This is a genomic window from Planctopirus sp. SH287 (assembly GCF_056500625.1).
In genome coordinates this window covers 917,672-1,033,014 of the sequence record NZ_CM151403.1, presented here as the reverse complement: position 1 = coordinate 1,033,014, position 115,343 = coordinate 917,672, and the positions used below count along the sequence as shown (strand labels likewise).

The following is a 115,343-nucleotide window of genomic DNA, read 5'->3' as shown; positions in this document are numbered from 1 at the left end:
ACCACCAATATCAGCGCGAGACTCCAACCGTTGGCATCGCTCGAATAGGTCGTGGCACTGGCCCAGAGTTGCCATGCCGAAGGAATACTGGCATACGTTCCAAACGGCTGTGACAGATTGTCAATCGCATGCGTCTCGTCATCATCGGTAGGAAGCTTGGGAACCGTGGCATTGGCCACATAGCCAATGGTGAACGCAATCATCATCACCACCAGTGTAACTGCCAATGCGCGGCGTAAACCCAGTGATTTTCCAGCAAAAATCAGGCTCGGAAGGCTCAGTCCCACTCCGAATAACTGCAGGATGAGGGCGGCAGCCAAAGACCAGTGAACCTTTTCCATCGCCGCCACTTGCATCACCCCGGTCGCGGGAGCAACAAATTGCGTGGTGACAGCGACCAGCATGATCCAGGGTGCCCAAAGATTACCAGCCCCCATCACATGCCCGATACTATCAGCGGGAATCAGGGCGGCTGTCATTCCAGAAGCAACAATCCCAAGTACGATCCACCCCAACGCATTCCCCGCCAGAATGCGACATGCCGCAAACAGCAGATTGATCATGCGAAGCACGCCAACATCCGGCTCAGACTCATTCACCTCACCAGTCTCAGTTCCCGTTAATAAAGCCACCCCGCTCTGCCCTTCAGTGAGAGTCAGTTGCTCAGCGGAAGTCAATCGTTCTACCAACCAGCCTGTGGCGAGAGAGAGAGCCAGAGCACTCACAACGATCGTCATGAACATAGGCCAGGTCAGGATGGTTAATCCGTAACAGATCGTGATCGGATTGAGCAGCGGGCCGGAAATCGCAAATGCCAGTATCCGGGAAAGGCTGACGCGTGCCGCTCGCATTTCCAACAAGACGGGAATCACGCCCAATGAACAGACAGGAAGCAGCGCCCCGCTGGCTGTCGTCGACAGAAGCCCACGCCAGCCCCGCTGGGAGAAAAATCCGTGCAGATGACGCGGCCCAACCACCACATGCAGAAAAGCGGCCACAACGCATCCCACCAGTACGGTAGGTGCCGCCTCAACAGCAGCCTGCAAAGTTCGAATGAGAAACGTCACCAGAACAATCATGACAGCACTCAAAGTGGCTAGAAGAGGTAAAAAAACAGGAAAATCCCAGACAGTTTCAGAGAGCCGGCACCGGGACAGGAACCGATTCGATCAATTCTTCAATGAGTATTTGCGACGAATCTCCATCCACAGCCAACCGCACAGCAAGCACAGGTCGTGCCACATCCTGAAGGTCACTGGGCGTTACAAAATCACGCCCTTTCAGCCAGGCCCACGCCTGCGCTAACCGCTGCCAGATCAGCAGGGCGCGCGGACTCAGGCCCAGGGTAATTCGCGGATGGAGACGTGAAACGCGGGCAAAGTTGACCAGATACTCCTGGACACATGCCGGCACAGCGACTGTAGCCACCAGATGCTGAAGCTCTGCCAATTCCTCCGGCGACAAACATTTCTCCTGAGGCTGACGCCCCGCAGGTGCCAGATGGCCTGACGAAATGACGGCAGCAGCCAGCATCCGCGCTTCGTCGTCAGCCTCGGGATAGCCAATCGAAAGTTTCACGGCAAATCGATCAAGCTGCGCTTCGGGAAGCGGATAAGTCCCATGCTGCTCATGAGGATTCTGAGTGGCGATCACAAAGAATGTCGATGGCAAGGAATACGTTGACCCATCAACCGTAACCTGTCGCTCAGCCATCGACTCCAGCAAAGCGCTTTGAGTTCGGGGAGTTGCTCGATTGATTTCGTCAGTCAGCAAAATTTCGGTAAACACTGGCCCTTCGCGAAACTCAAATTCCTGTGTCTTCTGGTTGTAGATATTGAAGCCCGTCAGATCACTGGGAAGAAGATCTGGCGTGCATTGCACGCGACTGAACCGGCCACCAATCGATTGCGCCAGCCCTTTGGCTAATGTCGTTTTTCCTAATCCCGGCTTGTCCTCCAGCAGGACATGCCCTTTTGCCAGAAGTGAAGCCAGTACAAACTCCACCACGTCAGGCTTACCCAGCAATGTGCCATTAAGGCATTGCCGCAGCTTCTCGACTTGAAGTCGAAAATCGACTTGTGAACGGCATTCACTCCGAGAGTCCACCACATTTTCTGTGGACATCGTCTTCGGCTTGGGAATTGTTTCGAGCGAAGAGTCAGTTGCAATGCTCATAGATAACTGCCTGGTCGTTTGTTGTCATTAAGAAGGGAGATGAAATCAGTTGTCACATGGCCTGAGATGGGGTGATCATTAAGGACAACAAGCCACCGGATTCAGACAACGGTAAGACATGCCTGGAGGAAACCCTGGGTTATTTCAGAAGTCTCGCCCAACGCCAAGATGACCATTCAGTGATCAAAGACTGCGTCACCCATTTCAGAGATTGCCGATCTGTCATGGCATTGGCGGCACCAGAGGATCGAGGCTCTTGACGCCCTTCATAGAAGTCCTGCCCCACTGTTCCATAAGCCGCAAGATCACATCCATCCGCGAACTGCTGAAGCTGATTGAGAAGTGGCGTGAAGTCTCGTTTAGATGGCTCCGCCCGCCCACTCGCCGAAATCACATGGCTAGAACTCAATACGGGAGATCGCTGGGAGGATCGAGTTGCCAGAGATGCTGCCATCTCTCGTAACCAGCGATTCATTGTCTGATGCGCGGGGCGACGATAACCTGCTGCGCGAAGCCGGGCTTCTAAAACCCGAGAAGCAGCAAGGATTGCCTGTCGCGCGGTTGGAAATGACCGACATCTCCATAAAATCGCCATGACTTCGGCTGCGAGCGCATCACGTTGAAACCATCCCACGATAATAAGCGTGACAGCAGCCATCACGAGTACGAGATTTCTCCAAAGCAGCAGCAAAGCATGCCACGCCACTAACCCCAGGCGTTCAGCAAGAGTTGGTGGAGGCCCAAGAACGGTGTAACCCGGAGTCGGCTCGACCGTCAGCCACCAGTGCAGTCCGCCATGAACCTCGACCCAGGTATGAACGTCCTCTTTCAAAATCGGCGTCTGCTTCAGACGATTGTCGTAGCGGTCATCCCTCGCATAGAGTCCTGCCACCAGACGCGAAGGATAACCTGCAGCCCGCAACAACATGGCTGCGGCATTCGCAAAGTGATAGTCACTACCACGTCGCGACTCAAACAAAAACCAGGCAGGAACGTTGGTGCAATCGGCAGGTGGCCGGGCTTCCTTATCGACGGTGAAATTGTTGCGAAGATAGTCACGAATCGCTGCGATTTGATTCCAGCCACGAGGATGGCCGCGTGTAATCTGATCGACCAGTTCCTCAACCCGGACGAGGAATTCATCATCAGGAAGACCAAGATACTGGCTGGCTCCTGCTGGAAAAATCGCGTGGCTGTTCAGCAACAGCCGCTCATCAATCGGTGCTGACTGCAAATGAATCACCGTTAAATCCGGGATTCGTTCACGATCGAGCCTCAAACGTCCAGGAGAAGCCCAGCGATAAAACGACGGATCAACCAACTGGTCAATCATCACCGCCTCAAGTCCGGGAGGCGAAGGAATCGCGTTGGTCTCCAGTTGAACCAGTTTCACCGCATGGAGTTCACTTGCCGCATAATGCTGAGGTCGAGTATCGACGGGCAGCAAATACCATGGTTTTCCCTTCACTTCACGTATGGTGGCATTGCTGGCACCATACGTGGGTTCAACTTCAGCATGCCAGAGAACACCGTCAAAATCGGCGAAGGTCTCCAGTGAAAGATGAAGGGGCACTCTTCCCACAACAAAAGCCAGCGCCTCACTGACAAGATCCTGGGGACGTTTCTGCTGAGGAGCCACCGATTCACGAAGAGTCGAGAACGGTCGACCACCTGATTGCGCCTTCGACATTTTCTGTTCCGCCGACGAACGAAACTGCCGCGGCAACGCGATGGCCCGATCCTGCTTCATGGGCATGATCGGTTCGTCATAGGTATCGTCAAACAGATCATAAAGGCTGGGATCATGTGACGTCATGAACGGAGCATCATCGATCGGCGCGAAACTCTTGACGTTCTCACTTCCTGCAATAATGGCATCACCATCATTGACGCCACCCCGCGCCCAGGGGCTTGAGTCGCCCGTCCCGCCCGAACTGGGAACCAGACCCGGCAAACCACGAGCAGCCTCTGAGAATGTCAACGGGATGACCGACAGAGCAATAGCCAGCGACACAGGAACGATCAGAAGCCAACGCCGGGGAAATTTTTTCTCCACCGACGAAACCAGATGGACACTCAACCGCTCCCAATGACGGCCCATCAGCCAGCCAATTCCAATCGCCAGATATCCCAGAACAAAGAGCTGCAACCACCAGGGCTTACCAACGGCCGCTGAAAAGATCAGCAAAAAGGTGGCCAGAATCACCGCCTGGCTTCGTGCATCCCGCCAGAAGTTCACAATCGTGAGTGCCAGCACGACGGACTGCAAAGCCAGAAGCAATAGCAGTTCCAACGGTAGCCACAGACCCAGACGACCACGAATCATAAGCTCCAGGCCAAAAACAGTCCCAGCCAGAACCCCGGTGGCAAGAAGGGATGGTTCCGCATCCATTTCCTTGAGTTCACGTCGACCGCGCAGGAATTGGCCAATCACCGCCCCGGCAACGACCGCAATCAAAAGTTTGGAAATCGCGATGCCCCACGACAGGCCAACACCGCGTTCTGGCTCACCCAGTACAAGCTCAAAAGCCACGAAGGAAACCACCACCAGCAAATAGGTCAGTCCGCTACTAAGACGCCCATTAACCCACATGGCAGACCCTCTTCCATTCCCGCTGAAACTGCTCCCCCAGGTTCGGTTTCAAATCAAGCCAGATCGCCTGACGACACGCATCAGCATGAGAGTGATGATCGTTGCAGTGATGCCCCTCGCATGTCCGAATAACAATCATCCGCCCTGATTCTTCATGAGGCAGATGTGCCCCATGAATCGACTGGTCTGTCACGACCGACAGATGAAAACCGCCCCGGTGACATTGATGAGCCACATGAGTCGAATCCTTCGTCATGGCCACCCGTGCCAGCGCATCCAGCAATTGGCGACGCCCTGCGGATCCGGGTTCAACGGCAAAAAGCTGCCCACCCACATGGCAACGAACCGCACTGCTGGCCTCTAAATAGGCCACACTCAAACTCGCCGAGATCCGAACCGCCCAGTTGAACGAGGAATCAACGTCATGCTCATCACCAGAATGAATCGACTCGTCGGTCGGCAAATCGATTTCCACTTGTGATTGAATCGACGCCTGCCGCTCAATCACGATCAGACGACGATGCCGAGCCGTTTGAGCCCAATGCACCCGGCGGAGAGAATCTCCCTGGCGATAAGGACGAGTTCCCAGCAGATCCCCCTGATCACCCACCCGATGCGAAGAAAACACTTCGGCAGTGGGGTTGGCGACAGACACATCAAGCAACGACCCAAGTGGCACAATCCGAGGCCACACCAGAAGACGACTCCCCACCTTCAAAGAACGGGACGCTGATCGAAAACCGAAGGGAAAGGCAGACTCCAGACGCGGAACGCTTTTCGGATAGTCTCCACGAACCGCCGGCTTCCATTCCCACGCAAATCGTGACTGAGTCCCTCCCGCAACTGAAGCGAGTGAAACCCAATACCGACCATCAGACGCTGGCTTTCCAATACCATCACTATCTGTTCCCACTTCTCGATTCTCCATCTGAGAACAGGAAACATGCGGCATCTGCACGGTCAGGCCCCAAACCGGCCATGGCCAGCGATTCGTAACATTCAGCGTCACACGAACCGATTCTCCCTCGCTGATCCGAGCACGATCAAACTGCAACTCCCCCTCGACACCCCACATGCTTAATGTGGGCCAGAGATAACCCAGCAGGAGAATCAGCATCGCTCCCGCCACCCCGATCAACGACAAGGGATTGAGCCAGATCGTGCAGGCAATGGCAGCAAGAATCGCTAACCCCAGAAACGCCAAAGGCTGCTTGACCCAATAGACCCAGCGATTCGCCCAGGGACAAAAGTCATAGGTCAAAAGCGTCTGGAAAGCTTCACAGGCCTTGAAGAAGTGTCTTTGAAGCACAATGAGTTCCCGCCGATAAATCGATATTGACGACGTGTGGAAGACACTCCACCTCACAACAACGCACAACAACTGCAATAATCCTTGTTTCTCTTTAACAATCAATAGGACGCATAATCAGAATCCGTAATTTCACAGTAAATTGTTATCTCTCAACAACATACATTCATGAATCATCAACTGATGAACTCATGGAAAGATCTCCGGGAACGCTTTGAGCGATGGTCATGACAAATGATTTGCGTAAAGTTTGAACTGAGACCAAAGCAATCAAAAATCAGAAAATCGGCCTGCCACCGGTTTGGAAAATCTGATATTTCACCTCTCTTGGAAAACCCCTTGCAGGAAACGCATGACCAGTACTCATCCAGCCAGGGACGGCTTGGATCAGGCCGTACCAACTCGTCCAGCGACTCGGGTCATGGGGCTTGATGCTCTTCGGGCTGGAGGTGCGCTACTGGTTGTCCTGCTCCATGCGGCGATTCCTTACCTGGAGGAACCGATGGCCGGCCTGGTTTGGCCAGCCCGATCATCAGAAAGCTCGGCTCTGGCCAACGCGCTGTTCTGGTGGATCGAATCGTTCATCATGCCACTATTTTTCTGTCTGAGTGGCTATGGCTGCTGGATGAGCCTGAAGAATCGCGGCACAAAAGAATTTCTCTACGCCCGCTGGAATCGGTTGGGTGCTCCTCTGCTGGCAGCAGCCTGTGTCATCCTGCCGATTGAACTCTATCTGTGGATTGGTGGCTGGGTTTTGAATGGAGAACTTCCTGTTCAAAAACTTTTCAGCCTGAAACTCACCGGGTCTTATGCTCAAGCCTGGGGACTGAGCCACCTGTGGTATCTCCAATACCTACTGGTGATCAGCATCATTTTTGGCCTGGTTGATATGGCCGTTCGCTCTTTGAAAAGCCCCGCAGTCAGCATTCCAGTTCACTCTAAGAGTCGAACCGGGACGGCTCCCTCTCCCCTCGTGGGAGAGGGTTGGGGTGAGGGGGCCGATGAACCAGCCGTTTTTCCAGAGCCAAGACCAATCCCCTCATCTGATCTGCGGCCACCTTCTTCCTCAAAGCGAGTAGGGTTTGAGCGTTTTCGGATAGCCTCTAAGCCATCCACGGGCTTTCAATTGCTGATGTTGGGCATGTTAGGCCTGCTTTTCCTGTCAATCACCGCGACTTTGACCTGGCAGCCTGAAGTGGTCACTGGCTTTCAACACGGATTTCTGCCGGATTTTGCCAAGCTGGCCTACTCAGCCGAGTTCTTCCTGCTCGGTGCATTACTGGCCTATGCAGACGCAGCGTGGCCATTGAAAGGGGAGAAAATCACAATGCTCCTCTTCATCACCTCCATCGTGTGCAGCGTTGTCTCTCATGCGGAGTTTCAACAAGCGGCCGCATTCTCCACCCTCGTTTCCACAGAACCGCTCTATCAGCGTCTGATGGGGGGATTGCTGCTGTCAATCACTGCGATGTGCTGGACATTAACCTGTTGGAGCGGCGCACAACTCATTCCCAGAATTCCTACCACAATAGCCATGTTGGCTGCGGCTTCATTCTGGATTTACCTTGTCCACCACCCCATTGTCGCCGCCCTGGAAATTCTTGCGGTTCAAACTGCGATCCCGGCCATCATCCAGTTCCCTCTTGTGGCCTCGGGAACCCTGGCACTTTCGTGGTGGAGCTACCACGCATTCATCGAATCCACAAAAATTGACAAGTTTCTCAATGGACAACCCTTCCGCACTCAGAAATTGCCTGCCAAAGAGAAGCCCCTCAACATTCCAACACTTCCCACGCGGAAAGCGGCTTAATCACCAGCCTGTGCCTCATCGACAATGACTTGCAAATGAGCAGCTGCCGAATGGCCCAGGTTCAGTTTCCGACCCGCTAAATCGATGGCCACAATTCCGGCTTCGGGATTGTTCTGCTCGACAACTCCATCGACACCAATTTCAACGCCCGAATCTGTAAGAAACCGCAGAAACGCCGAATCCTGATTCACCACACGGCTGAGACGAAATCGAGAACCGGCTGTGACCTCTGCTAAAGATGCCATCGGTTGTTCCGGGCCACGCATGACTCCGTCGGAAGCCGGGATCGGATCTCCATGCGGATCGGAAGCCGGGCGACCAAGAAATTCGTCGATCCGTTCTACCAGAAAATCGCTGACAGCATGCTCCATATGCTCAGCCTCTTCATGAACCTGATCCCAGGTTAAATGAAGTGTTTCGACAAGAAACAGTTCAATCAGCCGATGCCGCCTCAGCACTCGCAACGCCAAAGTTCGCCCGGTTTCTGTCAGCGCGACTCCCCCGTAAGGCCGGTATTCAGCCAGATTCGCCTCGCTCAACGTTTTCAGCATGCTGGTCACTGACCCTGGCGAAACATTCAGTTCCGCAGCCAGTTGACCAGTGGTCACCCAGTGCTGCTGGTGCTTCAAACTAATCTGGAGCATTGCTTTGAGATAATTTTCAACAGTCAGGCTGGTCATGAATCAGGCTCAATCTCTGAGTGCCTGTCCGAGAATACTCCCTCTCCCGCTTGCGGGAGAGGGCCGGGGTGAGGGTCGATGAATCACAAGTGTTAACACTGGCAACGCTCGCCCCCTCATCCGGCCTGCGGCCACCTTCTCCCTCAGGGAGAAGGATTTAAGAGTTTCCGGACAGACACTAACATGGCTCGTAATGAATTTTCTGCCCCCCGAGTCTTTCGCTTTGAGGAAGATTGTGCAACCGCTCTTGTCCCAACGGCGGATTTTGCCGTAGAACATCCTTGCTGCCCAAGGGAGTATGGAATTGCCCTGACGGCCACCGCACTCGACAAGGATGTCACGTATGCTTCGCCGCATCAGTAAACAATCACTTTATCTCGGCTTCTTGACCATCATTTCCGCAGGATGCGGCGGTAATCCAGCAGCCACACCTTCCGCACAAACACCTTCTGCGGAGAGCGGAGCCGTCACGACGGTCTCTGATTCGGCTCCCCTGATCACGCCAGGCCCTTCGGGGAGTGGTTTACCTGTTGCATCAATCGCGGCCCCCGGAGCGGCTTTGTTATCCAGCGATGAAGAAGAATTCTCTGGAGACCTTCCTCAAACTCCTGAACCGGAAAAAGGAAGTCCCGAATGGGCCATTCGAGAAATCCTCAGTATCCGCTTAAAGCCCTACCCCGTCATTGAACCAGCAACCACAAACGATGCTGCCGCTCAGGCCAAACTCAAAGAACAGATGGAGCAGCAGAAAAATCTCCGAACTGAACGTAATCGCGAGATCATTTCCCTGGCGACCAGTGCTTTAGCAGCCACCGCCAAAGACCCTGCTCAGGAGAGAATTTTCACCGTTGCTGCTCACCATCTCCTCGAAAGTCAATTGCAATTGGCACTTCAGGGAGACGCGGAGAGCACTGCGGGTCTGTATGATATTGCTGCTGTTTTCTATGAAAAACGCCCTGAATCTGATGCCGCCGCTGAAGCCCAACTCACCGTGGTCAGCCTGGCTCATTCCAATGCACTTCGCTCCAACGAAGCCGAGCCGAAATGGCTGGTCGAACTCTCTCGGCAGGCCCAGCTTTATGCGACTCGTTTCCCGAAAGAAACAGCAAAAAGCTTGCCTCTGCTTTTGGCCGCTGCAACCAGTTGTGAAATGAACCACCAGCCGGAAGAAGCCCTGGCCTGTTATCGACTTCTGGAAAAGAGTTTTCCCAACACCGCAGAAACACAACAAATCACCAATGTCCTTCGCCGGTTAGACCTTCCCGGAAAGTCATTGGAACTCGCTGGCCCCGCATTGGACGGCAATTTTATCACCATGGAGGAATACCGTGGTAAAGCCGTCCTCGTGGTCTTCTGGTCGACAGCTTCCAAACCATTCCGTGATCAACTCCCTCAGCTCACAGAGCTTGCCAAGAAGTATGAAAAATACGCCACCGTTGTTGGCGTCAACCTGGATTTGGAAGAGTCAGCCATTGACCGGTTTCTGGAAGAGACCGGACTGGCATGGCCTCAGATTTTTCACTCCGAACGCAACAAGCGAGGCTGGAGCCATCCACTCGCCACACATTACGGAATCAACACCGTACCAACGCTCTGGCTGATCGATCCACAGGGCGTGGTGGTTGCAACTGATGTGCAGGCGGCAACACTGGAACCTGTACTTCGTGAAACGCTGCTCAAGCACATGCGAGCTGCCAAATCAAAAGAGGCCAATAGCAATTGACCCGTCATTCAACGACAATGTTCCTAAAAAAGGGGGGCTTGCCATCACCGGCAGGCTCCCCTTTTTTATTTTCTGAAATGACTGGGGATTTTAGAAATATTTAGAAAGCCATGTAATTTTCAATGGTAGAAGCTCAGTAAGCCTCTTTTTCCGCGAGTCTCGCCGTGATTTTTCTGCCTTGAGGGCACGTTTCTTACGGACTTGCGATGGGTAAAAGCCTCATCAGATTTCTCTCTGAGATTGTCAGCCTTTACCGCAGCGAATGGTGTTCAGAACAGAAGCAGATAGAGTTCATCGCCATGGTTCTTGTGAACACGTGGCACGACCATACATTGCTGAATTTTCTGTTATCTGAATAGAGTGCCATTCGTGTTTTCCCTTCAGATCGTTTGTCATCTGTGAACAAAAGTCGCAATAATCGCTTGTTCTCTTGACGTCAGTATATTAGAGTTTACTCTAGTTCTTCCGGGTGAAGTTCATGTTGAACGCTAACAGGCAGCGGTCAGCTTTCACCCTCCCCAATGAATCACTCATAGGAAACGGAGCATGAAAGTAAACCTGACCACTCGCCAAAAGGAGATTTACGACTTTCTCCGCGATAAGATTATGAACCGTGGTTATGGGCCAACGGTTCGTGAAATTGGGACACACTTCGGTATCCGCTCACCGAACGGCGTGATGTGTCACCTCAAAGCCCTTGAACGTAAGGGGCTGATTTCTCGTGAATCGCATATGTCGCGAGCCATTCAACTGGCAGACAGTCCCGCATCACGGATGACGCTGCCGTTAGCTGGTCAGATTGCGGCTGGCACCCCTGTCCTCGCTGAACAGCAGGAAGAACGGGTCGATTTTAGCCATCTCTTTGATGCCGAAGACCATTACTGCTTAAAGGTCAAAGGCGATTCGATGATCGAAGACCAGATTGCAGAAGGCGATTTTGTCATCATCAAGCGACAAGCTGACGCTCGCGACGGGGAAATCGTTGTGGCTTTGGTCGATGGAGTCGATGCCACTCTCAAGAGGTTCTACCGTGAGCCAACCCGTATCCGGCTGGAACCTGCCAACAGCACCATGAAACCGATCTTCTCCAACCGCGTTGAAGTGCTCGGCATTCTGATCGGTGTGATTCGTCAATACGCCTGAAGCCACGCTCCAACAGCATCAGCCACTGACTTAACTGACAATAAAAAGTATCGTGAGATCGTCTTCAGACTTCTCACGATACTTTTTTTATAGACTGCTTCATCGCTGGTTTTTGGATTGAGGAGAAAACCAATTGTTCGATGGAGCAACTGCATGCGCGACTACGCAGGAAACCCCAAGCTAAAGCCGTGACACGGCGCTAGCTGGCTGAGCGGAGAAGAGAACGGCCTACCAACCACAGTTTCCGCCAGGTCGGGACACGTATTCGTTCTTGAAAGACATTGAACTGAGCACGCTCTACTCGCCATAACAATTCAAAATAGGTATCAGTCATTGCCTTAAAAATCGGACGGCCTGCTGGTTCTAATAAACTATACAGCGACATGGCCTCGTCATAATTCGCGCGTGTCACACGTGCCATCTGCTGCATGGCAGCCACAAATTCTGGAGTGTAGGCACGACTTCTTAACTCCTGAGGTGAGTAGCCGTTAGCCAACATCACTTCTGTGGGGAAATAGATACGCCCCAGATCAAGGTCAGTCGCAACATCCCGGAGAATATTCGTGTACTGCAACGCACGACCGCAAGCCAATGCCGGCTCCACAGCTTCCGGCCCACGAAAACCCCAAATGTGAATACAGCACAAACCCACCGCTCCTGCCACATGGTAGGAGTAATTTTCCAAATCATTCAACGTGGCGATATTGACGGGATGCAGATCCATCTCGACTCCGCTGATGACGTCGGACAAATACCGCGGAGGAATCTTGAATCGACGCACAGTATCAGCCAGTGCCGGCATTAATGGATGCGTGCCAGTTTCACCATCAAGAGCGTCTGACAATGCCGTTCGCCAGAAAGCCAGTTTCTTGGCGCGTTCTTCCGGCGAATAGGAACCATCATCCCCCAGATCATCTGTAATACGCATGAAACTATAGAGAGCCATCATCGCCCGCCGTCGCTCTGCGTTGAGCGTATAGAATGACAAGCGAAAATTGGAACGAGAACGCTTCGTCAACTCCGTGCACCAGAGATAAGACTCGGCCATCGTCAAAGGCCGTTCTTCAATCACAGTGGATGCTCTCGTCTCCATGTTCATGCAATACCACCCACTTACGCCCTTGTTAGAGAAAGAGACTTGTCATTTTTCATCGAAGATTGACCGGACACAGGGAATCAAAAATTTCATGTGACCTTTTCGTGTGAATCAACATGGTCACAGTCGCTTTGTCGGGACTTTCCAGCAGTCAACTTCCGCCAGAGTGCCCCGGCAAGCAATCCCATCGCATCCCATTTCGTCACCTTAGGACGTTGCTCCAGCACACGAAAGCCCGTCTGTTCGATTCGGTCAAGAATTTTCTGCCCACCCGCTACGAAGAGATCAATATCCAGCCTTAACGTGGGAGTGATATGCTCGATCAGGGGCATGCCGTCGAAAAAAAATTTCCGCGTCCGCTCCACTTGAAAAGCCATCAGCCGCCGAAATTCGGGTGTCGAAGAATGTCCTGCCAGGGTCTCGCGACTGACCTGAAAATCTGCCAGATCTTCGGCGGGGAGGTAAACGCGATTGATCGCAAAATCCCGTGCCACATCCTGCCAGAAATTGGCCAGTTGCAAACCCGTGCAGATCGAATCCGACCACAAAAAATTCTGTGGTGAGTTGTCGCGTCCCAGATAAAGGACAATCCGGCCCACAGGATTAGCACTCAGTCGACAGTAATCCAGCAGATCATCGAACGTTTGATAAGTCGTTTGAGTCTGATCCTGTTGAAAAGCTGAGATCAAATCGAGAAACGGATCGGCCGGGATCTGAAACGTCGTGATTGTTTCTTTAAGTGCAATCATCACTGGATGCCGCCTGATCAACATGTTGTCGACCGACATATCACTGAAGGGCAACTTCAAAGAACTGAACGATCTTTCTGGATAGCAGGTCTGTAATTCCTGTTGCCACCAGTTCAGAAGTTCCAGGGATCGAAGGGGATCCCCCGTTTCGTCACTCAGGTCGTCAGCCCAGCGGCAAAAGGCATAAACGTTATAAAAATGAGTATGCAGGTTTTTCGGTAAGAACCAGGAGACCAGCGGAAAATTCTCGTAATGGCGACGAGCCAGCTGGCGACAATAAGCTTGAGCGTCACTCAACGATAATGGCTCGGCGCGATTGTCCGGCCCAAATTCTCGCAGTTCCTCAGCAAACGGTCGCCAACGTTCACCTTGATCTGCCATCACGCACATATCCGCCACGAATTGATAAAACCGCCAGAAATAAGCTGACTCAAGAGATTGGAAGTCGGATTCTCAGGAGTTATCAGGCGAAACACAACCAAATTGTCCTCTTTGGATATGTCTTGATCAGCCCCTCTCTCTCCCCGGAAGGTAATCCATGGGGCAGCAATGCGGAAATGACCTGGAGTTGGTATCCTCTGTGCAGTGAGAGTGGGTTTGAGCATCTTCTCCCCCCCGGCTGGTTGAGCGTAATGGCTCAACAAACTGGTTGAGCCTTCCAACACACCTCAAGACATTTGCGCAGTAATAACTGCCGATCACAGCATTCCGCTGTGCTTCCATTGATTTCGTGTTGAAGTGAACTTGTTTTATGTCGATTCCCAAAGTTGCCATCGTGGGTCGCCCCAACGTCGGTAAAAGCTCCCTCCTCAACTGGCTGGCCCAAAAACGAATTTCCGTTGTCGATCCCACAGCGGGCGTGACCCGAGATCGTGTCATGTACCTCATGCACGAAGGCGATCGATATTTTGAACTCGTTGATACCGGCGGGATCGGGATCGTTGATGTTGACGATCTCAGTGAAGAAATCGACCAACAGATTGAAGTTGGCATTCAGGAAGCCGATCTGATCCTCTTCGTCGTGGACGGATCCGTCGGCTTGACATCCCTCGATCTGGAAGTCTCTCGCCGGCTCAGGCCCATCAATGTCGCCAAAGTGATTGTCGTTAATAAGTGCGATTCTCCCAAACTGGACATGGAGTTAGGGCCGTTCTACGCATTGGCCGATGCCCCGCTGGTGATCACCAGTGTGAAAGGAAATCGGAACCGCTCCGACCTTCTTCAAGCCATTCTCGAGCACCTTCCAGAGGCCAACGAAGAAGAACAGACCGACGGGGAACATGACGCCGCCGATCCTGAACTGAAACTGGCAATTGTGGGCCGGCGTAACGTCGGGAAAAGCACTTTTGTCAACGCGCTCGCCGAAGCAGAACGTATGATCGTCAGCGAAATTCCCGGCACGACCCGCGATAGTGTTGATGTTCGCTTTGAACTGGATGGCAAGTCTTTTATTGCCATCGATACTCCTGGCGTTCGCAAGCGCAAGTCGCTGGCTAATGACATCGAATGGTATGGCCTGGCCCGCGCCAAACGGAGCATTCGCCGGTCGCATGTCGTCCTGATGTTCTTTGACTGCACGCAGCCAATCTCACGTGTCGACAAGCAGTTGGTTCATGAGATTTATGAATACCACAAGCCCTGTATTTTCGTAGTGAATAAGTGGGATCTTCACGGCGACCAGGAGATGGAAGCGTGGAATGATTATTTGTTGCAGAACTTTGCCAGCATGCGACATGTCCCGCTGGCGTTCATCACCGGGATGACGGGGAAGAACGTTAAGAAACTGATCAACCTTGCTCAGTCAATCTTCAAGCAGGCCCGTGTGCGAGTCGGCACCGGGGAACTCAATCGCCTCGTGAAAAAGGCCATTAAAAACTGGCCGCCACCCATGCGCCAGAATCGCAATGTCAAAATTTACTATGCGACCCAGGTAGCGATCGAACCGCCGACACTGGTTCTCAAATGCAATGACGCGCAACTGATCGATGACAGTTGGAAACGGTATCTGCTCGGCGTTTTCCGGGAAGAACTCCCTTTCAACGAAGTCCCTATCAAGCTCTATTTCCGCAGCCGCGAGACCGATTCTGAAGGCCGGATTAAGCCGCGTAATGCCGAAGAACGTGATGAGTTGCTCGAATTCGCTGAAGAATTCAGCGACGAAGACGAAATCATCTACGATGGCGAAGAAGATTTTGAAGCGGGAACTGCTGCTTCTGATGAAACCGATTTCGATGACGATCGTTGAACGGGATGCCGAACCGTTCTTTTACCAATAGCAAAGGAACGGTTTAGCCAGCAATAAGCCAATCGCTGCCTCTGACAAAAGATGAGCACAAAAGCTCGCTGACTCAATGACCTGGTGTCAATGAAAAGACATCAGGTCATTTTGTCAGCTTTGTAAGCCTGGCAGTGAGAAACGAGCCGTCAGCCTTCTGCTTCCAAGCTATCGCGATTCCAGGAGTTTTCTCCCGATGACACCTCACTGCGACAAATCCACGGTGGACGAGATTCGCACGCGATTTGATCACGACGTTGAACGCTTTTCGAACCTGGAAACTGGTCAGACGTCAACAATCGATGCCGCCTATTGCCTGGATCTTGTCGCACGAGCCGCCAAAGCCACCACCCCCACTGCCACATCACTTCTCGATATTGGCTGCGGGGCAGGCAACTTTTCGCTCAAAATACTGGAATCACTTCCCGGCATGAACGTCACGCTGATTGATCTCAGCCAGCCGATGCTGACCCGGGCTAAAGAGCGTCTGAGCCAATCGACAGCGGCGAACATCACTACTCTTCAAGGAGATCTCCGCGAGCTTGAGCTAGGCGCAGAGGCTTTTGATGTGGTCATTGCTGCCGCAGTGCTGCATCACCTGCGCACAGAGGAAGAATGGGCTGCCGTCTTTCAGAAGATCTTCTCCTCTTTGAAACCTGGGGGTTCTTTCTGGATCTTTGACCTGGTTGAAAGCACCTCTCCAGAAATCGAAACGGTCATGAAGTCTCTTTATGGCGACTACCTGACGCGATTGAAGGACACTGCTTATCGCGACCATGTGTTCGCCTACATCGCCCGCGAAGACACACCGCAATCGTTGATGTTTCAACTCGATCAATTACGACATGCCGGCTTCAGGCAGATCGAAATCCTGCATAAGCACGTCTCATTTGCGGCATTCGGGGGACGCAAACCTCTGTCATCCTGATTGTCTCCCATCAGTTCTTCGACTTTGAAGCCACTTTAGCCAGTCGTTCCTGCACGCGCGAAAAGTTATGGAGCCAGCGGTCGTAGTCTTCTGTCTTGAAGCGGAAGAACTCCAGAACTTCCTGATGCGGCAAAACCAGGAAGCGATTATCAGCAATGGCTTGAATGGTCGAGTCGGCCACCTGTTCAGCAGTCAAAGCACTCATGTGCAGAAACTGATGAATCGGGTCGTCCATATCCAGAAACTCGGTGGCGACTCCTGCCGGGCAGAGACAATGAAACTGAATTCCCTGTCGGCGGTAATGCACCGAAAGCCATTCGGCGACAGAAACACTGCCATGCTTCGTGACAGAGTAACTGAGCGAACCGATCTCGGTCAGTACGCCAGCTGCAGAAGCGGTTACGACAAACACGCCTTTGCCCTGACTCACCATGGTGGGAATCGTCAGGCGGGCTAATTCAACATGCGAAAGGACATTCACTTTCCAAAGCTTGTCCCATTCGTCAGGAGGAGTTTCCAGCCCCCCTTTGGCTGTCACACCAGCATTGGAGAAGACGGTATCAATCGAACCATACTTCTCGAAAATCGATTGCGTTAAACGCTCCAACTCCCCCGGAACCGCCACGTCGCAGGCTACGGCCATGGCGGAAGAAGAACACGCGCTGGCCACTTCTTCTGCGGCAGCCAGATCACGGTCACTAACCACAACCACCCGCGGAGATTCAGCAGATGCTCTTAATGCAAGCGCTTTCCCAATCCCGCGGCCGCCGCCTGTCACAAGGACAACGTGGTCAGAAATCTGCATTCGTCACTCCGAATATGAAGACCCACATGTCACCTGAAGGAAATGTCAGTTCCTTCTCAAGAAACCGGGATCAAACTCAAATCGGAGCCATCTGTAAAGGGCGGGAGGGAAAAAGTTATTGACTGTTGGAATGCCAGCACCAACCCGGGAAAAACCACTCAGGAACGGGGCAGAACGACTCGCACCCGGGAACCTAAAGGAAGTGTTGGCCACTCTCGACCGCTGGCTTCAATACGAACTTCGACAGGAACATCATGAGCCGATGTCGACACCACGCTGTCAGCTCGCAAAGGAATTCCCATCACGATTCCCGATCGTTTTTCATCTCCTGGAAAGACGAGATCAACCTTCATCCCTCGAATGACATGCGACATCTCACGCGAAGGCACAGAAGCCAGCAGGAATCGATGATCTTCATCGATCAATTCAAAGAGCTTCTGCCCCACATCCACGAGATCCCCTTCTTTTAGAGCATAGGCTTCGACAGTCCCGTAATTTTCGCTGTTAACGACCAACCCGCCCTGCTTCGCTTCCCAACCCGACAATTCTAATTCGAGTCGTGAAACCTTTGCCTGGGCCACTTCAACCCCATGAGCTTTACGGATCAACTGCACAAGATCCTGATCCAGATCTTTCAGTTCAATCAGCCGTCTCTCACAAATTTGCAACTGCACAGCCACCGCCTCAGCAGACGTTGCGGCCGCATCCTGAGCGAGCAACGCTTTGAGTCGCTCTTCGTCGGGCAATGACTTATCAAACAAAAGAGAACCAGCTTCCGCTTTCAGGCTCGCCAGTGATGTCACAGGATTCAGTCGCTTCAGATAGTCCTGCCACGCAATATGCTCAACCTGTTTTTGAAATCGTAGCTGAAGAAGATCAGCCGCTCGTAGTTGGGCTTCAAATTCAGCGGCCTTCAGTTCCCTCCGACGCCATTCGAGATCTACCGACGCTTCCGCATTCGACCGATCGACTTCCGCACGGGCTTCATCCAGTTGGCGTTTCAGACGGATGATGTTTTCATCAATCGAAGGATCCAGCAAAGTCACCAGCGGCTGACCAATACCAATCACATGACCGGGAGCCACATGAATGCGAGAAATAATGGCACGACGCGCCGCAGTGACCGTCGAAACCTGAGCTTCCAATGAGCATTGAAAATGCTTTGATTCCAGCTGATCCAGACCAACCGTCAGCATCCCTCCAGCGCCAAGCACCAGAACGGCCAATAGAACCAGACGAATTCCGGGAATCGGAACCGGTGGTGAACTGGTAAGATCAAGTGGTGAGTTGAGAACGGTAGATGTGGCTGACATGGACTCCCTCCCTTACAGATGACTTGAGCATCGGCATGGGAAGCAGAGAAGCATTGCCTAAGTCACAATCGTCACGGTGATAATTCGAGGAGTGACCGTCAAAGTTTACCCAAACGGAACCAAACACACTTTTCCCATCCAGTTCTCCGATCAGAAAACCGGCAATTCCCGCAAGTCATTGATCAGCAGGAGGGGAAGATGAGGGTCGAGACGTTGCATGAACCTTCCAGGTAACAAATTCTGACAATTCACCGCGTCTGACTTCTCACTCTGATGACTTCAGACCCCTTCGTTGGTCTGTCAAAATTTGATCTGTCAAAATGAAATAGCAGCGTTAAACAGGTTGTTTAGTCCGACATCCGAGAACGTGATACCCTATCAACCGCAAGATAAGGCCGTGATACGGCACGACTTTCATCATAAGAGCAATATTCATGATCTCCGCAATCGGTTCCACTTCTGGTTCTGCCCCCCTTTCAACAGCAACCGCGCCGTCGCCGGGAAGTGCCGATGTCCCTGCGTTTCCAATCATCGACACGCATCAACACCTGTGGGATCTGCACAAATTTGAACTCCCGTGGCAGCAAAGCGATCCAGACTTTCCTGCCGGCGAACATCCCTTGGCAAAAAGCCATTTGATGGAGCACTACCTGCAAGCAGCCATTGGGCTAGGCATTGTGAAAACCATCGCGATGGAGGTGGATGTTTCTGTTGATCAGCAGGAAGCCGAAATGGAGTACCTGACGGCCCTCTGCCAAGACCCCACCAATCCCATGGTCGGCGCAGTCGTCTCTTCACGGCCCGGCGAACCGGGGTTTCATCAATGGGTCAAAAAACTGGCGGGCAATCCATGGATTAAAGGGGTTCGCCGCGTTCTGCACGCGGCTGACACTCCTCCCGGACTATGCACATCAGCAACGTTCATCCGAAGCATGCAGGAGCTGGGAGAACACGGCCTGCGATTTGATTTCTGTATCCGTCCCACTGAACTGGCGGATGTGGCATTAGTTGCCGCTGCTTGCCCCCAAACCCAGTTCATTCTGGATCATTGCGGCAACCTGCCAGTGCACCATGCCAGCCAGGAACTCAAAGAGATTTGGAAACGTGGCCTTCTGAAAGTCGCCCAGCAGCCAAACGTCGTCTGCAAAATTTCTGGGATTGTCGCCAGTGCCCGCGATGATCATTGGCATATGGAAGACCTTCAGCCCGTCATTGAAGAAACACTGGCGACATTTGGCCCTGACCGCGTGATGTTTGCCAGTGATTGGCCAGTCTGCACACTGAAATCAAGCCTGTCACGATGGGTCACCACACTCCGCACAATGGTGTCAGATCGTCCTTTCGAGGAACAACGGCGACTCTTTCATGATAATGCCGTCCGTGTTTATGGCTTGGCCGATTGAGGTGCCCCAGCACTCACCTGCCCCGGAGTCAACACCAGCAGCAGCCGCACTTTCTGAGAGTCAACCGACTGAGAGTCAACCGACTGAGAGTTAACCGGTTGAGGATCAACCTGCTTTTCAGGAACAGCCTGAGTCAGACTTTCGGCTTCTTGGCCCCCATCTCCCGTTAAGGGGCGTGTCACCATCGCTCTGGCAGCAACAGCATCCCTCCGGGGCACCGCCTGAACATCTCTTGAACGCGCTATCTCCGATGGAGCAGCCGCTTGAGAACTAGCTGCCATCGGGAGAGACTGCGAGCCTGTGATGACACGGGTTTGAAATTCGATCCCCTGTCGAAAAGCCAGACCCATGGGCACTCCGCGCTGTAAGAAATTCCCAGACCCTTCAGAGTTTAAAAGAGGATTTTCGATCGTTTTCTGATCCTCAGCTTTCAAAATACCATTTTGTGGATCAGTGAGTTGGGTTTTCATCGGCTGACTTTTGTATGCCGGTGCTGGCGCACTCCCCGGCATCACCCTGGCAACTCTCGTTTCTCTTTGATCACGCCCTTCCCCTTCGATCAACTTTTGAGCAAGGGAGACATCGACAGAACCTTTCGCCAGTCCGGCTGCGGATTCCTGCGTGAACTGAGAAAAGTTTCTGGCAGGAAGCGGAACAGGGATGGCTTTCACTTCGACCATCTGAGGCGGAACGACTTGGCTGTCATGGGAATGGGGTGGTACTGCTGCTGCAAAACCATCCTGGTGAACGCGATGTTGGCGAACATCCCACTTCTCCATCGCTTCCAGGTCTCTCTCTCCCAGGCCAGATTTTCCCGGATCAGTAGCCGAGACAGCAGGAGAAGACATGGGAAGAGTGGACGCGGCTGGCGTGGACATCACACCCAGATTCTGCTGACGTTCCCGCCAGAGACGCGACAGTTCCACCACATTCGACTGCACCACATCGGCCGACTCCTCTCCGGAATTGGCTTGGGAACGAGAGCTGTCTATCAAAGAAGCCACATTCTCTTCGGCCACTGGCTGTGAAGTCCTTCCACGCGGAACAATCGTTCGACCAAAGGATCGCTGCTCGTCACTTCGTTGCACATCGTTCCATTCTCCCACCGACTGAACCAGGGAAGGAATCGCTGGTGTTTCCATGGGGGATTGCAGCCGAAGCTGCTTCATTAATCCCGCTGCTTCCATCTCTGATAATGCCTGGGAAAGTGACGGGCGACTGGCTTCAATATAAAAGACCACGGCATTTGACGTACCGGCGTGAGTGTTGCCAGCAGTTCCAGACTCTCCTCCCATCGCGCCGCTTGCTGCCATTTGATTGGCCACTTCTGCTGCACCGCTCAATGTGTTATTTCCGACCAGACCATCGATGGTGTCAGGGTGATTAACAGCAGAACCCAGTCCATTCCTCTCAGTAGAAGGGGAAATCGCTGACACGGGAGAGCGGGCAAGGTCTCTCGTGAATCCATCAGTGGCCAAGGCCTTCTCTTGGGATGAGGCCAATGACGCAACCTGAGGTACAGCCATCTGGAAATTGAGCTTCTGATGAGCGAGTTCAGGCGTGTTGTCCCCGACAACAATCGCATTGGACATCAGGCGTTCCAACACGAATTGTGAGGAAACTTCAGGATTTTCAACAGTCATTTCCAATACAGCGACGGCATCCTGTCCAGCGGGAAAATAGGAGACAAGATCCCCCGTCCGAAGTTGGTTCAATGGCTCAGACGGAACCTGACTCTTTTCACTCGCCATCTGAGGAAATAACGCCGCCGCCTGCACATCGGGAGCCTGCGGATCAGACATGTTGGAGACTACAGGCTGAGAGCCAAAAACCTGGGGATTCCCATTGTCGCCGGGCGTTGTGAGCGTACTAACAAGAGGACTCCCCGGCATCGTGGCATTGGCGAAGGACTTTGATTGCTTCGCGGCTGGCTCCATCAAGCTGCTATTGGAAGAAGCGACATTGGCAGCGACAGCATCATGCCGCTTGTCCTGCACCTCCAGTTCCAGACTTTGAACCCGACGGGCTGAACTTTCAGACTGAGATTTTTCTGCCAGAGACATTTCTGCCGGCAGATTTTTGTCAGTTCTCGAAGCCACTCGCTCATGACGCAAAACGTGCTGGCCTTCCAATCGATCAAAACTCAGGTTCAATTCCGCTGGACTGGCTGGCCCGAGTTTGGCTGAAACGGGAAAGCTCTGTGCAATCATCTGATCATTCGGCAGGTTGGCACGAACTCCAATGACAACAACCGCCGCCGTTGTCAGCGATGCGCAGACTGCGACCCAGGCTTCGCGTGTCCATTTCCAGCGTGCAGGAGATGACACGAGGGCATACTGGGGGCGCCAGCGAAACGATTTCCCTGCAAGAAACGAATCATCCTGAAGCAACGCCTGGTTCTGCCGGAATCCCTCGACCAGCTCACGAGCTTCCGCCGATGTGGCCAACAATTTCTCGACACGGATCTGCTCCTCTGGTGATGCTTCACCATCGATCCATGCAGAAATGGCCTCGTGTTCATCGGGTCGCAGCATGCTTTTCATTCCACCACGATCTTCCTGCATCAACAGGCACGCTGTTCGTGCTTTAATTTTCGTTCAAGACGAGTCCGAAGGTCTTGTCTGGCCCGATGAATCCGGCTGCGAACCGTTCCCAGCGGGCAATCCACAATTTGAGCAATTTCTTCGTACCCCAACCCCTCCATTTCGGTCAGCACCAGAACTGTCCGGAAAGATTCCTCCATGGCAGCCAGCGCTTGTTGCACCATCTGCTGCTGATCGGCCACATCCAGGGCATTGGCCGGGTTGGCATCCGGATGGCGATCTTCCAGATCATCTCCCAGCAAATCGCGATTGGCTTCAATCGATTGAGTCACCCCTTTCCGCTGTCGACGCGAGGAGTGAAGCAGATTCAAGGCAATCCGGAAGACCCACGAGTAAAACTGAGATTCTCCCCGGAAAGCTGGCAGACCACGCCATGCGCGCGTAAACGCTTCCTGGCAAATGTCTTCCGCATCTTCAGGTGACCCCACGATCCGTGTCATCGAACGAAACAACCTCTGCTCATATCGGCGCACAAGAAGAGTATAGCCCTCCGTATGGCCGGCTTGAGCAGACTGAATCAGTTCATGGTCAGTCAGTGTCTGCAAGGATGTCATTCTATGCAGGGTTTGAAGGCTGATCGCTTCTTTGAAATTGACCGGGGGAACCCGGGTTCTCTCGAAATCCCGTTCCACGCAAAAATTGTCATGAGGTCAGTTTTTCATCAGCCCGACTCTCCCCGTGATTCAAAAAAACTCATTCTCACAGGAAATCAGACTGAACTCACCGGCCCACAGATCATTGGAGCAGGTTCATTCCAGGAAAGTTCCCTCAAAGCAGCATACCGGGGGAATTCTTCCCGATTCTTTTTGAAACGGCAAAAACCTTCCGAGAGCAGCCAGTTTTAAGCCACTCCCTCCCCTTGCGCAGCCTGACGGCGGACGAGAGGCGGACGAGTAAACACAAAAATCAGCAGCAGCACGATACTTGTGCCCAATCCCAGGCTGATCCACTGTGAAATCGTTAATGAAGTGGAAAACTGTCCTTGTTCGTCGCTTCTCAACAATTCCACAAAGTAACGGGTGATGGTGTACGTCAAAACGGCAAAGCCAAAGACCGCCCCATGACGAGTCCGGTAAGGGAAATAGAGATATGCTGCCGCTGCGATCAAAAAGCCATCAATCGCACTATAGATCTGAGTCGGTTGCAACACCGGAGTCATTGTACTTAGGGGGGAAATAATCCCGCGGGAGACGAACTCCCAGTAAGTCACACTCTCGCCCGGAAATTGAATCCCGATGGGAAGTGCGCAGACATCCCCGTAACAGCAACCATTGAGCAGGCAGCCAATCCGACCAAAGCCGACACCCACAAAAATCGAGGGGGTAATGATATCGGCCAGTTGTAAAGGATTAATCTTTTTCCAGAAGCAAAAGACAAAGTAAGCCAAAGCCCCCATCAGGAGACCACCAAACAGAACAATTCCCCCTTGAGAAAGATTAACGAAGGCCAACAGGCTTCCCAGCCCGGAAGTCCCCGCAAAAACCTTTTCGGGATACTGCACCGCAAAAAACAGGCGTGCTCCAAAGAGACCGGGAATAAAAATGCTGATCGCCAGATCCCAGATCAACTCAGGGGAAATTCCCTGTTCACTTGCTCGACGGGTCGCCAGAAAGACTGCCGTGGTAAATCCAAGGAACAGCATCAGCCCGTAGCCGAAAAAGGGAATCCCATCTGTCGCAAACTTCGGGCCAATCGCGGGTGCCTGCCAGATCGCCAGACCAATTGCCGCCCAGATCCCGATCGCCATCGGGTCTTGTGTCAGATTTTTCCACTGACCACTCAGAGCTGCTCTTGCGAGGAGCGCTGCCCCCACAAGTCCCCAGATCAATAAAAAAATGCCGACGCCAAAGGTCGGGATGTCGACTCCCCCGACTCGAAAATGATCCCAGGGAATGCGGAAAAGAACCTGCAACATTCTCAAACCCTTTGTTCCGCAATCAGACCGGCAATGGCTTTACAACTGGAGTCAGAAGCTGTTTTGCCTCTCCCAGTAACAGATTGTCAATGAGTCGCGTCGTCCCCAGACGGCAAGCCACCAATGCCACCGCACTTTCAGGCAACTGGTCTTCAAGAGCACTCAGAGGCTCTAAAGTCTCCGGATGCACCACAGCGATATAGTTCACCACAAGCAATGGTTGACTGGCAATGCGAGACGCGATTTCAGCCTCCAGCGCTGCGGGGGATTTCTCTCCCAACGACCAGAGTTTTTCTGCGGCAAACAGGCCCTGCGAGATTTGAACAGCCGCCACTCTCTGTTCGGCAGTGAGATAGATATTCCGACTGCTCATCGCCAACCCGTCAGCTTCGCGAATTGTCGCCAATGTGCGAATTTCGACAGGTTGATCCAGATCCAGCACCATCCGGCGGAGAATCGCCTGCTGCTGGTAATCCTTCTGCCCAAAAAAAGCCACATCCGGCAAGACGATATTAAACAGTTTGGTAACAACGGTCGTCACGCCTGAGAAATGAGTCGTACGAACACTCCCTTCCCAACGTTGAGACAATTCCGAAACAACCACCGTCGTATCCCGGCCCGGTCGGTACATTTCTTCTGGTTGAGGATAGAAGACCACGTCAACGCCGGCGGCTTTGCAATGTGCCAGATCCTGCTCTCGCGGCCGCGGGTATCGTGACAGGTCTTCCGTTGGAGCAAACTGCGTCGGATTCACAAAAATGCTGGCCACAGAGACTTCCATCGTCTGCCGGCATCCCTCCAGCAGACTGAGATGCCCTTGATGCAAGGCGCCCATCGTCGGAACAAAGCCGACACTCTTGCCAGACTGCCGAAGGTTGGCCACCGCCTTCCGGCATTCGGCAATTGTCTCAACAACCAGCACTGCTGCAACCTCTTCGTTGAACTTCACCAAAGGCGCCAGAGTTGAGTTGGCGCGGTATCAGACAAAACGCTGGAACAAGCATCACTTAAATTTGTATTGCGGGTTATCCACCGAAAAGTCGATGTTCTTCAGCCCCAGATTTGGCCGCAGAGAAACATAAGAATACTCTTCGATGAGGGGTGGAGCCGCATCTTTGGTTTGGGGGAAACCATACTGTTCCACCCGTACTGGCAGGCGGGTCGCTTTGTCGATGAAAAGCCTTGTCATATGGAACCGGAACTGGTTTCGTGGGCGAGGATGCGTCGATTCAATCACCTCAACTGCGACATCTTTCCCCAGCTTGGCATTCCGATAAAAGTTGACCTCGACTTCACCGTACTTGGTCTCCGCTTCCCACTGACGAATCACCTGTTCGAGCAATCGGTGAATCCCCAACATGGTGATGGGATAACGGTTGTCGGCCATGGCGTCCGAACTATCGACTGCTAGGGAGACCGTCCCGGCAATCGACAGAAATCCCGTCTCATGTCCCAGGATCATGTTCTTATTCTGACCATCGACATAGATCACTTCGCGACCGTCGTTGGGCTTGATGAACTTCATATAGACGCTGAACGGTTCTTTGCGAATCCGAACATAACTGACCTGTGGCTTGAGCTTGCCGTCGATCAACTCCCGTTTACTGAAGGTGGCATCGTAATCTCGGACATCCTTCAGGATGTTTTGTGATTCGTAAGCCATCTTCAAGGCAGGTGCCAGAGGATGGGATTCGTTGATTTCAACCGGCGTCGTGCTCGCTGGCAATGGCTGACCACGATCGGGAGCTTGGGCCAGAGCCGATGAATGCCCGATGCCAGCTACAGCGATCATTCCCCAGCCAAGCGCCAGCCCGACATGCCAGCGACACATCCCGCAGAGAAGGTGACTCAATACGTTGTTGAGTGAATTCATGCTCTTGATCCTCCATGGTGAAACTTCCCGAATTGAAAGTTTCACAAATAGCTCTCCTTTCGGCACGTTATACGCTGTGCGTCATTTGAGCAATTGAAGATTTCTGCACTGATCGGACTCATGAGTCCGAAAAGGCACAAAAAAATATCTCCCGGCAGGATAAGTCACATCGCACCGCCCTCGCCCACTTCATCAAAATCACTTGAAATGACGTGCATAAAGCGATGACCAGTTCCCTAATCTTGCGGGAAAAGCCTCTGCGAAAGGACGGGGAACATCCCCATTCATCGATGCCTGAAAATAGTCGTCCAGAATCTGACGAGCGGCAGGCGGGCCATGAATCATAAAATGAACAAGAGACCAGGCATCCCGGTAGTCATCGCTCCCCATATCCAGGAGATCCCGTTTTTTTTCCAATCCTGCGATATTTGGCCGCCCGCCAAACCGTCGCGACCACTTGATACTGGAGAGATGCGGGTTCTTAAACTTCTTCTCGGCCGCAGGAACTTCAAAATACTCGGCGATCCCTTCATCCAGCCACAAGGGCACAAAAGGGAGGCAGTTGTGAAGAATGGCATGTGTCGCCTCGTGACGCACATCGATTTCCATCTCTCGATGCCGGTAGGCATAGATCCGCCCCGCATCTTTCCCCTGGACGTACAGTGCACGTCGCTTAACGCCTTCAGGAACACGCTGCGAAACATACGTAGTGTAAGAATTTCGAGATGAAAACAAATAGACCTCAATCGGCCGATCACTGGCCTTCAGATTGAGAGTCGTCTCGATATCTCCTTGTAATGACGCAATTTCGTCAACCAGAGACTGTACTTCTTTCAAAGGGAATTCAGCCCGAATGGTGAGTGAACCAGCCGTATGCTGGGACTGCCATATCGCTCCGTGCGCAAACTCCCCCCGACTCCACAAGACGCAGAGAAAAAGCAGTTGCGTCCATCGAAGAAAGGATGCCATCCCTGGCTCCAGGCGAACTCTGACTGCGGCTAAAACGCCGGCAATTTTAATGACGTCAAAACTAACGACGAACAGACCTCGACCAAACAAACGGCCGTGAGCCAAATTGGCGAACCAACGAAATCCGGGCAAGGTGATGTTGGGGGACTCCTCCCGATTCGTCAACATCAGCTTGAAACCGAGGGCCAATCACATCGCCAGAATCACCTCGTGACAGCCAGCAGAATGTGACAGGATAAGGCACAACATGCCCGAATTAACCCACTGACGAAGCCTGAAAGGCATTCATCGTCACCGGTTCAGGAAAACCTGACTGTGGATTTGATGAGGGAGGAAGATGGTTCGCTGTCCACCACGCGCAACCCACCATCATGACAATCAACACAGCAAAAAAACCGCCCAGCAATTGACCCACAATGCGACCCGCCAATTGATCTGACTGAGTCATCTCCCGAAGATCATCCTCAGTCAGATGGCAAGAAACCGCAGTGTGAGGAGCATGTTCGGACATATTTCATGCTTTCCAGCAAGACAATGAAGCTGATTTGTGGAAGGAATATTCAGATCATAGGTCTTCGCAGCTCACAGTACGATGTTGGCACCCGACGAAAAATTCGGGGCATGTCCAACATCGCCACTGCACGCGAGCAGAAGAAGGGTTATAACACGAGAGTGACAACATATTGAAGTTTACCACAGACCGCCGATAAGTCAGCAGAGGCCAAGTTCGGCATGGCAGCCACACCAAGCCCAATGACATTGAGTGCCGCGTGACATCTTCCGATCAACCGACAATATCCACCCGACGATTCCAACAATCCAGCGAATGGATTGATCAGGTGATCGCAGCCCTTCGATTTTTGCCCAATGCGGCGGGGATCGCTTTTTCACCCATCCCCCTCTTGTTGGCTCTCGCAACCAGCTTGCTGCTGATGCCTGCCACCTGGTTAATGCCAACCGCAGCGTCTCCTGAAGTTCGTGTCAACGAAGTTCATCTAAACACGGCGAGAAACACACTCGGTCATCCGCAGCCAGTGCACATTGCCATCATGACAACGAGCGAAAACCCGCCCATCCTGACGTCCTGGTCCTGGTGGTCACAGGAGGATGAACCTGGCTCCTTCCCCTGGCTTGTCACGGGAGGAATTCCCTCCCTGCCCTTCTCGCTGTCAAAGTTCTGGCCTGTCAAAAATTGGGATCCTGCGACCTGGCCTGTGATTCTTCTCACCTGGATGATTGCCAGTTACAGCGGCCTTTGCCTGGCGCGATTTGCGGTACGCTCACTCGCCCAGAGGGAAATCAGTCTTTTTCAGTTGCTTCAAGAAGCGGGACGTGGCTGGTTCACCCTTCTGGCGGCGATGACACTTTTGATTGCCGCCTATGTTGCCTGTCAGTTGATACTGGCGATTTTCATGCTGCTGGTGAACATCCCCGTGCTTGGTAGCACGATTGCCATCCTTGAATCGCCCGTGACGATCGCATTGAGCCTTTTAGGAGGAATCGCCACGCTGCTGATCATCTGGGGCTGGCCCGTTCTGGGTGTTGCCTGGGCAATTGATGATTGCGATGGATTTGGCACCATCAGTCGTACCATTGGCTACGGAACCGCCGGATTCTTTACCGCAATGATCACCGGGATCATTGTTTCGGCCCTGGCGTTTTTGCTGGGAATGGCCATTCAGGTGCTGATTGCGACAGCATTTGCCGTCGGGACAGACTGGGCCTCCGACTTAGTCCGTATCGACTCTCAGCCCAACTGGACAGGCACGCTGCTGGCCGGACTCAACGTCATTCAACAGGCTTTACACATTTCGATCAGTTGGACTCTCCTGACAGCCTGGGCATTGCAGGTTCGGCAAATGGTGGATGCTCTTCCGCCCGATGCACCGGAAGTCTTTGACCGGGGAATGACGCCTCGCGAAACCTACCCTGTCGTTGGCCTCCGCGCAGTCACTCCACAAGCTCCCTCAATGGAATCACCACCCGGCGACCACCCCACGTCGTGAAATGGCAACGCCCTGGACTAACATTCAGAGCAGTCCCTATTTCTGAGGCTGTGTCAGTCCCTGCTTTCTCGAACAGGGTTGAAAGCAGTGGGTCATCAGGCCGCGCGAACGAATTGCCCGGTGATTTCCGGAAGATCGACCAGATCACCGATGTTGCCGCGAACGGGATTGGCAGAAAACCGTCCGTCCTGCGCCTCAATAATCATGGGAACAGGTGTGGTCGGCCCCAACATGGTGGAAATCACACGGCCGTTAACTTCGGCATAAGGCACGAGATTGAATTTGAACCGCGATAAAATCATCGGCAAAGCGGTTTTTAGAATGAGCATCCCCAGCGCCGCACCAATACACATGCGTGGCCCGGCTCCAAATGGCAGATAAGCATAAGGACTGGGACTGATCGACCCCCAGCGTTCCGGGCGGAAGCTATAAGGGTCTGGATACAGGTCAGCCCGATGATGGGTCATAAACTGACTGAAAATCACTGTTTCACCGGCACACAGATTAAGCGAACCCAGCATTTGCGGAGTTGTCGTCACTCGCTGAGAATAAGCGGAAGCCGGCAGGCAGCGCATGCTCTCTTTGATCACCTGCTCAGTGGAAACCAGTCGATCCAAAGCCGGCCCCACGGGTGCTTGCCCGTCCAGCAGAGCCAATTCATGATGGACGTTTAACATCGTTTCTGGATGCTGAGAGAGCAGGAATAACGTCCATGCAAACGTATGTGCGGTTGTCAGATGAGAAGCAGCAAACAGCAGGGCCGTGTGCCCAACAAGCTGTTCGTCAGTAATGGCCCCCTCTGAATCATGGGCTGCCAGCAGCATTGACAACGCATCATGACTGAGAGTTTGCCTGGTTCGCCTCAGTTCGATCATGGCTGAGATCTCAGAATCAAGATCAGCCGCAAAACTGAGAAGTTCTTCGTATCGGCCTGCGATTTCGGGATTGGAAACCATGGCCCCAATCCCGACCTCATGATTCATCCGCACCCAATGATCGGTCATTCGACCAATCCGATAGGCCATTTCCGGGTTATCCACCCCAAACAGAATCGACGACGTCACACGAAGCATGAACTCCGTCATTTCGTGGTTGATATCAACCACTTGACCCGGTTCCCATCGGCTGAGCAGATCTTCTGTCAGACTGACAATTGTCCCCGCGTAAAGAGGGACGGCCCGCTTACTGAAAGCATCCATGACTAATCGGCGATTACGGCGATGTTCCTCGCCGTTCATACTCAAGAGACCACTGGAGAGCCGGCGCTGGGGCGACTTTCGACCGCCACGCAGGGCAAAAAAGCGTGAATGATAGTTCACTGAATCACTGAGGACTTTGTGATTCCCCTCGGGACTGAAAACGAAATTCAGCCGCTGCCCATCTGCTGACAGTGATGCGTAATCCCCCTGCTCTTGCCGAAGTCGACGCATGCACGCAATCGGATCGGCAGGAAACTCCATGAGTGACCCATCCGCAGAGCTTGACTCTCCGGCCACAAGATCTCCGACAACACACCATTGAGAGCGAACGTCAACCATGACGTAAATCTTCCCTGACTTTCGCAGACATACAGACAACCCACTGAACTTCTATCCAGAAGCACAAAAGATGTCGACAGCGTCTTCAACGTGATGACAAGAACCGACGCATCCTGACACAGAGAAGTCAGCTCGACCAGCCCAGATTTCCCTGAGAACAATTTTTTTGAAACTTTGTGACCGATGGCGAGTTTACATGTCCCCATGCGCTATTTAGTGTGCATATTCAAAAATTGCTGCTCCGAGTTCAGCCCTCGCCGCTGAGAATCAACTCGTTTCACCGGTGCTCAGGTGGGATGAAACCCTAATGACCGAGGTGACCTGACACCCCAGGCATCCTCCAACCATGGAAAGTGAAGCATTGGCAACCAGCTCATCGCCAGACGCTCCCTCCCAGAAAACAACCGAGCACGATGAAGGATCTCACTGGAAAATCCTGATAGGCCTTGTTGCAGGGATCCTGCTGGGGCTTCTTTTCTACTATGCCACGTCGCTTGTTGTCCCTGCGGCTGACAAAGCGAATCCTTCCGATTTCCAAATCAAATTTCTCTACTGGAGCCAGGGCGTCGTCTATTGGATCGAAGGCTTTGGCAAGCTGTTTCTCCGTTTAATGTTCATGATTGTACTGCCGCTGGTCTTTTCAGCGTTAACGCTCGCCGTTGTGGAAATTGGCGATTTGAAGAAACTGGGAAGCATGGGTCTGCGAACCCTGGGATTCACAGCCATTCTCTCTATCTCCGCAGTGATTATCGGGCTGACGTTGGTCAACACTTTTCAGCCGGGAAAAGCCATTAGTGAAGCTCAGCGAACTCAGCTTTCCGAGCGGTATGCCACAGATGCAGAGAAAAAAGTTCAACAGTCTGAACAAACCAAACCTCTGCGCGATGTCTTGATCGATCTCTTCCCGGAAAATCCGCTTCAGGAGATGGTCGGGGCGGTAGATGGCTCCTCCAAGGGCGATGGCATGCTGGCCGTGATGGTCTTTGCCCTGGTCTGCGGCATGGCAATCACGACCAACCCCACCAAAGCGGTGGGATTCGTGTCGTGGCTGGAGGGGCTACAGCTCATCAGTTCCGTCGTGATCAACTTTGCCATGAGGCTGGCCCCGATAGGCGCCGGTTGCCTGGTTTTTGCCATTACGTCTCAACTGGGATTCGACATTCTGCGCGTGCTCGCCAGTTTTGTGCTGACCGCTTTGGCAGGCCTGGCGATCCATTTGTTTGTCACCTATTCCATCGTGCTGATGGTCTTCGCCAGAATGTCGCCCATCACCTTCTTTCGTGGGTCGGCTGAAGCGTTGCTGACAGCATTTGGAACCTCCTCCTCCAGCGCCACGCTCCCGACAGCGATGCGTGTGGCGACAGAAGATCTGAAATTCCCGCCGCGCGTCTCTAACTTTGTGCTGACTGTCGGGGCCACAGGAAATCAAAACGGAACAGCCCTCTTTGAAGGAGTTGTCGTTCTGTTCCTCGCGCAGGTGATGGGAGTTGACTTGACCTTTACCCAGCAAATTCAGGTCGTGATGATGTCCGTCCTGGCGGGAATTGGGACGGCAGGGGTTCCGGGAGGTTCTTTGCCGTTGATTGTGGTAGTGATGCAATCTGTGGGAATCCCTGGTTCCTCCATCGGCATCATTATGGGTGTCGACCGAATTCTTGATATGTCTCGGACAACGGTCAACGTGGCTGGCGATCTGGTGATTGCCGCCTGTGTGACAGAATCCGAACGGAAGATTGAGGCCGCTCAGCAGTCGATTTCAAACGTCCCTTCCACCACGATTGTGATGCCCGGTTCGCAAAACCCACCAGCGCCACCGGAACCGCCAGTCGCCTGAACTGGGCAGAACCTCTCACGACGGCTAAACTTGCGGTCGCTTGAGATTGGCGATTCGGTCGCACCAGCTTCAAATGAGACGTTCAGCCTCCCGGAGATGACGAGGGGGTGAAAATCATTTCTTGCCGTGGGCCGTATCATTCAGTCGATTCAGGCGGCCGAGTGCCGTTTCATGGATAGTTTTCAGCGATAGGCGGTTCGCATGCTGGTGAATCTGGATTGGCTCAAAGATTATGTCGCTATCAACCTCCCTGTCGAGGAACTGGGTGACCAGCTGACGCACGCCGGCCTTAATCTCGAATTTATCGAGCAACGGGGCACGCAAACCGTGATCGATCTGGAAGTCACCAGCAACCGCCCCGATTGTCTGGGCCATCTGGGAGTTGCCCGTGAAATCGCCGCTGTGAATGGCGAGCAACTCCGCTATCCCGATGCGGCTCCGAAATTCATCTCGGAACCAACATCAAGTTTGGTCAAGGTCTCGATTGACGAAAAGCACTTCTGCCCCTGCTACATCGCCCGAGTCATTCGAAATGTGAAAGTAGGCCCCAGCCCGGACTGGCTGGTGGATCGACTGTCATCACTCGGGATTGCTTCGATTAATAACGTGGTCGACGCCACAAACTATGTCATGTTTGAATGCTCCCAACCCCTCCATGCCTTCGACTATGCCAAGATTTCAGGCGGTGAATTGACCGTTCGCATGGCCAAAGCCGGCGAAAAAATCATGGCCATCAACCAGCGCGAGTATCCGCTGCAACCGACCATGGGCGTCATTGCCGATGCGCGCGGCCCAGTGGCGGTGGCTGGCGTGATGGGTGGCCTGAATAGCGAAATTGAGTCAAAAACTACAACAGTGCTTCTGGAAACCGCGTCGTTTTCTTCATTAAGCGTCCGCAACACATCCCGCGCCCTTGAACTGTTCAGCCCGTCATCATACCGCTATGAACGGCCTCTGGATCAGCACGGATTGGAATGGGCCAGCAGCCGATGTGCATTACTGATTCAGCAATTGGCGGGTGGAGAAATCCTGTCAGAACCTGTCATGTCGGGTGAGTTGGCTCCCGAGTTCGGCTCCCCGATCACCTTCCGACTGGCGCGCATTCCGAAGGTACTGGGAATTGATGTGCCGGTTCAAACGGTTCAGCAGATTCTCAAACAATTGGGATGCCGGGTGACTGTCGAGCAGAATCAGACTGCAACTGATAGCACAATATGCTTCCAGGTACTGGCTCCCTCTTTCCGCCGTGATCTGACACGAGAAATCGACCTGATTGAAGAAGTGGCGAGAATCCATGGCTACGATCAGATTCCGGAAGACGCTCTCGTCCCCCTCTGTTCCAGCCGAAAAACGACCATTGACCGCGTTTCTGAAAAGGTGCGCAGCACACTGGTTGCTTCCGGTTTCTTTGAGGCAATGACGGTCGCGTTCACCAGCGAATCGCAGCAGCAATGGTTCTCTCCGCACGGGGCCATCGCTCCGCTCACCGTCGATCACTCGCGGCGTCGATCCGAGAATCAATTACGACAAAGCCTGGTTCCGTCCTTGCTCAATGTCCGCCGCGAGAACATCCGCCGTGGCAATCATGATGCGCAACTGTTTGAAATCGCCCGTGTTTATCTGGGAAGTGAAATCACCAGCGATTGTGCCCAGCAACCCACAACTTTGGGATGTGTCAGCGGATTGCCCTTTCTGGAATTAAAAGGGATCATGACGGCGATCGCCCGTGCCTGTCGATCTGATCTTCGCTTGGAAGCACGTCCTTCCAGCCTCTCCACTTTTGCTCCATTCCGTGGAGCAGAACTGTGGCTTAATGATGTCCGCTGGGGATGGTGCGGCGAACTCCATGCGAATGCTGTGCAAGCGGCCGGCTTGCGCGATACCGTCAGCATCGCCGAAGTCGATGTCGCAGTTTTAGAAGCGGTCTTCCAGGCGGCTCCCCAATTCCAGCAGATCGCCCAGTTTCAGCCAGCGGTGCGAGATCTGAACTTTGTCCTGGCCGAAGAAGTCAACTGGAGCGACCTCGAACGCGTGGTGCGATCCGCCGCCGGTTCACTCCTGGAAACCGTCCGGTTCAGCGGCCAGTATCGCGGCAAACAGATCCCAGATGGCCAAAAGTCTTATCTGGTCACACTGTCTTACCGTTCTCACGAACGAACACTGACCAGCGAAGAAGTCGAAGTGGCCCAACAGGCTGTCATCAGCGAATGCCTGTCTCAACTGGGAGCACAGGTTCGGGCATAACGCCTGCCGATCTGCGACACAATCCGTTTCGCGCAAATTCAACTACTGTGTTCTGGCGGCGTAAAAATCCAGATTTTTCAAGTCAAATGACGAACATAAGCCGCCGCACTGACCCGGAAACGGGTTTAGAAAGCTGACTGAGCCGCACTGCTCCCTTTTTGTTGCGATCCCGCGCGAGGTTTTTCGCCCGTCAGCTTCATTGTTTCCAACATCATGGGAATGCCCGCTCCCAAAAAGGTGTTGGCATCAGAATCGGCGGGGGCCGCCACGATGACGGCGACCTGAATGTCCTTCTGCTGAATGATGTAGACATCAAAGAGATACGGGATCCCATCAATCGGCTGGGCAGGTCGAAGGTTCATCGCAGTAAAAGACTTCTTCGGCAGATAGGATGTCCCTTTAGGAAATATTTCAGTTGTGGTCTTGCGCTGATCTTCCGGGATCGCCAAGACTTGCCAGAAACGATCCAGAAAGTTCTGAGAGAATTGAGGGGCTTTTTCGATCTGACTGGTTTGAGCAAACATGGAGTAATTGCTGATCACATAAATGAATGCGTTCCGGGGAACGGAAGCACCATCCAGCGTGGCATTCACCTGCGTTTTCCAGGCGCCCAATAATCCCGGAAATTCAAAGTTGAAATAGTCTGGTTGACGGTGATCATCGACCACAGGGGCAGGCTTCCCCTCTTCGGCCTTGGGAACAACGGGTTTGGGGATTAATTGGAACTGGCGAGGAACTCGCAGTTCAACGCCCGACTCCCGCCACACTGACCCCAGCACCTGATCCTGTTTTTCCAGGTAGGCAAAATACTTTTTCGTTTCTTCCAAACGCGTTTCATAAGCCGCAGCACCACAACCGCTGAGAGAACTCAGGGTCAGGGAACAGACAATCAATGCCGCAATTCTCGCCAGGTTTGACTTCTGGAGTCCTGCGATAGCGAAGCGGCGTCGATTGGCAGGACGCGGGCAAAAGTTCGTCATGACACATTCATCCCATTGTCTGCGTTGAATTGCCTGCGTTGACCTGGATCGTGCTTCAGACCAGGCGAATGGAAACCATCCCGACAGCAATAAAGGCTGCTTTGGCTGCTTGAAAAAGTCCAGCCTGAAGAACCTGTGCATAAAGCTGATTTCGGCAAAGTTACCGAAGTCGTCTTCAGCAAACCAGCCCACTCACTTTGCGAATCGCAAACGCCAGCTGGCGTTCAAGGTGGCAAGACCTCTTTCAGCAGAGAAAGCAGGGGCGTATCAACGCAGTTTTGCACACCATCACGTGATGACCAACCATGCCAATCAGGCATAGTTATTCCCAATCATCGATCAGTTCACGCAGGCGACTATCATATTGCTCAGAAGGCGGTGAGTCACTGGAAGTGTCCCCTGTCACCAAATCCGCAATCTGTGACAGTGCCTCTGAAGCCGACGCCGATGATTGCGAAACTGACGAGGTTGATTCCCTGGAGGCGACTCCTCCTGCAACGCCAGCGGTCTTCCCTACTGGCACCCGCTCAGGATTACTTCCCCCGCTGGATCCAAAATCTCCGGTCGAAAAGAAACGGTCTCGCTGATTCGGGGCAGGAACAGAAGACGTTCCAGCAGAGACGTGTTTTCCCTGTGGAATCAAATTCTCGGGGGAGGATGAAGCTTCCTCCGCATGAGCAGATGTGGTCTGCTGCAAAGAGGCCTGCGGCAAAGGAGAATTGACTGCCGGTTTGCTCTCAGATGCCGCAAAACCTGTGGCAGGGCTGGCGTAACTGGGACGGGTCACATTCAATGCTGCTGCCGCCTGTGCCTCAACCCGCTGCATGATGGTTCTTCGGCGGGGATCAAATCGTGCCAGCTTATTGAACAAATCTTCCTTGGAGAAACTGGTCTTCACAATGTAGTCATGGGCGCCAGCCTGAATAGCGGCCATGACTGTTTCACGGCTGCTATCCGAGGTCAACATGACCAGCGAAACTTTGGAGAGCGCGGGATGTGCCCGGAAATGCCGAAGTGTTTTAATACCGTCCCAACCCGACATCTGCACATCAATCAGCACAATATCTGGTGCGTGCTCTGCCGCCTTATAGTACCCTTCGGCACCATCCGAAGCCACAGAGACCAGGTAATCCTTCCTGAGCAATGACATGATCAAGCTGCGGAACAGCGGATCGTCATCGATCACCAGGACTCGCGGGCGATCATTCGATGCAAACTCATTCATCGAAGTGGTCACACCCCAGGTTAAAGAATTGCGATTCGCATCTGAACGGAAAAGCGATATGGAGGCGAAATCAGGTGGCGTTTTCACGACCTCGTTTCGATCCCTCAACAAGTCTACAACACGAACGGCAATAACCCGGCTCCAAGTTGAGCTTTTCTTTTGATCTCTTCCCTCAGCCTTATGCGGTCACTCATTCCTGCCGCGTTGTATCGATTGTAGAGGATCTCCAGACAGCCCCTCCCACAAACATTGTCGGCAAAGAACAGGGAGGAAAAATCAATTAAAGAGTCAGCCGTACAGGCAAAATAACCGCACCAGCTGAGTTGGCATCACTCCTCTCAATACGCCCCCCCCATCCAGTATGAGCCATGCGAACAGGCACCTTGCGTACTGGCAAACTGGCAAGTGTCGCATTCCGTTTTCTCAGTTAATCATCGTGTCGTATTACTGTTTTCATTCTGTTTCAGGAGGACGATACGACGCGACCTCGACCGGGAGACATACAGATGATGCACATCAACTATTTATTCAGATTGTCTTCCAAATCGAATGTCAGGAAGCACTCTGTCTCATCCCCGGAGACGTTTGCCACGAGTCCGCTGGAAGCGGGGCTTCCGTACCTCTTGGGAATCAGCCATCTGGCCGGTGGTTTGGCAGACATGGTGTCCATCTCATCTGTCGAATCGCTGAGAGCGACCCGTTCGCTTTCCGAGAGAGGCACTTCTTCCATCGCCACGACGGAAACCCGATAGTTGCCCGGAATGGCCCCTGTCTGCGAGTTCGTGCAAAGCTGAAACTTTCCGTACTGATCAGTAATGGCTGTGGCAAGCGATCCGTACTCGGGCGTAAAGATGATCGTGGCATTTGACAATGGATCGTGATTGTACGTCAGCCGGCCATACACATCGACCAGCTTCGGGGCCTGTTGCCCACAACCGATTGTGGCTAGCAGCATGGCGATCAACAGGGAAGACTTCACGACCTCAGACATGCGGCGCATCCTTTTCTTTCAATCCAAATCAAGAACTGGCGGAACTCATTAAATTGATCGTGAGAGAAAGTCGACTGGCGGTTCGTCTCACTCAAAAGCGAGGTTGAACAGACTGTAAAGTCCAACATCGGAGGACGTTGCGGCGACACCAACCCTAAGACAAAGCCGTGACAGGCCACTCACGCTGGTTCATGATGTGACCGCGCTATCAGGCACAGGCTTTCGCTCTCAAACACGACGTTTCACGAAGCGGGGAGCGTGCTGCTCTTATCCGGTGTGGGCCAAGAAGCCGTTAAAATTCTCCGATGACCTTTCCATCCGCACGCCCCCCCAGGCTTTGGTAAACGTTGGCGTGATCGATGTTTTCGCCAAGGAATCGCACGCTCCCGTCGGCAAACAGGAATTGAGCTCCACCGGCATGTTGAGATCGGAAGCCATAGGAGAAGTTCCAATTGGAGGCTGCTGTGCAACTTGGATAAGCTGTATTGGCATTTTTTCCGGGGCAGGTTGTGAACTCATTGAGAGGGGTAATGGTCGTGGCTCCATCGTTGGTGGTCGAATAGGCAAAGGACCAACTGGCGCGGCTCCCTCCATCCAGACATGTGGGGATGAACTCCCCCACATGGATCGTGTTCGAGGTTCCATCTGTCACGTCCTGCATGCGAATCGAGATTCCGTCTCGTCCCGTCATCCCAGAAATGGCGGATTTATCTTTGCCACCTCCAAAACTTGAGGTCTTTTCGGCATAGCCATCGAAGAGAATGCACGCCGCAGCGCCGGATGTAATGGCTTGTGAGCCGACTGAACCGGCATATGTCGTGACATGGAACATTCCAAAAGCGGAGTCATTCTGTATGGAGCTGGAAGGTTCGCTGGGACACATCATTCCGGGTATCACGAATTCCTTGAAGGGCTTGTTCGGTTCGAGCAACTGCCAGGAGACATATCGGTAGCCGTCGTAGCTGGAGGCTGGAAGTAGGCAACTCATGTCGAGCTGGTTGTATAAAGGTGCCTGATCGAGGAATGGCAGCAACCGCACCATCCAGGTCGTTCTCGGATTGCCTGCCCGGGTGGATGTTCCGCAGATGGGAAACATTCCATAGGTGCCATGGTAGTTGTGGAGAGCCAGGCCGAATTGCTTCAGTTGATTCTTGCATTGTGTACGCCGTGCGGCCTCGCGAGCCTGCTGGACGGCGGGCAGCAGCAAAGCCACCAGGACGCCAATGATCGCGATCACCACGAGTAACTCGATGAGCGTGAAGCCTCTGCGAATGCTTTCGGAGGTCTGCGTTTGGGAGCGCATGAGAATTTCCTGATTTCTTGAGCGTGAAGAGGTATCAACGGCGAGCCATCTTACCAACGATGCAGCGGATGCTGATTGTCTGATGACGATGGTCACCGCCCATATGTAATGTCGCTTAGGACATTCAATCGTTACACGGAAACCCGATCTTAACCGAAGCTTCACTAGCCACTCACGGAAGATTCATGACCGAAAGGGGTTTTTCTTGCTGCGCGGGCGTGATAGACTCACCGATAAAAACTTCAACATGGAAACGGCTTCGGCGGAACGACGGGTTGGAATTTATGAGATGAATGCGCATTCGGATCTGGCTCTCAACTCAACTGTCACTTCAGTCCGTGAACTCACCCGCGTACAGTCGCATGAGTTGTTGACGGTGAACTGGCTCAGGGTTCAACCGGCCTTGACCGCGTTTTTACGAACATCAACCCCGCAGTTCTCTGATGCGGAGGATTTATTGCAGGAAGTCGCAGTAGAAGTCGCACGTCGATTCGATGACTATGATCCATCTCGCCCATTTCTCCCTTGGGTGACATGGATTGCGAAATTGAAAATTGCCGACTTTTATCGAGCACGGAATCGCGTGCCAGTGAAGTTTGTGGAAGAGTCACTGGATCTGCTCATTGAAACTTGTGATCAGGTTCAGGGGGCTTTAGTCGAGGAACATTCCGTTCTTAAAAAGTGTCTCTCACGACTCACGGGCCGTTCTCGAGAATTGATACAACTGCGTTACCAGCATGATTTCACGCCACAACAGATCGCCGCAAAAGTCAACATGACCTCGGGATCTGTCCGTACAGCGCTCTCTCGAATTCGCTCCGCATTGTTGGATTGCATTCAGGCCAACGCTCTCACTTGATGTTTGAAATGAATGAACGAGACGACTGCCCTTGAACTCCTTGATTGTTATCTGGACTGTCGGTATCTCAGCGACGAAGAGTCTGAAGCGCTGATGGGCTGGATCAGGGAGCATCCCTCTCACGCCAAAATCGTGCTGCGGCGTATTGTCCTCCACTCATCACTTCGATCAAACTTTCAGTTCGACGACGGGCCAGGACTGCCACACGAGAGTATCGCTCGCTCGTTGATTTTGCCGCCAGAAAATCAGTCGCAGTTAGTCTTGCCTGCCACGGAACCGGTTTTCTTGCCTCTCCACGATCGGGACAATCGCCCCGGTTCCCTTCGAATGTGGGATAGGAAACTCCGTTTGGTTCTGGGATGCGTGATCGCCTTTGCAGGGATTCTGGGGGCATTTCTCTGGATGAGTTCTTCACCACCCCCTTCGCCCGTAGCCTATGAAGGGTTTGACTATTCTCCAACGGCGATGATCAAGCAAGGGGTGAACGCCTCTGCGAATCCCCTCGCAAAATCAATGATCCTCGGCGGCGGGTTTGGTTGGGCTGAACCCTGGATTGAACAAGGCACGCAAACTTCGCAAATCGTTAGCCACTCCCATCAACCGCCGCTCGATCCCAAAGATCCCCGCAGTACGGATCCGTTACGATACGTCGATCAGTACGGTCGTGTGTTGAGCACCCTCGGTAACGAAATGCGAACGGCCTCGTCCATGTTTTCCACATCGAGTCGCAGACTCGATGTCACACAGTTTCCGGTCTCACTTCAGGCAGAAGGAGGACTCGGTCGGGATGGCTCTGCACTCTGGTTCAGCTTTCTAGCTCAATCCGCCAGGCCCCTCAATGGTTCCCACTTCGCCTTCCTTGAACTGGGAACCGATCGGGCCGGAGTCCGAGTCGGTCGTCTGCCAGATCGACAGTCTGCAAATTGGTCTGCGGGAGGGGTTTTGCTGGGAGACCTTCAATACGTTCGAGAGAGCCAGATTTCATTCCGTCAGCCGGTCTTATTTGTTGGGCATCTTCAGTTTCAAAAAGGCTCTGAGGATGTGCATGTGTGGTTGAATCCTGATTTAGGACAAACACCAGAAAGGGAGACCGCACAACTGCATTTCACGGTTCCCGATTTCCGCCTCACGCAGGTCTCAATCACTGCGAATGTTGCCACCGATTTCGATGAACTGAGATTAGGATCAACATTCTCATCCGTCTGTCCGACTCGCATTTCTGATTAATCAGAGTGGCGGGATGGGAGCATCAAAATCGAGCGTCCCAATGATACGAATCGCAACTGAAATAGCGCGTTGACGATTGCATCGCATCAACATGCTTGCCCCCAAAGCTGCAAGCAGGGTAGCCCCGGTTGAAATTCCAATTTCTGCCAGGGTGGCGAAACTTCCACCCCGCGTCCCATGCCAACGAGCCGGAAGCGGCAGCGACGGGCACTCGCATTAATGATCTCGCAATCAAGAGCGAGAGGAATTCAAGATATATGTTTTTGGTTCGGAGGGGTGTTGAAGAAGAACCTGCACCGGCAAGTGATCCATTTTACTTGCCCGGAAAGCGAATGGTGCCATCCCAATCTTTGGGGGCTTGCCGGTTATTCATGGCGATCTGCTGAATCAATAAGTCCTGAGCACGATCACTGCTGGGCATCGCATGTAGCCGATGATAGGCCTCTTCCCAATTCCCTTGAATAAACTGCTCAACACCCTCTTCATAGGCAACAAGATGAGCGTCCGACAGTAACGGAAAATCCTTTTCAGCAGGCAGCAACTCATGGACGACAACCGGTCGATCCATGCCGTAAGGCAAAACCCTCGCCAGCTTCCTTAACCGCCCTTCCTCGCTCGATAAACGTGGCCGAACCAGCGATGCGGTTGCGTCATCCAGAAGAATGGGCACCCGCAATTGTTTTGTCAGTCCTTCCAAACGACTGGCCAGATTGACCACCGGCCCAAACACGGTGACTTTCACCTGATCATGCGTGCCAATCTTCCCTGCCACCGCCCGACCGTGAGCCAACCCAATTCCCATTGCAAAGTCGGCCAGAGGATGATCCTTGTGACCACGCTTGCTTTCAAATTCACTGCGAATTGCCAGAGCAGCCCGGCAGGCATTCACCGCAGCATCTGTGGAAGGAAATGGCCATCCCCAGAATCCCAACGTTGCGTCTCCCTGAAAATCTCCCGTGACGCCGCTGTTCGCCAAAATTTGACGGGTCATGACACCTAAAGCCCGGCTGACACGATCCAAAAGACCGATCAGATCATCGCTGGCATTTTCTGCGGTCTGAGAAAACCCGCGAAGGTCGCAGAACATCACGGTGACATCGCACTCACAAGGTTCTAGAAGCGTCGTATCGAGATCATCTCCCAAAGCGGCCAGAATTGGTGGTGCAAAAAATTGCCGCAAACTCGAACGCTGTCGCTCCCAGCGGCGTGACTTCAATACCGCACCAATGATCTGCGAGACCAACTCTGTAAACTTAACATCCGCATCCAGATGAGAATGATCTATTTCCGGCCCGGTCACTGCCGTGGAAATGTTCCGTTTACCGGCCAGGTAAAGCCCAGTGCGCTGCAACGTCAGCCCTTCGACCGGCGTACAGCAGGCCCAATCAAGATCCGACGCCAACGTATGTTCAATGACATCGGGTTGGAGAGAATCCCAGACCTGAAGCACACTGCGCGGCTCTGCCGGCGCCAACGATTCCTGAACTAATCGTCGGCTGGGCCGGAATTCTCCGGCAGTTTCCCGACGCCGATCCCAATGCAGGATTCGTACGGTATTCCCCCCTGACAGTTCCACAATCGCAGCTGCTTCCGCATCAACGACGCCACGCAGCAGGAGCTGACAGAGCCTGACATAGAGTTCGGCTTCTCCCGTGGCACCAGAAATCACCTCGGGAAGGTGAGTTAAAACTTCGATCCGGTTCTCGGCATCGGGATAACGCACCGTCCTCAATGACTGCGAACTGAAGTTGATCTGAGCCACAGCGGGCTGATCCGTGGATGGTGTCAGGTCAGCCGATGGCTCGTTGGAAGGAGTGGCAATAATCTGCAACACCGTCCCCCCGACCACAAAATGTTGCCCCACTTCAATCCGGCAGTTATCAACTTCTTTCCCTTCAAAGAACAACGGGTTCACAGCCGCCGGATCTCGCCTGGCCACCACATGATCACTTTGGGGCATCAACTGCACATGGTGACGCGAGACCAGAGGATCCTTCGCCAATGGAAAATCACAGCCAGGAGAACGACCAATCGTGACAAGACGTCCCTGATGAAGTGGGTGCCGTCCGATCAGCGTGCCATCAGAGTGGCGGATTACAAGTTCGTACATCCCTGCCCTTCAAATCCTTGACCACCACCCAGCAGATCACATGGAAGCTCTGGCTCAAGCACAACACTCTGCCATTATGATGCGAGCGATGAAGACTCGGAATTGTAAGAACCCACTCGCGGCAAACGTCGTTTGCGACGTGTCCAGTCAGACATGGCTGCCATCAAAATTAACCAGGTGATCGCCACGGCGACAATGACTAATCCCACACCATAAATCGCAAATAAACCCAACCGACTGCGCATGTCGTCGACCGGCCCATCAATATCCGACTGGCGTTCCTGAACAATCGCCACCCAGGTTGTCTGCCCCACAGGACTGAACGCTGCCAGCCAATTACCGCCATACTCCTGAGGAGCCGTTTTCGAGACAGGGTCGGTATAAGAATGGGTTCGGTCAAAATGAATAGCCTCATGGGAACCTGGCTTCAACTTTTGCAGCTGCTCCAGTTTTTTCACAAATCGAGGATCCAGGCTGAGCGACAAAAACTGCTCCAGTGTCAACTGAGAGAGATGCTCATCGTCCATCCAGGGATGGGCCAGCAGCTTCCATTCACGGCTATCGACTAATGCAATCACCCGGCTGACACCATCAGCGTAATTATCGCGTAGTAATTCCTCATACTCGACAAGCAGCTCTCCCAAATAGATGGATCGGGCCAAAACACCGATCACCTTCTGAGGATCGTCATAGTCAAACACAGGCACCGACATCGCCACTTTGTAACGCCCGGTTGTCGTACTGGTGTAAACCATCGAGAGATGGGGTCGGTGAATGGGCTTTAGCCCCTCTGGTAACTGATGAGGAGAAAATTCTTCGTCCTGGCCATGGAAATAGTCTCGATGAGCATAATTTTCATCGAGGCTGCGCTCGCTGGATGGTTCGCGCCAGATCTGCACACCACTGACATTTTGCAAAAACCAACTGTCATCCAGCTTGCGCTGTTCTGCACGATGCCGGTCGTCGACTTCCTGTTTTAACTCTGTCAGCAATTCACTGAGTTCGTGGCGTTCTTCCGGAGTTTTTTCTGCAAACTCAGCCACAGCACGCTGGACACGCGGATATTGCGAGATTCGCAGCAGTTCATCGAACCGGTCAAGAATCTCGCGTTCAATACTTCGTGCCAGCAGATTGGCAGAAACCACATCGCTTTCTAATGCTCGATCCGTCAATCGTTCACGGGCCGTTGTCACCGCCACGCGCATGGCTTCACCAGCTAACGGAGCCATACACAACAACAGAATGACCGGGAGCAGCAATCCCAGCACAAAGAGTGGCCGTCGGGAGCGATGACGTTCACGAATGGAAAGTTGATCAAGAATGGCTTGGGCATTGGGAAAACGGCGAGCAGGGTCAGCCTGTAGACATCGATCAATAATTTCCGCCAGTTGACCATCCACACCCGCAATCGATCGATGAGCCGTGGGAACTGGACTGCGCTCAACGATTTCGCGGTAGAGGCGCAGTCGCTCTTCCAGTGACGAGGCGTGTTTCAGTGTTTCTTCGTGAATGGCTGTCCGATGTGGCGGCTCACCAACCAGCAGATGAAAGAGAATCGCTCCCAGGGCATAGACGTCCCAGCGGGCATCGGGAACCGCCTTAAGATCGGCTTGTTCAGGTGCCATATAAAACAGAGTCCCCAGGGCATGGCTCTGCTCGTCAACCAGTCGGGACTGCCCAAAATCACATAACCGCGGTTCCAGATCCTGATCGAGCAGGATATTGGCGGGTTTCAGATCGCAGTGCAAAACACCGCTCCCATGGGCATGCGCCAGACCACGGGCAATCTGTACCGCCATGTGCACAGCTTCTGCCGGCCTTAACCCCCCCTGCTCCAGCAATGTCGCCAGCGAGCCATTGGGAAGATATTCCATCACGTAATAAGGGGGTTCATGATCCCACCCCACGGCCAATAAGCCCACGATATGCCGCGAGGTATAAAGCACGGCGAGCTTCTCGACTTCGCGAGAGAGTAGTGCCCAGTCGACACTGCGACGATTAGTATAAAACTTGATGGCCACCTGCTTGCCGGTATTGGTCTCCCGGGCCAGCCAGACCGAGCCAAACTTGCCTTCACCAATAGGTTCCAGAATCCGATATCCCGGCACATTGGCAGGAGCAGCCACCGAAAACGTGCTGGCGGCCCGAGCACTGAGATGGCGGCTCCATTCCTTCTCATCAGTTGACTGGTCAAGTGTGTGATCCAGTTCGGCTGCTGCTGGCGAAGAGTGATTGGGAACAGAATCCATGCCTGGAGTTTGCACTTCAGGGAGTTGGCCCTCAGGAATTTTTCCGTCAGGAGTTTGGCCGTGAAGAACATCAGAATTCATCGAGTCCGCCATGGCATGTTCGGAATAAAGAATGTCCGGGAAATCACGACCTGAACCGAATCACAGGAAAACCGTCGCGGTTTCTTGTTCTTCCACCTTGGCAATTTGAGAGCAGAAAAGAAACGGAGAAGGGACTGAAATACAGCCGGAAATTCTTGACAGAAAAATCCTGAAAAACCGGAAGATCCCGGGGTTGGAAGATCCCTGTGCTTCGCAGGGGCTGTTCGTTGTGACGAAACTCCAGTTATGGTAAACTCTTGCGTCAGTACACGGGGTCTTGCGACCCTGACGAAGATTGGGCGTAACATTCACTCCCACTTCAGGTTACGTGATGAGCAATAACGCCCGTCAGTGATCACACTCAAGCCCTCCCAACAGGAGTGACTGCGTTGTCGAACGGAGACATGCCGCCAGCGAATCTGACGCCGCTTCCGGAACGGATTCTTCCGGTTCCCATTGAAGGGGAGATGCGGACGAGCTATGTCACCTATGCGATGAGCGTGATCATCAGCCGCGCGTTGCCCGATGCCCGCGACGGCCTCAAGCCTTCGCAGCGCCGCATTCTGGTCGCGATGAACGACCTGAACCTCGGCCCCAGTTCGGGGCGTGTCAAATGTGCCAAAATCTGTGGTGACACCAGCGGCAATTACCACCCTCACGGCGACGGCTCCATTTACCCCACACTGGTTCGGCTTGCGCAGAACTGGAACATGCGGGAAACCCTGATCGACAAGCAGGGGAACTTCGGTTCGCTGGCAGGTCTTCCTCCCGCAGCCATGCGTTATACCGAAGCGCGGCTCTCGGCCGTGGCTTCTGAGATGCTGGACGACTTAAAGCGGGATACTGTCGATTATGTGCTGACCTACGATCAGCGCAATCGCGAACCTGTCGTTCTGCCGTCACGTTTTCCGAATCTGCTGGTCAACGGTTCCAGCGGGATTGCCGTCGGGATGGCGACGAGCATTCCGCCACACAATCTGGCAGAAGTCTCGCAAGCTGTCGTGCGGATGCTGGATGATCCTGAAGTCTCGATTGACGAACTGATGGAAGTGTTGCCGGGGCCAGATTTCCCCACGGGTGGCATTATCTGTGGTCGATATGGCATCCGCCAGGGCTATCTGACAGGTCGCAGCACACTGACCGTGCGGGCGCGCACGAAGTTCATCACCGAGAAGAATACTGAGATTATCGAAGTCACCGAGATCCCTTATCTCGAAACTCGTGACCGGATCCGTGAAAAGCTTGAACAACTGGTTCGCGATGACAAGATCAAGGGGATCTCGCGAATTATCGATCTCACCGACCGCACGATGCCTTCGTGGCAAGTGTGCCTGCATATTGTGCTTAAGCGCGATGCTGATAAAGAGGTGATTCTCAACCAGCTTTTCCAATATTCACCACTGCAATCGACATTCAGCGTGATTCTGCTGGCGCTTTCGGGCAACCGTCCGAAAACGATGAATATCAAAGAACTCATTGGCGAGTTCATTCGCCACCGCATCACGGTTCTCAAAAGAAAAACGGAATTCCAGTTAGCTGAAGCCAGACGTCGCAAGCATACGATTGAAGGCCTGCTGATTGCTCAGCTCAATATCGATGAAGTGATTCAGACGATTCGCTCATCGGGTTCTCGAGCCGAAGCCAAAGAACGACTCCAGGCGATTGCCGTACCAAGCGCGATGGTTGCCCGTGCCCTGGGGAATGAAGGTTTTGCAGAATTCCAGGCGGAACAAGGGGTTCGTGAAGCCTACTCGCTTTCGGCAAATCAGTCAGAAGCGATTGTCTCGATGCAATTGGGTTCGCTGGCCAATCTGGAGCAGGAAAAACTCCGCGGCGAACACCAGAAACTGATCTCCGATATTCTGGGCTATCTCCACCTGCTGAGTGATGAAGCGAACATCCGCGCCGTCATTAAAGAAGACATGCAACGTCTGGGCGAAAAATACAGCAGCGCCCGCCGCACTGAAGTTTCGGAAGAAGAACTCAGCGATGTCGATAAGGAAGATCTGATTCCTGAAGAGATGATGGTGGTCACGCTCACGCAGCGTGGTTACATCAAGCGTCTTCCCGTCCATACTTATCAGGCGCAGAATCGTGGCGGTCGCGGTGTGACCGGTGCGAAGGCTGATGACGAGGACGTGATTCAAGACCTGTTTATTTCCAGCACTCATGACTGGCTGCTGTTCTTTACCGATAAAGGCCGTGTTCTCTGGCAGAAGGTCTATGACCTGCCTCTGCAAAGCCGTACCAGCAAGGGCCGTGCTCTGGTGAACCTGCTGACACTTCAGGAAGGTGAGCAAGTCGCGACCTGTGTGAACACCCGCACGTTTGACGTGGATCGATACCTGGTCATGGCGACTCGCGCTGGAGTGGTGAAGAAAACCTCTCTCGATGCTTACAAGCGTCCGACCAAGGGGGGGATCATTGCGATCAGCCTGAAAGAAGGTGATGCCCTGATCGAAGCCCGAATCGTGGGCAAACAGGACGACATCCTGCTCTCGACCGCTAACGGCATGGCCATCCGCTTTGCTCAGTCCGACGCGCGTGCCATGGGCCGTAACACCAGCGGTGTCCGCGGTATCAAGCTCAAAAAGGGTGATGAAGTCATTGGCATGGTCGTGGCTGACCCGGATATGACGCTGCTCACGATCTGTGAAAACGGGTACGGCAAACGGACGCCGTTCGGTTATATCGAACCCGCCCCTGCTGCTGATGAAGTTGCTGTTGAAGGGATTGGGAACGACGAAGAAATTGCTGAAGCGTTGCCGGAAGACCCGGAAGCCGAAGAAGCCTCAGTGGAAACCTCTCCTGAAGCTACTTCTGACGCCACTTCTGACGCCACTCCTGAAGACAGCGAAGAAGCCACACAGTCATCCCGTTCTTACCGTCGACAGAATCGCGGCGGGATGGGTGTTCGCGACATTCGCACGACGGTACGAAACGGTAAGGTCGTCAAGACGCTGGCCATTACCAATGGAGACCACGTGCTGCTGGTCACTGCTGGTGGGAAAATTCAACGCGTGAGGGCTGCTGAAATCAGTGAGATTGGCCGCAACACACAAGGTGTGCGGGTGATTAAACTGGTCGAAGGGGATCGCGTGGCATCGATGGCTCGCATTCCTGCAGATCTGTGTGTCGAGGTTCCAGAAACAGTCTCTCCTGTGACTCCTCTGGAACAAGTGCCTGAAGGATCTTTGCCAGAAACTCCTTCGACAGAAGCTCCGGCTCCTCCGACTACAGACGAGCCAAGCCCCACTGAAGAATAATGAGAACTGAAGAACGATGACAGCTGGTGGAACGGATCGATTCGTAATGGTTAATTGATCCGCTCCACAATGGCTTGGTCTCTGATCAATCAGGCCCGAGAAGACATAAGCGCACCCGTTGTGTCCCGAGAGAACATCTGATGAATCCTGAATGGTCACGCCCGCATGTCCTGGGCTTGGAAGATCTTTCTGCCCAGGAAATCACCACCATTCTTGATCATGCCCGCCAGTTCAAAGAGCTGGCCGCTCAAGGCGAGACACGGCATTCCCTGCTGAAGGGAATCACCATCTGCAATTTGTTCTTTGAGCCTTCCACCCGCACGAAAACCAGCTTTAATCTGGCGGCTCGCCGCCTGGGTGCTGACACCGTTGATTTCTCCGCGGTCGGCAGCAGTCTTTCCAAAGGCGAGACCTACATCGACACGGCTCGCAATATTGAGGCGATGGGCGTTGACCATATGGTCGTCCGGCATAGTTCCTCGGGGACGCCACTGGTGCTTACCCAGCATTTGAAGACCGGGATTGTCAACGCGGGGGATGGCACCCACGAACATCCCACGCAAGGGTTGCTCGACCTTTATACGATCCGGGAACATCGCGGCAACTTGCAGGGTCTGACGGTCGCGCTGGTGGGCGACATTCTTCACAGCCGGGTGGCTCGTTCGAATATCTGGGGCCTCAAGAAGCTGGGGGCCAGGGTGATTGTTTGCGGCCCGGCGACCCTCATCCCGGCGGAGATCCACAAGCTCGGAGTCGAAGTCAGTTATCAGCTTGACGAAATTCTGGCTGAAACCGACGTGATCAACCTGTTGCGAATCCAGTTTGAGCGGCAACGCGGCGCGTTTTTCCCGTCGATTTATGAATATGCCCAGTTCTATGGGATGACGGGCGACCGTATTCGCCGTGCCAAGAAGGATGTCCTGATTCTCGCCCCCGGCCCGATCAATCGTGGTGTCGAACTCACTCCCGATGTCGCCGATGGCCCTCACAGTGTCATTCTGGATCAGGTCACCAATGGCCTGTTTGTGCGAATGGCAACATTGCACCTCATGCAACTTGCGGCTGAAAAACAACGGGCAGAGAAACCACAGGCAGCCACGTTAAAGTCATCATCGTCTTCAATCTGACGTGCTGGAAGGTGACAGATCAATTTCCAATGAACACAACGACTAACGACTTAAAGACTCACACAGAGCAACAGGAGTAGGCGGATGGCATCGCTGCTGATCCAAGGGGGCCGCGTGATCGACCCCGCCAATAAAATCGATCAGTTGCTGAATGTTGTCGTGCAGGATGGCCTCATTGTCGAGTTGACATCGGCCTGCCCAACAACTGACTCAACGATTGATGCCAGCGGCCAGATTGTCTCGCCTGGGCTGGTTGACCTCCATGTGGCCTTGCGTGACCCTGGTTATGATGAAGATGAAGGCACCACTTCAGGAACGAAGGCGGCATTAGCTGGTGGTTTTACAACGATTGCCACGTTGCCCGACACACTTCCTGTCGTCGATAACCGGGCCAGTGCCGAGTTTGTCATCCTTCAGGCCGAACGAGCGGGCCATTGCCGGGTGGTTCCCCTGGGAGCGATTACCCGCAATCATTCAGGGGAAGAACTGGCGGATCTGGGCCAATTGGCGGCCGGCGGGGCCGTTGGTTTTACCGATGCCAACCAAGCCGTTCAAAGTGCGGAAATCATGCGGCGTGCCCTGGAGTACGCGCGCATGCTGAAAAAGCCACTGCTCAGCGTTCCCCAAGATCCGACCTTGTCGGCAGGCGGGCTGATGCACGAGGGCTATTATTCCATGGTGCTGGGACTGCGCGGGATACCGGCAGCCGCAGAAGAAATCATGGTGGGACGAGATATTGCTCTTGCTGAACTGACTGGCGGGCATGTCCATCTGATGTCGCTTTCGACCCGTAACAGCGTGGGAGAAGTCCGCCGCGCGAAAAGCCTCGGTATCCGTGTTACAGCCGACGTTTCACCCCATCATCTGGCACTGACCGACGCAGACATGGTGACCTACGATGCCAACCTCAAGGTGTCTCCACCACTGCGCAGCCGGGAGCATGTGGACGCACTGATTGAAGGCCTGGTCGATGGCACCATTGAATCGATCAGCTCTGATCATCGACCATTTGCTTCGGAAAAAAAGAGCCGGGAGCTGGATCATGTCCCCTTTGGAATCAGCTCACTGGAGACAGCACTTGCTGTGTGTGTGAAATCGCTGATTGAACCGGGACATCTTGACTGGCCAGATTTGTTGCGACTTTTGACGTGTGGGCCGGCAAAAATTCTGGGACTGAAAGCAGGGACGCTCGAACCGGGCGCTGCGGCTGATATCACGTTAATCGCCCCTTCCGTCACCTGGGTCGTGGAGCCACATCGTTTTTATTCCCGAGGGCATAACACGCCTTTTGCGGGGAAAACGCTTCGCGGTCGCGTTATGCAAACACTCGTGGGTGGAGAAGTCCGCTTTTCCTGTCAATAATGGAGTCCGATGAGTCCCGCTTGAGCCTCCTTGATTTTGCCGTGATATCATTCAGGCTCAGTTTGTCGGAAAGATTCAGTCACGAGGGCATCGGACGATGGCCCGTTATTATCATCTCATTGATGGCTACAACCTGATGCACGCAGCGGGGCTGGCTCGGGTCAGGTACGCGCGGGGTGATTTGGAAAGGTGCCGGCACCGCCTGCTGCTCCGTGTGAGTGAGCTTCTTACAGAAACGGAACGGGTACGGACAACCGTGGTGTTTGATGCCCGTGAATCACCTCCCGGCAGCATTCGTCGGCATGTGTTTCGAGGCATGGGAGTCGAATTTGCGGAGCCTGGGACTGAAGCCGATGATCACATCGAGCTGATCATTGAAACACATTCCGCCAGTCGCCAGATCCTGTTGGTCTCCAGTGACCATCGATTACAACGAGCGATCAAACGCCGGCATGGTCACTCCATCGACAGTGAGCAATTCCTGTCTCAGTATCATCAACGAGAATGGCTCAGATCTCAGGAATCTGAAACGGTCGCTGAAGGCTCCTCACGTCCTGCGACAGTGGCGGAAAAAGAGGAACTGGAATTCTGGCTCAGTGAGTTTGAAAGCGTCGATCCCCGTCAGATCAAACGTGAGCTTCCTCGCGAGATTAAGGAAGCCAACTTTCTGGCACCTTCCGAGAATACAAAAAGCTCTGATGAAAAGGCCGTCTCGGTTTCATTACCCGATCACGAGGAGATCGATCGAACTCGATGGGAACAAGAAATCGACGAGTTACAGGACATTCTTGATGACCCTTCATTAACCAGAAAATGGCTGGAAAGCCGACCTCCCGGAGAGAAACCTCCCTCGAAAGGATCCTGATCTCAGGCTCTCTGTCATCATTGACGATCCATTCAAAAAGCTGACTGAGACCGCCCACAGCTTTGTTTGAAAAGTGCTTCCCTGACGATTCGCTTGAGTCACAGAACCGCCGCTATTTTTTCCGATTCCCTTTTCTTTTCGACCGACTATTAGCATTTCGACCAGAAGCGCCCCGAGCACTGGCTGTTTGTTGAACTTCAGGGGATGTCTTCTCGACTCGCAGTAACAGCAATCCCACAACCAACCCCACAGCAGCCAACACACTCAGAAAAAGCAGTGTCCAGAGATCACTGAACGTGGGACGAACTGATGGCCAGATGGCGGGCCATTGCCAGGCGACCAGATAACAGCCCAACCCCAGACTGGGGCCAAAGGGGATCAGCTTCAATTGCCCAAAACAATAACCAATCAGGGCGTGAAAAATTCCCAGCACGGGAGCAATGGCCAAAGCGACCAAAGTCGCCTGCCAGCCTAAGAATCCTCCTAAAACAGCCATCAACGTGACATCGCCAAAGCCCAGGGCCTCCATCTGAAGAAACACAAAGGCAGCCCGCCGGATCACCCAGACGACCCCTGCCCCGCAGATCGCGCCTGCCAGCCAGCGGAGAGCTGCATGCCATATCGGAGACGAGGAGATCCATTCGCCTTGCACATGTTCTGACATCTTCCCGACCGCTGGATTCCAGTCGACCCAGACAGGAACCAATTCGATCGATGGAGCAATCAGTGCAAGCACTAATCCGGCAATTCCTCCGGGAAGGGTGATCACATCCGGTATGGTGCACGTGGCCAGATCAACACGTGCCGCGACCACAATGACGGCCGCAAACAGTGCAATCAAAAGGTCATGGAAACCCAGTGCGTTCTCTCCAGCCATGGCTTTCGGAGACCACCCACTGCCAGCACTGAGAACCATCACCATCAGCCAGTAGCAAACGGCAACGATGAGTTCATAACGCCAGGAAAGAAGAAAATTGGGCGAGATTTCCCAAAGTCGTGACTCTCGACGTGAAATCGCACTTCCCGCAGCGGCAACCAAAACTGCCACCAGCAGAAATAATAGACCGCGAATTCCCAAGATCTCCCAAACCATACTGAGAGCCTTTCGCCCTCACATTATTTTCTGACTCACGGCATGACGGTAACACATCAAACCCCAATTGTCCCGCTGAAGCTCCTCTGCCTTGGGAAGATCGTTTCTCAGGTGCGTGGTCGATAAAAGGAATCCCTGAGTTTGAGCAACACGGGATGATCGAAATAGTGGCGTCAATTGCCTAACTTCAGTGCAATCGGTTAGTTTCTCTCATCGAAGCCTAGACGTTATTGGGAAATTCCTTGAAAAATCCCACAACCAGGAGCTGATGTGAAAAATTTTGCTCAAAAAAAGTGCCAAAGATCATGGCATTTGTCGATTTGTACGGCTCTCGCGGTGTTCCTCTTCCCCGGAGCCAATTGCTTCGCCGATGAAACTTCGGCAGCGATAACGTCGCAACCCTTTTCTGGGGCAGACATTGCATTTGTCCTGCTTAGTACGGTGCTTGTCTTGACGATGCTGGTTCCTGGCCTCGCCCTGTTTTATGGCGGGCTTGTCCGTAAAAAAAACATCCTCGGAATCATGATGCAATGTGTCAGCATTGCGGGATTAATGACGATCGTCTGGAGTCTCTACGGATACAGTCTGGTATTTGCACCCGATCTTCCCAATTCCTTAGGGTTTGTGGGAGGATTTGACTTTGTGGCATTCAATGGTGTGATGCCCGCATTTACTGAAAAGGGACATGTGATTCCCCGTGTGGACTCACTGCCGAGAATGGCTCATTTTGTCTTTCAAATGATGTTCTTCATCATCACGCCCGCTTTGATCTGTGGAGCCTTCGCTGAGCGGATGCGATTTGCTGCCGTCTGCCTGTTCTCCATCCTCTGGGGGACGTTCGTATACTGCCCTGTTGCCCACTGGATCTGGTCAAGTTCGGGCTGGTTCAGTGAATTTAACCTGGAATCACCACTTTGCGTGGCTTTTGATTTTGCTGGTGGCACTGTTGTTCATATCACTTCAGGCGTCTCGGCGCTTGTCTGTGCCTGCCTGGTTGGAAATCGTTTGGGATTTCGCCAAGAACCGATGCCACCGCATAACCTGACCTATACGGCAGTGGGTGCGATGATGCTTTGGCTGGGCTGGTTCGGGTTTAACTCAGGAAGTGCCCTCGCTGCCAATCACCTTGCGGTATCAGCATTTGTGGCGACACACCTCGCCGCTGCTGCTGGTTTAATTGGCTGGGCGGGCATGGAATGGTACCGCCATGGGAAAGCCAGTTTGCTGGGAGCCTGTTCTGGAGTCGTCTCGGGGTTGGTTGCTGTGACTCCAGCCTGTGGAACCTGCTCGCCCATCGGAGCGTTGTGGATGGGTCTCGCCGCAGGAATTGCGTGCTATTTTGCGTGCACTCTCCTGAAAAACACGTTTCGTTACGACGACTCGCTCGACGCCTTTGGCATTCATGGAGTGGGAGGAATTTTGGGAGCGATTCTCACCGGAGTTTTTGCCACCCGGGTTATGAAAGGTGGCGAGGTTCCGTTGGGCCTCGTTGATGGAAACACCTTCCAGATCGTGAATCAGACGGTCGCGGCAGCAGCGGCAGCGGCGTATGCCGCCATTGTGACGGTGATCCTGCTTAAAATCATCGACTCGACCATCGGCCTGCGTGTTTCTCAGCAGTCAGAACTTCAAGGACTGGATATCTCCGAACATGGCGAGGAAGGCTACATCTTCCAGTAAAGACGGCCCAAAGAAAGAGATTTGAAGCCACTCACAACGGTGCGTATCCAGAGATGGAGAATACGGGGAAGTAGGTCACTGGAGTCGTCGCTCGCGATTCCGGTGAACATCGGCACGCCATTTTCACTTCATTCCAAGTGCCTAGATATTGAAGCACTCAGCGCGATGACCTGCTTGCTGTCAGAAAACAAACGAGTGCCGTGTCACGGCTTTGTCTTCGGGTTAATTTCGCCGCAACGTCCTCCGTTGTCGGACTTAACGACAGAAGAAACCCGAATTTTATACTTTGACAATGCACGAGTGTTAAACCTCACACGCTTTCCAGAAATCAACTGGGCGTTGGGGAATGCGTAAGGCATGCTTGCCCCCCAAAGCTGTAAGCATGGCACACAAAGCAGAACATCGCCTTGAATTATAACGAGGAGCTTACTTGTGAAAAAAATCGAAGCGATTGTTCGGCATTTTAAGGTGGAAGAGATCAAAGACGCACTGACTGCAGCTGGCATTCAAGGAATGACTGCGAGCGAAGTTCGTGGATTTGGCCGACAGAAGGGACACCGAGAGACATTTCGAGGAGCTGAATACTCCGTCGACTTCCTGCCCAAAGTGAAACTGGAAATCGTCATTTCTGATGAACAATATCCTGTTGTTCTGAAGGTCATTCTCAACGCGGCGCGAACCGGCCAAGTGGGAGATGGGAAGGTTTTTGTCACCAATATCGATGAAATGCTCAGAATCCGCACGGGAGAAGTTGGTGACGATGCCATTTGACGCCCAGGCGATCCCGCATGAAACCGATTTGTCCTTTCAGGTCGACTGGAATGGCGGTTATGGGATCTCTTTCTCTCTCTTTCTTGAAACTCCCTCAGCCCTCATAAAAATCAGGCACAAAAGCTGCATGGGATTGTGTATAGTCGGCAGGTGAGGCGATTCTCACCTGAACCAATCAGTTTTGCGGACGAAGGCTGCTCACTGCAAAATTGATACTCAAGGTTGAGCAGTCGTTAGTTGTCGGGCCTTGCGCTCGATACGCCGGGGCGTTCCGCCAGTGCGGGTGGATTCGCCGGCTTCCGTTCTCTCAGAGGAAGGCATTGGTCGCATGAAGAAGATTGAAGCAGTTTTGCGTCATTACAAGCTCGAAGACGTCAAGAACGCCCTCACTCAGATCGGTATCCAGGGGATGACCGTGACTGAAGTTCGAGGCTTCGGTCGTCAACGTGGCCACAAGGAAACCTATCGCGGCGCGGAATACACCGTCGACTTCCTTCCCAAAGTCAAACTGGAAGTTGTGGTTTCTGATACAGAAGTCGCCAAGGCGATTGAAACCATTACGAATGTGGCACGTACCGGGCAGATCGGTGACGGAAAAATCTTTGTCACCTCTCTCGCTGAAGTCGTTCGCATTCGTACCGGAGAAACCGGCCCGGAAGCGATCTAACGTTGATCCTCATCTTCTTGTGTGAGGCTCCGAGGCCATGTCCATGGTTGATGGAGTCCATCGCAGGTTGAAATCCCGTTTGCAGTATCTGCCTGGAAGCTTTCAAACCCTTTTCCCTGAGGGGGAAGGTGGCCGCAGGCCGGATGAGGGAGCGCGTTACTTTCGATGAAGAGGAATGGGAGCATCCCGCTCTCGACGAGTGGTGCATTGCCGTTTAACACCCTGGCAATCAATCAACCTGCCCCAACCCTCTCCCGCCAGCGGGAGAGGGAGTTTTCTCGATCAGGCTCCGAGAAAAGAGGCGGTTTTTACGTCGTGCCTTCTCTGGATATGCTAAGCTCGGCACGGCGGATATCTCATGGTGACATGAGTTCATCGCTATGAACATTGATCGGACACCACAGACATCGCACAATTTGACGCTCCATGACCACTGCCTCTCCTTCAAGCAAACTCTTGCCGGCCGATCGAGCCTTTCGACTCCCCGCCGCCCGTGAGAGACTGGATGACCTGAGAAAACAAATCTCTGTCCGCATGATGCAGCATGCGACGGGACTGCAAATTTCCAGCTGGTTTTCCGAACAAGTCGATGTTCTGTTAATTCAGCTCTGGAATGGTGTTCTTTCAGAATACCCCGCCGAATTCCAGACAGGCTTGGCCAGCGCGGTGGGATTAATTGCTGTCGGTGGGACGGGCCGTGGTGATTTGGCTCCTTATTCTGATATCGACCTGCTGATCGTTCACAAAACGGCTGGTGGCGAACGCTGGTATGAATTTGCAGCCCAGTTTGTCCGTGACTGTTGGGATACGGGACTGAAACTGGGACACAGCACCCGGTCAATTCCTGATGCCATTCGCATGGCGCGCGACGATACCCAGTTTGCAACCTCACTGCTGGAAGCCCGTTATCTCGCAGGACATCGCCCGCTCTTTGATGACCTGATGAGAAAGTTTCAATGGAATGTTGTTCGTGGACGCCTCCATACCATCCTGGCATCCTCCGTTTCAGAGCGCGATAAAGAACAAGCCGCTCACGGTGCGACAAATCAGGAACTCGAGCCTGATGTGAAACGATCTCCCGGGGCGCTGCGCGATATCCATTTAATACGCTGGCTCAGCCAACTGCGAACTGGCTCCAGTGATCCCGAAGCCTTACGCCTTGCGGGTCTGATGACCCGCGATGAATTGCTGCGGCTGGTGACCGCTTACGATTACCTGCTCTCGATCCGCATGAATCTGCATCTGGAAGCAGGTCGCGCAAATGATTTGCTGACACGTGCCGAGCAAGTGCGAATTACACAAGAACGTGGCCTCGAAGCAGTCGGTGGCCAATTGGCCGTTGAACGTTTTATGCAGGAATACTTCCGGCACACTGGCACGGTTTCCGAACTGGCGACCAGACTGGTTCGGAAACACATGCCCACACGCTGGCAGGATGTCCTCTGGCGTCCGGTCGTGACGCATCGCGTCGACACCATCTATCGAATCAGCCCCGACCAGATCGATATCCCCAGACGTTTCCGCCAGCAGCTTGTATCTCTCGAAGATTTGTTGCGTCTGTATTGGTCGGCTGCCATGTATATGGTGCCGTTTGCTGATGATCTGGAAGAATTCGTTACGACACGAGCCAGCGAACTCACCGACACGCTGACCGTGGAGTCCAGCCGGATTTTTCTGGACATTCTGGGGCGTTCCCGCTGCGTGGGCAAGATTCTTCGCAGTATGTATCGCACAGGCGTTCTGGAACTGGTCATCCCCTGTTTCCGACACGTTCGCTGCCTGCTGCAATTCAATCAATATCATCATTACACGGTGGATGAACACACACTTCGTACCATCGAAGCGGCTGAGTCATTCGCCGAACAGCAGACCACACTGGGGGATGCCTTCCGCGAGATCAAGCATCGCGATGTTCTGTTCCTCTCGCTCCTGTTGCATGACGCAGGCAAGGGCTTTGAGGAAGACCATTCCGAAGTCGGGCGACGCCTGGCTATCGAAGTGGCTCAACGGTTCCGGATGGCTTCCTACCCTCGCGAAACGGTGGTCTTTCTTGTCCATAAGCACTTGATGATGGCGCATCTGGCATTTCGCAGGGACACCACTGACCCTGACGTATTGCTCCGCTTTACTCATGAAGTGGGAACAGCCGACCGTCTTCGGATGCTCTATGTGCTGACAGCCGCCGACATCACCGGTGTCGGGCCGGGAGTCTGGAATGAGTGGAAAGCCGAGTTACTGGGGAACCTGCATCTGGGAGCGATGCAAGCACTTTCCGGGAACAGCGACCTGCCACAAATTGTTGATCTTCAGTCGCGGGTGCTCAATGGAGTCGTTGAAGAGCTTTCTCACCCGACAACGGGCGAAGAACGCGATCGCATTGCCCGTATGGTCAAGGCACTTTTCACGACACTTCCCAGGCATTACCTGCAAGGAAATTCGGTCGAGCGCATGTCGTCCGATCTGCGAGTGATCATGAGTCGGCAGCCTCATGAGGTCAATGTTTCTGGCCGCTACGAGCCTGAAACCAATTCGGTGGAATACCGCATTATCACTCACGAGAATGTCGCGCCGGGCTGTTTCCACAAAATCGCCGGGACACTGACATCCCAACGGATGGAGATTCTCTCTGCCCAGATCTCCACGACGACGGATGGCGTCATCATCGATTGCTTCCGTGTGAACGACAATGATCATGCCGGAGAAGTTCCCCAGTTCCGTCTCGACGATATTTGCCAATTGATCCGTTCGGTACTTTTAGGAACTAAAAACGTCGCAGAGCTGGTCTCGCGACCGCGTCGCGCCATCTTCTCCAAGCCCCTCATTCCAGGCCAGTTCTCTGATCTTCCTGAACAGGTCTTGATCGATAACGAATCCTCAGAACGCTGTACAGTCGTGGACATTTTTGCTCACGACCGTCCGGGATTGCTGTATGCCATCAGTCGCCAGGTCTTTGAATTAAAGCTTTCGATCGTGTTAGCGAAAATCTCGACTCATCTCGATCAGGTGGTTGACGTTTTTTATCTGACCGATCAACGCAATCAGAAAATCACAGACCCTGAACAATTGGCCAAAATTGAAGGACTTTTGCTGGAATGTGTGACGCAAACACAAGCGGACTAAAGAGATCGCCGTTAAAAGATTGACCGGGCACCGTGGGGATTTGACAAGAGATTTTCTTGCGATTGCGACATTGAAGAGGGCCATTGACGCCCAATCTTCCCATAACCCGGAAAGAGGGATTGGTGAAGACTTCGCCGGATATTATATTCCTTCGTTAATCATCGGTTCTGGCAAGACACCTGTCACGGTCATTGAGCCGACTCCCGGTTCACGGAGATACCCCAGTGCACTATTGCGAAATGGACGTCGCGGTGGGCGAAGTGATTCGCCTCGATAATTGCTTGATGACGATTCTCGATGTGGATGGGGAGGAAATCACGGTCAGGCTCGATATGGACGATGATCCTGATCCGATTATTGGCCGCCTGTCTCTCTCTCGCCCGCGCTGAGTGGCTGCCGTTTCTGCTTTGTCGCCTCAGACCACTGCACAGAATCGAGATCCCTGCTACTATTTTAACAAGAGCGGAAGCGATCGAAAGCCGGCAAGGACATGGGCCATGTGGCCCGACAGTTCATCGGCACTCGGCTGACCGCCAAGTTGCAGGTTACTATGCACCACGGGAATACGAGCGAGACACTGAGCTCGATGGAAGATGCCATCACCGCTCTTAAGAACGGCAAGATCATCATTGTGATCGATGATGAAGAGCGCGAGAACGAGGGCGATTTCATCTGCGCGGCCGAGCATATGACACCAGAAATGGTCAACTTCATGCTCAAGCAAGGGGGCGGAGTGCTATGTGTCCCTCTGACTCATGACACGGCCAGCCGGTTGGGCGTTGTTCCCATTGTCGACCAGTTCCAGAACAATGCTCCCAACCAGACGCAGTTCCTGACTCCGGTTGATCATCGTCTGGCGGGATCCGGTGTTTCCAGTGAAAACCGGGCGTTGACCATCCGCGCGATGGGCGATCCGCTTGCGACTTCACACGACTTTGTGCGTCCTGGTCATATCAATCCTCTTCTTGCAAAAGAAGGAGGTGTCCTGCGACGGGCCGGGCACACTGAAGCCACCGTCGACCTGATGAAGATTGCCGGCCTGCAGCCTGTGGGGACACTCATCGAAATTCTCAGTGAATCAGGCCAGGGGATGGCCCATCTCACCGAATTGAAGTCGATGGCCTCACGTTACAGCATGCCCATCATTTCGATTGAACAAATCATCCGTTACCGCCGACTGCGCGAGCAGTTGGTCTCGCGAGAAGCCGAAGTCCCCTTCACCACTCGCGATTATGGCCAGTTCCAGGTGATTGCCTATCGCGTGGAGCATGATGACCAGCAGCCTTTGGCGATTGTCTGGGGTGATCTGAAGAGCACTCCGGCCCCACTCGTTCGCGTTCACTCCTCTTGTTTTACTGGTGACGTGCTGGCATCGCTCAGATGTGACTGCGGTGATCAACTCCACATGGCCATGAAAATGATCAATGCCGAAGGAGCGGGTGCCGTCATCTATCTGCCTCAAGAAGGACGCGGCATTGGTCTGACAGCCAAGCTCAAAGCCTACATGCTTCAGGATGAAGGTCTTGATACGGTCGAGGCCAATCACAAACTGGGCTTTAAGTCAGATAGCCGGGACTACATGGTGGGCCTTCAGATTCTCAAAGATCTGGGACTCACCCAGATTCGGTTGCTCACCAACAATCCCAAGAAAATGCAGGCATTCCCCGCATTTGATCTGCATGTGGTTGAGCAAGTCGCGATTATTGCGCCTGATGATGAACATCGTCGGCACTATATGGCCACAAAGCGAGACAAGATGGGTCACCTGCTTCCTTTAGAAGCCTCGATCCTGCCAGGCGATCTTCCCGCCAAGAACTGATGCCCATTTCACTCGGGACAATCCCGCCTGACGGTTGTAGTTTGGTTTGGTCAGCAACTCAGATCAAAACGGTTCTTTCCGGAGAGAAGCCTTGACACGGCTTTGTCTTCGGGTTGATGTCGCTGCAACGTCCTCCTCTATCGGACTTAACAACCTGTTAAACCCCGCTTTTAAGCTTTGACAATGCCGTAAGCCAGATGAGGGGTTGATGCGTTGCGGGTGGAAACACGTGTGGTTCATCAGGCCCCTCAAGCTCCGTGTTTCTCATCGCAATCTGCAACCCCTCATCGAGAGCGACGCCCCCTTCATCCGGCCTTCGGCCACCTTCTCCCTCAAGGGAGAAGGATTTGAGATTCCGGAACCGGCTCTATCGCGATGCCAGTGCGGGTTCTCGTAAACGGGACTCGGCCTCTTCAAAGCTGGCTTTGAAGGCCATGATGGCGGCCTCCACGGACGCTTCTCCCGATTCGGCCAATTCACCGCGAACAACCCGCACATGGGAAGGGGCTTCAATTCCGATTTTCACGGCCCCTTTCCCTGTCTGCACCACCTTGATGATGATGTCGTTACCCAGGTGAATACATTCTGATTTCTTACGTGTCAGCACCAGCATGATCGACTCCATTCTCTACGCTTCAGTGGACAATCGTCACTCTTCCTTGTGACATTCGACCAACACTCAATTGTGCTGATCAAGCCCGCTTGGCATGCAGGAAGTCTATTGCGAGCCTCGTGCCAATCCTGAAAAACACAATCCTGAACCCACACTCACACGTGACAACATCATTCACAATAAGCACTTACAACTGTTAAACAAAACATCGGCAAAGATTGCCGGAGACTTTTTTGAGTCGTTCTTACAATGAAGCTTACAGAAACGATCCCAAAAAACTTTTGGTGAGCACGTATTTCGGCAACTCTGACCGCTAAAGCCACCATCAGGAAAATGGTGACAAAATGAGAGATGTTGATCCAGACAAAGCGCTCGTCAGTCCGTGACTCTCTCCTCAATATCGACCATAGACCATGGAATAAACTTTCGCGGAGGTGCCATCAAAAACAAGAACTCTCCTCAATTAGTCACAGTTCGTTTGCAACTGGCATCTTGACAGTTATACTCGCACATTCCCATAAATTCGGCGAACGGTTCCTGAGGAACTGAACGTACGCTTGTGATCTTGGAATTCGTCGACGAGAGGTGACCCCATGGGGGCTCAGTGCCAACTTTGCGAGAAGAAAACCACTTTTGGCAACACGCTTCAGCAGCGTGGTAAGGCCAAGTACCTTGGCGGTAACGGCCGCAAGACCACCGGGATTTCCCGTCGTGTCTTCCGCCCTAACCTCCAAACCATCAACGTCCAACTGGGCGAACGTAGCCAGAAGATGGCCGTTTGCGTCAAGTGCATCCGCTCTGGTGCGGTGGTTAAGAAGATCGTTCGCAAGCCATTCACGCTTCCGACCGAGTAATGACTTAGCCCATTGATCCTGACCCTCTGGTTTCAAGATCAATGGACAGGTGATCGACGTGAGCAAAAACGGCCCGGCCCGCTCTTCATCAGGCGTTGTCCGGGTCTTTCGTTTTGCGAGCAGTTGATCTTATCGTGCGGCCTTTCTCGCGAATCCAGACATTCAAAAGACCGTATTATTTCCGGGAAGAATCTGATGACTCAGACATCTGGTCACACGGCAGCAACTCTTCCCCAGGAAGATGTTGCCAAGATTGCCCGCCTGGCCAGGCTCAGCCTTTCTTCTGAAGAATTGGCTTTGTATTCCCGTCAAATTGGCCAGATCCTTGATTTCATGAATGTCCTCCGGGAAGTTGACACGACGGGTATCGAACCCATGGTCTCTGCGGTTCCCTGCCAGAATGCCTTTCGTGATGATGTCGTGGTGGAGTCACTCCCACGAAAAGCGGTGTTTGCTAACGCCCCGCGAACCGATGGCAAATTCTTCCTCGTCCCGAACATCCTTGGCTGAAAATCTCGACTACCTGCCGGGCTGTTTTTGCTCCTCACCGCATGCGCTCATTCATCAAAGTACCAGCCAAAACTGGCTGCCGGCCATGTGTTGTTGCCCAGCCTATGGCCTTGCTGGAGATGCCTCACCATGATGTGGGGTAAGCACTCCCGAATTTGGCATTCTCTGGTTCTTCCATTCAACCTGTGCAGAACGGAATGCAGAACCGTGCCATCCACGGTATTATCTGCCGAATGCCATACGGAGCCGATGGTACTCAGCGATTCCGTCTTATGGTTGACAGCGTTAGTGCAGGGAACTCAGGCTGCACTTTCTGTTTTCGTATGATTCATCTCGCTCAAGGAAACGACTGGTGACTCTCGCAGATCCGTCAGCGGCCAGTTCCGAATTCTGTCTGGAACAATGCTCCATTCGCGAACTCAGCCAATGCTTGAATCAAGGCAAGGTTTCCAGTCGAGAGATTATCGAATCGGCTCTCTCGGCAATTCAGTCGCGTGATTCAAAAATCGGCGCGTTTCTGCATCTGGATCGTGAGCGAGCACTGGCAGCCGCCAGCGCCAGCGATGAACGCCGTACTCAAGGAAATGTCCTTGGGCCTCTGGATGGCATTCCGGTTTCCATTAAAGACGCGATCTGCGAGGCCGGACAGCCTGCGACCTGCGGCAGCAAAATGCTCAAAGGTTACATTTCGCCGTACTCTTCCACGGCATTAAATCGTCTTGTGGCCGGTGGTGCGATCCCTCTGGGCCGGGTGAATCTCGATGAATTCGCCATGGGATCATCCAGCGAAAACTCCGCTTATCAACTGACACACAACCCATGGGATTTGACCCGAACAGCCGGTGGTTCGAGCAGTGGTTCTGCGGCCAGCGTCGCTGCCCGCATGGTACCGGGTTCGCTTGGAAGTGATACCGGTGGTTCGATCCGACAACCAGCTTCGCTTTGCGGTGTCGTCGGGTTGAAGCCCACTTATGGTCGAGTCTCACGCTATGGACTGATTGCCTTTGCCAGCTCACTGGAACAGATCGGCCCGTTTTCGCTGGATGTCTATGGAGCTGCAGCGCTTCTTCAGACCATCGCTGGGCCTGATGGTTATGACTCGACCTGTGTTAACGAACCTGTGGACGACTATCTCACCCAATTAGACGAACCTCTCAAAGATCTGCGGATCGGGATTCCTGAAGAATACTTCAGGGATGGACTCGATGCTGAGGTGCGTCAGATTGTTGAACAAGCGATTGAGACCTACCTCGCCCACGGCGCGACCCTTGTCCCCATCAAGCTGCCACATACGAAATACTCTGTTGCCACCTATTACATTGTGGCTCCTTCAGAGGCATCGAGTAATCTCGCTCGATTTGACGGGATTCATTATGGCTATCGCAGCCCTGAATTCACCGATCTTGAATCGCTTTATGCCAACAGTCGTGGCGAGGGCTTCGGGCCTGAAGTGAAGCGCCGCATCATGCTCGGCACTTATGCTCTCTCAGCGGGCTATGCCGATAAATATTATGTGAAAGCGTTGCAGATTCGTCGGCTGATTCGCCAGGATTTTGACGCGGCGTTTGAACAATGCGACCTGATCGCTGGCCCCGTCACTCCGACACCTGCCTTCAAACTGGGTGAACTCGTCGACGACCCACTGGCCATGTATCTCTCGGATATTTATACCATCGCCGCCAATCTGGCTGGCATTCCCGCGATCTCTATCCCGGCTGGATGGACAAAGGCTGGCCTGCCTGTGGGACTGCAACTTCAAAGCCCGGTCTTTACAGAAAACCGGCTGCTCCGAGCGAGCCGTATGCTGGAAGTCGCCGCCCCCTGGATCAACCGCCAGCCCCCCGCAATCCCCTGAGTCATCGGCCTCTCCGGTTATAACGACAGATTCTCCTCCGCCTGCACGCCGTTCGTACGAAAGCTATGACATGAAGTTCGATGTCATTATTGGTCTGGAAGTTCATGCCCAACTGCAAACCAACACCAAGATTTTTTGCGGCTGCGCTACGGACTTTACTCCCGATGCACCGAACACTCGCACCTGCCCGGTCTGCCTGGGTCTTCCCGGTGCATTACCTGTATTGAACCGACGCGCCTTTGAACTGGCGGTGATCGCAGCATTGGGACTTCGCTGCCAGATTGCCCCCTTCACCAAGTGGGATCGCAAGCAATACTTTTATCCCGATCTTCCCAAGGGATATCAGATCAGCCAGTACGACCTGCCCTTCAGTTTCTCAGGCAGGATGGAAGTTCCTGCAGACCCGGCAGTGACTGGGAATGAAAACGAAATTCGTGCTGTTCGCATCATCCGCGCTCATCTGGAAGACGATGCGGGCAAGAACATTCATGATGAATCAGGCCGGGGTTCAGATAGCCAGGTTGACCTCAATCGGGCAGGAACTCCGCTCGTTGAGATTGTGACAGAACCTGACCTTCGCTCGGCTCGTGAAGCTCGCATGCTGCTGGAAGAAATTCGTTTATTACTGCTCTATCTCGGGGTTTCTGACTGCAACATGCAGGAAGGAAACCTGCGCTGCGACGCGAATATCAACTTGCATATTCATCATGATTCGGGTGTCACTACGAAGACGCCGATTGTTGAAATCAAGAACCTGAACAGCTTCCGCTTTCTGGAACAGGCGTGTGAGTACGAGATTTCGCGACAGCTCAAGACATACGGTTCGATGCCAGAAATTCTGGATAAAACCAAACGAACTTTCGGCTTTGATCCTGCCCGCGGCGTGACCTTCGAGCAACGCAGTAAAGAAGAAGCTGCTGACTACCGTTATTTTCCTGACCCTGATCTTGTACCGGTGACTGTCACGAGAGAACAAGTCGCCCAGTGGGAAACACTGCTTCCCGAGCGGCCTCAAGATCGACGCCAGCGGTATCAGGCACAACTGGGGCTTTCGAGCTATGACGCGGCAGTGATTATCGAACAGGGCCGGCCTTTTGCCGACTTCTTTGAAGCGATTGTTTCGCAAGGAGCCGACGCGAAGCAGGCGGCCAACTGGCTGACTCAGGATATTCAGCGAATCCTGAACGAGCGCAAGTGCGGCATCAGCGAGTTTCCAATTCCCGCTCAACTGGTGGGAACCATACTCCGTAAAGTCAACGAGAAATCGCTCACGCTGAAAGCGGCTCGTGAAGCCCTTGACCTTCTGGTTGAAAGAAGCGAAGAGGAGACAGTCGACACTTCCACGCTTGAAAAAATCATCCAAGAGCGTGGATTGGCGATCGTGCAGGATGACTCTCTTTTGAACGAAGTCATCAAAAAGGTGATTGAAAAGAACCCCAAGCCGGTCGCTGACTACCTGGGTGGCAAGCAGGCTGCTGCTGGCTCACTCCTGGGCCAGGTGATGCGGGAAGCGCGCGGCGCAGACCCTCAAACGGTAAAAAGTTTGGTCACAGCGGCCCTGGATGCATTAAAATCGGGGAATTCGTGACCACCGGGCCAGAGCGGGCAGATAGTCTCTACATATCCCCATGTGTCGTCACCAAATGTGTGATCACCAAGACTCTTTACAACAATGAAGCAACACCCCGACCTCAAGTGCAACTCACGCAGAGAGCGCCAGGCTTGATGTGAAATTTTCTGCCACCTGTCCAGTACAGATCGAATCAATCGCCATGTCACGGCCCTCAGGAAAGATCGTTTCCTGTGACAATGTCGTGGGCGTTGTCGCGAGATGGCCCCAGAGAGCGGCAACGTTTTCTCTGGGCCTTTTTGTCGCCTTTTCGACCACTTTCCCAGTGATGGCGTCGCCTCAACAACTGGCAACACCGTTGCCTGTTCCTGCACAACAGGAAGTCCAGTCACCGGCAGTTCCACCGGTTCCTGTGCAATCATCAGCGACTCCTCAAACGCTTCCCACTTCGCCGCCTGCGGCAGTTAATCCTCTACCTGCGATCCCAGCGCCACAGACAACCCCCAATCGAGCAACGCCCTTGGGAATACCTGCTCCGGAAATCACACGGAAGCCGCTGGCTGTTTCCGACATCAAAAAAAACTGGACGATTTTCTCAGTCGAAAAAGCGACGAGCGATGATGTCTGGAAAGTCCAGAAAGCGGCGACAGAAGAAGATTCCGAACTGATCTGTCTGGGAAAACCGTTTGGTTATCTCCAGTCACCCGAAGCCTATGATCATTTTGACATGGGCTTTGAGTGGAAGTACCCGGATGATCCCAGCGGGAACAGCGGGCTGCTGGTTTACACCGTTGAAGAAGACAAAATCTGGCCCAAATCGATTCAGATTCAACTGCACGCCCCTTTTGCAGGCAGCATTTTTCCTTCAAGCGGCGCGACAACTGACACGACGATCAATGTCAAAGGCTTGTCGCGTGCCTTGGGAGAGTGGAACTCGTGTACCGTTTCCAGTCGCGAGGGGCGTCTGGCGGTGACGATTAATGGAAACCGAGCATCGGCCATTGTGAATGGCAAGAAAGTGGAAGAAGTCGTCGCATTGGAACCCACAAAAGGCCGCCTGGCATTGCAAAGCGAGGGGGCTGTCGTCCATTTCCGACGCTTTTGGTTGAATCCTCTTGAGTTAAAAAATGACTCACCGACGGAAACGACCAGTATTCCCTCTCAAACATCCATAATTCCCAATAATTCGGCTCAAACGCCCATCGACAAAGCACCGTTGCCCACAAAAACAACTGACAACGAGTCTCAATAGCCGCAAACCCCTGTTCACAGGCAGGTTCATTTCGGCCTTAAACTTGCAACAGGGAAGTGTGATACTTTCCATATCGATGACGTCGATGCTAACATCCCTGTAGGGTTCCGGAGACCATTCAGACGACGGGCTGAACCCTATTTTTCGACTCCTTTTTTCGGAGCTGGTTCATTCATGGCTGCTGCCGATCCTTTCAACGCCTTGAGTTCCATTCAAACCAGTTCAGGCGAATACAAGATTGCCCGCCTTCCGGCGCTTGAAGAAGCCGGCTTGGCGAAGCTCAGCCAACTGCCGTTTTCCATTCGCGTCCTTCTTGAAGCGTGCCTGCGTAAGGTTGATGAGTTCGTTGTCACCAGCGAACACGTCCGCCAGGTGGCTGCGTGGGAAGCGGCCGCTCCTGCTCAGATTGAAATCCCGTTTTTTCCCGGTCGTGTCGTCCTTCAGGACTTCACCGGCGTGCCTGCCGTCGTTGATCTGGCGGCCCTCCGCGCTGCCATGCAGCGGATGTCCAAAGATCCCAAAAAGATCAACCCGCTTGTGCAATGTGATCTCGTGATCGACCACTCCGTGCAGGTGGATTATTTCGGCACACTCGGCTCACTCCAGCAGAATGTCGACCTGGAATTTGAACGCAATCTCGAACGATACCAGTTGCTTCGCTGGGCACAGCAGGCTTTCACAAACTTTGGTGTGGTTCCTCCGGCCACAGGGATCGTCCATCAGGTCAATCTCGAATATCTGGCGAAGGGGGTTCTCAAGAAGGATGGCTTTGCCTTCCCGGACAGTCTGGTCGGCACCGACAGCCATACGACGATGATCAACGGCCTGGGCGTTGTCGGCTGGGGTGTTGGTGGGATTGAAGCCGAAGCCGTCATGCTGGGCCAGCCTATTTATATGCTGATGCCTGAAGTGGTGGGCTTTAATCTCACCGGGAAACTCCCTGAAGGAGCCACAGCCACTGACCTGGTGCTGACCGTCACCCAAATGCTTCGTAAGCATGGTGTGGTTGGAAAGTTCGTGGAGTTTTATGGCACTGGCCTTTCCAGCATGTCTCTGGCTGACCGGGCGACAATTGCCAACATGGCCCCAGAGTATGGTGCCACGATGGGCTTCTTCCCGGTGGACGCTGAAACATTGCGTTACATGCGCCGCACGGGTCGCACGGAAGCGGAAGTGGAACTGGTGGAAACCTATTACAAGGCACAGGGACTGTTCCGCACCGACGAAACACCCGACCCGATTTTCACCAGCACACTTTCCCTCGATATGTCGACGGTCGTCCCTTCGATGGCAGGCCCGAAGCGTCCTCAAGATCGCGTCCTGCTGACCGATATGAAGACGCAATGGCATGCTGATCTCAGTAAGTCGTTTGGCAAAGCCGAGCCGGGTGCACCTGTCACAGTTGGTCAGAACGGTTCGTCATACTCCATTGGCGATGGCGCCGTGGTGATCGCCGCCATCACCAGTTGTACCAACACCAGTAATCCCTCGGTGATGATTGGTGCTGGCCTCCTGGCACGCAATGCCATCGCCAAAGGGCTGAAGTCTAAGCCCTGGGTCAAAACCAGCCTGGCCCCTGGCAGTCGTGTTGTGACTGACTATCTCTCGAAGACTGGTCTCGATTCGCCATTGAATCAACTGGGCTTCAACACCGTCGGGTATGGATGCACCACCTGCATCGGCAACAGCGGCCCACTTCCCGATGAAGTGTCGCATGCTGTTCGAGAAGGTAATCTTGTCGCAGCGGCGGTTCTCTCGGGAAACCGTAACTTTGAAGGACGAATCAATCCTGACGTCAAAGCCAACTATCTCGCCAGCCCTCCTTTGGTCGTGGCTTATGCATTGGCAGGCACCACGGACATTGATCTGACGACCGAACCTATCGGCATCGGGTCAAAGGGCGAACCCGTCTACCTCAAGGAGATCTGGCCCTCTTCGCAGGAAATTGAAGCTGCCATTGAATCGGCCATCACCCCTGAAGTCTTCCAGCGTGAATATAGTGCGGCCACCAAAGGCCCAACCGAATGGCAGGAAATCAGCGGTGCAGTCGGAGATCTCTACCAGTGGGACACTGATAGCACTTATGTGCAGGAGCCGCCGTTCTTTGTCGATATGCCGGCTGAGCCATCACCCATTACATCGATTCACAATGCCCGGTGTCTCCTCTCTGTTGGTGACTCGGTCACGACGGATCATATCAGTCCCGCCGGCTCAATTAAGGCATCATCACCGGCTGGTCTCTTCCTGCAAGCCAGTGGTGTGAAGCCCATTGATTTCAACAGCTATGGGGCACGCCGCGGTAACGATCGGGTCATGACTCGTGGCACGTTCGCCAACATCCGGCTGAAAAATCTCCTTTGCCCAGGCACCGAAGGGGGCGTGACTCTCCACTTTGGTACGAACCAGCAGATGTCGATTTACGATGCCTCGCTGAAGTACAAGGCTGAAGGAACATCGCTGGTGGCCCTGGCGGGTGCAGAATATGGCACAGGCTCATCGCGTGATTGGGCCGCCAAAGGAACCTATCTCCTGGGAATCCGCGCGGTCATCGCCGTCTCGTTCGAGCGAATCCACCGCTCGAACCTTGTGGGGATGGGAGTTCTTCCGCTGCAATTCCGGGATGGTGAATCACGAGAAGTGCTGGGTCTGGATGGGACTGAAGTCTTTGACATCCAGCTCAACGATACGCTCAAGCCGCTCCAACCCGTTGAGGTCATGGCTCATAAAGCTGATGGCACAATGATGTCATTTGTCTGCACATGCCGCATCGATACTCCCGTTGAAGTCGAGTACTACCGCAATGGTGGCATTCTGCATAAGGTGCTTCGCCAACTGGCTGCCGAATAACGCCCCTGAATCGTTATTCCGGGAAACTCAAACCTTTCAACCGTTCTTGTGACCATTCATAAGAACGGTTTTCTTGTTCTTTGACCCTTCCCATTCTGTGGCCTCCTGATTCAGCTGCCACCCAATTGAACAGGAAAGACGTGCTGACTCAGGGCTGCAAGCATCCCGCAAGATGAAAATCCCTCTCAAAAAAATATCGAAAAACTGGTAAATGTCTTGTCAGTGACACCTGCTCAGAATGAGATGACGACTGGGGAACTGATCGTGAGCAACAAGCGAAGCTTTTTTGCCTGGATGATGGTGGTGATCAGCAGTCTGATCTCTCACAACAGTATTCTGACTGCCAGCGATTCCGTTCCTGTTCGCAAGCCGAGCTTCGTGGTTCTGCTTTGCGATGATCTGGGCTATGGGGATCTGGGGTGCTACGGCCATCCTGTGATCAAAACACCTGTTCTTGATGAGCTGGCTCGTTCCGGAATGCTGCTGACAGACTGCTACTCTGCGGCTCCTGTCTGCAGTCCTGCCCGGTGTGGATTGTTGACAGGCCGCACGCCTCACCGATTAGGAATTCACGATTGGATTCCCGAACAAAGCCCTGTTCATCTTGAACGGGAGGAGCTGACCATCCCTGCCCTTTTGAAGTCTGCAGGCTACTCAAGCGCTATCTTTGGCAAGTGGCACGCCAATGGGAAGTTCAATGATTCTCAGCAGCCTCAACCTGGTGACTTTGGTTTTGAAACCTGGATGGCCACTCAAAACAACGCCGCTCCTCATCATTTGAATCCTGTAAACTTTGTTCGTAACGGTACTCCGATGGGCCGACTTGAAGGTCACTCAAGTGATCTCGTTGTGGATGCAGCGCGGGATTGGCTGTCAAAACTTGACTCAAGAACGCCCTTCGTCCTCTTCGTCACGTTTCATGCCCCTCACGAACCCATCGCCACCAGCCCCGAATTTATCGCGAAATATCAAGGACTCACACAGGACGCAAACGAAGCGATTTACTTTGGCAACGTCACTCAAACCGATGCGGCCATTGGTCGATTGCTGGCAACATTGGAGACGTTTCAACGAACCCGCGACACGATGGTGTTTTTTACGAGTGATAACGGGCCAGAACGTCTCAACCGATACCGGGGAAGCGAACGCTCTTTTGGTCGGGCCACACCGCTTCGTGGCCAGAAACTGGCGATGTATGAAGGGGGCTACCGTGTTCCAGGGATTTTGCGATATCCTCCGTTGATCGCCCCGAACTCGGTTTCCCAGACACCCGTTTGCAGTGTTGATCTGCTTCCGACTTTCTGTGAACTGGCTGGCCAAAGTGCGCCAACCGACCGGCCGCTCGACGGAGCCAGCCTGGTTCCCATGTTCAAAGGTGGTTCCATCTCCCGGCCTCACCCTCTCTACTGGCGTTACGCCCGCTCAGCTTCGCGACCATGGACAATCTCGGTCCGCGATCAGGAATGGAAGTTGATCACCAACGCCAGGTTTGAGAAGGCGCTGCTGTTTAACCTCAGCAGCGACAAAACGGAAATGATCGACGTCTCCGCAGAGACGCCTGAAGTCACTCAACGACTCCTTATTGAAGCCAAACGCCTCTACAAAGAAATGGAAGCCGACGCACCTCAATGGCCAGAAGGCAAAGGGGTTCTGAAGGCCAACGAGAATTAGCCCCGCTTCCGGTTCAGTGGGACGGCATCTGTGTTTGAAGGTCTCATCTCAGGAAGGTGTCATCTCAGCATCGCTGGTGCGACGAGACTCTTTAACAGAGATTCGGCTGCTTGCTCGCCACTGGCAATCGTGTCGGGAATGCCCACTCCGTCATAGGCATTTCCGGCAAGAAAAATCTCCGGTGAACGAGAGATCTGTTCGCGAATGCGACTGACTCGTGCGCGATGCCCTAAATGAAATTGCGGCATGGCTCGGGGATATCGAATCACTCTGGAGACGTCCACCTCTCCTTCGACTCCTAACAGTTCTCGCAATTCCTGCTGAACCAACTTCACCAACTCTTGATCTTCCAGCAGGCAAAGTTCTGGTTGCAAAGCCCCTCCCACGAATGTTCTCAGCAATAACCTCTCATTCGGTGCACGTTCCACAAACTTTCGGTTCGCAAACGAGACCGCGAGAATCTTCCGCCCTTCCCTCCGGGGGATGACCAGCCCAAAAGCATCCAGAGGATGTTTGACCTGACTGGCATGGTGCCCGGTGGTAACAATCACACTGGAAGCATACTCAATTCCCTCTAACTCATTGGCGATGATCGGTAAAGAAGGTTTCAGCAATTGAGCCGCTTTCCAGGCGGGAATCGCCAAAATCACGCGATCAAACGCTTCTGGCCGCCTCCCTGCCGTATGAACAAGGACAGAGGAATGTTCGCCTTTATTCATCTCGACCTGCTCAACGTTCGTCCCCAGCCTGAGTGAAACACCCCCGACGATCTTGGCGAGCAACCAGTCGACCAGTTCCTGCATCCCTCCTTTGAGACCCTGAAAAAGGCCATACCGCGCCCCTGTCGCAAGTTCGTCAGGAGTTCCGTTCTTGGCTGCTTTCCGGGAGAGTGCCGCCCGGATCAGACTGCCATATTTTGCTTCATCCGCAGGAAACCTCGGCAATGCGGCGTGAATACTCAGCCTGGCAGGATCAGAAGTATAAATTCCGCCCACCAGAGGCTGGACGATCCGCTCAAAAGCCTCACGTCCAAATCGACGCACAACAAAGGATTCGAGCGACTCATCTTCAAGGTCATGTCTGGCAGGCACAAACCTCTCTGCTAGCATTCGCAGCTTTCCCTTCCAGGAAAGCAACCCTGACTGCAGCACCGGAAAGGCGCGCGAGGGCGTCATCAAATTCAATCCTTCAGGAACCCGAAATAGTTTCCCATCTCGAAGCACAAAGGCACCACGATAAGCGGGATTGGTTCCGACCAGAGACTCTTTAAGTCCCAACCGCAAACAAAGCTCTAATGCCGCGGGTTTGTCGGTAATGAAAGAATCCGCTCCCAGATCAACCAGATAGCCCGCCACGGACTCTGTCCCGACCAGTCCTCCCAAGCGGGACTGTGACTCAAATAAAGTCATTTCCAACTGATGCTGATGGTCCCGAGAGAGTTCATACAAGCGGTGAGCGGCAGCTAATCCACAGAGTCCACCACCAATGATCGCGACGCGTGACCCCATTCCCGCCACCTGAGTGGTGCCTCCTCGAAGGTCGCGAACCGGCTCACGATTGAGACTCATCCCGCTCTCCTGCCTGTTCACGTTGGAAGGGCATGCCCAGTGTCATTCACACCTACTGTGAAGTGATGATGCGGCTTATGACTGTGAGCCAGCATCGTGCACAAATTTCACCAGATCTTTCACTTTATCTGGGTCAACTTCCGGAAAAACGCCATGCCCCAAATTAAAGACATGGCCACGACGCCCCGCACTGGCATCAAGAATGGCCTGTGCTTTGCTTTTCAATGTCGGCAGATCAGCCACCAAAGCCACAGGATCCAGATTGCCCTGAATCCCTTTGGAAACACCCACCAATTTCCAAACCTGCTCGATCTCCTGTCGCCAGTCAATTCCCAGCAGATCGCCACCGGCTTCAAACTGCATGGGTAACAGGGCCGGATTTCCTGTCATGAAGTTGATCACAGGAACTTTCTCCGAGACGGCATCAATGATCGACTTCGTGTGTGGCAACACATAAGTCCGATAGTCACTCGGCGAAAGTGTTCCCGCCCAGCTATCAAAGATCTGTACGGCCTGACAACCCGCATCGGCCTGAGCCAGCAGATACTTCACAATCGTACGCGAAAGCCTGCCCAGCAGGTCATGCCATTGACCGGGATGGTTATACATCCAGCGTTTGGTGTGGAGGTAGTTTTTGGAACCGCCACCTTCCAGAACATAAGACGCCAGCGTGAACGGTGCTCCGGCGAACCCCAATAAAGGGATATTCGAGGGCAAATCCTGGCGAATTAACCGCACGGCATCGAACACAAACCCCAAGCTCTCGACGCTGTCCAGTTCATGAAAGCGATCCAGATCTTTCGCCTCACGAAGGGGATTGTGAATGACCGGGCCTTCTCCTTTGGCATATTCCAGATCAATCCCCATCGGCCTGAGCATGGGCAACAGATCTGCGAACAGAATGGCAGCATCGACATCCAGCACCTCTCGCGCCGTCAGAGTCACTTCAGCGGCCAGGCGGGGATTTTCACATAATTCAATGAACGTCACCTTGTTGCGAACGGCCATATATTCCGGCAGATAACGTCCCGCCTGGCGCATAATCCAAATGGGAGTGGTATCGACAGATTCACGGCGAACAGCCCGCATAAAACGACTGTTGGCCAATTCAGGGGTCATCATCGAGGTCTGGCTTTCGTCAACATTCCCTGCGCCGGTCAAAACATGGTTGCCGCCGGGGGAATGATCATTGATGTCGATTGAGAATGAGACAAGTGCCGTGTCACGGCTTCATCTTAGGGTTTCATGCGTAGTCACGTCCTCCGATGTCGGACTTGACCACCTGTTCAACCCCGCTTTTAAGCTTTGACAAGGCCCTATTCTTTGCTTTGCCTTACAGCAACGATTGCCGGCCCGGCGTCGCAGACCAGTTTAACAAGTGGCCCCATTTTCGGATGCTCTGGCTCGAGATCCGGCGGCAATCCGGCCTCAATCAAGGTTTCGGTCGCGGTGGGGCCGATGGAACCGATGACGCAGTTTTTGGCCGCCTGAAGAAATTCCGTTCGTTGCCCCAACGTGTCTGCAACGCTCAGGACATGATGAATCTGTTGGGCGCTCGTCCATAACAGAGCGTCGAATTTGCCTGCAATGCAATCTTTTACGGCCGCTTCTAATGGCTTCACGTCTTCCGGCAATGCCCAACGATAAACAGGAACGCGCGTTACCAGTGCTCCCCGTTCCTCAAGGGCGGCGTAGAGCAACTCGTTGGGTTGACCATACTCCTGGACAGCCAATGGCACGCCGCGAAGATCTCCCCAGGTGTCAATCGTTTCGATGAGTTCCCGCCAGGTATTGGGTTCCGGCGCACGGGCATCAACATGCACGCCCCATTCTCTCAGGACACCATGAGGCTTGGGGCCACGAACAATGGTGACACATTGATCCCAGGCTTTGAAGATCGCTTCCCGCTCAAACTGGGACTCGAGCACCTCGAGTAGCGCTTTTGCTCCTACTCCTGTCAGAAAGACCATCATGCGGTACTGCCCCGACAAGAGAGCCTGCCCGAATGCCAATGCCTGGGGGTTATCCGTCAGAGGAATTTCCCGCATCGAAGGAGCGATGGTGGGCCGCCCTCCCATGCGTTCAATCAGCGAGGCCATTTCGGTTCCTCGCCGACTTTCAAACGAACAAATGCTGAGTCCGTTCTCTTCATTTTCGGGCAGATCTGATTTGTCCGGTATGTCCGACTGGTCTGAGTTGCCCGACGAACTTGCCCCCATCGCGGTTTCCATGCCACTCGTCCTTTGCCAATCCCCGCCAGATGGTGTTCCCCGAGGAGATCACAACCTGTTCAACCCCGCTTTTAAGCTTTGACAGAGCACCCGTTTTGGCGCCGCTCCTGAGAGCCGTCAAGCTGCCAAACCTGTCCTATGGCAGGCCATTGAAATACAGCCGGTGATTGTAGCAAAAAAACTTGCGATCTGACGGGGGAGTTCCCATCAGCACGCTCTCTCGAGTCAACAGCCAGGGAAATATCAAAAGAACAGGGGTGGAAGACTGGCAGTGTAGGCGCTCGCCCGAGAACAGCCAAACGACTGACCTCGGCTACACTGCCAGCCTTCCACCCCTGTGGTTGCTGGTCAGTCCAACAACTAGGCAATTCATGCGCCATATCGCTAATTTCATCAGCATTAATACACAACTCCCGCTGCGGAAAGCATTTGTATTTAGTTCAACAACACCTGATGCGTAAGCAATTGCCCTCATGCTTAATTTTTGGCTAAGGAATTAAGCAGGCCTGCCTTATCTTTCGTCGATGTTGCAGGCCCCTCCAATCGATGCTGATGGAATAGACAGACAGCGAAAACCTGATCACATCATCAGCGATGAGCATGTGAATCGGATGTTGCGAGTCGACTTCTTTTTGTCAGCCCGATTTTTTTCACTCTGAGCAATTCCCCTTTGTACAATTGCGTGAAGGGTGATTTTTTCCCGCAATAACTAAGGTCAGCAGCCATGGAAGATGGTGGGCCGCTTGAACACTGGACGACGCATACTGGCGTCTTTGGTTGGTTTCAGCTTTCGTTCCCCCCCAGTTGGAGTCTTGTGGAACGGCAAGGCCGTATTCTGCTGCGCCCCGCTGAAGGCAAAGCCACACTGGAACTGACCGCCATCTGGAATTCGGCCTTACAATCTTCAGACGATGTCCTGCGTCAACTGCTGCTCTCGGACTTTCCCCAACGCCGCCGGATGTCTGTTCGCGGTTCATCCCACCGTTCTTCAAAGACAGGCTGGCATACCGGCGAATGGTTACCTCAACGTCCAACCAGTTTTTGGAAACGACTTTGGGAGCGTCAACCATGGCAGAAATTCCAAGTTTCAGTCATTGATGAGGGAAAGCTGATCATGACAGTGAAACTCTGCCATGACCTTGAGATCGATCAGGAATTTCAGACACTCGCTCAGTACGTGATTCAATCCCTCAAAATCAGCCGTCAGCCCTGCGATCCCCCAGCCATTTTTGTCAAAAGAGCGGTCGATTTTATCCGTGAATCGCATCCTGATCTTTCCTGCCAGCAAGCGGGCGATCTTCAGATCAGTGTGGGAGGAAGCACTGTCAACCTGGTCAACTTCTATCGCGAATATCTGCACCAGCCACAGTCATTTGAGACGATTCTCAAAAATGCCGTCGGGACTCTGGTCCAATTTCAGCGAGGAACGAACGGCATTTTTTGCCCGACGCTGGAAAGTGTCAGCTTACGTTTACTGCCAATGCTTTATCCGCAGAAGTCGATTCATCACGCGATCGGGCCAGGGTTATTTGATGCCGACCACTGGGAAGGTGGCCAGCTCTCATTGGCCACGATGGAAGGAAATCAACTGGCTTTTGTCTGTGAAGGGTTTGCCGCTGATCTGGCACTGACCTATGTCGTCGATGAAGACCAGGCCTATTGGTATGTTCAACCTTCTCAACTCGACGAGTGGCACTTGTCTTACGAAGATCTTCGTTTCACCGCTATTCAGAATCTGGATCGTTATTTTGAAGAACATCCCATGGAAATGACGGTCATTGAAGCTGAACCGGGGCCGGCCGTGGCGATGCCCACACGTCCTGATGCCTATAACGCTGCGCGATTGACCAGCGAATCCTTTCGGGAGCGGCTGAGAAAGCTTCTGGGAGGCTCTTGTGTTGTCGGAGTTCCTAACCGGGATTTTTTTGTCGCCGTCAGCTTGCAACATGAAGAGACCATTGAGCAAATACGGCAGCGTGTTTCTGTGGATCATCAGCACATGACCCATCCACTCACATCCCGACTGCTGTTGATTACAGCAGACGGTGTCAGCGAGTATGTTTAGCGGATCACGGCTCCGCTCAGATACGATCAATCAAACGGAAAAAGTCTCTTCAAAGGATGATGTTTGTGCAACGCTCGATGACTCTGCTTGGCACGGGAACCAGCCATGGTGTTCCCATCATCGGGTGTCATTGTCCCGTCTGCCTCTCTGAAGACCCCCGGAATCATCGGACACGCACCGGCGTTGCGGTGGAAGCGCCGGAGGGAGTCTTTCTGATTGACACGTCACCCGAACTGCGAATTCAGTTGATTCGCGAAAAGATCGACATGGTCAACGCCGCGATCTTCACTCACTCACATGCGGATCATATTTTTGGACTGGATGACCTGCGGCTCTTTGGCTACCGGGCCAATGCCCCGATTCCACTCTTTTGCGAAGAACTCGTTGAAAACCAGCTAAAAGCCGCGTTCTCTTATGCGTTCATGCCGCCACCACCGGATCTGCATGTTGGCGCGGTTCCCATGCTGAAATTTGAGCGGATTTCCCTCGATCCCTTTCCATTGCTGGGTGAAACAGTGACGCCCATCCGTTTAATGCACGGCAAGCTTCCCGTACTGGGGTTCCGGATTCAGAACGTTGCGTTCTGCACGGATGTCAGCTTTATTCCCGAAGAAAGCTATGAGCACCTCCAGGGGCTGGATGTTCTGGTCATCGATGCCTTACGTGATGTTCCTCATGCGACACATTTTGGCATTCCGCAAGCGTTAGAAGTGATTGAACGTACTAAACCCAAACAAGCTTATCTGACGCACGTCTCGCACCAGCTTGAGTACACAGCGACTAACAAGCGTCTCCCCCCAGGAGTCGAACTGGCATACGATGGTCTTCAAATTCCTTTAACACTTTAAGACCCCTGCCGATGATCTTCGCAGGTGATCGCTTCTCGCCAGAGCTTAAAAGAAATATGCCATGAACCATGAAGCCGCCTGCATCAACTATTTGAAACTGGCTATGGTGGCTCACAATAAAGGGCAATGGCTGCCCCGCAACCGCCTCATGCTGCTTGTGACCATTACGGCGGCTCGAGCTGGGTGGTTAGATATCGCCGAGTCATCCCATAAACTGCTGATGGGCTGGAATCCGCGACATTTAATGAAGGGGGATGCTCCCGTCGCTCAGCTCCTGGCTGAGGAACATGTCCAACATCTCATCCAAAGCCACGAAAAACAGATCAGCTATGAACGGGCCGAGCATCTGCTGACACTCACCAACGAACCTCCGACGCCTGATCAGCCCGAGGCCTCTCTCCATGCCGTTGGCCTCGAAATTCTGGGCCAACTCACACAAGGCTGATGCCAGAAATCAGCCGGCAGCAGACAGACCTTTGCTGTTCATCGCCCGATTAACGCATCGGATAGATTGACCGATACCATTCCAGCAGACGAGCCCGCATTTTCTCGACCCGCTGGCCTTCTTCGGGAGCTCGATTGACCGCTTCGATGGGATCCAGTTCCAACTGATAAAGTTCGACCTCTTTTCCATCAACGTTCATCAGCAGCTTCCATGGCCCGTCCCGCATGGCCAGATGCGGGCTTCGATTTTTTCGATCTTTCGGAAAGATAAAAGCTTCACTGTCTCGGCCATATTCCCAGAACAGCGGAGTTTCGTTTTTCAACGCCGCTCCTTTCCATGACTCTGACAGATCACGCCCATCAAACTGATATTCATTTTCCGCTAATTTACGACGACTCGGGTCATCGCCAGAGAACGAGATCAGCGTCGGCAGAATATCGAGGGAACGATGAATGGTAGTTTCATCGACCCGACCTGCAGGAATACGTCCCGGCTGCCAGACAATGAAAGGCACCCGAATTCCCCCTTCATACAGGCTGAGCAGAGAACCACGCAAACCCGCTGTCCGGGTCTGGTCATATGTCGGAGCCGGGCCACTGTCTCCCGTCAAAATCACCAGTGTCTTTTCAGACAATTTCTGGGATCGAATCCCATCAATCAACCGGCCCAACTGGTGATCCAGATTGGCTAAGACCGCACGATAACGGCCACGATCTGATGAATCGTTCGTCGTTGTCGACGGATCAATCCCAACGGCGGATAACTGTGCCTCACTGGGCCGAAACGGCGTATGAATGTCATCGAACCAGAGCGTCATCAATGCCGGCTGATCCGGGCTTTTTTTCAGATAATCCATGGCCTGATCCACCAGCCACCGCGTTCGATCGGAGCGATGCACCTGACCGGCTTCCAGTTGTTCCGACCAGGGAGGAAATTGTTTTCCCAACGCCAACACCGGTTCAGGACTTTCCCAAGTTCCCGCCGCCTGATCGTAACCGTAGGCCGCAAATCGGGGAGCGTTGGTGACATCCCGCCCCCCTCCCAGATGCCACTTCCCGAAATGACCGGTGCGATACCCCATCGATTTGAAAATCCGAGCCATGGAGGGAGCCGTCGGACTCAGAAAATCGGCCTGACCGCACGCTTTATTGCCCGCGCGTGTCTGCAAATAACTGGTTATTCGATTGCGGCCAGGATATTGCCCCGTGACTAACGCTGCCCGCGAGGGTGAGCACACACAGGAGGCACTATAAAATTGAGTCCATCGCGTCCCCTCACTGGCCAATTGATCGATCAATGGTGTGGGCTGGATTGTTCCGCCGTAACACCCGACATCGCCTAATCCAAAATCGTCGACAACAATCAAAATGACGTGTGGCCGGCTGGGAGTCGCCACGACAGCGGGCACATTCAAATCATCGCCACGGGCAATGGCGATGGCACCTGATATGCCCCCTGAGCGTTCATCCAGCCAGCAAATGATTGTGGCTAACAGCAGTATTGCCAGACGAAGAGCATTCCGTGAGCTTGCGAAATGAACAGGATTCCCGGTGACCGTTCGCACATCCATGGGCTTAATCCAAATTCCTGATCAAGGAGAGCGAGACGAGAGCCGCACTGTGAGGATTCAACCTGTTTCCACGCCCAATCACATCTGATTTACATGTGATTCAACACTCTTGTTAACAGTGCTATGCGGACAAAACACCAGCTTTTTTCGGGAAAATTGCAGTCTGTTTTTGATGATATAACAATTCTGACTGACGATTCAGTGAGTGTCGAGAAGCGAATCGCTCTCAAAGGAAAAACTCGCTAATTCGTTTGCTCAAAACCGCATATCGCAACAACACATGCGAATCTTTAGTTGCAACAAAGAACGCAAAAACACCTTGATCAACTCAGCCTTTCTGGAATCTTTCACGGGAGCATTGACTGTCAAAGACGCCGTTCATTTGCCGTACAGCCACCTTCCGGCATAAACTCCCGCACATTGGAGTTTAAGAGAAACCGGCAGCAGACAGCGCCATCTGTTCACGCACTGGTTCAAACTCCCGCATGTGCGTGCGGCTCTCGATGTGTCTCTAATTTTATTCTGCTGGGATCATTCTTCATGTCTCAACATGACATCGGCCTGATCGGCCTCGCGGTGATGGGTCAGAACCTCGTCCTCAACATGGCCAATCATGGCTTTTCTGTCGGTGTCTATAATCGCACAACAGCCACGACGGATGAATTCGTGGGAGGGTTGAAAAACGAACCTCAAGACAAAGTCCACGAAGGAACTGTGGATCGGGTCAAGGGATACCACACTCCCGAAGAGTTCGTGAAGAGCCTGAAGTCTCCTCGCCGCATTATGATCATGGTCAAGGCCGGCAAGCCGGTCGATGCCGTGATTGATCAACTGAAGCCTCTGCTGGCTCCCGGCGACATCATTATCGATGGTGGTAACAGTGACTTCCGCGATACGAACCGCCGCGATGTCGAACTTCGTGAAGCAGGCCTCCGCTTTATCGGTACTGGTGTTTCGGGCGGTGAAGAAGGAGCACTCAAAGGCCCCTCGATCATGCCCGGCGGACACCACGATGCCTGGCCATTTGTCAAAGATATCTTCCAGTCCATTTCGGCCAAGGTCGGTGAAAATGCCGACATCCCCTGCTGTGAATGGGTGGGCGATGCTGGTGCTGGCCACTACGTGAAAATGGTTCACAACGGAATCGAATACGGCGATATGCAGTTGATCTGCGAAGCCTATTTCGTACTTAAGAACGCATTAGGGCTTTCCAACGAAGAACTCTACCAGGTCTTTAAGTCCTGGAACGATGGGGAGCTGGAAAGCTATCTGATTGAAATCACCCGCGACATCTTTACCGTGAAAGATGGTGCCTCGGGCGAATATCTCGTTGACAAGATCCTGGATACCGCCGCCCAGAAGGGAACCGGTAAATGGATGAGTCAGCATGCGCTGGATCTGGGTGTTCCCACAACACTGATTACTGAAGCGGTCTATGCCCGTTGCCTGTCCGCTCAGAAGGATGAACGCGTTCGCGCTGCCAAGGTTCTCCCTGGCCCGACAAATGCCAAGTTCACTGGCGACAAGAAGCAGTTCATCGAAGACGTCCGCCAAGCTCTCTATGCTTCCAAGCTCTGCAGCTACGCCCAGGGCTATGTCCAGCTTGACGCGGCAGCCAAGGAATTCGGCTGGAAGCTCGACAACGGTAACATCGCTCTCTTGTGGCGCGGTGGCTGCATCATTCGCAGCGCGTTCCTGGGTGACATCAAGTCGGCATTCGACAAGAACCCGAACCTTGAAAATCTGCTCCTTGACGACTTCTTCAAGGACGCCGTCGCCAAGGCTCAGGATAGCTGGCGCCGTGTGATCGCCACCGCTGTCGAACTCGGCCTGCCGATCCCTGTCTTCAGTGCGGCTCTGAGCTACTACGACGGATATCGTCAGGGTCGTTTGCCAGCCAACCTGCTTCAGGCTCAGCGGGATTACTTCGGTGCTCATACTTATGAGCGAACCGATAAACCACGCGGTGAATTCTTCCACACCGACTGGATTCGTGAACGCAACCTGTCCTAATTAAATCGCCAGGGTTTAATAAACTCTTGCAACATTAAAACAGCCGTTCCGGGTGTGATAAGTTCACCCGGAACGGCTGTTTTTCTATTTCTGTTTTCTCTATTTACAGTGAGAATGTGTCCCAGACAGCCACGATTTCCTTAAACGCCGGGTTCAGATTGCTCGCTGGGCTGACCAATGGCCGCTTTATTGAGAGCGCGAAGATAAGCCTGAGCGCTAGCCTCAAGAATATCGGTGCTCACTGCTTTGCCGTGATATTTTCGGCCGCCGGAAATGATCTCAATCATCACCTCGCCCTGCCCGTCTTTCCCCTCGGCAATACTACGCACCTGATAATTATCGAGCTGCCCCGAAATACCAATGATTCGCTCCAGTGCCTTACAAACGGCATCTACCGGGCCGTCACCAATTGCGGCATCGCAATGGACGTTCTGCTTGTCGTCATGCAATTCGACAGTTGCGGTGGGGATCGTGCCTGTACCGGCGGCGACATGAAAGCGATTCAGCTTCCAGCGATCTGAAGCGCCTGCATCCTGATGTTCGATAATCGCAACGATGTCAGCGTCGTAAACATTCTTTTTCTTGTCGGCGAGGACGATGAACTCCTCAAAGACTCGCTGGAATGTTTCGTCGTCGAGGTTGTAACCCAGTTCAGCCACACGACTGCGGAATGCGTGTCGTCCTGAGTGCTTGCCAAGTACCAGATTCTGGCCGACAAACCCCACGTCTTCAGGCCGCATGATTTCATACGTTTCAGGATTTTGCAGCATGCCGTGCTGATGAATTCCCGACTCATGAGCAAAAGCGTTCTGACCAACAATGGCCTTGTTTCGCTGAACGATCATGCCTGTCACGTTGCTGACCAGACGGCTGGCCTGACAAAGTTTCTGCGTGTTGATGCGCGTCCCAACTTTATAGTAATCCTGCCGGGTGCGCAGCGCCATCACGATCTCTTCAAGAGCCGCATTCCCGGCCCGTTCCCCCAAGCCATTGATCGTGCATTCCACCTGACGAGCGCCGGCTTCAATGGCCGAAAGGCTGTTAGCGACAGCGAGGCCAAGGTCGTTATGACAATGGGCACTGATCACGGCCTTTTCAATATTCGGCACGTGTTTCTTGAGATAGCTGATGACATTGAAATAGTGCGAGGGAGTCGCATACCCCACGGTGTCAGGGATGTTGACGGTCGTGGCTCCATGACGAATAGCCGTTTCAACAACCTGAGCCAGGAAGTCGAGTTCTGTTCGTGAAGCATCTTCGGGCGAAAACTCAACATCCTCGCAACGTTCTTTGGCACGGCTGACCATTTCCGCCGTTCGTTTGAGAATTTCTTCCGTGGCCATTTTGAGCTTGAATTCACGGTGAATGGCGCTGGTGGCCAGGAAGAGGTGAATCCGCTTTTTGCTGGCCGGTGCAACAGCATCAGCGGCCCGATCAATGTCTTCGTTCCGGCAACGGGCCAACCCGCAGATGGTGGCTTGATCCCCAAAACGTTCTGCCACTTTACGAACCGCTTCAAAATCTCCGGGGCTGGCAATGGGGAATCCGGCCTCAATGACATCGACCCCCATTTCGACCAGCGTTTTGGCGACTTCCAGTTTTTCAGCCGTGTTCATACTACAGCCGGGAGATTGCTCTCCGTCGCGTAATGTGGTGTCAAAAATGATGATGTGGTCAGAAGCGGGACTGGTCTGTGAAGCAACTGAAGTCATGGTCAAATCCTCGGGTCAACAGGTGAGACGTCGGTTCGAGAGTCAGGAAGCAAGTCACCTGCTGGCTGCCCGCAAAGATGAGCGGGACAAGAGTTCCGGGTACAAAAAAACCCCGGTGCCAGCAGGCAACGGGGTGAAAATTCTGGTCGACAGGCGACTACAGTTCTCCCCCGTGCCTGCTTAGTAGCAGGTTGGCGAGAAGTCGTAGTTGGGTGAAAGCACAATTCATCGGGAATTTCCTTCTGGGATAAAACCGTAGCGCCCGCGTCAAGGAATGTCAAGGCTGGGCTTCTGGTAACGACCGAAGAAATCCGAGCCAGGTTCGGATGTTTTGCCCTTCAAAATCTGAATTACCGTTTCTGTTTGTCGTTAAAGTCTTCTCAGGCGGAATCTGCCGCAACTTTCCCGAGACAACCAAAAATCGGCGGCTTTGACCGGACGAACGGGCGATTAACGGTCGATAAGTCTCGTGACGGATCGAGAGCTACCGAATGGACTCGGAGGCAGCCAAGGAGGGCAGTCAAGCATGACTACTCCCCTGGCCGTGTCAATTTCTCCCTCAGGCCATCGGAAGGTTGATCCCATGCGGGCTCGTTCGCTCTCACAATTTGCCGCCCTCATGCTTTGTGCGGCTTCAATGACGCTGGTTGGTTGCCGTGCCGCGCAGGTTGTCGATCAAACGACACCGCCGACACCTTATAACGATCAACCGACCCTCAGTGAACCCATGCCACTGCTGCAGCCGATTCCGCCATCGGGCTATTCCAACGAACTGATGCTGCCACCGTCGCCGCCGCCAGCCCCTGCTTCGGAATCAGCCAGCATCCGCTCGACTGAGCGGGAAGTTCTGCCAGTCAGCTGGAAACCCAAGACCTGGTTCCAGAACGTCATGAAATAAAGCCGTGACCGGCTTTTCAGCCAGAGCATTCTATGACAGAGAATTCCCCGCGCCGAGCAGTTCACTCAAGACCTGAGTGAGGCTCGGCGTGCTGTCATTCATTAAAGGTCGGGCCGGCAGGCTCAAACCGTCCAGCCGATGAAACGTTGCCCGGGTTTGCACACCCTCTATGGCAACACGGATCACGATTGCATTCTCAGTGATTTGTGCCGGCGGCTGGCTGACCAGGTAAATGGTCGGCAACTGCTTCAGACGCTCATGAGCCACTGGAGACAGATGTCTTGTGGCATGATTTCCAATCAGAATGACACCATCTGCCCTGCCGTCCTGCAAAATCCTGTCGGCGTCAAAGCCAGTTGGGTCATGCTGGATCTGCCCTCTTTGGAAGGAAATTGCTCCGGGATAGCCTGTCTGCCAGGTGGTCACCACGCTTCCTGCGCCAATGTCTCCCTGATTAGCCAAATACTGGGAATGAAACGCCCGTCCCTGATTCAATTCCCTCACCAGTAGTGAGAGTGATTCTGTCACCAATCCGGCTTCATGATGGGGGCAAATCTCGTCGCCATAAAATAAGCAGCCATATCGAGACGCGAGAAACGCCTCGGCGAGAATGGCCACCGCGGGATGTTCATCAGGAATGATGACAGCGTGTGACTTCACTCTCATTCGTAATTGCTGCAAAACCACGAGTGTCTCCGCCGGGACAACCGGTAAGTGCTGCACCGTCACGCCGGTTTCATGCACTTTGGAAATCGTCTGTGCCGAGAACTCACCAATCAGTAAGTAAGTCAACCGCTCGTGGTCACCGAACTCCGGCGGGACGTTCTTTGAAGCTGTGATTCGCTCAAGAAGACAAGGCTGATTTTTTACAACATCACATCCCCAGAAAGCCACAACATCCGATCGGGCACGCACATCACCCAGAGAACATGTCACCTGCCCCCATTGAGCAAAGGCCTGTGCTGCTCCTTTAGCGACGGGACTGGCGGGCCACGTGACCGTTGCTCCTATGGCTTCGGCAAAAGCCAGGATTGAACTGGTCGCTTCAAAACTCTGGCAATCATCAACGATCAGCAGAGGCGCTTGCCAAGACTCGATTCGCTCAGCCAATGATGTCAGGGCCAGTTGATTCAGATCATGGCTGAACGATCCTGACTGGAACTGCCTCCAGCCTTCTTCGCATCGCCCCACTTGAGTCAACCAGTTCTTTCCTTGTATGCACCGACCATTGAGGATCCCAAGGGCATGAGGGATTGTCCGCTGATCGTTCGGAAGCTCCAGATCATCACACAAGAGGCCGCAACCCAGGCAGGTGAGTGGTGACGTTTCATCGCTCATATTCCCGGCCTTTTCTGTGGAGTTGTCTGGGTGGAGAGATCAGTTCATTCCCGCTTGCTGGCATTTCGCCAAGTGAAAACTTTTGACCGCTTTTTACCAGCGTTCGTTCGGGCCAGCGGGAACCGGGATCTGAAAGTCGGGCAGCACGCCTTCTTTGCTGCCACGGCGTGGCCCATCACTCGCGATGGCGGCCAGAGCGGCTTCAAATTCGTCCACCGTCGATGCGGTCTGCACGGCATTTCTCTGCGCAGGCCCCACATGCATGGCTTTGGTGTACCAATGCGCCATTTTCCGAAACGCACTCAGGGCGGTGGCTTCCCCCACCCATTCCTGCAAGTAGCGAAACTGCCGCTTCATCAATTCCAGCCGGTCATTGAATGATCCAGCGGGTGACCATTCACCGGTCGCTTCCCACTCTTGAAGTTGCCGAAAGATCCACGGGTTGGCCAATGCTCCCCGACCGATTGAAATGGCCCGGCAACCCGTCTCAGCATACATCATGATGGCATCGTCGACCGATCGAATATCACCGTTGGCTACCACGGGTATTTTCTGAACCGCTTCCACCACCTGACGAATTCCGTCGCGACTGACCGTTCCACTAAAGCCCTGTGCTCGTGTTCGACCATGAATGGCGACGGCAGCCACACCGACCTGTTCAAAATCACGGGCAAATCGGGGAGCAGTGAGTTGGGTGGAATCCCAACCGAGCCGCATCTTGACGGTGACGGGGATCTTGACGGCTTCCACAACTTGCCGAACCAGTTCGACAGCGGCATCCGCATGACACATTAAACTGGCCCCCGCCCCGGTCTTGACGACCTTTGGCACCGGGCACCCCATGTTAATATCGATGGAGTCAACGCCTCTTGCTTCGAGAAACTGAGCCGCTGCCCGCATCACACCCGCTTCCCCGCCAAAAATCTGGACGGCAAATGGCCTGTCGGAAGGATGCGTCGCAATCAGCCTGAGCGTCTTTTCGCTTCCTTCCATTAACCCTCGTGCGTTCACCAGATCGGTGGTTCCCAGGCCTAAACCACCCAGTTCATGCACCAGCCTGCGAAATGGCAAATTCGTAAAACCCGCCAATGGCGAGAGAAATGTCCGGGTCGGCAGAAACAACGCCCCGTACTGAACATCAGGGCATGCCCTTAGCCGTTGGCGAACGGAATCACTTTGTTCGGGATTCTGGGGGTGATGACGTAAATCGTTCATAGGAAAAAAGATATCACCAACAGCAGGAACTGTCACTCGCACACTTTTCAGCGAAACGTCAGTCTGTTACTCTTTGCGGCTCTGAAAGATAAAACAATTCCATTATTTCCCCAGTTCTCGAAGGGACGCGCGTCATGCGCCATCGCCCCAAAACCAGTCGTGCAAAGGTCAGCCTGACCACCAAGCAGAAGATTAACAACCGCTGGAAGGCCAAGCGTAAAAAAATCCGCAAGGCCAAGTACGGTATCTAAGCCAGAACGGCCTCTTGGCCAACATCTCGCTGAGTTATTAAAAGCGGTATCTCTGGCGCTGTCTCTCGTAGACTGATGCTGTTGCTTACTCACGTGATGCGCCAAAACTCGTGCCATCGTTCTGTGAGTCTATGAACCCGCTTAAGCAATCGATCTTCGCTGAGGGTTTGTCTCAAGAACGCACCAAGCTGTGCTGCTCAATGATCCCTGCCACTTTTGGCGGGGATTTTTTTGCCCTCAGAGTGGCAAGCTTCGATCTCATACGAACGCAACTTGAAATAGCGCGTTGATGATCGCAAAAACATGCTTTCCCAAAGCTGCAAGCATGCTCTGTGGTCTTCTTCAGGATCAATATCAAACGCACACTCGGCATGCTCACTCTCAGAGCCACGAGCATGGCACGGGAGTCATCAATCCTGAGTATGACACCCCGTCAGATGTGTGTCAGAGTCTCTCTGGAAGCGTATCAACCGATCAGTTTTCAGCATCTGGCAGACACAGAAAACTGATCGGTTTATCAGCAGCATTCCAAGACAACAGCATTCTAAGACAGCAGCATGCGCAGATCGTCGGCGGTGAGGTTGGTCATGACGGAATTGTCCTGCTCCAGAATTGCGTCCGCCAACTCCCGCTTCTGTTTTTGCAACTCGGCAATTTTCTCTTCGACCGTATTCTTACAGATCAAGCGGTAAGCAAAGACTTGCCGTGTTTGCCCCACGCGGTGAGCACGATCAATCGCCTGCGTCTCAACGGCAGGGTTCCACCATGGGTCAAGGATGAAGACATAGTCAGCCGCTGTGAGGTTCAGACCTAACCCCCCCGCCTTCAGGCTGATGAGGAACACACCGCAATCTTTATCATTCTGGAAACGCTCCACGCATTGCTTGCGATCACGCGTCTGCCCATCCAGATATTCATAGACAATACCAGCCCGATCAAGATGCTTTTTCACGATGGAGAGCATGCTGGTGAACTGCGAGAACACCAGGGTCTTGTGCCCTTCTCTGACCAATTCCTCCAGATGAGGAATCAGCACGTCGAGCTTGGCACTGGCTTCTTCATCTGATGATTTATGCAAGAGAGCGGGATGGCAAGCCGCTTGTCGTAATCGCAACAAGGCTTCCAGCACGTGCATTTTGGTCTTGGCAATTCCTTGCGACTCGATCAGCCCCAACAGCGAATCACGGAAATGATCCCGCAGTTCGTCATAGAGCCGCTGCTGCTCATCACCCATTTCACAGAAGATGGTTTGCTCGATTTTATCTGGCAACTCATTCGCGACGGCTTGCTTAGTCCGTCGGAGAATGAACGGCCTGAGTCCATGAGCCAGCACTTTTCGTGTTTCCCGATCATTGGGATCAGCGGCGTGCAGCTTGAACAGACTGCTTCGTCCGAGCATGCCTGGATTGAGGAAATCGAAAATGGAGCAAAGATCACCCAGATGGTTTTCAATCGGAGTACCGCTGAGCGCCACCCGACGACGGGACTTGAGCAGCCGTGTCGCTTTGGCCACTTGAGACGTATTGTTTTTGATTGCCTGGGCTTCATCGAGAATGACATAGTCAAAATCGACATCTTTTAGAATCTGGACATCTCTTCGCAATGTTCCATACGTCGCGAGCACGATGTCTGACTTAGAAAAACTTTCCCGCTGCTTCGCTCGATCCAGTCCTGAGTACTCAAGCACACGCAACTGAGGCGTAAACCGTTCCGCTTCCTGTTTCCAGTTGAACATGAGCGACTTGGGAACCACGACAAGCGAAGGGCGGCGTTCTTTGACCGGCATCCGCTGACGCCGCTCTTCCAGAAACGCCAGCATCTGGATGGTTTTCCCCAGACCCATATCGTCAGCCAGACAGCCACCGAACTGGAACTCATCAAGGAACTGCAACCAGCCGACCCCTTCGAGCTGATATCCACGGAGTTCCCCATGGAAATCCTGGGGCTTGCGGGCCTCATGAATACCCGAGAAATTGGCCAGACGCTCACGCACTTCGGCAAACCGGGCATCGTAATCGACCGTCCCCTGCTCCAATAGCAGCGCGTCGAGCAAGCCCACCTGAGCCGCTCCAAAGCGAAGGTGATCGCCTTCCAGCACACCCAGCCCGCCCATTAATCCATAACGACGAACCCACTCTTCGGGCAGAATGCCCAGCGACCCATCATCGAGATAGACCGTGCTGTCACCCCGCGCCAAAGCGGACAGCAATTCAGGGAATGACACGCGGCTGCCACCAAAATCGATATCAGCGTGGAGTTCAAACCAGTCGACACCCGACTTGACCTGGAATTTCAGTTCGCCCGGCTGACGGACTTGCTTGCCATCGGCGCGCACTTCCCAACCTTGACCAATCAGCTTGCGAACAGCAGGGCCGAGATCGCGAGAAGTAATTTCCACATCATGCGGGCCACGCCGGGCATCGATCAACCGGCGGACACCGACATCCTGCAAAGCCGACCAGTACGCATCTTCTTCGTTGCGATCACGCACAACATAGCGCATGGAGGCCCGCTGAACGATGGCCCACTGAACACTGGAACCACGAACGCTGGCGTCTTCATATTCAAAAATCACGTCGGCTTTAAGCCGCTCGTGGTGCCATTTGCTCTTGCCGGGGGAATGCACCAGCAGGAGCGGTTTGGGGGTCAGCCGCACTTCTTTGAGGCGCAATTCCTCGGGCAAATTCAACCGGGGGAGCGCAGGCATGTCGTGCAGGCGGTCGACCAGATCATGCTCTTCGCCCGCAGGAACTTCGAGTGGCTGCCCGGATTTGAGCAGCTTGACCCAGGCATATGCGCCAAAATCATTGAACAGCGAAATCTGATGATCGAGAATGACCAGGCCACCGGGCGTCAGCATCTGAGCGACTTCAAGCCCACGGTTTTCTTCGCCCCGCTGGAGGAAACCTCGCAACTTCCAGACGCTAGGCCCCTGATCAAACTCCAATGACAAGCAAAGTTCCCAGGCGGCGCCTGCATCCCACCCGAGCACTTCCGTCATTCGCTCTTCGGGATCAGTAAACCGGATGCGGCCCGTCGAGCAGATCTGGGGAAGTAGAAGCTCGGTTAAATCATGCGGCACTCGGTAACGCCACGCCGCGGCCTGCATTTCCCCGACCATTCCGCTGGTGCTGGCGCGATCGGGAGTGCCACCGACCAAGTGTGCGAGGATCCGCCGGTCTTCTTCGTCTTCGATTTCTTCCAAACGGCCAGGTCGCAACTTGAGAGGTTTCAGCTTGCCCCATTGCCCACTGGCGCGCCGTTGCCGTTGTGAAGTCTGCAGAATGAGGCATTCCGCTTCTTCGCTGGCGGCGGCGTCAATTTCATAGACCACTTCGCGTTCTTTGCCAGGGGCTGACATGGCATAACCGCCATTGCCATCCTGCATGACTGTGCGTAATTCTTTCAGCCGGGCTTCCCATTCGCGGACAGGTGCAGCCACTGCGGGTGGACGCTCTGCAACCGCCGCCGATTTCACCACGGAAAGCTTCCGTGACGGAGCGGATTCGAACTCATCGTCGAGCCACTCTTCTTCGGTTAATTCCAGTGGTTCATCTTCAGTGATGAAGGCGGGAATAAACCCTGGCTTGACGCCCGAAGAAATCACGCCCTGCTTCTCAGCCAGCAGAATTGTGGCCCAGACATGCTTGCAAGCCGCCTGCCCCGTGGGGTTAGGCTTTCCGGCCATGCAAGTACAACTGGTTTTCAACTGGCCTTCATCGCGAGCCAGCTGAGTCGCAAATTCGACCCCATCGCGCACAACGCCAAAAATCTGATCTGGCGAGACTCGATTGATCGCCACTCGTTCCGCTTGAAGATAGGCAGCTCCGCGAAAACGGATATCTCCTCGAAACTTGCTTTCCAGCAAATCCGACAACGTCATAGAGGCTTCCCTGACTCCACAAATGGAGACTCGAATGCAAATGAGGACGGCGGTTATCACCCGAAGAAGAATACTGCCTCCGGGAGAACCAATGAACTGAGACAATAGTTGCTGTGGTCATCACCCTTGAGAAAAAGGCAACAATCGCAGCGAAGCGATCAACGGTAATCGAATGGGCCTCAATTGACCACTGAAGAACCCCGCAGGAAAATTCCCTTCGTCGCGACCCTGAGTTTTGGGGTTTAACCTCTCTCTGTCCAGAGTTCGCGAAACAGAGCCATCTGTATTACACTGGCGGGAATTCTCAATGTTCCCGGGCTTGGCAAGAACTGCAACCGAGTGTTTTTTGCTCAGGCCCCCGTGAGAATGAAATCGTTAAAACCGAACACTCTCCTCCTTCAGATGAGAATGCCGAGTCGCGACATGAGTTCAGGTTCTCTGCCAACAATGTCTTCGGAAGCCGTTCGCGAGTGGTTCCGCACACAGGTTCCCCTTGACGACTTTCAAGACCAGCGTGTCTTGCTCATTATCCCTGACGCCACGCGAACGGCCCCTCTGCCGCTCTTGTTTTCCGCTCTTTTTGAGCGATTACGGCCTGTCGTGCAACAACTGGATGTACTCGTTGCTCTGGGAACCCATCCTCCCATGTCTGAGCAACAGATCTGTAAACTTTTGGGGATCTCTCCTGAAGAGCGGGACAAACTTTTTTTTCAGACCCGCTTTTTTAACCACGAATGGGACAATCCTGACCGTCTGACAACGTTAGGAACCCTTTCAAAAGAGCAGACAGCCGGTATCACAGAGGGGCGGCTTTCACTGGAAGTTCCCGTCCAGATCAACTCGCGTATCAATGACTACGACCTGCTTTTAGTGCTAGGCCCTGTGTTCCCGCATGAGGTGGTGGGATTCTCAGGCGGGAATAAGTATTTCTTTCCGGGAATTGGCGGCCCCGAGATCCTCAATTTTTTCCACTGGCTGGGAGCATTGATCACGAATGTGGGCATTATTGGCGTGAAAGAAACGCCGGTTCGCAGCGTGGTGGATCTTTCGGCAGCTCTGATCAAGCAGAAAAAACGGGCCATCAAATTTGTGGTCGCCAGCGATGCCAGCCTGTATGGGATTTTTTACGGCACCCCTGAATCGGCCTGGCATCAGGCGGCAGATGTTTCTGGCCAAGTCCACATCAAGCGCTTTGACAAACCGTTTCAGACAGTGCTTTCCTGTGCTCCGCCGATGTATGACGAGTTGTGGGTCGCCGGCAAATGTATGTACAAAATGGAGCCTGTCGTCGCTGATGGAGGCGAGCTCATCATTTATGCTCCCCACATGCATGAGGTCTCTATCACCCACGGAAAATTGATTGAAGAGGTCGGATACCACGTGCGTGATTACTTTGTCAAACAGTGGGATCGCTTCAAAGACTATCCCTGGGGAATCCTGGCTCACTCCACGCATGTCCGAGGCTCAGGAACTTTTGAGAACGGCGTTGAATCTCCGCGAGTGAAAGTCACTCTGGCCTCAGGAATCTCTGAAGAGGTCTGCAAGAAAATCAATCTGGGTTATCGTGACCCGGCCACCATCGATATTGAATCGTTTGCCAATCGGGAAGACGAAGGGATCCTGCTGGTTCGCAAAGCCGGCGAGCACCTTTACCGATTGAACAACGAATAGTTTTTCTATTGCCACACTTTCCGCATTTCACTTAATGAAACTGGCTTCCATGGCTTACACGACACAAGATCTTCAAACCCGTCTGCAGTTCGCTCTCGATGTTTATCAGGATGCCCGCAAGCTGATTCTCAGCTATTACCTGCACGCTTCTCTTGAAGTCGAAGAAAAAAAAGACTTCTCTCCTGTGACAGCTGCCGACCGGGGCGCTGAATTGCTGATCCGTGAAAAACTGGCCGTAGCCTTTCCTGATGATGGCGTGCTTGGCGAAGAATTTCCTGAGAAGATGGGAACGAACACCTTCCGCTGGATTCTTGATCCTGTGGATGGCACCAAATCATTCGTGCATGGCGTGCCGCTCTTCGGCACACTGATTGGGTTGGAAGTGATTGAAGGGGACAGCCGCAAGTGCGTGATGGGCGTCTGTGGATTGCCTGCGCTGGATGAAGTGGTTTATGCCCACGAAGGGGGCGGCGCTTTCTGGAAGCTGAATGATGGCTCTGTTCGTCAAATTCATGTTTCCAATGTCAGCACGATCGAAGATTGCACATTCCTCACCACCAACATGCAGCGATGGCAGAAAATTGGTAAGTGGGAGGCTTATTCAGAGATTCTGGAGCGTTGCAAGCTGTCTCGTGGCTGGGGAGATTGCTATGGCCATATTCTCGTGGCGACAGGTCGTGCCGATTTTATGGCTGACCCGGCGTTGAACCCCTGGGATGGTGCGGCACTTCTGCCCATTCTCCAAGAAGCCGGCGGGCACTTCATCGACTGGAAAGGCAACCCGACCATTTATGGTAAAAACGGGATTTCGGTCACTCCGGGCCTGAAAGACGAAGTGTTGCGCATTCTCAACAAGTAGTGCGGTGCCACAGCATGACGCTGTTGATCATGACGCTGTTGATGTCGCAATCTCTTCCGACATCTGGTTGCCGTTGAATCAGTTCGCCCTTCGACAGTGTGGCCATTCGATCGTGTGGTCATTGGATCGGCATGAAGGAAAAAGCGGGCTTATGGTCTTCAGACAAAACACGGCCATCACAGATGACCATAAGAGATCGTGAGAGCATTGACCCATCAGCCAGATCTGTTGACTGACGAGATAAGCCGCCTGTGTTAACAAGAATCTGTTTTTTGGTGAAATTCCCCCAGGTTCAAAGGTTGAAAACAGTTTCTTTCGCGATATAGTGCCCGCTTGCGACTTAAGCTCGCGGAACAATGCTGTGCCGACCACGCGCCGAGGTCTTCGCAGACAGATGCCACTGGATCGACAATGCCAAATCGCTCTGATGTTGCAAGCTGCGCAGGTCATGAATCACATCGTGATTCTCTGTGTCAAACACTGCCGGAAACATGTGAGAAGGCTTCTCTGATGAGAGAGCGCCTATCGCTCACTGCGTATATTCTTGGCCGCAGCTTCCTTCTTTATTCCGGTCTGCTGCTCTGCGTTGTTGGCTTAACGGTTTCTGGTTGCCAATCGCAATCCGCAGATACCAATGAAATCGTGATTGGCCATTATGGATCCATTACCGGATCAGAGGCCACTTTCGGAATATCGACCGATCGCGGTATCCAGCTGGCGATTGAAGAAGTGAATAACGCTGGCGGGGTTAACGGCAAAAAAGTTCGCCTGATTACTTACGATGATAAAGGCGACGCCCGTGAAGCGGGTTCTGCCGTGACCCGGTTGGTGACTCGTGACGGTGTCGCGGCTGTGATCGGGGAAGTCGCTTCCGGACTTTCGCTGGCTGCTGCCCCGATCTGTCAGGAATACGGCGTCCCCATGATTTCGCCTTCGTCGACAAATCCCAAGGTCACGAAAGTGGGCGACATGATTTTCCGTGTCTGCTTTATTGACCCGTTCCAGGGTGCGGTTTGTGCCAAATTCGCCAAAGAGCATGAGGCAATTAAGGCTACAAAAGCGGCGATTCTTTCCGATCAAGCGGCACCTTACTCCGTTGGTTTACAGGAAGAGTTTGAAAAGGCTTTCACAAAACAGGGCGGGACAATCGTCTCGAAGCAGTCTTATCAGGCGGGTGATCAGGACTTTTCGGCTCAGTTGACATCGATTCGCTCGATGAATCCGGATGTCATTTTTATTCCCGGCTATTACACCGACGTTGGTAACATTGCGATCCAGGCGAAGAAACTGGGGATCACGGCTCCGCTGCTGGGTGGCGATGGATGGGACTCCATCAAGCTTGGTCAGATTGCGGGCGACTCAATTGACGGTAGCTACTACTCGAATCACTACTCACCTGAGACACCAGAACCTCGCGTGCAGGATTTCATCAAGCTGTATCAAAGCAAGCATCAGGAAACGCCAGACGGTTTGGCCGCTCTGGGATATGATGCCGCCAAGATCTTATTTGCGGCCATGAAGAATGCTCCATCTTTAAGTGGTGCTGACATTGCTGCCGAGTTGGCAAAAACGAAAGACTTTGCGGCGGTGACAGGTGTCATCTCGATTGATGCCGAGCGCAACCCGATCAAGCCGGCTGTCATTCTCGAAATGAAGGATGGGACTCCCCGGTATGTGACCACCATCTCCCCTGATGGGCTTAAACCGGCAGAAGCTCAGAAATAGGGTTGTCCTCGTCCTTTCTCCGTGCCATCCGGCCAGGATGAGTGTTAGATTCACAAAGTCTTTTTCATCGACTCACAGCCACTTCCCTACCCTTTTGAATGGGTAGCGGCACAGTTGATTGCATGACGCAAACTTATGGCAGATTTCGTTCAAACATTAATGACCGCCCTGGCCATTGGCAGCTTATATGCGCTGATTGCTCTCGGTTACACGATGGTTTATGGGATTCTTAAGTTTATTAACTTTGCCCATAGCGACATCGTCGTGCTGGGTGCGTGGATGAGTTATTCGATCGCAATTCGTGCGTTGCCGTGGATTGGCCTGGATGCACATAACCCTGCTGTTCCTCCTCCGGTTTGGATGACGGCCGGGATTTTTATCAGCATCGTGGCGTTTTGCGCCGTCGCGGGTTTCACCATTGAGCGACTGGCTTACCGTCCCTTGAGAAAAGCCCCCCGATTGAATGTGCTGATCACGGCGATTGGCGTTTCACTCCTGCTGCAAAATATTGGTCAACTTGATTTTGTATTTGGTGCCAGTCCTCAGAAAATGCCGGCACTTTTGCCCGACTGGGAATTACTGCGGCTGGGATTTGGTCAGGGCGAATCGACCCGCTATGTTGTGATTACACTGGTTGACGCCATCATCTTCATTTTATCCGGCGTCCTGATGCTGGCGCTGGAGTTTCTGATCTTTCGTACGAAGTTTGGAACGGCCCTGCGTGCCGTCTCCTACAATACAGACAATGCCGCGCTCATGGGCATTCCCGTCGATCGCATGATTTCTCTGACATTCATGCTGGGGTCGGCTCTTGCTGGAGCAGCCGGGTTCTTATATGTGATGAAGTTTCCTGGCATGAGCCAGCCGGCTCATAGTATTTGGGTCTTGCTGGGTCTGAAGGCGTTTGTCGCGGCGGTGATTGGCGGGATTGGAAATATTCGCGGCGCAGTGCTGGGCGGTTTCATTATTGCGTTCGTTGAACAGTTTGGCGCTTACTACATTTCGTCCAACTATCGTGATGTTTACGTCTTCGCCTTGTTGATCTTGATCCTGTTGGTCAAACCTACCGGCCTGTTAGGGTCGCCCGTGCGAGAAAAAGTCTGATATGAGCACGTCCGAAGCCCATCAGAAGAAAAGCTCTCATGGCTTCAATGCTCTGAAGAGTGCTGTCCCCCTGATTATCGGGATTGCACTGGCGTTTGCCTTCCAGTGGGTCGTTCCCAAAGCTGTAGGCCCCTACTACTCTCGCCTGATGATCGATGCGGGTATTGCGATGATCCTGGCGGTCTCGCTGAATATTGTGAACGGTATGACGGGGCAGTTTTCCATCGGTCATGCCGGCTTTATGACCGTGGGTGCATACACGTCGGGAATGGTGACGTTTTATGGCTCACTTCTCATCTGGGGAACCGCAGCCAAGCATGGCTCTTTCCTCGGTAGTGGCGAATGGATGTTCCTGTCTGCCTGTATTACTGGCGGTGTGGTTGCGGCCGTTGCGGGTCTGGTGGTGGGACTCCCTTCGCTGCGATTGCGTGGCGATTATCTGGCGATTGTGACGTTGGGATTTGGCGAGATTCTTCGCGTGATTCTCCAGCAGACGGGCAAGGTCGTTGATGATCCCGCGATTGTCCGCGAAGCGCCGCTTTCCACACTCGCCACTTTACCGGTGGGTGGCGCAATCGGGTTTGATGGCATCCCGAAATATACCTCGTTGTTCTGGGTCTATGCTGTTCTGGCCATCACCGTGATCTGTGCTTATCGGCTCAAAGTGTCCAGCATTGGTCGCGCCATGCTTTCGGTTCGCGAAGATGAAATCGCCGCTCAGGCGATGGGGATCAACGTGGCCCGACAAAAGACACTCGCCTTCGTGATTGCGGCTTTTTTCGCAGGAGTGGGGGGCGGATTGCTGGCTCATGAGGGGGGCGTGATTATCTCCCCTAAAGATGCCGGTTTTCAACGCTCTTTTGACTATGTGATTATGACCGTTCTGGGAGGACGAGGTTCGATCACGGGTGTGATGCTGGCGGCTGTCCTGCTTTCCGGGCTGCCTGAGCTGCTGCGTGATTTTGAACGCTATCGCCTGATTGTCTATGCCCTGCTGCTGGTGGTGATGATGCTCTGTCGCCCGCAGGGTCTTTTCGGGATTCACGAAATCTGGGACTTCTTCCGTCGTCCCTCCAAAGCCAACTCGAATAAGGGGACAACATGACCGCACATGCCCCTGCTTCCTTAGCGTCTTCTACTCAAGCAACTGATGTGCTGCTCTCAGTGGAAAATCTGGGAATCTCGTTTGGTGGATTGAAGGCCGTTCAGAATTTCTCTCTGTCGATCCCTAAGGCGGGATTGCATGGATTGATCGGCCCTAACGGGGCTGGCAAAACAACCGTCTTTAATCTGCTGACGGGGATCTATCGACCGAACACCGGAGCGTTGCGACTTGATGGTGAAGACCTGACCCATCGCAAGCCGTATGAAATTACTGCGGCGGGGATTGCGCGCACGTTTCAAAACATCCGCCTGTTTCCCAACTTGTCGATCCTCGACAACGTGCGGCTGGCAGGCCAGGTCCGAATCAAACCCCGGCTGGCATCGACGTTGCTGCGGACAAGCCACCATCTCGAGCAGGAAGCGGAACTCCTGGAAAGGGCCATGGATCTGCTGAAGATTTTTGATCTTCAGGATCGTGCTCACGAACTGGCTCAAAGCCTGAGCTATGGGCATCAGCGCCGTCTGGAAATCATCCGCGCTCTGGCCACTCAACCCAAAGTTCTGTTACTGGATGAACCGGCAGCCGGCCTGAATCCTCAGGAAAAACTGGCTCTGGCAAGTTCGATTCAACAGATCCGTGACCGATTTCAAGTGGCGATTCTGCTAATCGAGCATGACATGCAACTCGTCATGAAGATTTGCGAACGCATCATTGTTCTCGACCATGGCATCACGATCTGTGAAGGAACACCTCAAGTCGTTCAGAATGATGAGAAGGTCATTGCCGCCTATTTAGGGGCTGTGGCTGGAGAGATTTAGGCCGATAGTAATCAGCCTCAAGGGCAGCACGGCAATTTCCCCTGCGAGGAAGCATTCCCGTTTTGCAGGAAAACTGGTCAGACAACAGAAAATGAACCTGCTGGTTCAGGCGTTGACGATTGCGGGATTTTCAATGGTATTGCTGGAACTCAACAATCTCTCGGTTTCGTATGGCTCGATCCGGGCCTTACGCGGGATTTCGTTAACGGTCAACGCGGGTGAAATTGTCACGTTGATCGGCGGCAATGGGGCTGGAAAGTCGACCACGCTTCGTGCCATCTCGGGGTTGCTGTCACCCAACGAAGGCCAGATTTTTTTTGAAGGCCTGTCGATCGCATCTCACTCTCCCCATTCCATCGCACGGAAACGATTGGTTCATGTTCCTGAGGGCCGGGGAATTTTTGCGAACCTGACCGTCGAAGAAAACCTGCGATTAGGTGCGTTTTGCCGGAACGATGCGGCGGGGATTCAGGAAGACTATGAACACGCTCTGACACTGTTCCCACGGGTGAAAGAACGATTATGGCAATTGGCCGGAACTCTTTCCGGTGGTGAACAGCAGATGGTGGCGATTGCCCGAGCACTTCTGGCTCGCCCCAAACTGTTGATGCTGGATGAACCGTCGTTGGGGCTTGCACCTCAGATTGTCCAGGTGATTTTTCAGGTGATTCGCAAGATCAATCGCGAAGGGACGACGATTCTTCTCGTTGAACAGAATGCCAATCTAGCCCTGCAAGTGGCCCATCGTGCCTATGTGATGGAAGTGGGGAAGATCGAAATGTCCGGCCCTGCCCAGGAACTTGCCAACAGCGACGATATCCGCCGCGCCTATCTTGGTGCTCATTAAGTTTGGTGCTCATTGAGCCAACCCGCATGGGTTGTTCGCCATCGACAATCTCTCAACGATAGCTACGCTCCCTCTCCCGCTTGCGGGAGAGGGTTGGGGTGAGGGGCTTTAGTCTCTGCATTTGAGATAGCTATCGACAACACCTCGTCGATGGTGATGTGCTCCCTTTCACCGAGAGTCACGCGTTCCCCCCTCATCCGGCCTGCGGCCACCTTCTCCCTCAGGGAGAAGGATTTGAGAGTTTCCGGGCAGGCTCTTAAGATGCCTGTCGCACATCACTCTGAAAACCTTCTCTTGGTGAATCAATAGCCGATTCTTCGGCGGGTCGGTTCGCACCACATGAACGGAGTTAATCCCTTCGTTCTTCGTTGCTCTCACTAATCGGGTTGATCGCTCATCGAATGGAGCGGATTGCGACAAAAACGCGGCCTCGTTATGACTGAAAGGCGACCGACATCACCCGATTCTTCTTTGGCACCACGGATCGTTGAGGATTCGTCCCATGACCTCTGCGCAATCAGCCTCTTTCGATAACCAGCCACCTGCTCCACTGAAGCTGGCGATCGTGCAGATGGATTTTCAGCTGGGTGACATCAGCGGCAACTGCGAGCGGATGATCCAACAGATCACGACAGCGGCTGCTCAGGGAGCCGAACTGATCGTATTTCCTGAATGCGCCCTTTCCGGCTACTGCACAGAATCTTTAGAGGAAACCCGTGCCTTCGCTCAGCCGGTGGAAGGGACGGGGTTTATCCAACTCCATGCCATTTGCCAGAAACTGGGCGTCTTTGTGATCTATGGCCAACTGGAAATTGACCCGGCGGATCAGAAGAACGGGGCTGAGTTGCCGGTCTATAATACAGCCGTTGCGATTGGCCCTGAAGGCGTGGTGGCGACCTATCGCAAAACTCATCTTCCCTTTATTGGTGCGGATCGCTTTACCTCATATGGGGCTGGCCCGCTGACAACTTTCTTCATCCGAGATGTCCGTGTGGGCCTGCTGATCTGCTATGACGGTGGTTTCCCCGAGCCGGCCCGCGTGCTGAGTCTGGCTGGTGCCGATCTCATTCTTCTTCCGACCAACTGGCCACCGACCGCGAACATCTTTGCGGCCCATGCCTGCCAGATCCGTGCGATGGAGAACACGGTCTATTTCGCCTCCAGCAGCCGGGTGGGCGTGGAGCGAGGGACGAAGTTTATTGGTCAAAGCCGGATCTGTTCGCCGCTGGGAAGTGAAATGGCTGCCGCCGACGATCATTCAGAAACCATCCTTTACGCCACAATTGATCCCCGGCATGCCCGCAACAAGCACCTCATCCGCACGGCTGGTGAGAGTGAAATCAACCGCGTGGCCGATCGTCGTCCTGAGCTTTATGCGGCTTTGGTGGAACCTTCGACCATGCCCCGCGCGGGAGGACGTCCTCACCCTTGAAACATCCGGATAGCCTGAGTTGGTGGGTTGCGCAAAGCCTTAACACCACCCTACGGCTCTCCTCACCAACCCACCACAAAAGCCGAGGCCAGGCACTGGTGGTACAACCACTCTGTCCTGACAGGTTATTGAGCCTGTCAAATCTGCATTGAGACTCCCGAGAAGTCATTCAGACAACCAGAGTGGTCAATGGTTGAATTCCCAAACGCAACTTCAATCAATCGTCCAAGTGGCGTACACTCAGGGACGAGCCTGTAATCTCCTTGAAATGGCGGGCGGTATCGTTCTGGAAGGTGGGAGTTCAATGACGTTTCTGCATCCGTATCTGCTGATGGGGCTGGTGGCCATTGTGCTGCCGGTGATGATCCATCTGTTGATGCGACAGAAGCCCAAGCGAACGCCCTTCCCTGCGATGCGATTACTCAGGCAGTCGCAGGCGAATGTCTCCCGCAGGCTTAATCTGCAACACTGGTTACTGATGTTGCTGCGTATGCTGGTGGTGGGAGCGTTTGTCTTCGCGATTGCCAGGCCCACATTGCCAGCCGCCAATTACAGCCTGACCTCTTCGGAATGGTTGCGTCTGGTGAGCATTCTGCTGCTGACGGGCGGGGTTTATGCGGCGGTTGAATACCAGATTCACCGGCTGCGCACGAGCAAGCCCCTCAATTCATTGATGAAGTCAGAGACGGATTATCGAAACTCATCGCGTGAAAATGCTCTTCCCCCGGAAGCCAGAATCCAGAAGTTACGCGGTCGCATGATACCGGTTCTGGCCATTGTGGGTGTGCTGGCCACCCTTTTGCTGCTGGTCTGGCCCTATCAAAATCGGATCGGAGCAGAATGGGCCAAGCCGACATCGAAAGTGAATGCCGAACTTCCTGTCGCCGCTGTCTTCATCTTCGATACGTCACCGAGCATGGACTATCGCCAGCAGGGAAAAACGCGTCTGCAAGCGGCTCAGGCGATGGCCACCACTCATTGGAACAAAGCTCCTTCAGGTAGCCGCCTGGCGATTATTGATGCCCTGCTTCCTGCCAGATCAACCTTCATGGCAGATCGCACGACGGCGATCCAGCGAATTTCCAAACTGGAAACCCGTTACGAAGAACGTGTGCTGGAAGATAGCGTCCGGGCCGCTCTTTCACTGCATGAAACAGACCGCCAACGCCTGCTTGAAAATGAAGGTGGCACGTCCGATCGATTCGTCAGAGAAATCTATCTTTTCACCGATCTGGCACGACATCAATGGAGTGGAGCGGCCGATGCAGGTCTGCTTAGCGAACTGGAAAAGCTGAAAGATGTGGGCATCTATCTGATGGATGTCGGCGAGACTCACCCGCAAAACACCAGTATTACGTCTCTCAAACTCAGCCGTGAAACGGTCTCGGAAGGGAGCGATGTTGTCGTGGAAGCGACGGTGCAAGTCGCTGGAGAGGTGACCCCTGGGGGAATCGATGCTCTTGATGATCCATCGTCTGCGATTGCCAACCCGCCTGAGGCAGCATTGGCACAACCCTCCGCCAATTTTGAGTTAGTGCTGGGTGATGCTCAGGGAAATCAACTGAAACGTATCGGGATGGAAACGGTTCCTCAAGGAAGCAAGCAGACCATCCGCATGACAGCCAGCCACCTTGCTCCGGGGGCCTACACCGGCTTCCTGCGACTGGTCGGTGATGATCCCCTGGCTTTTGACAATGCCATCCCTTTCGCTCTGATGACCTCCACTCCGCCCAAAGTGCTGATTGTTTCTGCCACACGATCAGAAAGCCAGCTTTTGATGGAGGCATTGGCTCCGGCCGAATTGGCCCGGGTCGGGCGAACGACGATTGCTCCCGAATGGATCCCTGCCGCCAGCCTCTCGGCGACCAATCTTTCCAGATTCAACGTCATATTTGTATTGAATCTCCCTCGCCCGACAGTCGCTGACTGGCAAGCCTTGCGACAATTTGTGGAACACGGGGGAGGTGTTCTGCTTGCGTGTGGCAGCCCTTCCCGTGCGGTTCTGAATTCTCCCACAGCCATTGATCCCCTGGCCTACGACACGCCCGACGCCAACGCATTGCTCCCGGCAGGTTTGAAAGCCTCACTCACCTTCCGCCCCGGACAAGTGTGGGAGTTCCCGAACCTTTCCCATCCCTTCATCGCTTCACTTCTGGAGTTTGGTGTCCTTGAAGAATGGGCTGCTCAAATCGTGTCGCGGTACTGGTCAGTTACGCCCCATGACGATGCGATTGTCCTCGCGAGGTATCTGGATGACCGTAAATCCCCGGCGTTACTGGAACGTCGCGTTGGCCGCGGCATCATCCATCAATGGACAACCTCCTGGAGTCTGCCCGACTGGAACGACCTGCCTCGAAGCTGGGTTTATGTCGCTTTGGCAGATGCTTCAGTGGAATATCTCAGTCAGCAGCAATCACGAAAACTGAATTTTGTCATCGGCGATGTCATTCAAATGGCCCTTCCTTCAGAGACTCCTTTTCCTGCGGAATGGCTGATTCGATCTCCCGATCAAAGGCAACAGCCCGTCTCGCTGGAGTCCGCCACACGTCTGGTGATTCCTCAGTCCATTGCCAATCATCCGGGCCATTTTCTCGCACAGCCGAAGTCTGATCCCGGTGGGGCGATCCCCTTTGCGATTCGCGTCAACTCTTCGCAGTCGAATCTGGAACGAATGACTCCCGAGATGCTGACCACGGTCTTTGGAGCCGATCGGGTGACGATTCACCGTGATGCGGAAACGCTTGAACGAGCGGTTCTTTCTGGTCGGATTGGCCAGGAAATCTATGCCACCGTTCTGATTCTGCTGATGCTCTGTTTTGTTGGCGAACATCTGATTGCCAACTGGTTCTATGCTCCGCCGGCGGTCTCTTCGCAACGTTCTCTGGCGTCCTCCCTGACAGAAAACTCGGGAGGCCCTCTTGCTGGCTAAACCATCAAAACGGAATGTCCCCGAACGAATTAGCCACAATGCCCCGGCACTGACAACTGAAAGCGGGAGGCTATGGAGCTGACCTTTCAGGAAATCACCTTTCAACCGATTGGGGGCTATCTGCTTTCCAGTCTGTTATCTGCCGGGTTGTTGATTCTGGCTTGGCGTGTCTATCCCAAGCACTTCTTTCAACAACCAGTACAGCGTGTGCGCGTCACTCGCGGTCTGCGAACGTTTGCTGCCATCATCCTGATCGTGGGCCTGTTTCGTCCGGCATTGACCTGGGAATCATCAGCGGCCCCCGAGCAGCAGGTATTGATTCTGCGTGATGTCAGCCGCAGCATGACAACCCACGATATGCCGGCTGCCAAAAGCCGATTTGAAGCCGCTCTGGCCGATGCTGAAGAAATTCGCAGCACGCTGGCCAAGTCGAAAAAAGATCCACCGCAGATCAAAGTGTTTGACTTCGCAGAGGAACTGACTCCTCCGCAAAACGCCAATGAACAGGCCGAAGGACGCGAGACGCTGTTTGGCAATGCCTTGCAGGCGGCTTTGCGTGAGGCCCGCAATTCGCCCACAACGGCGCTCTTTATCCTCTCTGATGGTGCCCAGAGAAGCCTCTCGCTGAAACCGACAGATCCTTTGCCTATCGCTCAGTCATTTGGTGAAGAAGGCATCCCGATCTATGGCATCAGCTATGGGGCCTCGAGCATCTCTGGACGTGGACTGGACTGGTCGATTGCTGAAATGCGGGTTGATCCGATTGTCTTTGAAAAGAATCGGGTGCCTGTCACAGTGCGCGTGCGTGCTCAGGGAGCGCGCGGCCGGGCAACGACTGTTCGTTTACTGCTCGAAAACCGCAGCGATGTTTCACCGGGACAATCGGGGCCAATGCAACCGGTTCTTGCCACGGGGGGAGCCACGCCCATGGCGACGATCACTCCCACTGAAGATGACCAGGTCATTCCTGTCGAACTTTCGTTCACTCCCACTCAGCCCGGAGAATTCAAACTTGCTGCTGAAGTCGTTTCAACTGAAGGTGAACTTCTGACACAGAACAATCAGTTGGAAACGATTATCACCGTCAAAGCGGGCGGGTTACGAATCGCGGTGATTGATCGTCTGCGCTGGGAGCCGAAGTTTCTGAAAATGGCCAGTGGAGCCGCTCAACTACAGATGGATTTTGCTGAAATCCGGCAAGCCAGAGGGCAAGCGCCGGCCGTCCTCGATGCCTCGTGGTTTGAACCTGATCGTTACAATGTCTACATCCTGGGTGATGTGACGGCTGAAGAGTTGGGAGAAGCCAACATCCGGGCTTTGGTAGCCCGGGTTCAGGCAGGTGCCGGCTTGATGACGATTGGGGGAAGCCAAAATTATACCGCCGGCAGCTGGGATCAAACCGAGCTATCGCAGGTGATCCCCGTGACAACAGCTGGTGGAAATCGACCAGGAGCCGCGGCAAGTTCGGACTCATTTATTGATGGCCCGACAGCCTTTCTTCCCACAGAGACGGGGCTACGCCGCTTTGTTTTACAACTGGATGGCAGCGGAAGTCTGCTGGATCGCTGGAAAGCTCTGGCACCACTGGAAGGGGCCAACCGCCTCACCGCGCGAAATCCTCTGGTCGAAATCTGGGCGGCTTCACCTTCTGGCGAAGGGTTGCTGTTTGCTTCGGAAATCGGCAAGGCGCGTGTTCTGTCGTTTGCCGGAGACTCCTCATATTTATGGGTCTTGGGAGGAGCTGCCAAGGCACATCAACAGTTCTGGCGACAGGCGATTCTCTGGCTGGCCCGCCGGGAAGAAGATACGCAGGCTCCGCTCTGGGTTCGTGTCAATCCGCGCAATGTCCCGATGGGTTCACCGGCGATCATTGAATTTGGAGCCAGAAAGCCGGATGGATCGCCACGGGGGAACGTCCAGTTATCGCTCGACATCATCGACCCGGCAGGAAAAACCGTGCAGCCACTGGCCAGTGGTGCCGCCAGCAGTGCCATGTCATCAGGAAATGGCCGTATTGACTGGGCAGGAACTCAGGTGGCTGGCGACTACTGGGTGAAGGTTTCCGAGATGGCTGGAGGCCAGCCGCAAGGATTGGATGCCATGACCCGTTTTCTGGTCTCTCCGCGTGATATCGAGCTGGATCAACCCGGAGCAGATCCTGAATTCCTGAGGCAGTTAGCTGAACTGGCAGGCGGACAGTTACTGACCACCGAAAAGTTGCCCACGTTTTTGGAGCAGTTTCTGGCGAGAGAAAATCAGGCTTCAAAAGATTCTTTCACTTTTGCCATTTGGGACCACTGGCTACTCATCGTTCTGTTCGCAGGTGCGTTGGGCCTTGAATGGATTGTTCGCAAATGGACGGGTTGGGCCTGAGTGCAGTGTCAGGGCTTTGTCTTCGGGTTGATGTCGCCACAAACTCCTTCGGTGTCGGATTTAACAACAGACGAGATCCGAATTTTATTCTTTGGCAGTGCACTGAGTGAGGTTTCGGAAAATTCTGCCGGAAGGGTGGCATCTCCCCCTGATCGCAAACTTGGACGAATTTCTGTTTCCCCCGAAGTAACGGGAACTTGGGAGTCCTCTGGGGCGTCGATAATTCTTGACGCGGGGATGACGGCACACCTTCTGATTCTTCATGGGAAGATGAAATCGGCAAGAAGCCAGCCTTTGGAACTCTCTCACGAATCACCAGTCACAGACAATTTGCGAGGAGATTTCAGGTTTCATGTACGGCTCGCCGAACTGAGGACTTTTCGTATTCGATAATCTGATAGAATTCCCCGTGAGAGAACCGCCGTGGCAGGCACATGGCAAATCTCAGGTCAATGTCACTTTGCCAATTCTGCTTTGGGCTTTAATTGCCTTGTGCCTGATGACTGCTGCGACTTGAGTGAACCTGATCAACAGGCTGATTTTTATGGCCAATACACAGCCCTCCGAAGAAGCGTCCGCATTCGTTGAGTTCGACGAATTTGTGGCGTATCAACTCAATGAAGTGAAGTCAGCCGTTCGCTCGGCAGATCTCACCATGGCGGCCGTGGGAAGTCTGGCCTGGATCAGCGCTGTGGTGCTCTTGTTCGTTCTGAGCGATCAATGGGTCGCCGATGGCGGATGGAGTATGCCCGCACGCTATGTCTGGTTTGGAATTCTTTGCGCGGGGCTGGGAGTCTGGATTTCCCGTTCAGTGACCCATCCTCTCTTCCGCTCGGTTTCCCCTTTGTATGCTGCGCAGGAGTTGGAATCTGCCGTCCCGACACTCCGCCGTAATCTGGTCAATCTGATCGATCTGCAGACGGCAGAACGTACGATTTCCCCGACGGTCTTGAAAGCCCTGCAAAAGAGGGCCGCGTTTTCACTGGAGCAAATTCAACCTCGCCAGGCCATCGACCATACCCATCTGCTCTGGGCTTCTTATGCTCTACTTGCGGCGGTGGTGTTTCTGGCTGCTTATGCGGTTTTTTCGCCCAAGCCGATCATGCCGTCAATCTGGCGCATGATCCCTTTCACACGCACAGAAGCTCCCACAGAAACGATTATCAAAGAAGTCACACCGGGATCTGTCAGTCGACTGGCAGGCTCTTTACTGGATGTGCAGGTTCAGTTGGCAGGCCGCATTCCTGAAGAGGTTCAACTGAAGTTCAGCACTTTAGATCGACAGTTTGTGGATGAAACCGTGCGTATGCTGCCGGTTGGTCAAGGCGGAACACGGTTTGAAGCCCGTCTGATCGGAGAGCGTGGCGAAGGGTTCACGCAGTCACTGACGTACTATGTGGTGGCTGGGGATGCCCGTTCAGAAAACTTTCAGGTCACTGTTACGACGCCGCCCCATGCGAGCGTCGATGAAGTGGAAGCCACTCCACCCGCTTATACCCAACTGGAAAAACTGACCACACGCGGTGGAGCGATCCACGCCTGGGGGGGATCAACGGTCAATATTCGCGCCACATCCAATCAACCCATCACCTCAGCGACCATGGTCTTCTATGATGACGACGGGCTGACACCGACTGGCGAAGAACTCCCGGCAAGACTCATCTCGCCGACAAAAATTCAGATTGAATACATTCCCAACCTGCGACAGGACGGCACCTATCCCCGGCATTACGCCTTGACTGTTCGCACAGCCAATGGTGAGTTGGATCCTGCTCCCACGGTTTACCCCATTGCGTTGCAGATTGATCAGGGGCCGGAAATCCGGGTGGTGCTTCCGGAAAATGATGTGGAAGCGGCCGCGAATGCTTCGATCCCATTTGTCATCACAGCCAAAGATCCCGACTTCCTGCTTGGCCCCGTGACTCTGATCACTGAGAAACAGGGGCAAGTGATCGCCCGGGAAGAACTTGCCGCAGGAGGAGTTCCTCAACTCACGACAAAAGCCGTCCTTCGGCTGGATCGTCTGGCTTTGGAAGAGAACAACGAACTGCGCGTCTATGCGATTGTTCAGGACAATTATCAACCCACGCCGCACACGGCGCGATCCGATGCCCGCACGATTCGGATTCGTGGTGTTCTTCCTCCCAAACAGCAACGTGACCAGCAACAACAGGCGGAAGAACAGGCTCAGAAAGCCCAGCAACAAGCACAAAAACAGGCTCAGGAAGCTGGCCAACCCGGTCAGGAAGGCCAGCCGCAGCCTGGTGAGAATCCTGATGGAACGCATGATCCTCAGGCTGATCCGAACTCTCCCGCAGGCGACGGAGCCGATCAGGACGGCATGCCAGAAGGTGCTCAAGACGCCAATCGCCAGCCGGGGAACGATCCTGAGAATTCTGCTCAGCAAGACGAGAAATCTGCTGATCAGAACGACATGGCTCGTGATTCCAGCAATAACCAGCCCGCTAACAACCAGACAGACAATCGCCCGGCGGAAGGCCCGCAGCGCTCCAATGAAACGGGACAGGGACAGCAAAAGGGTTCCGGTAATAACTCAAGCAACCAGGGGGAATCTCCCAAGAATAAGTCTCAGTCAGAGGAACGTGGCAATCGAGGCCGGGCATCGGACAGCCTTTCGCCCAATGGCGAAGATGATTCCGCTGTGCTTGAAAAGTTGATGAATCAGCGAGGCAAATCACAACCCGACACATCTAAAACCAACCCTCAAAAGGAGGCACCTCAAAACGAGACGACACCTCCTGAGAATCAATCGGGAACAGAGAAAAAACCGAACGCTGCGAACGCCCCATCCTCTGAAGAAAAAGCGGGCGAGGCTAACGACGCTTCCCCCGATCAGAAAGGACGTTCTGAAAACCGCCGCGAAGGCATGCGCAACCCTGATCAAGAAGCGGCACGCCCTGATTCTGCTGCCGGCAGTAATGACGCGGCGTCTCCCGATCAACGGAAGTCACCGAATTCAAGTAATGCGGAAAAACCCGCCGCTTCCGGCAATGAAACCTCTGCCGATAAGAACGCTCAGGAGATGAATGCGTCCGATAAGTCCTCGGCAAATTCTGGACAATCCAAGAACCGTTCACCGGATTCTCTCGAAGATCCCTCTTCTTCTCGTCCCCAGACAGAGGGAGCGTCCTCTGAAAAAATGCCCGAGAAGCAACCGGCTCCTCGCAACGCAAAGGGTGCGAATGCCGAGGATCCCGGTTCTTCCGCCAAGAATGCAGCCGATCAACCGTCGATGGATCAAAACTCTGTCAATGACAAAGAAAAGCACGGTAAGTCGAACAACAACGCCAGCGGTGGCGAAAATGCCCCCAATCCCGCGAACCAGAATTCACGCGATCAAAAAGCTGTTAACGATCAAGCCGGCGGAAGTCGCACAGACCAGAAGCAATCACCTGACAAAGACGGCTCGGGTCAAAATTCGAACAACACGGCTCAGCCTCAAGGGACGAGTGGCGAAGAAAAGTCATCTTCTCCTCAGGAGATGACCGACGACAAAATGTCGCCAGCGGCACGGCGGGCCGGTCAAGAAGGAACGAAAGGCCCGCTCGAAGCGGATCATGACCGCCCGGAAAATGCTCCGGCAGGCCGTACGACATCGGATGCTCCCGCTCCTCAGGACACACCGCGACAGGCCAGCGATATGAAGCCTGATGCTAAAAATCCGTCAGCGCAGGAATCTGGAAAGACGTCAAAAAGCAATGAGCCGGGTTCAGAGGGGGCGTCGCCGCCTCAGGCATCACCTCAAGATCGTGCGGCTCAACCTTCTCAACAAAAAGGGGAATCTCCTCAGAACTCACCCAACCAGGAGGGTGCCGCACGACCGAATTCCGATCCCCGCGAAGCGCCCGCTGGTCAGGGTGAAGAGATGAAGCGAGACCCTGGAAAAGACCCTCAAGCCAACCGGAAGGCACAACAGGCCGACAGTGGTGAGGCCGGAAAATCGAGCACGAATCCCGATGGCGCCGACGGTATGGCTGAAGGGGCGGGCAATGACACGTCTCAAGAAAAAGCCAAACCTGGCGAAGCGGGACGTCCCGGTTCATCATCCAAACCTTCACAGGAATCTGGCAAGAATTCACCAGCGGGCGAGAAGAGTCAACCCTCTCAAGCCAGCGGAAAACCATCAGCCGATTCTCCAAAGGGCGACAACAAATCAGCAGAAAATCCTGGCGGGAAAGAAGCTGCCGGGAATGAAGCGGGCAAAGCCAAAGAGGGCAAATCACCAGCATCTGACCAGAAAAAGGGAGATCAAGCGAACCCCAAGGGTGGTGAAGCCTCGGGTCAGGGTCAGGGTCAGGGTCAGGGTCAGGGTCAGGGTCAGGGTCAGGGACAGGGACAGGGACAGGGACAGGGACAGGGACAGGGACAGGGACAGGGACAGGGACAGGGACAGGGACAGGGACAGGGACAGGGACAGGGACAGGGACAGGGACAGGGACAGGGACAGGGACAGGGACAGGGACAGGGACAGGGACAGGGACAGGGACAGGGACAGGGACAGGGACAGGGACAGGGACAGGGACAGGGACAGGGACAGGGACAGGGACAGGGACAGGGACAGGGACAGGGACAGGGACAGGGACAGGGACAGGGACAGGGACAGGGACAGGGACAGGGACAGGGACAGGGACAGGGACAGGGACAGGGACAGGGACAGGGACAGGGACAGGGACAGGGACAGGGACAGGGACAGGGACAGGGACAGGGACAGGGACAGGGACAGGGACAGGGACAGGGACAGGGACAGGGACAGGGACAGGGACAGGGACAGGGACAGGGACAGGGACAGGGACAGGGACAGGGACAGGGACAGGGACAGGGACAGGGACAAGGTCAAGGTCAGGGTCAGGGGCAAGGTCAGGGGTCATCTGCTGGTGGAACACCGGGGCAAGGGCCGTCTTCAGCCAGTACCGGGGGGGGTGCCAGTGGTGAAATGCCCGCCGGACAGCCGGGAAAGAACGCTGGCCCAGGCAATGGCGGCACTGACGAAGCAGCGCCAGGCCAACCCGCGGGCGCTCAAGCACCGCAGCAAACTCCGGTCAACGACTCCGCGGCTAATCCCCAGTTTGAAAGAGAAGCGGCTGAGCTTGTCCTGGATCAGTTAGAACGCCAACTCGAGAGAGGGGACGTTGACCAGAAACTTCTGGATGATCTGGGCTGGAATGAAAATCAAATGCGATCCTTCGCGAAGCGGATGCGACAGCAGATCAACGCTGCCAAATCTCAAAATCCCACACCAGAAGACCTGTTAAGAAAGCAGCAATTCGAGGAAATGCTGGATGCGGCCAAGCTTTCCCGGCAAGCCGTTGAATCGTCAGGATCGAAGGTTCCCACTCGCAATATCGATCAAGCCGGCAGCCGGCGAGGAGCGGTTCCCGAGCAGTATCGTGAGCGATACGAAGCCTATACCCGAGGATTACAGAAGAAATCCACCACGCCAGTAGCACCTGCCAAACCATAAAACGGTTTACCTTGGAAAATTGCATTGAAAATAAGTTCAAAAGGGAAGGCAAATCACGTCGCTACTTGAAATGGCGCGTTGAGAGATGCGTAAGGCATGCTTGCTCAAGGCTCAAAGCCGCTGTCTTTTATACACAACTTTTTCGCCACCTGAACCGCACCACGAAATTGACATGGGTGGCCCAGGTTGCTTTGCAACCTGGGCGGCAGAGCCGTAGGAGGTTGTCTCCAGAAGGCGTTAATGAAACAAAGGGGTTCTGGCTGGCCCGCGACGCACGACCGATGACCAGTTCGGTGGTCATTTCGTGCCATTTCCCTGCCTGCGGTAAGAAATGTTCATTCACCACTTCTGTTTACGCGAGGCAGATCATCTTTTGTTTGACCGGGTATGGTCTCGTCGGATTGACTCAAACTGCGACCTCTCACCGGCTTTGCCGGCCCAGGTTGCAAAGCAACCTGGGCTACCCTCGCTTGGCAAGCCTGCCAACAAATGCTCAAGAAAACTTGTGTATAAAAGACAGCCCAAAGCCGCAAGCATGGCACGAAATTCCAACCCGGCGAACTTCTGACATGCTGGCTGTGAGCTTTGCTTTTCAACCAACCTGAGAGGCTTTGAAATGCCTTACGGTATCGGTTGGAAAGTTTTCAATGGAGGTGGCTTAATGGAATTGGCGGGGTTAAAGCTTCCCAGGAATTGCTTCAAGGCCCCATCCAGTTCAGGTACGGGTTTAAGACGCGAAGTGGGTGCTCCGACATTGCCGCGAACTTCCACACCAACCCATCCCCGGCTGAGTGCCCCCACGACTTCATGGATGACAGGAATTCGGATCTGATTGCGGGCCAGCATTGAATAAAAGTCAAGCACAATCCCGCCATCAAATCGAATTGACCCGCGCCCCCGCATACTGATTGCGCTTCCCACCAAGTCAATACTGGTGAAATTAAACCGCTCATCCGCGACGCGAAAGTTCAAGTCGACATAGTCAAATGCGGCCTTAGAAGCACTTCCATCCAATTGAAGAGAACGAAACATCTGCACAAAGATGGGCAATTCATAGATGGCAGCGGGACTGATTTGTAACTGCCCTGCTCCGATGATTGTTTGCGTGTCACCAGATCGGCCCTTGAGATCCATCCAGCCGTTCATGGTGCCGCGCAGATTTGTCTGACCGTTCAAATACATCTGCGCATAGCGTTCTAAGCTGGCACGGGAGAGCACCGTTTTCATCTGCCAGGCAGGAACTGGTTGATCAAGCCAGACCACGGCATCCAGCGTGATCGTTCCGTCACATGCCTGCCCACTCAAATGCTCCTCAATGGGAACACGGCGGGGAGGTGCCTGAGGATCAGGGCGAATGATCATCTCCCGTGCCCCCACAGACAATTCACTATTCTGAAGCCGGAACGGGCCGCGAACGATTCCCACCTGATAGCCCATTGCCCGGACAAGATCGAAATCAATCGATCCCTGAAGCTCTGTGACTCCTTCCACCGAAGTTCCCTGGCAATGAACTTTCCCGATCACCTTTTCCAGCTTGATGCCCGCAGTCAATTCATTCCCCGGCAATACCGCTTGAATCTTCCACGCCACATCCTGCCTGGTGCGGTCACTGGTTGGCTGACGGAATTCGATTTGCCCATTGACTGAAAAAACGCCCCCCGGATTAATGGCATCCAAAGTCGGTTTCAGCGATGCCGGCACGGCTCGACGAAACGCCGCTGTCACAAGAATGTCGTCAGCGAAAAATTCGTTGAAAACCACACGGTGCTGGTTAGCGCCAAACTCGCCAAATCCTTTCAGTCGAAACGTCGTGTCATCATGGCGTCCCTGAAGCGAGACGATCTCGAGTTCCTGTTTTCTAAATCGAAGCTCGCCGTGAATGTCGCTGAGTGGATACGGAAACTGTTTGAGGATCGCGCCGATCCCCAGAAGTTTTAAGGAAGGAATAACAACATCCACTTCGCCACCCGGTGTCCAACCCAATTGCAGGTTGGCATCAAATTTTCCACG

General features: G+C 53.6%; 79 protein-coding genes (2 of these 79 running past the window's edge). 45 read left to right on the top strand and 34 right to left on the bottom strand.

The window, feature by feature from the left end; genetic code table 11:
• The 4 genes from SH287x_RS03730 to SH287x_RS03715 all read right to left on the bottom strand — a co-directional run.
• Positions 1 to 1,067, bottom strand: the 5' portion of a protein-coding gene (locus SH287x_RS03730) for a permease (RefSeq protein WP_479517096.1). Its footprint begins 547 nt before the window's first position; 1,067 of the gene's 1,614 nt are visible here — the first part of the coding sequence; its start codon is at positions 1,065 to 1,067; its stop codon lies beyond the left edge, outside the window.
• 67 nt (positions 1,068 to 1,134) lie between these two features.
• On the bottom strand, positions 1,135 to 2,175 hold the full coding sequence (locus tag SH287x_RS03725; protein ID WP_479517095.1) for an AAA family ATPase: 1,041 nt from the start codon (positions 2,173 to 2,175) through the stop codon (positions 1,135 to 1,137).
• A gap of 139 nt (positions 2,176 to 2,314) precedes the next feature.
• On the bottom strand, positions 2,315 to 4,768 hold the full coding sequence (locus SH287x_RS03720) for a transglutaminase TgpA family protein (RefSeq protein WP_479517094.1): 2,454 nt from the start codon (positions 4,766 to 4,768) through the stop codon (positions 2,315 to 2,317).
• Positions 4,758 to 6,077, bottom strand: coding sequence for a DUF58 domain-containing protein (locus tag SH287x_RS03715; RefSeq protein WP_479517093.1), 1,320 nt, complete (start codon positions 6,075 to 6,077; stop codon positions 4,758 to 4,760). The genes SH287x_RS03720 and SH287x_RS03715 overlap by 11 nt, the downstream gene beginning before the upstream one ends.
• Before the next feature lie 352 nt (positions 6,078 to 6,429).
• Between SH287x_RS03715 and SH287x_RS03710 the strand changes: the two genes are divergently transcribed.
• Positions 6,430 to 7,887: an acyltransferase family protein gene (locus SH287x_RS03710; RefSeq protein ID WP_479517092.1), complete on the top strand. Its 1,458-nt coding sequence runs from the start codon at positions 6,430 to 6,432 to the stop codon at positions 7,885 to 7,887.
• Here SH287x_RS03710 and SH287x_RS03705 read toward each other — a convergent pair.
• The gene (locus SH287x_RS03705; RefSeq protein WP_479517091.1) at positions 7,884 to 8,567 is read right to left on the bottom strand and encodes a metal-dependent transcriptional regulator; all 684 of its coding nucleotides are present in this window, start codon (positions 8,565 to 8,567) and stop codon (positions 7,884 to 7,886) included. The genes SH287x_RS03710 and SH287x_RS03705 overlap by 4 nt on opposite strands.
• 343 nt (positions 8,568 to 8,910) lie before the next feature.
• Here SH287x_RS03705 and SH287x_RS03700 point away from each other — a divergent pair, with 343 nt between their 5' ends.
• Both SH287x_RS03700 and lexA read left to right on the top strand, forming a co-directional pair.
• Positions 8,911 to 10,290, top strand: coding sequence for a TlpA family protein disulfide reductase (locus SH287x_RS03700; RefSeq protein ID WP_479517090.1), 1,380 nt, complete (start codon positions 8,911 to 8,913; stop codon positions 10,288 to 10,290).
• A 546-nt stretch (positions 10,291 to 10,836) separates the two neighbouring features.
• Positions 10,837 to 11,433 (top strand): transcriptional repressor LexA, encoded by a 597-nt coding sequence (gene lexA, locus SH287x_RS03695; RefSeq protein ID WP_479517089.1) that lies wholly within the window; start codon positions 10,837 to 10,839, stop codon positions 11,431 to 11,433.
• Between the two features lie 199 nt (positions 11,434 to 11,632).
• On the opposite strand, the gene SH287x_RS03690 is transcribed toward lexA, so the two are convergent.
• Together SH287x_RS03690 and hpnC are read right to left on the bottom strand one after the other, a co-directional pair.
• Positions 11,633 to 12,532 carry a phytoene/squalene synthase family protein gene (locus tag SH287x_RS03690; RefSeq protein WP_479517088.1) on the bottom strand — a complete coding sequence of 300 codons (900 nt, stop codon included), beginning with the start codon at positions 12,530 to 12,532 and terminating at the stop codon, positions 11,633 to 11,635.
• Positions 12,533 to 12,618: 86 nt separating this feature from the next.
• The gene (gene hpnC / locus SH287x_RS03685) at positions 12,619 to 13,659 is read right to left on the bottom strand and encodes a squalene synthase HpnC (RefSeq protein ID WP_479518654.1); all 1,041 of its coding nucleotides are present in this window, start codon (positions 13,657 to 13,659) and stop codon (positions 12,619 to 12,621) included.
• A gap of 370 nt (positions 13,660 to 14,029) precedes the next feature.
• On the opposite strand from hpnC, the gene der reads away from it, so the two are divergent.
• Both der and SH287x_RS03675 read left to right on the top strand, forming a co-directional pair.
• Positions 14,030 to 15,523: a ribosome biogenesis GTPase Der gene (gene der, locus SH287x_RS03680; RefSeq protein WP_479517087.1), complete on the top strand. Its 1,494-nt coding sequence runs from the start codon at positions 14,030 to 14,032 to the stop codon at positions 15,521 to 15,523.
• A 226-nt stretch (positions 15,524 to 15,749) separates the two neighbouring features.
• Complete coding sequence (locus tag SH287x_RS03675; protein ID WP_479517086.1) at positions 15,750 to 16,481, top strand: class I SAM-dependent methyltransferase; 732 nt, start codon at positions 15,750 to 15,752, stop codon at positions 16,479 to 16,481.
• 10 nt (positions 16,482 to 16,491) lie between these two features.
• Here the strand turns inward: SH287x_RS03675 and SH287x_RS03670 are convergent, their stop codons facing one another.
• Together SH287x_RS03670 and SH287x_RS03665 are read right to left on the bottom strand one after the other, a co-directional pair.
• Positions 16,492 to 17,286: an SDR family oxidoreductase gene (locus SH287x_RS03670; RefSeq protein ID WP_479517085.1), complete on the bottom strand. Its 795-nt coding sequence runs from the start codon at positions 17,284 to 17,286 to the stop codon at positions 16,492 to 16,494.
• Positions 17,287 to 17,444: 158 nt separating this feature from the next.
• Complete coding sequence (locus SH287x_RS03665; protein ID WP_479517084.1) at positions 17,445 to 18,599, bottom strand: HlyD family secretion protein; 1,155 nt, start codon at positions 18,597 to 18,599, stop codon at positions 17,445 to 17,447.
• Positions 18,600 to 19,033: 434 nt separating this feature from the next.
• Here SH287x_RS03665 and SH287x_RS03660 point away from each other — a divergent pair, with 434 nt between their 5' ends.
• On the top strand, positions 19,034 to 20,002 hold the full coding sequence (locus SH287x_RS03660; RefSeq protein ID WP_479517083.1) for an amidohydrolase family protein: 969 nt from the start codon (positions 19,034 to 19,036) through the stop codon (positions 20,000 to 20,002).
• Here the strand turns inward: SH287x_RS03660 and SH287x_RS03655 are convergent.
• Both SH287x_RS03655 and SH287x_RS03650 read right to left on the bottom strand, forming a co-directional pair.
• A complete protein-coding gene (locus SH287x_RS03655) occupies positions 19,984 to 22,536 on the bottom strand; it encodes an anti-sigma factor family protein (RefSeq protein ID WP_479517082.1) in 2,553 nt (850 codons plus the stop codon). The two genes, SH287x_RS03660 and SH287x_RS03655, sit on opposite strands and share 19 nt — an antisense overlap.
• Positions 22,537 to 22,565: 29 nt before the next feature.
• Positions 22,566 to 23,150 (bottom strand): sigma-70 family RNA polymerase sigma factor, encoded by a 585-nt coding sequence (locus tag SH287x_RS03650; protein ID WP_479517081.1) that lies wholly within the window; start codon positions 23,148 to 23,150, stop codon positions 22,566 to 22,568.
• A 12-nt stretch (positions 23,151 to 23,162) separates the two neighbouring features.
• Between SH287x_RS03650 and SH287x_RS03645 the strand changes: the two genes are divergently transcribed.
• On the top strand, positions 23,163 to 23,450 hold the full coding sequence (locus SH287x_RS03645) for a hypothetical protein (RefSeq protein ID WP_479517080.1): 288 nt from the start codon (positions 23,163 to 23,165) through the stop codon (positions 23,448 to 23,450).
• Here the strand turns inward: SH287x_RS03645 and SH287x_RS03640 are convergent.
• From SH287x_RS03640 to SH287x_RS03620, 5 genes are all read right to left on the bottom strand, one after another.
• Positions 23,447 to 24,520: a prolipoprotein diacylglyceryl transferase gene (locus tag SH287x_RS03640; protein WP_479517079.1), complete on the bottom strand. Its 1,074-nt coding sequence runs from the start codon at positions 24,518 to 24,520 to the stop codon at positions 23,447 to 23,449. The two genes, SH287x_RS03645 and SH287x_RS03640, sit on opposite strands and share 4 nt — an antisense overlap.
• A 22-nt stretch (positions 24,521 to 24,542) precedes the next feature.
• Positions 24,543 to 25,469, bottom strand: a complete 927-nt coding sequence (gene panC, locus SH287x_RS03635) for a pantoate--beta-alanine ligase (protein WP_479517078.1) — start codon at positions 25,467 to 25,469, stop codon at positions 24,543 to 24,545.
• 54 nt (positions 25,470 to 25,523) lie between these two features.
• Complete coding sequence (locus tag SH287x_RS03630) at positions 25,524 to 26,393, bottom strand: DUF1571 domain-containing protein (RefSeq protein ID WP_479517077.1); 870 nt, start codon at positions 26,391 to 26,393, stop codon at positions 25,524 to 25,526.
• Between the two features lie 198 nt (positions 26,394 to 26,591).
• The gene (locus tag SH287x_RS03625; protein ID WP_479517076.1) at positions 26,592 to 27,362 is read right to left on the bottom strand and encodes a DUF1570 domain-containing protein; all 771 of its coding nucleotides are present in this window, start codon (positions 27,360 to 27,362) and stop codon (positions 26,592 to 26,594) included.
• A gap of 256 nt (positions 27,363 to 27,618) precedes the next feature.
• Positions 27,619 to 27,810: a hypothetical protein gene (locus tag SH287x_RS03620; protein ID WP_479517075.1), complete on the bottom strand. Its 192-nt coding sequence runs from the start codon at positions 27,808 to 27,810 to the stop codon at positions 27,619 to 27,621.
• Between the two features lie 322 nt (positions 27,811 to 28,132).
• Between SH287x_RS03620 and SH287x_RS03615 the strand changes: the two genes are divergently transcribed.
• Entirely contained in the window at positions 28,133 to 29,368 is a 1,236-nt protein-coding gene (locus SH287x_RS03615) for a hypothetical protein (protein ID WP_479517074.1), read from the top strand.
• A 95-nt stretch (positions 29,369 to 29,463) separates the two neighbouring features.
• On the opposite strand, the gene SH287x_RS03610 is transcribed toward SH287x_RS03615, so the two are convergent.
• On the bottom strand, positions 29,464 to 30,906 hold the full coding sequence (locus tag SH287x_RS03610; protein WP_479517073.1) for a cytochrome P450: 1,443 nt from the start codon (positions 30,904 to 30,906) through the stop codon (positions 29,464 to 29,466).
• A gap of 346 nt (positions 30,907 to 31,252) precedes the next feature.
• On the opposite strand from SH287x_RS03610, the gene SH287x_RS03605 reads away from it, so the two are divergent.
• Complete coding sequence (locus SH287x_RS03605; protein WP_479517072.1) at positions 31,253 to 32,740, top strand: dicarboxylate/amino acid:cation symporter; 1,488 nt, start codon at positions 31,253 to 31,255, stop codon at positions 32,738 to 32,740.
• A gap of 201 nt (positions 32,741 to 32,941) precedes the next feature.
• Positions 32,942 to 34,984, top strand: a complete 2,043-nt coding sequence (gene pheT / locus SH287x_RS03600; protein ID WP_479517071.1) for a phenylalanine--tRNA ligase subunit beta — start codon at positions 32,942 to 32,944, stop codon at positions 34,982 to 34,984.
• A gap of 125 nt (positions 34,985 to 35,109) precedes the next feature.
• On the opposite strand, the gene SH287x_RS03595 is transcribed toward pheT, so the two are convergent.
• The 4 genes from SH287x_RS03595 to SH287x_RS03580 all read right to left on the bottom strand — a co-directional run bounded on the left by SH287x_RS03595 (position 35,110) and on the right by SH287x_RS03580 (position 39,483).
• The gene (locus tag SH287x_RS03595; protein WP_479517070.1) at positions 35,110 to 35,964 is read right to left on the bottom strand and encodes a hypothetical protein; all 855 of its coding nucleotides are present in this window, start codon (positions 35,962 to 35,964) and stop codon (positions 35,110 to 35,112) included.
• A gap of 322 nt (positions 35,965 to 36,286) precedes the next feature.
• Entirely contained in the window at positions 36,287 to 37,276 is a 990-nt protein-coding gene (locus SH287x_RS03590) for a response regulator (protein WP_479517069.1), read from the bottom strand.
• 433 nt (positions 37,277 to 37,709) lie between these two features.
• A complete protein-coding gene (locus tag SH287x_RS03585) occupies positions 37,710 to 38,180 on the bottom strand; it encodes a transthyretin-like family protein (protein ID WP_479517068.1) in 471 nt (156 codons plus the stop codon).
• Positions 38,181 to 38,472: 292 nt separating this feature from the next.
• Positions 38,473 to 39,483 carry a DUF1559 family PulG-like putative transporter gene (locus SH287x_RS03580; protein WP_479517067.1) on the bottom strand — a complete coding sequence of 337 codons (1,011 nt, stop codon included), beginning with the start codon at positions 39,481 to 39,483 and terminating at the stop codon, positions 38,473 to 38,475.
• Positions 39,484 to 39,772: 289 nt separating this feature from the next.
• Here SH287x_RS03580 and SH287x_RS03575 point away from each other — a divergent pair, with 289 nt between their 5' ends.
• The gene (locus tag SH287x_RS03575; protein WP_479517066.1) at positions 39,773 to 40,342 is read left to right on the top strand and encodes a sigma-70 family RNA polymerase sigma factor; all 570 of its coding nucleotides are present in this window, start codon (positions 39,773 to 39,775) and stop codon (positions 40,340 to 40,342) included.
• Between the two features lie 12 nt (positions 40,343 to 40,354).
• Positions 40,355 to 41,569, top strand: coding sequence for a hypothetical protein (locus SH287x_RS03570; RefSeq protein WP_479517065.1), 1,215 nt, complete (start codon positions 40,355 to 40,357; stop codon positions 41,567 to 41,569).
• Positions 41,570 to 41,882: 313 nt separating this feature from the next.
• Here the strand turns inward: SH287x_RS03570 and SH287x_RS03565 are convergent, their stop codons facing one another.
• Positions 41,883 to 43,679 carry an adenylate/guanylate cyclase domain-containing protein gene (locus SH287x_RS03565; RefSeq protein ID WP_479517064.1) on the bottom strand — a complete coding sequence of 599 codons (1,797 nt, stop codon included), beginning with the start codon at positions 43,677 to 43,679 and terminating at the stop codon, positions 41,883 to 41,885.
• Between the two features lie 74 nt (positions 43,680 to 43,753).
• On the bottom strand, positions 43,754 to 46,009 hold the full coding sequence (locus SH287x_RS03560; RefSeq protein ID WP_479517063.1) for a serine/threonine-protein kinase: 2,256 nt from the start codon (positions 46,007 to 46,009) through the stop codon (positions 43,754 to 43,756).
• A gap of 404 nt (positions 46,010 to 46,413) precedes the next feature.
• Here SH287x_RS03560 and gyrA point away from each other — a divergent pair, with 404 nt between their 5' ends.
• The 4 genes from gyrA to SH287x_RS03540 all read left to right on the top strand — a co-directional run bounded on the left by gyrA (position 46,414) and on the right by SH287x_RS03540 (position 52,629).
• Complete coding sequence (gene gyrA / locus SH287x_RS03555) at positions 46,414 to 49,275, top strand: DNA gyrase subunit A (protein ID WP_479518652.1); 2,862 nt, start codon at positions 46,414 to 46,416, stop codon at positions 49,273 to 49,275.
• Between the two features lie 140 nt (positions 49,276 to 49,415).
• Positions 49,416 to 50,402 (top strand): aspartate carbamoyltransferase catalytic subunit, encoded by a 987-nt coding sequence (locus tag SH287x_RS03550; RefSeq protein ID WP_479517062.1) that lies wholly within the window; start codon positions 49,416 to 49,418, stop codon positions 50,400 to 50,402.
• Positions 50,403 to 50,486: 84 nt separating this feature from the next.
• A complete protein-coding gene (locus SH287x_RS03545; RefSeq protein WP_479517061.1) occupies positions 50,487 to 51,764 on the top strand; it encodes a dihydroorotase in 1,278 nt (425 codons plus the stop codon).
• Between the two features lie 97 nt (positions 51,765 to 51,861).
• The gene (locus SH287x_RS03540; RefSeq protein ID WP_479517060.1) at positions 51,862 to 52,629 is read left to right on the top strand and encodes an NYN domain-containing protein; all 768 of its coding nucleotides are present in this window, start codon (positions 51,862 to 51,864) and stop codon (positions 52,627 to 52,629) included.
• Between the two features lie 112 nt (positions 52,630 to 52,741).
• Here the strand turns inward: SH287x_RS03540 and SH287x_RS03535 are convergent, their stop codons facing one another.
• A complete protein-coding gene (locus SH287x_RS03535; RefSeq protein WP_479517059.1) occupies positions 52,742 to 53,722 on the bottom strand; it encodes a prepilin peptidase in 981 nt (326 codons plus the stop codon).
• A 312-nt stretch (positions 53,723 to 54,034) separates the two neighbouring features.
• Between SH287x_RS03535 and SH287x_RS03530 the strand changes: the two genes are divergently transcribed.
• The 6 genes from SH287x_RS03530 (at position 54,035) to ribA (ending at position 61,779) form a co-directional block, all read left to right on the top strand.
• Positions 54,035 to 55,402, top strand: a complete 1,368-nt coding sequence (locus SH287x_RS03530; RefSeq protein ID WP_479517058.1) for an ammonium transporter — start codon at positions 54,035 to 54,037, stop codon at positions 55,400 to 55,402.
• Positions 55,403 to 55,834: 432 nt separating this feature from the next.
• A complete protein-coding gene (locus SH287x_RS03525; protein WP_479517057.1) occupies positions 55,835 to 56,173 on the top strand; it encodes a P-II family nitrogen regulator in 339 nt (112 codons plus the stop codon).
• A gap of 328 nt (positions 56,174 to 56,501) precedes the next feature.
• Complete coding sequence (locus SH287x_RS03520) at positions 56,502 to 56,840, top strand: P-II family nitrogen regulator (protein ID WP_013110531.1); 339 nt, start codon at positions 56,502 to 56,504, stop codon at positions 56,838 to 56,840.
• Between the two features lie 426 nt (positions 56,841 to 57,266).
• Entirely contained in the window at positions 57,267 to 59,960 is a 2,694-nt protein-coding gene (gene glnD / locus SH287x_RS03515) for a [protein-PII] uridylyltransferase (RefSeq protein ID WP_479517056.1), read from the top strand.
• 224 nt (positions 59,961 to 60,184) lie between these two features.
• Positions 60,185 to 60,349, top strand: a complete 165-nt coding sequence (locus SH287x_RS03510; RefSeq protein ID WP_479517055.1) for a hypothetical protein — start codon at positions 60,185 to 60,187, stop codon at positions 60,347 to 60,349.
• A gap of 161 nt (positions 60,350 to 60,510) precedes the next feature.
• Positions 60,511 to 61,779: a GTP cyclohydrolase II gene (gene ribA, locus SH287x_RS03505; RefSeq protein WP_479518651.1), complete on the top strand. Its 1,269-nt coding sequence runs from the start codon at positions 60,511 to 60,513 to the stop codon at positions 61,777 to 61,779.
• A gap of 367 nt (positions 61,780 to 62,146) precedes the next feature.
• Here the strand turns inward: ribA and SH287x_RS03500 are convergent, their stop codons facing one another.
• Complete coding sequence (locus SH287x_RS03500) at positions 62,147 to 62,392, bottom strand: carbon storage regulator (RefSeq protein WP_479517054.1); 246 nt, start codon at positions 62,390 to 62,392, stop codon at positions 62,147 to 62,149.
• 593 nt (positions 62,393 to 62,985) lie between these two features.
• Between SH287x_RS03500 and rpmB the strand changes: the two genes are divergently transcribed.
• From rpmB to SH287x_RS03465, 7 genes are all read left to right on the top strand, one after another.
• Positions 62,986 to 63,246, top strand: a complete 261-nt coding sequence (rpmB, locus tag SH287x_RS03495; RefSeq protein ID WP_479517053.1) for a 50S ribosomal protein L28 — start codon at positions 62,986 to 62,988, stop codon at positions 63,244 to 63,246.
• Between the two features lie 195 nt (positions 63,247 to 63,441).
• Positions 63,442 to 63,756, top strand: a complete 315-nt coding sequence (gatC, locus tag SH287x_RS03490; RefSeq protein WP_479517052.1) for an Asp-tRNA(Asn)/Glu-tRNA(Gln) amidotransferase subunit GatC — start codon at positions 63,442 to 63,444, stop codon at positions 63,754 to 63,756.
• A gap of 352 nt (positions 63,757 to 64,108) precedes the next feature.
• Positions 64,109 to 65,611, top strand: coding sequence for an Asp-tRNA(Asn)/Glu-tRNA(Gln) amidotransferase subunit GatA (gatA, locus tag SH287x_RS03485; RefSeq protein WP_479517051.1), 1,503 nt, complete (start codon positions 64,109 to 64,111; stop codon positions 65,609 to 65,611).
• Between the two features lie 70 nt (positions 65,612 to 65,681).
• Positions 65,682 to 67,199, top strand: a complete 1,518-nt coding sequence (gene gatB, locus SH287x_RS03480) for an Asp-tRNA(Asn)/Glu-tRNA(Gln) amidotransferase subunit GatB (RefSeq protein ID WP_479517050.1) — start codon at positions 65,682 to 65,684, stop codon at positions 67,197 to 67,199.
• Between the two features lie 184 nt (positions 67,200 to 67,383).
• Entirely contained in the window at positions 67,384 to 68,433 is a 1,050-nt protein-coding gene (locus SH287x_RS03475) for a 3-keto-disaccharide hydrolase (protein ID WP_479517049.1), read from the top strand.
• A 174-nt stretch (positions 68,434 to 68,607) separates the two neighbouring features.
• On the top strand, positions 68,608 to 71,280 hold the full coding sequence (gene acnA, locus SH287x_RS03470) for an aconitate hydratase AcnA (RefSeq protein ID WP_479517048.1): 2,673 nt from the start codon (positions 68,608 to 68,610) through the stop codon (positions 71,278 to 71,280).
• A 264-nt stretch (positions 71,281 to 71,544) separates the two neighbouring features.
• A complete protein-coding gene (locus SH287x_RS03465) occupies positions 71,545 to 72,951 on the top strand; it encodes a sulfatase family protein (RefSeq protein WP_479517047.1) in 1,407 nt (468 codons plus the stop codon).
• A gap of 59 nt (positions 72,952 to 73,010) precedes the next feature.
• Here SH287x_RS03465 and hemG read toward each other — a convergent pair whose 3' ends face one another.
• The 3 genes from hemG to SH287x_RS03450 all read right to left on the bottom strand — a co-directional run bounded on the left by hemG (position 73,011) and on the right by SH287x_RS03450 (position 76,618).
• The gene (gene hemG / locus SH287x_RS03460) at positions 73,011 to 74,519 is read right to left on the bottom strand and encodes a protoporphyrinogen oxidase (RefSeq protein WP_479517046.1); all 1,509 of its coding nucleotides are present in this window, start codon (positions 74,517 to 74,519) and stop codon (positions 73,011 to 73,013) included.
• A gap of 75 nt (positions 74,520 to 74,594) precedes the next feature.
• Positions 74,595 to 75,641 (bottom strand): uroporphyrinogen decarboxylase, encoded by a 1,047-nt coding sequence (gene hemE, locus SH287x_RS03455; RefSeq protein WP_479517045.1) that lies wholly within the window; start codon positions 75,639 to 75,641, stop codon positions 74,595 to 74,597.
• 194 nt (positions 75,642 to 75,835) lie between these two features.
• Positions 75,836 to 76,618, bottom strand: coding sequence for a uroporphyrinogen-III synthase (locus SH287x_RS03450; RefSeq protein WP_479517044.1), 783 nt, complete (start codon positions 76,616 to 76,618; stop codon positions 75,836 to 75,838).
• A gap of 856 nt (positions 76,619 to 77,474) precedes the next feature.
• Between SH287x_RS03450 and SH287x_RS03445 the strand changes: the two genes are divergently transcribed.
• The 3 genes from SH287x_RS03445 to SH287x_RS03435 all read left to right on the top strand — a co-directional run bounded on the left by SH287x_RS03445 (position 77,475) and on the right by SH287x_RS03435 (position 80,108).
• Positions 77,475 to 78,815 carry a DUF1444 family protein gene (locus SH287x_RS03445; RefSeq protein WP_479517043.1) on the top strand — a complete coding sequence of 447 codons (1,341 nt, stop codon included), beginning with the start codon at positions 77,475 to 77,477 and terminating at the stop codon, positions 78,813 to 78,815.
• Positions 78,816 to 78,874: 59 nt separating this feature from the next.
• Complete coding sequence (locus SH287x_RS03440) at positions 78,875 to 79,663, top strand: MBL fold metallo-hydrolase (RefSeq protein WP_479518650.1); 789 nt, start codon at positions 78,875 to 78,877, stop codon at positions 79,661 to 79,663.
• A 61-nt stretch (positions 79,664 to 79,724) separates the two neighbouring features.
• Entirely contained in the window at positions 79,725 to 80,108 is a 384-nt protein-coding gene (locus SH287x_RS03435) for a hypothetical protein (RefSeq protein WP_479517042.1), read from the top strand.
• Positions 80,109 to 80,157: 49 nt separating this feature from the next.
• Here the strand turns inward: SH287x_RS03435 and SH287x_RS03430 are convergent, their stop codons facing one another.
• Positions 80,158 to 81,678 carry a sulfatase-like hydrolase/transferase gene (locus SH287x_RS03430; protein WP_479517041.1) on the bottom strand — a complete coding sequence of 507 codons (1,521 nt, stop codon included), beginning with the start codon at positions 81,676 to 81,678 and terminating at the stop codon, positions 80,158 to 80,160.
• Between the two features lie 540 nt (positions 81,679 to 82,218).
• Between SH287x_RS03430 and gnd the strand changes: the two genes are divergently transcribed.
• Entirely contained in the window at positions 82,219 to 83,691 is a 1,473-nt protein-coding gene (gene gnd, locus SH287x_RS03425; RefSeq protein ID WP_479517040.1) for a decarboxylating NADP(+)-dependent phosphogluconate dehydrogenase, read from the top strand.
• 140 nt (positions 83,692 to 83,831) lie between these two features.
• On the opposite strand, the gene SH287x_RS03420 is transcribed toward gnd, so the two are convergent.
• Positions 83,832 to 85,403, bottom strand: a complete 1,572-nt coding sequence (locus SH287x_RS03420; protein WP_479517039.1) for a 2-isopropylmalate synthase — start codon at positions 85,401 to 85,403, stop codon at positions 83,832 to 83,834.
• 526 nt (positions 85,404 to 85,929) lie between these two features.
• Here SH287x_RS03420 and SH287x_RS03415 point away from each other — a divergent pair.
• Complete coding sequence (locus SH287x_RS03415) at positions 85,930 to 86,301, top strand: hypothetical protein (protein ID WP_479517038.1); 372 nt, start codon at positions 85,930 to 85,932, stop codon at positions 86,299 to 86,301.
• A gap of 30 nt (positions 86,302 to 86,331) precedes the next feature.
• Here SH287x_RS03415 and SH287x_RS03410 read toward each other — a convergent pair whose 3' ends face one another.
• From SH287x_RS03410 to SH287x_RS03400, 3 genes are all read right to left on the bottom strand, one after another.
• Entirely contained in the window at positions 86,332 to 87,639 is a 1,308-nt protein-coding gene (locus tag SH287x_RS03410) for a hypothetical protein (RefSeq protein WP_479517037.1), read from the bottom strand.
• A 93-nt stretch (positions 87,640 to 87,732) separates the two neighbouring features.
• Complete coding sequence (gene dusB / locus SH287x_RS03405) at positions 87,733 to 88,854, bottom strand: tRNA dihydrouridine synthase DusB (RefSeq protein ID WP_479517036.1); 1,122 nt, start codon at positions 88,852 to 88,854, stop codon at positions 87,733 to 87,735.
• A 795-nt stretch (positions 88,855 to 89,649) separates the two neighbouring features.
• Positions 89,650 to 92,988: an SNF2-related protein gene (locus tag SH287x_RS03400; RefSeq protein WP_479517035.1), complete on the bottom strand. Its 3,339-nt coding sequence runs from the start codon at positions 92,986 to 92,988 to the stop codon at positions 89,650 to 89,652.
• 423 nt (positions 92,989 to 93,411) lie between these two features.
• On the opposite strand from SH287x_RS03400, the gene SH287x_RS03395 reads away from it, so the two are divergent.
• The 11 genes from SH287x_RS03395 (at position 93,412) to SH287x_RS03345 (ending at position 113,333) form a co-directional block, all read left to right on the top strand.
• Positions 93,412 to 94,659, top strand: coding sequence for a lactate racemase domain-containing protein (locus tag SH287x_RS03395; protein ID WP_479517034.1), 1,248 nt, complete (start codon positions 93,412 to 93,414; stop codon positions 94,657 to 94,659).
• Between the two features lie 49 nt (positions 94,660 to 94,708).
• A complete protein-coding gene (locus tag SH287x_RS03390; protein ID WP_479517033.1) occupies positions 94,709 to 95,518 on the top strand; it encodes an inositol monophosphatase family protein in 810 nt (269 codons plus the stop codon).
• 510 nt (positions 95,519 to 96,028) lie between these two features.
• Complete coding sequence (locus tag SH287x_RS03385) at positions 96,029 to 97,243, top strand: ABC transporter substrate-binding protein (protein ID WP_479517032.1); 1,215 nt, start codon at positions 96,029 to 96,031, stop codon at positions 97,241 to 97,243.
• A 135-nt stretch (positions 97,244 to 97,378) separates the two neighbouring features.
• Positions 97,379 to 98,347 (top strand): branched-chain amino acid ABC transporter permease, encoded by a 969-nt coding sequence (locus SH287x_RS03380; RefSeq protein WP_479517031.1) that lies wholly within the window; start codon positions 97,379 to 97,381, stop codon positions 98,345 to 98,347.
• A 1-nt stretch (position 98,348) separates the two neighbouring features.
• Positions 98,349 to 99,452 carry a branched-chain amino acid ABC transporter permease gene (locus tag SH287x_RS03375; RefSeq protein WP_479517030.1) on the top strand — a complete coding sequence of 368 codons (1,104 nt, stop codon included), beginning with the start codon at positions 98,349 to 98,351 and terminating at the stop codon, positions 99,450 to 99,452.
• Complete coding sequence (locus tag SH287x_RS03370; RefSeq protein ID WP_479517029.1) at positions 99,449 to 100,270, top strand: ABC transporter ATP-binding protein; 822 nt, start codon at positions 99,449 to 99,451, stop codon at positions 100,268 to 100,270. The genes SH287x_RS03375 and SH287x_RS03370 overlap by 4 nt, the downstream gene beginning before the upstream one ends.
• Positions 100,271 to 100,409: 139 nt before the next feature.
• The gene (locus tag SH287x_RS03365) at positions 100,410 to 101,117 is read left to right on the top strand and encodes an ABC transporter ATP-binding protein (protein ID WP_479518649.1); all 708 of its coding nucleotides are present in this window, start codon (positions 100,410 to 100,412) and stop codon (positions 101,115 to 101,117) included.
• Positions 101,118 to 101,619: 502 nt separating this feature from the next.
• Positions 101,620 to 102,549 (top strand): carbon-nitrogen hydrolase family protein, encoded by a 930-nt coding sequence (locus SH287x_RS03360; protein ID WP_479517028.1) that lies wholly within the window; start codon positions 101,620 to 101,622, stop codon positions 102,547 to 102,549.
• A gap of 304 nt (positions 102,550 to 102,853) precedes the next feature.
• A complete protein-coding gene (locus SH287x_RS03355; protein WP_479517027.1) occupies positions 102,854 to 105,478 on the top strand; it encodes a BatA domain-containing protein in 2,625 nt (874 codons plus the stop codon).
• Between the two features lie 72 nt (positions 105,479 to 105,550).
• Complete coding sequence (locus SH287x_RS03350) at positions 105,551 to 107,851, top strand: hypothetical protein (RefSeq protein WP_479517026.1); 2,301 nt, start codon at positions 105,551 to 105,553, stop codon at positions 107,849 to 107,851.
• Between the two features lie 544 nt (positions 107,852 to 108,395).
• Positions 108,396 to 113,333: an MSCRAMM family adhesin gene (locus SH287x_RS03345; protein WP_479517025.1), complete on the top strand. Its 4,938-nt coding sequence runs from the start codon at positions 108,396 to 108,398 to the stop codon at positions 113,331 to 113,333.
• A 621-nt stretch (positions 113,334 to 113,954) separates the two neighbouring features.
• Here SH287x_RS03345 and SH287x_RS03340 read toward each other — a convergent pair.
• Positions 113,955 to 115,343, bottom strand: partial view of a hypothetical protein gene (locus SH287x_RS03340; protein ID WP_479517024.1) — the 3' portion only. It continues 1,932 nt past the right edge of the window; 1,389 of the gene's 3,321 nt are visible here — the last part of the coding sequence; its start codon lies beyond the right edge, outside the window — the gene reads right to left on this strand; the stop codon is at positions 113,955 to 113,957.

Excerpts from the sequence above, each read along its gene's own strand:
- SH287x_RS03725 (WP_479517095.1), bottom strand. The coding sequence starts at position 2,175 with ATGAGCATTGCAACTGACTCTTCGCTCGAAACAATTCCCAAGCCGAAG.
- SH287x_RS03720 (WP_479517094.1), bottom strand. The coding sequence starts at position 4,768 with ATGTGGGTTAATGGGCGTCTTAGTAGCGGACTGACCTATTTGCTGGTG.
- SH287x_RS03710 (WP_479517092.1), top strand. The coding sequence starts at position 6,430 with ATGACCAGTACTCATCCAGCCAGGGACGGCTTGGATCAGGCCGTACCA.
- SH287x_RS03705 (WP_479517091.1), bottom strand. The coding sequence starts at position 8,567 with ATGACCAGCCTGACTGTTGAAAATTATCTCAAAGCAATGCTCCAGATT.
- SH287x_RS03700 (WP_479517090.1), top strand. The coding sequence starts at position 8,911 with ATGCTTCGCCGCATCAGTAAACAATCACTTTATCTCGGCTTCTTGACC.
- lexA (WP_479517089.1), top strand. The coding sequence starts at position 10,837 with ATGAAAGTAAACCTGACCACTCGCCAAAAGGAGATTTACGACTTTCTC.
- SH287x_RS03690 (WP_479517088.1), bottom strand. The coding sequence starts at position 12,532 with ATGAACATGGAGACGAGAGCATCCACTGTGATTGAAGAACGGCCTTTG.
- hpnC (WP_479518654.1), bottom strand. The coding sequence starts at position 13,659 with ATGGCAGATCAAGGTGAACGTTGGCGACCGTTTGCTGAGGAACTGCGA.
- der (WP_479517087.1), top strand. The coding sequence starts at position 14,030 with ATGTCGATTCCCAAAGTTGCCATCGTGGGTCGCCCCAACGTCGGTAAA.
- SH287x_RS03675 (WP_479517086.1), top strand. The coding sequence starts at position 15,750 with ATGACACCTCACTGCGACAAATCCACGGTGGACGAGATTCGCACGCGA.
- SH287x_RS03670 (WP_479517085.1), bottom strand. The coding sequence starts at position 17,286 with ATGCAGATTTCTGACCACGTTGTCCTTGTGACAGGCGGCGGCCGCGGG.
- SH287x_RS03665 (WP_479517084.1), bottom strand. The coding sequence starts at position 18,599 with ATGTCAGCCACATCTACCGTTCTCAACTCACCACTTGATCTTACCAGT.
- SH287x_RS03660 (WP_479517083.1), top strand. The coding sequence starts at position 19,034 with ATGATCTCCGCAATCGGTTCCACTTCTGGTTCTGCCCCCCTTTCAACA.
- SH287x_RS03655 (WP_479517082.1), bottom strand. The coding sequence starts at position 22,536 with ATGCTGCGACCCGATGAACACGAGGCCATTTCTGCATGGATCGATGGT.
- SH287x_RS03645 (WP_479517080.1), top strand. The coding sequence starts at position 23,163 with ATGCAGGGTTTGAAGGCTGATCGCTTCTTTGAAATTGACCGGGGGAAC.
- SH287x_RS03640 (WP_479517079.1), bottom strand. The coding sequence starts at position 24,520 with ATGTTGCAGGTTCTTTTCCGCATTCCCTGGGATCATTTTCGAGTCGGG.
- SH287x_RS03630 (WP_479517077.1), bottom strand. The coding sequence starts at position 26,393 with ATGAATTCACTCAACAACGTATTGAGTCACCTTCTCTGCGGGATGTGT.
- SH287x_RS03625 (WP_479517076.1), bottom strand. The coding sequence starts at position 27,362 with ATGGCATCCTTTCTTCGATGGACGCAACTGCTTTTTCTCTGCGTCTTG.
- SH287x_RS03620 (WP_479517075.1), bottom strand. The coding sequence starts at position 27,810 with ATGACTCAGTCAGATCAATTGGCGGGTCGCATTGTGGGTCAATTGCTG.
- SH287x_RS03610 (WP_479517073.1), bottom strand. The coding sequence starts at position 30,906 with ATGGTTGACGTTCGCTCTCAATGGTGTGTTGTCGGAGATCTTGTGGCC.
- SH287x_RS03605 (WP_479517072.1), top strand. The coding sequence starts at position 31,253 with ATGGAAAGTGAAGCATTGGCAACCAGCTCATCGCCAGACGCTCCCTCC.
- pheT (WP_479517071.1), top strand. The coding sequence starts at position 32,942 with ATGCTGGTGAATCTGGATTGGCTCAAAGATTATGTCGCTATCAACCTC.
- SH287x_RS03595 (WP_479517070.1), bottom strand. The coding sequence starts at position 35,964 with ATGACGAACTTTTGCCCGCGTCCTGCCAATCGACGCCGCTTCGCTATC.
- SH287x_RS03585 (WP_479517068.1), bottom strand. The coding sequence starts at position 38,180 with ATGTCTGAGGTCGTGAAGTCTTCCCTGTTGATCGCCATGCTGCTAGCC.
- SH287x_RS03580 (WP_479517067.1), bottom strand. The coding sequence starts at position 39,483 with ATGCGCTCCCAAACGCAGACCTCCGAAAGCATTCGCAGAGGCTTCACG.
- SH287x_RS03575 (WP_479517066.1), top strand. The coding sequence starts at position 39,773 with ATGAATGCGCATTCGGATCTGGCTCTCAACTCAACTGTCACTTCAGTC.
- SH287x_RS03570 (WP_479517065.1), top strand. The coding sequence starts at position 40,355 with ATGAACGAGACGACTGCCCTTGAACTCCTTGATTGTTATCTGGACTGT.
- SH287x_RS03565 (WP_479517064.1), bottom strand. The coding sequence starts at position 43,679 with ATGTACGAACTTGTAATCCGCCACTCTGATGGCACGCTGATCGGACGG.
- SH287x_RS03560 (WP_479517063.1), bottom strand. The coding sequence starts at position 46,009 with ATGAATTCTGATGTTCTTCACGGCCAAACTCCTGACGGAAAAATTCCT.
- gyrA (WP_479518652.1), top strand. The coding sequence starts at position 46,414 with ATGCCGCCAGCGAATCTGACGCCGCTTCCGGAACGGATTCTTCCGGTT.
- SH287x_RS03550 (WP_479517062.1), top strand. The coding sequence starts at position 49,416 with ATGAATCCTGAATGGTCACGCCCGCATGTCCTGGGCTTGGAAGATCTT.
- SH287x_RS03545 (WP_479517061.1), top strand. The coding sequence starts at position 50,487 with ATGGCATCGCTGCTGATCCAAGGGGGCCGCGTGATCGACCCCGCCAAT.
- SH287x_RS03540 (WP_479517060.1), top strand. The coding sequence starts at position 51,862 with ATGGCCCGTTATTATCATCTCATTGATGGCTACAACCTGATGCACGCA.
- SH287x_RS03535 (WP_479517059.1), bottom strand. The coding sequence starts at position 53,722 with ATGGTTTGGGAGATCTTGGGAATTCGCGGTCTATTATTTCTGCTGGTG.
- SH287x_RS03520 (WP_013110531.1), top strand. The coding sequence starts at position 56,502 with ATGAAGAAGATTGAAGCAGTTTTGCGTCATTACAAGCTCGAAGACGTC.
- glnD (WP_479517056.1), top strand. The coding sequence starts at position 57,267 with ATGACCACTGCCTCTCCTTCAAGCAAACTCTTGCCGGCCGATCGAGCC.
- ribA (WP_479518651.1), top strand. The coding sequence starts at position 60,511 with ATGCACCACGGGAATACGAGCGAGACACTGAGCTCGATGGAAGATGCC.
- SH287x_RS03500 (WP_479517054.1), bottom strand. The coding sequence starts at position 62,392 with ATGCTGGTGCTGACACGTAAGAAATCAGAATGTATTCACCTGGGTAAC.
- rpmB (WP_479517053.1), top strand. The coding sequence starts at position 62,986 with ATGGGGGCTCAGTGCCAACTTTGCGAGAAGAAAACCACTTTTGGCAAC.
- gatC (WP_479517052.1), top strand. The coding sequence starts at position 63,442 with ATGACTCAGACATCTGGTCACACGGCAGCAACTCTTCCCCAGGAAGAT.
- gatB (WP_479517050.1), top strand. The coding sequence starts at position 65,682 with ATGAAGTTCGATGTCATTATTGGTCTGGAAGTTCATGCCCAACTGCAA.
- SH287x_RS03475 (WP_479517049.1), top strand. The coding sequence starts at position 67,384 with ATGTCACGGCCCTCAGGAAAGATCGTTTCCTGTGACAATGTCGTGGGC.
- acnA (WP_479517048.1), top strand. The coding sequence starts at position 68,608 with ATGGCTGCTGCCGATCCTTTCAACGCCTTGAGTTCCATTCAAACCAGT.
- hemG (WP_479517046.1), bottom strand. The coding sequence starts at position 74,519 with ATGAGTCTCAATCGTGAGCCGGTTCGCGACCTTCGAGGAGGCACCACT.
- hemE (WP_479517045.1), bottom strand. The coding sequence starts at position 75,641 with ATGATGACCCCTGAATTGGCCAACAGTCGTTTTATGCGGGCTGTTCGC.
- SH287x_RS03450 (WP_479517044.1), bottom strand. The coding sequence starts at position 76,618 with ATGGCCTCGCTGATTGAACGCATGGGAGGGCGGCCCACCATCGCTCCT.
- SH287x_RS03445 (WP_479517043.1), top strand. The coding sequence starts at position 77,475 with ATGGAAGATGGTGGGCCGCTTGAACACTGGACGACGCATACTGGCGTC.
- SH287x_RS03440 (WP_479518650.1), top strand. The coding sequence starts at position 78,875 with ATGTTTGTGCAACGCTCGATGACTCTGCTTGGCACGGGAACCAGCCAT.
- SH287x_RS03435 (WP_479517042.1), top strand. The coding sequence starts at position 79,725 with ATGAACCATGAAGCCGCCTGCATCAACTATTTGAAACTGGCTATGGTG.
- SH287x_RS03430 (WP_479517041.1), bottom strand. The coding sequence starts at position 81,678 with ATGGATGTGCGAACGGTCACCGGGAATCCTGTTCATTTCGCAAGCTCA.
- gnd (WP_479517040.1), top strand. The coding sequence starts at position 82,219 with ATGTCTCAACATGACATCGGCCTGATCGGCCTCGCGGTGATGGGTCAG.
- SH287x_RS03420 (WP_479517039.1), bottom strand. The coding sequence starts at position 85,403 with ATGACTTCAGTTGCTTCACAGACCAGTCCCGCTTCTGACCACATCATC.
- SH287x_RS03415 (WP_479517038.1), top strand. The coding sequence starts at position 85,930 with ATGACTACTCCCCTGGCCGTGTCAATTTCTCCCTCAGGCCATCGGAAG.
- SH287x_RS03410 (WP_479517037.1), bottom strand. The coding sequence starts at position 87,639 with ATGAGCGATGAAACGTCACCACTCACCTGCCTGGGTTGCGGCCTCTTG.
- dusB (WP_479517036.1), bottom strand. The coding sequence starts at position 88,854 with ATGAACGATTTACGTCATCACCCCCAGAATCCCGAACAAAGTGATTCC.
- SH287x_RS03400 (WP_479517035.1), bottom strand. The coding sequence starts at position 92,988 with ATGACGTTGTCGGATTTGCTGGAAAGCAAGTTTCGAGGAGATATCCGT.
- SH287x_RS03395 (WP_479517034.1), top strand. The coding sequence starts at position 93,412 with ATGAGTTCAGGTTCTCTGCCAACAATGTCTTCGGAAGCCGTTCGCGAG.
- SH287x_RS03390 (WP_479517033.1), top strand. The coding sequence starts at position 94,709 with ATGGCTTACACGACACAAGATCTTCAAACCCGTCTGCAGTTCGCTCTC.
- SH287x_RS03385 (WP_479517032.1), top strand. The coding sequence starts at position 96,029 with ATGAGAGAGCGCCTATCGCTCACTGCGTATATTCTTGGCCGCAGCTTC.
- SH287x_RS03380 (WP_479517031.1), top strand. The coding sequence starts at position 97,379 with ATGGCAGATTTCGTTCAAACATTAATGACCGCCCTGGCCATTGGCAGC.
- SH287x_RS03375 (WP_479517030.1), top strand. The coding sequence starts at position 98,349 with ATGAGCACGTCCGAAGCCCATCAGAAGAAAAGCTCTCATGGCTTCAAT.
- SH287x_RS03370 (WP_479517029.1), top strand. The coding sequence starts at position 99,449 with ATGACCGCACATGCCCCTGCTTCCTTAGCGTCTTCTACTCAAGCAACT.
- SH287x_RS03360 (WP_479517028.1), top strand. The coding sequence starts at position 101,620 with ATGACCTCTGCGCAATCAGCCTCTTTCGATAACCAGCCACCTGCTCCA.
- SH287x_RS03355 (WP_479517027.1), top strand. The coding sequence starts at position 102,854 with ATGACGTTTCTGCATCCGTATCTGCTGATGGGGCTGGTGGCCATTGTG.
- SH287x_RS03350 (WP_479517026.1), top strand. The coding sequence starts at position 105,551 with ATGGAGCTGACCTTTCAGGAAATCACCTTTCAACCGATTGGGGGCTAT.
- SH287x_RS03345 (WP_479517025.1), top strand. The coding sequence starts at position 108,396 with ATGGCCAATACACAGCCCTCCGAAGAAGCGTCCGCATTCGTTGAGTTC.